110 protein-coding genes, 3 tRNA genes and 1 pseudogene (2 of these 114 cut by a window edge) are annotated in these 112693 nt (G+C 61.5%); 71 read left to right on the forward strand and 43 right to left on the reverse strand.

What is annotated here, in order from left to right; genetic code table 11:
• Positions 1 to 2534, forward strand: the 3' portion of a protein-coding gene (locus tag K3758_RS01110; protein WP_259946989.1) for a hypothetical protein. 19 nt of this gene lie to the left of the window's left edge; the window shows 2534 of its 2553 coding nt (coding positions 20-2553); its start codon lies beyond the left edge, outside the window; the stop codon is at positions 2532 to 2534.
• 78 nt (positions 2535 to 2612) lie between these two features.
• On the opposite strand, the gene K3758_RS01115 is transcribed toward K3758_RS01110, so the two are convergent.
• Positions 2613 to 3155 carry a hypothetical protein gene (locus K3758_RS01115; RefSeq protein ID WP_259946990.1) on the reverse strand — a complete coding sequence of 181 codons (543 nt, stop codon included), beginning with the start codon at positions 3153 to 3155 and terminating at the stop codon, positions 2613 to 2615.
• A 309-nt stretch (positions 3156 to 3464) separates the two neighbouring features.
• On the opposite strand from K3758_RS01115, the gene K3758_RS01120 reads away from it, so the two are divergent.
• Entirely contained in the window at positions 3465 to 4406 is a 942-nt protein-coding gene (locus K3758_RS01120) for a hypothetical protein (protein WP_259946991.1), read from the forward strand.
• A 625-nt stretch (positions 4407 to 5031) separates the two neighbouring features.
• On the opposite strand, the gene K3758_RS01125 is transcribed toward K3758_RS01120, so the two are convergent.
• Entirely contained in the window at positions 5032 to 5415 is a 384-nt protein-coding gene (locus tag K3758_RS01125) for a Rap1a/Tai family immunity protein (protein ID WP_259946992.1), read from the reverse strand.
• Positions 5416 to 5789: 374 nt separating this feature from the next.
• Here K3758_RS01125 and K3758_RS01135 point away from each other — a divergent pair, with 374 nt between their 5' ends.
• The 4 genes from K3758_RS01135 to K3758_RS01150 all read left to right on the forward strand — a co-directional run bounded on the left by K3758_RS01135 (position 5790) and on the right by K3758_RS01150 (position 7956).
• On the forward strand, positions 5790 to 6407 hold the full coding sequence (locus K3758_RS01135) for a hypothetical protein (protein ID WP_259946993.1): 618 nt from the start codon (positions 5790 to 5792) through the stop codon (positions 6405 to 6407).
• A gap of 55 nt (positions 6408 to 6462) precedes the next feature.
• Positions 6463 to 6870 carry a hypothetical protein gene (locus K3758_RS01140; RefSeq protein ID WP_259946994.1) on the forward strand — a complete coding sequence of 136 codons (408 nt, stop codon included), beginning with the start codon at positions 6463 to 6465 and terminating at the stop codon, positions 6868 to 6870.
• The gene (locus K3758_RS01145; protein ID WP_259946995.1) at positions 6867 to 7379 is read left to right on the forward strand and encodes a hypothetical protein; all 513 of its coding nucleotides are present in this window, start codon (positions 6867 to 6869) and stop codon (positions 7377 to 7379) included. Before K3758_RS01140 ends, K3758_RS01145 begins: the two co-directional genes overlap by 4 nt.
• A gap of 70 nt (positions 7380 to 7449) precedes the next feature.
• The gene (locus K3758_RS01150) at positions 7450 to 7956 is read left to right on the forward strand and encodes a hypothetical protein (RefSeq protein WP_259946996.1); all 507 of its coding nucleotides are present in this window, start codon (positions 7450 to 7452) and stop codon (positions 7954 to 7956) included.
• Between the two features lie 351 nt (positions 7957 to 8307).
• Here the strand turns inward: K3758_RS01150 and K3758_RS01155 are convergent, their stop codons facing one another.
• The gene (locus K3758_RS01155; RefSeq protein WP_259946997.1) at positions 8308 to 8460 is read right to left on the reverse strand and encodes a hypothetical protein; all 153 of its coding nucleotides are present in this window, start codon (positions 8458 to 8460) and stop codon (positions 8308 to 8310) included.
• Positions 8461 to 9071: 611 nt separating this feature from the next.
• Here K3758_RS01155 and K3758_RS01160 point away from each other — a divergent pair.
• The 5 genes and pseudogenes from K3758_RS01160 to K3758_RS01175 all read left to right on the forward strand — a co-directional run bounded on the left by K3758_RS01160 (position 9072) and on the right by K3758_RS01175 (position 11909).
• On the forward strand, positions 9072 to 9815 hold the full coding sequence (locus K3758_RS01160; protein ID WP_259946998.1) for a TIGR04255 family protein: 744 nt from the start codon (positions 9072 to 9074) through the stop codon (positions 9813 to 9815).
• Positions 9812 to 10369, forward strand: a complete 558-nt coding sequence (locus tag K3758_RS01165; protein WP_259946999.1) for a hypothetical protein — start codon at positions 9812 to 9814, stop codon at positions 10367 to 10369. The genes K3758_RS01160 and K3758_RS01165 overlap by 4 nt, the downstream gene beginning before the upstream one ends.
• Positions 10359 to 10847 carry a hypothetical protein gene (locus K3758_RS01170; protein WP_259947000.1) on the forward strand — a complete coding sequence of 163 codons (489 nt, stop codon included), beginning with the start codon at positions 10359 to 10361 and terminating at the stop codon, positions 10845 to 10847. Before K3758_RS01165 ends, K3758_RS01170 begins: the two co-directional genes overlap by 11 nt.
• Positions 10848 to 11060: 213 nt before the next feature.
• Positions 11061 to 11417: pseudogene (locus K3758_RS18360) on the forward strand (hypothetical protein); the annotation flags it as partial.
• 30 nt (positions 11418 to 11447) lie between these two features.
• Positions 11448 to 11909 (forward strand): hypothetical protein, encoded by a 462-nt coding sequence (locus K3758_RS01175; protein WP_259947001.1) that lies wholly within the window; start codon positions 11448 to 11450, stop codon positions 11907 to 11909.
• A gap of 258 nt (positions 11910 to 12167) precedes the next feature.
• On the opposite strand, the gene K3758_RS01180 is transcribed toward K3758_RS01175, so the two are convergent.
• A tRNA-Leu gene (locus K3758_RS01180) sits at positions 12168 to 12253 on the reverse strand.
• Positions 12254 to 12421: 168 nt separating this feature from the next.
• Here K3758_RS01180 and K3758_RS01185 point away from each other — a divergent pair.
• From K3758_RS01185 to K3758_RS01235, 11 genes are all read left to right on the forward strand, one after another.
• A complete protein-coding gene (locus tag K3758_RS01185; RefSeq protein WP_259947003.1) occupies positions 12422 to 13408 on the forward strand; it encodes a complex I NDUFA9 subunit family protein in 987 nt (328 codons plus the stop codon).
• Positions 13408 to 14214: an undecaprenyl-diphosphate phosphatase gene (locus tag K3758_RS01190; RefSeq protein ID WP_120349901.1), complete on the forward strand. Its 807-nt coding sequence runs from the start codon at positions 13408 to 13410 to the stop codon at positions 14212 to 14214. Before K3758_RS01185 ends, K3758_RS01190 begins: the two co-directional genes overlap by 1 nt.
• 159 nt (positions 14215 to 14373) lie before the next feature.
• Positions 14374 to 15807: an NAD(P)-dependent oxidoreductase gene (locus K3758_RS01195; RefSeq protein ID WP_120349902.1), complete on the forward strand. Its 1434-nt coding sequence runs from the start codon at positions 14374 to 14376 to the stop codon at positions 15805 to 15807.
• Position 15808: 1 nt separating this feature from the next.
• A complete protein-coding gene (locus K3758_RS01200) occupies positions 15809 to 16282 on the forward strand; it encodes a GFA family protein (RefSeq protein ID WP_259947005.1) in 474 nt (157 codons plus the stop codon).
• On the forward strand, positions 16279 to 16713 hold the full coding sequence (locus K3758_RS01205; protein WP_259947007.1) for a GFA family protein: 435 nt from the start codon (positions 16279 to 16281) through the stop codon (positions 16711 to 16713). Before K3758_RS01200 ends, K3758_RS01205 begins: the two co-directional genes overlap by 4 nt.
• Entirely contained in the window at positions 16710 to 21242 is a 4533-nt protein-coding gene (gene gltB / locus K3758_RS01210; protein ID WP_259947009.1) for a glutamate synthase large subunit, read from the forward strand. Before K3758_RS01205 ends, gltB begins: the two co-directional genes overlap by 4 nt.
• Positions 21243 to 21359: 117 nt before the next feature.
• Positions 21360 to 22064 (forward strand): SGNH/GDSL hydrolase family protein, encoded by a 705-nt coding sequence (locus K3758_RS01215; protein ID WP_259947010.1) that lies wholly within the window; start codon positions 21360 to 21362, stop codon positions 22062 to 22064.
• 7 nt (positions 22065 to 22071) lie between these two features.
• Positions 22072 to 22800, forward strand: coding sequence for a monofunctional biosynthetic peptidoglycan transglycosylase (gene mtgA / locus K3758_RS01220; RefSeq protein WP_132444040.1), 729 nt, complete (start codon positions 22072 to 22074; stop codon positions 22798 to 22800).
• Between the two features lie 58 nt (positions 22801 to 22858).
• Positions 22859 to 23527, forward strand: a complete 669-nt coding sequence (locus K3758_RS01225; protein ID WP_067624607.1) for a glutathione S-transferase family protein — start codon at positions 22859 to 22861, stop codon at positions 23525 to 23527.
• Positions 23527 to 24591, forward strand: coding sequence for a tRNA epoxyqueuosine(34) reductase QueG (queG, locus tag K3758_RS01230; RefSeq protein ID WP_259947013.1), 1065 nt, complete (start codon positions 23527 to 23529; stop codon positions 24589 to 24591). Before K3758_RS01225 ends, queG begins: the two co-directional genes overlap by 1 nt.
• A gap of 11 nt (positions 24592 to 24602) precedes the next feature.
• On the forward strand, positions 24603 to 26609 hold the full coding sequence (locus K3758_RS01235) for a hydantoinase/oxoprolinase family protein (RefSeq protein WP_259947015.1): 2007 nt from the start codon (positions 24603 to 24605) through the stop codon (positions 26607 to 26609).
• A 29-nt stretch (positions 26610 to 26638) separates the two neighbouring features.
• Here K3758_RS01235 and msrA read toward each other — a convergent pair whose 3' ends face one another.
• From msrA to ade, 6 genes are all read right to left on the reverse strand, one after another.
• Complete coding sequence (gene msrA, locus K3758_RS01240; RefSeq protein ID WP_067942613.1) at positions 26639 to 27148, reverse strand: peptide-methionine (S)-S-oxide reductase MsrA; 510 nt, start codon at positions 27146 to 27148, stop codon at positions 26639 to 26641.
• Positions 27145 to 27594 (reverse strand): peptide-methionine (R)-S-oxide reductase MsrB, encoded by a 450-nt coding sequence (gene msrB / locus K3758_RS01245; RefSeq protein ID WP_259947018.1) that lies wholly within the window; start codon positions 27592 to 27594, stop codon positions 27145 to 27147. The genes msrA and msrB overlap by 4 nt, the downstream gene beginning before the upstream one ends.
• A gap of 79 nt (positions 27595 to 27673) precedes the next feature.
• A complete protein-coding gene (locus K3758_RS01250) occupies positions 27674 to 28543 on the reverse strand; it encodes a DMT family transporter (protein ID WP_067942611.1) in 870 nt (289 codons plus the stop codon).
• Positions 28544 to 28897: 354 nt separating this feature from the next.
• Positions 28898 to 29185: an HU family DNA-binding protein gene (locus K3758_RS01255; RefSeq protein ID WP_007118569.1), complete on the reverse strand. Its 288-nt coding sequence runs from the start codon at positions 29183 to 29185 to the stop codon at positions 28898 to 28900.
• A 127-nt stretch (positions 29186 to 29312) separates the two neighbouring features.
• The gene (locus K3758_RS01260; protein WP_067624625.1) at positions 29313 to 30776 is read right to left on the reverse strand and encodes an AMP nucleosidase; all 1464 of its coding nucleotides are present in this window, start codon (positions 30774 to 30776) and stop codon (positions 29313 to 29315) included.
• Positions 30773 to 32575: an adenine deaminase gene (ade, locus tag K3758_RS01265; RefSeq protein WP_259947023.1), complete on the reverse strand. Its 1803-nt coding sequence runs from the start codon at positions 32573 to 32575 to the stop codon at positions 30773 to 30775. Before ade ends, K3758_RS01260 begins: the two co-directional genes overlap by 4 nt.
• Positions 32576 to 32698: 123 nt before the next feature.
• Between ade and K3758_RS01270 the strand changes: the two genes are divergently transcribed.
• Positions 32699 to 33943: a glycosyltransferase family 4 protein gene (locus tag K3758_RS01270; protein ID WP_259947025.1), complete on the forward strand. Its 1245-nt coding sequence runs from the start codon at positions 32699 to 32701 to the stop codon at positions 33941 to 33943.
• A gap of 6 nt (positions 33944 to 33949) precedes the next feature.
• On the opposite strand, the gene K3758_RS01275 is transcribed toward K3758_RS01270, so the two are convergent.
• Positions 33950 to 35068: a polysaccharide biosynthesis/export family protein gene (locus K3758_RS01275; RefSeq protein WP_259947027.1), complete on the reverse strand. Its 1119-nt coding sequence runs from the start codon at positions 35066 to 35068 to the stop codon at positions 33950 to 33952.
• 143 nt (positions 35069 to 35211) lie between these two features.
• Between K3758_RS01275 and K3758_RS01280 the strand changes: the two genes are divergently transcribed.
• From K3758_RS01280 to K3758_RS01310, 7 genes are all read left to right on the forward strand, one after another.
• Positions 35212 to 36105, forward strand: a complete 894-nt coding sequence (locus K3758_RS01280) for an NAD(P)-dependent oxidoreductase (RefSeq protein ID WP_259947029.1) — start codon at positions 35212 to 35214, stop codon at positions 36103 to 36105.
• 10 nt (positions 36106 to 36115) lie between these two features.
• A complete protein-coding gene (locus tag K3758_RS01285; protein WP_259947030.1) occupies positions 36116 to 36727 on the forward strand; it encodes a sugar transferase in 612 nt (203 codons plus the stop codon).
• Positions 36728 to 36970: 243 nt separating this feature from the next.
• Positions 36971 to 38854 carry a nucleoside-diphosphate sugar epimerase/dehydratase gene (locus K3758_RS01290; RefSeq protein WP_259947032.1) on the forward strand — a complete coding sequence of 628 codons (1884 nt, stop codon included), beginning with the start codon at positions 36971 to 36973 and terminating at the stop codon, positions 38852 to 38854.
• A gap of 153 nt (positions 38855 to 39007) precedes the next feature.
• On the forward strand, positions 39008 to 41176 hold the full coding sequence (locus tag K3758_RS01295) for a YjbH domain-containing protein (protein WP_259947034.1): 2169 nt from the start codon (positions 39008 to 39010) through the stop codon (positions 41174 to 41176).
• Positions 41173 to 41871, forward strand: a complete 699-nt coding sequence (locus K3758_RS01300; protein WP_259947036.1) for a YjbF family lipoprotein — start codon at positions 41173 to 41175, stop codon at positions 41869 to 41871. The genes K3758_RS01295 and K3758_RS01300 overlap by 4 nt, the downstream gene beginning before the upstream one ends.
• Positions 41872 to 41921: 50 nt before the next feature.
• Positions 41922 to 42776, forward strand: coding sequence for an SDR family oxidoreductase (locus K3758_RS01305; RefSeq protein ID WP_259949946.1), 855 nt, complete (start codon positions 41922 to 41924; stop codon positions 42774 to 42776).
• A 26-nt stretch (positions 42777 to 42802) separates the two neighbouring features.
• Positions 42803 to 43399 (forward strand): exopolysaccharide biosynthesis protein, encoded by a 597-nt coding sequence (locus tag K3758_RS01310; RefSeq protein WP_259947038.1) that lies wholly within the window; start codon positions 42803 to 42805, stop codon positions 43397 to 43399.
• Here K3758_RS01310 and dxs read toward each other — a convergent pair.
• The 5 genes from dxs to K3758_RS01335 all read right to left on the reverse strand — a co-directional run bounded on the left by dxs (position 43396) and on the right by K3758_RS01335 (position 47818).
• On the reverse strand, positions 43396 to 45324 hold the full coding sequence (gene dxs / locus K3758_RS01315) for a 1-deoxy-D-xylulose-5-phosphate synthase (RefSeq protein ID WP_259947040.1): 1929 nt from the start codon (positions 45322 to 45324) through the stop codon (positions 43396 to 43398). The two genes, K3758_RS01310 and dxs, sit on opposite strands and share 4 nt — an antisense overlap.
• A 41-nt stretch (positions 45325 to 45365) precedes the next feature.
• Positions 45366 to 46247 carry a polyprenyl synthetase family protein gene (locus tag K3758_RS01320; protein WP_259947042.1) on the reverse strand — a complete coding sequence of 294 codons (882 nt, stop codon included), beginning with the start codon at positions 46245 to 46247 and terminating at the stop codon, positions 45366 to 45368.
• Between the two features lie 8 nt (positions 46248 to 46255).
• On the reverse strand, positions 46256 to 46498 hold the full coding sequence (locus K3758_RS01325) for an exodeoxyribonuclease VII small subunit (protein ID WP_067264990.1): 243 nt from the start codon (positions 46496 to 46498) through the stop codon (positions 46256 to 46258).
• A gap of 109 nt (positions 46499 to 46607) precedes the next feature.
• On the reverse strand, positions 46608 to 47309 hold the full coding sequence (locus K3758_RS01330) for a response regulator (RefSeq protein WP_259947046.1): 702 nt from the start codon (positions 47307 to 47309) through the stop codon (positions 46608 to 46610).
• Positions 47306 to 47818: a MarR family winged helix-turn-helix transcriptional regulator gene (locus K3758_RS01335; RefSeq protein ID WP_067264985.1), complete on the reverse strand. Its 513-nt coding sequence runs from the start codon at positions 47816 to 47818 to the stop codon at positions 47306 to 47308. The genes K3758_RS01330 and K3758_RS01335 overlap by 4 nt, the downstream gene beginning before the upstream one ends.
• Before the next feature lie 172 nt (positions 47819 to 47990).
• Between K3758_RS01335 and K3758_RS01340 the strand changes: the two genes are divergently transcribed.
• Positions 47991 to 48860, forward strand: coding sequence for a branched-chain amino acid aminotransferase (locus K3758_RS01340; RefSeq protein WP_259947048.1), 870 nt, complete (start codon positions 47991 to 47993; stop codon positions 48858 to 48860).
• Here the strand turns inward: K3758_RS01340 and K3758_RS01345 are convergent.
• From K3758_RS01345 to K3758_RS01380, 8 genes are all read right to left on the reverse strand, one after another.
• Entirely contained in the window at positions 48857 to 49624 is a 768-nt protein-coding gene (locus tag K3758_RS01345) for a LamB/YcsF family protein (protein ID WP_259947049.1), read from the reverse strand. The genes K3758_RS01340 and K3758_RS01345 overlap by 4 nt on opposite strands.
• Positions 49621 to 50652 (reverse strand): biotin-dependent carboxyltransferase family protein, encoded by a 1032-nt coding sequence (locus K3758_RS01350; protein WP_259947051.1) that lies wholly within the window; start codon positions 50650 to 50652, stop codon positions 49621 to 49623. The genes K3758_RS01345 and K3758_RS01350 overlap by 4 nt, the downstream gene beginning before the upstream one ends.
• Positions 50649 to 51377, reverse strand: coding sequence for an allophanate hydrolase subunit 1 (locus K3758_RS01355; protein ID WP_259947053.1), 729 nt, complete (start codon positions 51375 to 51377; stop codon positions 50649 to 50651). The genes K3758_RS01350 and K3758_RS01355 overlap by 4 nt, the downstream gene beginning before the upstream one ends.
• Positions 51370 to 52305 carry a hypothetical protein gene (locus K3758_RS01360; protein WP_259947056.1) on the reverse strand — a complete coding sequence of 312 codons (936 nt, stop codon included), beginning with the start codon at positions 52303 to 52305 and terminating at the stop codon, positions 51370 to 51372. Before K3758_RS01360 ends, K3758_RS01355 begins: the two co-directional genes overlap by 8 nt.
• A gap of 6 nt (positions 52306 to 52311) precedes the next feature.
• A complete protein-coding gene (locus K3758_RS01365) occupies positions 52312 to 53628 on the reverse strand; it encodes a TRAP transporter large permease (RefSeq protein WP_067631300.1) in 1317 nt (438 codons plus the stop codon).
• 4 nt (positions 53629 to 53632) lie between these two features.
• Positions 53633 to 54157, reverse strand: a complete 525-nt coding sequence (locus K3758_RS01370) for a TRAP transporter small permease (protein ID WP_259947061.1) — start codon at positions 54155 to 54157, stop codon at positions 53633 to 53635.
• Between the two features lie 76 nt (positions 54158 to 54233).
• On the reverse strand, positions 54234 to 55223 hold the full coding sequence (locus K3758_RS01375) for a TRAP transporter substrate-binding protein (protein WP_259947063.1): 990 nt from the start codon (positions 55221 to 55223) through the stop codon (positions 54234 to 54236).
• Between the two features lie 38 nt (positions 55224 to 55261).
• Positions 55262 to 56503, reverse strand: a complete 1242-nt coding sequence (locus K3758_RS01380) for an FAD-binding oxidoreductase (RefSeq protein WP_259947065.1) — start codon at positions 56501 to 56503, stop codon at positions 55262 to 55264.
• 164 nt (positions 56504 to 56667) lie between these two features.
• On the opposite strand from K3758_RS01380, the gene K3758_RS01385 reads away from it, so the two are divergent.
• Positions 56668 to 57363: an aspartate/glutamate racemase family protein gene (locus K3758_RS01385; protein WP_259947066.1), complete on the forward strand. Its 696-nt coding sequence runs from the start codon at positions 56668 to 56670 to the stop codon at positions 57361 to 57363.
• Here the strand turns inward: K3758_RS01385 and K3758_RS01390 are convergent.
• A complete protein-coding gene (locus K3758_RS01390; protein WP_259947067.1) occupies positions 57360 to 58574 on the reverse strand; it encodes a winged helix-turn-helix domain-containing protein in 1215 nt (404 codons plus the stop codon). The two genes, K3758_RS01385 and K3758_RS01390, sit on opposite strands and share 4 nt — an antisense overlap.
• Positions 58571 to 59608, reverse strand: coding sequence for a LacI family DNA-binding transcriptional regulator (locus K3758_RS01395; protein WP_259947068.1), 1038 nt, complete (start codon positions 59606 to 59608; stop codon positions 58571 to 58573). Before K3758_RS01395 ends, K3758_RS01390 begins: the two co-directional genes overlap by 4 nt.
• Before the next feature lie 172 nt (positions 59609 to 59780).
• On the opposite strand from K3758_RS01395, the gene K3758_RS01400 reads away from it, so the two are divergent.
• Positions 59781 to 59857: transfer RNA gene (locus K3758_RS01400), tRNA-Arg, on the forward strand.
• Positions 59858 to 59967: 110 nt separating this feature from the next.
• A complete protein-coding gene (locus tag K3758_RS01405) occupies positions 59968 to 60240 on the forward strand; it encodes a hypothetical protein (RefSeq protein WP_259947069.1) in 273 nt (90 codons plus the stop codon).
• 46 nt (positions 60241 to 60286) lie between these two features.
• Here the strand turns inward: K3758_RS01405 and K3758_RS01410 are convergent, their stop codons facing one another.
• The 5 genes from K3758_RS01410 to queC form a co-directional block, all read right to left on the reverse strand.
• Entirely contained in the window at positions 60287 to 60952 is a 666-nt protein-coding gene (locus K3758_RS01410) for a L,D-transpeptidase (protein WP_259947070.1), read from the reverse strand.
• Between the two features lie 211 nt (positions 60953 to 61163).
• Complete coding sequence (gene queF, locus K3758_RS01415) at positions 61164 to 61628, reverse strand: preQ(1) synthase (protein WP_259947072.1); 465 nt, start codon at positions 61626 to 61628, stop codon at positions 61164 to 61166.
• A gap of 15 nt (positions 61629 to 61643) precedes the next feature.
• A complete protein-coding gene (gene queE / locus K3758_RS01420; RefSeq protein WP_259947074.1) occupies positions 61644 to 62351 on the reverse strand; it encodes a 7-carboxy-7-deazaguanine synthase QueE in 708 nt (235 codons plus the stop codon).
• Positions 62348 to 62701, reverse strand: coding sequence for a 6-carboxytetrahydropterin synthase QueD (gene queD / locus K3758_RS01425; RefSeq protein WP_259947075.1), 354 nt, complete (start codon positions 62699 to 62701; stop codon positions 62348 to 62350). Before queD ends, queE begins: the two co-directional genes overlap by 4 nt.
• Positions 62701 to 63402, reverse strand: coding sequence for a 7-cyano-7-deazaguanine synthase QueC (gene queC / locus K3758_RS01430; protein WP_259947078.1), 702 nt, complete (start codon positions 63400 to 63402; stop codon positions 62701 to 62703). The genes queD and queC overlap by 1 nt, the downstream gene beginning before the upstream one ends.
• 218 nt (positions 63403 to 63620) lie before the next feature.
• Between queC and K3758_RS01435 the strand changes: the two genes are divergently transcribed.
• Positions 63621 to 65018, forward strand: a complete 1398-nt coding sequence (locus K3758_RS01435; protein ID WP_259947079.1) for a sensor histidine kinase — start codon at positions 63621 to 63623, stop codon at positions 65016 to 65018.
• Between the two features lie 146 nt (positions 65019 to 65164).
• Positions 65165 to 65923 carry a glutaredoxin gene (locus K3758_RS01440; RefSeq protein ID WP_259947080.1) on the forward strand — a complete coding sequence of 253 codons (759 nt, stop codon included), beginning with the start codon at positions 65165 to 65167 and terminating at the stop codon, positions 65921 to 65923.
• 52 nt (positions 65924 to 65975) lie between these two features.
• On the opposite strand, the gene K3758_RS01445 is transcribed toward K3758_RS01440, so the two are convergent.
• From K3758_RS01445 to leuD, 5 genes are all read right to left on the reverse strand, one after another.
• Positions 65976 to 66052: transfer RNA gene (locus K3758_RS01445), tRNA-Pro, on the reverse strand.
• Between the two features lie 188 nt (positions 66053 to 66240).
• The gene (leuB, locus tag K3758_RS01450) at positions 66241 to 67347 is read right to left on the reverse strand and encodes a 3-isopropylmalate dehydrogenase (protein WP_259947081.1); all 1107 of its coding nucleotides are present in this window, start codon (positions 67345 to 67347) and stop codon (positions 66241 to 66243) included.
• Between the two features lie 70 nt (positions 67348 to 67417).
• Positions 67418 to 68524: an endonuclease/exonuclease/phosphatase family protein gene (locus K3758_RS01455; protein WP_311201526.1), complete on the reverse strand. Its 1107-nt coding sequence runs from the start codon at positions 68522 to 68524 to the stop codon at positions 67418 to 67420.
• The gene (locus tag K3758_RS01460; protein WP_259947082.1) at positions 68407 to 69237 is read right to left on the reverse strand and encodes a hypothetical protein; all 831 of its coding nucleotides are present in this window, start codon (positions 69235 to 69237) and stop codon (positions 68407 to 68409) included. Before K3758_RS01460 ends, K3758_RS01455 begins: the two co-directional genes overlap by 118 nt.
• Before the next feature lie 275 nt (positions 69238 to 69512).
• Complete coding sequence (leuD, locus tag K3758_RS01465) at positions 69513 to 70118, reverse strand: 3-isopropylmalate dehydratase small subunit (protein ID WP_120349936.1); 606 nt, start codon at positions 70116 to 70118, stop codon at positions 69513 to 69515.
• Positions 70119 to 70198: 80 nt separating this feature from the next.
• Here leuD and K3758_RS01470 point away from each other — a divergent pair, with 80 nt between their 5' ends.
• Positions 70199 to 70414 (forward strand): DUF2945 domain-containing protein, encoded by a 216-nt coding sequence (locus K3758_RS01470; protein ID WP_120349937.1) that lies wholly within the window; start codon positions 70199 to 70201, stop codon positions 70412 to 70414.
• Positions 70415 to 70452: 38 nt separating this feature from the next.
• On the opposite strand, the gene leuC is transcribed toward K3758_RS01470, so the two are convergent.
• Positions 70453 to 71859 carry a 3-isopropylmalate dehydratase large subunit gene (leuC, locus tag K3758_RS01475; protein ID WP_067940991.1) on the reverse strand — a complete coding sequence of 469 codons (1407 nt, stop codon included), beginning with the start codon at positions 71857 to 71859 and terminating at the stop codon, positions 70453 to 70455.
• Between the two features lie 278 nt (positions 71860 to 72137).
• On the opposite strand from leuC, the gene K3758_RS01480 reads away from it, so the two are divergent.
• The 3 genes from K3758_RS01480 (at position 72138) to rlmH (ending at position 74544) form a co-directional block, all read left to right on the forward strand.
• On the forward strand, positions 72138 to 73493 hold the full coding sequence (locus tag K3758_RS01480; RefSeq protein ID WP_259947090.1) for a mechanosensitive ion channel family protein: 1356 nt from the start codon (positions 72138 to 72140) through the stop codon (positions 73491 to 73493).
• Between the two features lie 185 nt (positions 73494 to 73678).
• A complete protein-coding gene (gene rsfS / locus K3758_RS01485) occupies positions 73679 to 74050 on the forward strand; it encodes a ribosome silencing factor (protein ID WP_067631153.1) in 372 nt (123 codons plus the stop codon).
• A 23-nt stretch (positions 74051 to 74073) separates the two neighbouring features.
• Positions 74074 to 74544 (forward strand): 23S rRNA (pseudouridine(1915)-N(3))-methyltransferase RlmH, encoded by a 471-nt coding sequence (gene rlmH, locus K3758_RS01490; RefSeq protein ID WP_259947093.1) that lies wholly within the window; start codon positions 74074 to 74076, stop codon positions 74542 to 74544.
• Between the two features lie 24 nt (positions 74545 to 74568).
• Here the strand turns inward: rlmH and K3758_RS01495 are convergent, their stop codons facing one another.
• On the reverse strand, positions 74569 to 74925 hold the full coding sequence (locus K3758_RS01495; protein ID WP_259947094.1) for a hypothetical protein: 357 nt from the start codon (positions 74923 to 74925) through the stop codon (positions 74569 to 74571).
• Positions 74926 to 75110: 185 nt separating this feature from the next.
• Here K3758_RS01495 and K3758_RS01500 point away from each other — a divergent pair, with 185 nt between their 5' ends.
• The 9 genes from K3758_RS01500 (at position 75111) to K3758_RS01540 (ending at position 82824) form a co-directional block, all read left to right on the forward strand.
• Positions 75111 to 76562, forward strand: coding sequence for an FAD-linked oxidase C-terminal domain-containing protein (locus K3758_RS01500; RefSeq protein ID WP_259947096.1), 1452 nt, complete (start codon positions 75111 to 75113; stop codon positions 76560 to 76562).
• Positions 76559 to 77674 (forward strand): FAD-binding protein, encoded by a 1116-nt coding sequence (locus tag K3758_RS01505; RefSeq protein ID WP_259947098.1) that lies wholly within the window; start codon positions 76559 to 76561, stop codon positions 77672 to 77674. Before K3758_RS01500 ends, K3758_RS01505 begins: the two co-directional genes overlap by 4 nt.
• Positions 77671 to 78042: a hypothetical protein gene (locus tag K3758_RS01510; protein ID WP_259947099.1), complete on the forward strand. Its 372-nt coding sequence runs from the start codon at positions 77671 to 77673 to the stop codon at positions 78040 to 78042. Before K3758_RS01505 ends, K3758_RS01510 begins: the two co-directional genes overlap by 4 nt.
• Before the next feature lie 10 nt (positions 78043 to 78052).
• Complete coding sequence (gene glcF / locus K3758_RS01515; protein ID WP_259947100.1) at positions 78053 to 79381, forward strand: glycolate oxidase subunit GlcF; 1329 nt, start codon at positions 78053 to 78055, stop codon at positions 79379 to 79381.
• Between the two features lie 49 nt (positions 79382 to 79430).
• Complete coding sequence (locus K3758_RS01520; RefSeq protein ID WP_409202612.1) at positions 79431 to 80261, forward strand: trypsin-like serine peptidase; 831 nt, start codon at positions 79431 to 79433, stop codon at positions 80259 to 80261.
• A gap of 149 nt (positions 80262 to 80410) precedes the next feature.
• Entirely contained in the window at positions 80411 to 80881 is a 471-nt protein-coding gene (locus K3758_RS01525) for an Hsp20 family protein (protein ID WP_067631156.1), read from the forward strand.
• Between the two features lie 247 nt (positions 80882 to 81128).
• A complete protein-coding gene (locus tag K3758_RS01530; protein ID WP_259947102.1) occupies positions 81129 to 81683 on the forward strand; it encodes a hypothetical protein in 555 nt (184 codons plus the stop codon).
• Positions 81684 to 81876: 193 nt separating this feature from the next.
• On the forward strand, positions 81877 to 82551 hold the full coding sequence (locus tag K3758_RS01535; protein WP_259947104.1) for a metal-binding protein ZinT: 675 nt from the start codon (positions 81877 to 81879) through the stop codon (positions 82549 to 82551).
• A gap of 15 nt (positions 82552 to 82566) precedes the next feature.
• Complete coding sequence (locus tag K3758_RS01540; RefSeq protein ID WP_259947106.1) at positions 82567 to 82824, forward strand: DUF6525 family protein; 258 nt, start codon at positions 82567 to 82569, stop codon at positions 82822 to 82824.
• 58 nt (positions 82825 to 82882) lie between these two features.
• Here the strand turns inward: K3758_RS01540 and K3758_RS01545 are convergent, their stop codons facing one another.
• Positions 82883 to 84358, reverse strand: coding sequence for an NAD-dependent succinate-semialdehyde dehydrogenase (locus K3758_RS01545; protein ID WP_259947108.1), 1476 nt, complete (start codon positions 84356 to 84358; stop codon positions 82883 to 82885).
• Positions 84359 to 84449: 91 nt separating this feature from the next.
• Between K3758_RS01545 and K3758_RS01550 the strand changes: the two genes are divergently transcribed.
• From K3758_RS01550 to K3758_RS01560, 3 genes are all read left to right on the forward strand, one after another.
• Complete coding sequence (locus tag K3758_RS01550; protein WP_259947110.1) at positions 84450 to 85238, forward strand: alpha/beta hydrolase; 789 nt, start codon at positions 84450 to 84452, stop codon at positions 85236 to 85238.
• A gap of 128 nt (positions 85239 to 85366) precedes the next feature.
• Positions 85367 to 85996: a DUF1523 family protein gene (locus tag K3758_RS01555; RefSeq protein WP_259947112.1), complete on the forward strand. Its 630-nt coding sequence runs from the start codon at positions 85367 to 85369 to the stop codon at positions 85994 to 85996.
• Positions 85997 to 86072: 76 nt separating this feature from the next.
• Entirely contained in the window at positions 86073 to 88583 is a 2511-nt protein-coding gene (locus K3758_RS01560; protein ID WP_259947114.1) for a cation:proton antiporter, read from the forward strand.
• A gap of 113 nt (positions 88584 to 88696) precedes the next feature.
• On the opposite strand, the gene K3758_RS01565 is transcribed toward K3758_RS01560, so the two are convergent.
• Both K3758_RS01565 and K3758_RS01570 read right to left on the reverse strand, forming a co-directional pair.
• Positions 88697 to 89209, reverse strand: coding sequence for a PepSY domain-containing protein (locus tag K3758_RS01565; protein WP_259947115.1), 513 nt, complete (start codon positions 89207 to 89209; stop codon positions 88697 to 88699).
• Positions 89210 to 89318: 109 nt separating this feature from the next.
• Entirely contained in the window at positions 89319 to 90896 is a 1578-nt protein-coding gene (locus K3758_RS01570) for a beta-1,6-N-acetylglucosaminyltransferase (protein WP_259947116.1), read from the reverse strand.
• Positions 90897 to 91065: 169 nt separating this feature from the next.
• On the opposite strand from K3758_RS01570, the gene K3758_RS01575 reads away from it, so the two are divergent.
• From K3758_RS01575 to K3758_RS01595, 5 genes are all read left to right on the forward strand, one after another.
• A complete protein-coding gene (locus K3758_RS01575) occupies positions 91066 to 91884 on the forward strand; it encodes a sulfotransferase family protein (protein ID WP_259947118.1) in 819 nt (272 codons plus the stop codon).
• A 47-nt stretch (positions 91885 to 91931) separates the two neighbouring features.
• The gene (gene smpB / locus K3758_RS01580; RefSeq protein ID WP_067266812.1) at positions 91932 to 92420 is read left to right on the forward strand and encodes an SsrA-binding protein SmpB; all 489 of its coding nucleotides are present in this window, start codon (positions 91932 to 91934) and stop codon (positions 92418 to 92420) included.
• A 260-nt stretch (positions 92421 to 92680) separates the two neighbouring features.
• Positions 92681 to 93535 (forward strand): 3-mercaptopyruvate sulfurtransferase, encoded by an 855-nt coding sequence (sseA, locus tag K3758_RS01585; RefSeq protein WP_259947119.1) that lies wholly within the window; start codon positions 92681 to 92683, stop codon positions 93533 to 93535.
• 33 nt (positions 93536 to 93568) lie between these two features.
• Positions 93569 to 94750: an amino acid aminotransferase gene (locus K3758_RS01590; RefSeq protein ID WP_259947122.1), complete on the forward strand. Its 1182-nt coding sequence runs from the start codon at positions 93569 to 93571 to the stop codon at positions 94748 to 94750.
• 200 nt (positions 94751 to 94950) lie between these two features.
• Positions 94951 to 96675 (forward strand): histidine kinase N-terminal 7TM domain-containing protein, encoded by a 1725-nt coding sequence (locus K3758_RS01595; protein ID WP_259947123.1) that lies wholly within the window; start codon positions 94951 to 94953, stop codon positions 96673 to 96675.
• Between the two features lie 59 nt (positions 96676 to 96734).
• On the opposite strand, the gene amt is transcribed toward K3758_RS01595, so the two are convergent.
• Positions 96735 to 98042, reverse strand: coding sequence for an ammonium transporter (amt, locus tag K3758_RS01600; RefSeq protein WP_259947125.1), 1308 nt, complete (start codon positions 98040 to 98042; stop codon positions 96735 to 96737).
• A 271-nt stretch (positions 98043 to 98313) separates the two neighbouring features.
• On the opposite strand from amt, the gene K3758_RS01605 reads away from it, so the two are divergent.
• The 8 genes from K3758_RS01605 to K3758_RS01640 all read left to right on the forward strand — a co-directional run bounded on the left by K3758_RS01605 (position 98314) and on the right by K3758_RS01640 (position 107435).
• Positions 98314 to 100569: a transglycosylase domain-containing protein gene (locus tag K3758_RS01605; RefSeq protein ID WP_259947127.1), complete on the forward strand. Its 2256-nt coding sequence runs from the start codon at positions 98314 to 98316 to the stop codon at positions 100567 to 100569.
• 115 nt (positions 100570 to 100684) lie between these two features.
• Entirely contained in the window at positions 100685 to 102421 is a 1737-nt protein-coding gene (locus K3758_RS01610; RefSeq protein WP_259947129.1) for a type I secretion system permease/ATPase, read from the forward strand.
• Complete coding sequence (locus K3758_RS01615) at positions 102418 to 103728, forward strand: HlyD family type I secretion periplasmic adaptor subunit (RefSeq protein ID WP_259947130.1); 1311 nt, start codon at positions 102418 to 102420, stop codon at positions 103726 to 103728. Before K3758_RS01610 ends, K3758_RS01615 begins: the two co-directional genes overlap by 4 nt.
• A gap of 91 nt (positions 103729 to 103819) precedes the next feature.
• Positions 103820 to 104278, forward strand: coding sequence for a RidA family protein (locus K3758_RS01620; protein ID WP_259947131.1), 459 nt, complete (start codon positions 103820 to 103822; stop codon positions 104276 to 104278).
• A complete protein-coding gene (locus tag K3758_RS01625) occupies positions 104275 to 105036 on the forward strand; it encodes a glycerophosphodiester phosphodiesterase family protein (protein WP_259947133.1) in 762 nt (253 codons plus the stop codon). Before K3758_RS01620 ends, K3758_RS01625 begins: the two co-directional genes overlap by 4 nt.
• Positions 105037 to 105084: 48 nt before the next feature.
• Entirely contained in the window at positions 105085 to 106272 is a 1188-nt protein-coding gene (locus K3758_RS01630) for a GNAT family N-acetyltransferase (protein ID WP_259947134.1), read from the forward strand.
• Complete coding sequence (locus tag K3758_RS01635) at positions 106269 to 106577, forward strand: 4a-hydroxytetrahydrobiopterin dehydratase (RefSeq protein ID WP_067628953.1); 309 nt, start codon at positions 106269 to 106271, stop codon at positions 106575 to 106577. The genes K3758_RS01630 and K3758_RS01635 overlap by 4 nt, the downstream gene beginning before the upstream one ends.
• A gap of 12 nt (positions 106578 to 106589) precedes the next feature.
• Entirely contained in the window at positions 106590 to 107435 is an 846-nt protein-coding gene (locus K3758_RS01640; RefSeq protein ID WP_132444086.1) for a mechanosensitive ion channel family protein, read from the forward strand.
• A gap of 76 nt (positions 107436 to 107511) precedes the next feature.
• On the opposite strand, the gene K3758_RS01645 is transcribed toward K3758_RS01640, so the two are convergent.
• On the reverse strand, positions 107512 to 108000 hold the full coding sequence (locus K3758_RS01645) for a peroxiredoxin (protein ID WP_067628957.1): 489 nt from the start codon (positions 107998 to 108000) through the stop codon (positions 107512 to 107514).
• An 88-nt stretch (positions 108001 to 108088) separates the two neighbouring features.
• Here K3758_RS01645 and K3758_RS01650 point away from each other — a divergent pair, with 88 nt between their 5' ends.
• From K3758_RS01650 to K3758_RS01675, 6 genes are all read left to right on the forward strand, one after another.
• Complete coding sequence (locus K3758_RS01650) at positions 108089 to 109294, forward strand: NAD(P)/FAD-dependent oxidoreductase (RefSeq protein ID WP_259947142.1); 1206 nt, start codon at positions 108089 to 108091, stop codon at positions 109292 to 109294.
• Entirely contained in the window at positions 109291 to 109848 is a 558-nt protein-coding gene (gene rsmD / locus K3758_RS01655; RefSeq protein WP_259947143.1) for a 16S rRNA (guanine(966)-N(2))-methyltransferase RsmD, read from the forward strand. The genes K3758_RS01650 and rsmD overlap by 4 nt, the downstream gene beginning before the upstream one ends.
• Before the next feature lie 130 nt (positions 109849 to 109978).
• Positions 109979 to 111241 (forward strand): imelysin family protein, encoded by a 1263-nt coding sequence (locus K3758_RS01660; protein ID WP_259947144.1) that lies wholly within the window; start codon positions 109979 to 109981, stop codon positions 111239 to 111241.
• Between the two features lie 61 nt (positions 111242 to 111302).
• Positions 111303 to 111551 carry a bacterioferritin-associated ferredoxin gene (locus tag K3758_RS01665; RefSeq protein WP_259947145.1) on the forward strand — a complete coding sequence of 83 codons (249 nt, stop codon included), beginning with the start codon at positions 111303 to 111305 and terminating at the stop codon, positions 111549 to 111551.
• Positions 111548 to 112033: a bacterioferritin gene (gene bfr, locus K3758_RS01670; protein ID WP_259947146.1), complete on the forward strand. Its 486-nt coding sequence runs from the start codon at positions 111548 to 111550 to the stop codon at positions 112031 to 112033. The genes K3758_RS01665 and bfr overlap by 4 nt, the downstream gene beginning before the upstream one ends.
• Before the next feature lie 52 nt (positions 112034 to 112085).
• Positions 112086 to 112693, forward strand: the start of a protein-coding gene (locus tag K3758_RS01675; protein ID WP_409202613.1) for a di-heme oxidoredictase family protein. It continues 934 nt past the right edge of the window; 608 of the gene's 1542 nt are visible here — the first part of the coding sequence; the start codon lies at positions 112086 to 112088; its stop codon lies beyond the right edge, outside the window.

A 112693-nucleotide genomic window follows, 5' to 3' on the forward strand; every position in this document is an offset into this window, starting at 1 on the left:
AAGGCCGCAAGGTCAAAGTAGACGATAGCTTTCTAAGCATGTCGCCGGAGCAGCAAGAGGCAACGATTGAAGAGATTGCGTCCAGCCTTGGCGTGAAGGGCGAACAGCATCCGATCATGTCTCAAGTGAACCGTGGTATCGCAGACGGCGTGGGCGGGCTAGTGGACCTGATCAACCCGTTTGATGGCGACGAATTTGGCTTTTCCACCGGGTCAGCCAAGGATGGCTTGCAGAACGCTATGCAGGCGGGTGGCGTTGAGGTGGCTCAAGGCGAAGCGGAAGGGTTTGCCGACAACTTCTGGCGGGGTGCCGGAGCGGGTGCAGCCGGGATGGTTCCTGCTGCCAAGGGTCTGCAACTGGCCCAACGCGCTCCCGGCATGGTCGGAGCCATTGCCCAACGGCTTGCACCTCAGGCAGCGACGACAAGCGGTGCAGCAACCGAAATGCTGGCCGCAGGCACGGGTCGAGGCTCTGGCGAGCTGCTTGAACAGGCGGGCGCGCCTGAATGGGCGCAGCAGACTGCGGAAATAGCCGCCCCTGCTGTTGCCTTGCCTGCACTTGGGGCCACCGCGCGTGGCGCTGGTCGTGTCGCTTCCGAAGCCCCCGGCGCAGCGCTCGCTCGTAGAACGGCTCAGGAGGTCAAGCGGGGCGTGTTGCCTATGACCCAGCAGGGAGCCGAGGAAGTGGCCGCAGAGCGCCTGAGAGGCCTTGTAGGGGGCGAAGAGCGCGCAGCAGAGCTAGGGCGCCGGATTGAGGCTGACAACGACCTAGGGCTTACGCCAGCGCAGCAGACGGGCGATCCTAACCTTCTGGGGCTTGAAGCGCAGGCGATGCGTGAGAACCCGCTTCTGCGCGAGGCCTTGGAAGCCAACAAAGCCGCGTCACGGCAAAGGGCGGCAACCGCTATCGATGCCACCACAGGAAATGTGCAGGACGCGACAGGCTACTTTGAGCGGAGGCTGGATGGGTTCCGGAAAAGCCTAAACGCGCAGGCCGTATGGGCAAAGGCGAAAGCTGGGGCGACTGAGGCGGGCACGAGGCCCAATGCCACTGAGACAGAAAACTCCGTGCAGGTAGCGGATGCTATTCAAGGGCAGCTTGATACCGCATTGAAGCGTGAGGGTGTTCTGTGGAGCGCTGTACCCAGAGGGGCGAAAGTTGGCACTGACAACGCGCGTTCTGCCGCTCAAAATGCAATCGACAACATTCCCTATGCACAGCGGGAGGATATCCCCAAAGCCGTCAGCGATATTCTGAGCGCCGATGTCTATGCCGAGGGGGCGACTGTCAACGACATGCACGGGGCCTATTCTAAGCTGCGTCAGGTGGCCCGTTCAGCAATGGCGGGGACCGATCAGAACAAGAACCGCGCGCGCATCGCCAATGAAGTTGCAGAGGCCATCTTGAAAGACCTAGGCGCAGTCGACGGGGCAAAGGATATTGGCCGCAAAATCAACGCGGCTCGCGCCTACAGCCGTGCTCTTCATGAAACCTTTGACCAAGGGACAGTCGGCAAGGTCTTGAACCGCACGATTGATGGCGACGGCACCATAGCACCTGAAACAGCTTTGGGGCGCACAGTGGGACGTGGCGGCGCTGTCGGGAAGGTCGCTGCAGAGGACTTGGAAAAGGCAGCCCCAAAAGGCGGTGCAGCTATCGGTGACTTCCTCAAGGGGCGGTTTGCGGCTACCATGCGAGACGCCAGCAGCACCTATACGCCGAAGCGGGCGCGTGAGTGGATGCGCAACAACAGCGAACTTATGGCGCGCTATCCCGAATTGCGGGGCGAGTTTGCGAAAGCTTTGCAGAGCAGCGATAGTGCATCTGCGTTTGCGGCGCGGGCCGAAGCCCGGATCAAGCTGGCTGACAAGAGCGCAGCGTCTCAATTTGCGGGGACTAAAGATGGCAAAGCGGTCCTATCAATCATCGGTGCGGACAACCCGGCGAAGCAGGCCCGAGCGGTCGTATCCACCGCCCGCAAAGACCCGACTGGGAAGGCTCTGGCAGGCGTTAAAGCTGCTTTTTCTGATCACCTGATTGCTGGTGCGACCTCGAAGGATGGTGTGTTGTCCGGCAAGGGCCTGCTGGCGCTGATGCAAGACAAGCAAATGCACTCTGCAATGGCACAGGTGTTCAATAGCGGAGAAGTCGCGCGCCTGCGTCGGATCGCCGTTCAGCTAGCCAAAGTAGACGCAAAGTCCGCACCAGACGTGGGCAATGTGATGGATAGTCCAGCAAACAAAATGGTCGAAATGGTCGTCAGGATTGCCGCAGCGCGGCATGGCGGGAGCATGGGCGGCGGGTCTATGGGGGGTAGCATCCAGACGGCCAATATCTTCACAGAGCGCGCCCGCAAGGCACTGCGCAACTTGACCAACGATAGGGCGAGGCAGCTACTGCTAGATGCGGTAGAAGACCCTGAATTGTTCAAGGAGCTTCTGCGGACGCCCGAAAACATTCGACTGTCAGGGTCGAAGAGAAGCAGGCTTGCACCCTATCTCATTGGTGCCGGGGTTGCGGTGAATCAAGATTGAGGCGAGGGCAGTTTGCCCCGTGGGCGCTTAGAGGAATATTGGGCCGGTTAAGAAACAAGCTCGCCCCCGTTGCTTATTTCAATCTGACCGTACTCGCAGGCTATATCCTGTCCCCACGACGGGGGCCTCATATGTTTCCAGAGGCGTAATGCAGACAATTCTAAATTTCTTATCCAAGTCCATCATTCGTTCGGTGTGCTGTTCTTTTCCCCCTTTGACGAAGCCCTCGTGAGAGAACAAATCTGAGAAGCTGCTCGTCTCATTTACTGTTGTCCCATCCCTCACGTTCGCCGCTATCCGAATGTCGGAAATTACGTCTTCACAAACCTGCTTCGCCTGATCTTCGGGAGTTAAGAGTTCGAACGTCAATATCCTTATTTCATTGGTGTCCCAGTCATAGACCGCAAACCCTTTTCCAAGAAGCGACCGGATATGCGAGGTCAGCTTGTATAGGCCAAAGTCCATCAGCGTAGCAGGGGTATTCATCAGGTAATTTGTGGTAGCGTCTGGTCCTGCATGGCCGGTCGAGGCTCCTGCCAGCAAAACGCCAGCGAAGATTTGGGGCTTCGCCCATCCTAGGATCGACCTTTCAGGCTTAATGGCGGCGCTGATTTTTGTCATGACGAACCTCGCTAACGCTAGTTTGTAGCGCCAGAGGACCAAACTTCATTTAGCCACACAAGCGAGAACATCGCTGATTCAGTCTGAATGCAGCGCTTTTCCACGGCTAGTGCAAAAAAATAGACCACAACTTAAGCGAGTAATAGCGCAGGTTTTTCCTCTTAATCAGGCGAATGTGGGTAGTGCTTTTCCTATGGAAGGGGTTGACTCATGCCCTCCAAAATCCGTCCCATGCTAGCATTCTAATGTAGTTGTGATTGTGAGCTGCTCGCAACCACCCTTTCTCTCCTGAATAAGGAAATCACCACTTTGGCTAAGCATATTAAGCGGTTAGCCGCGATTGGCGGCAAAGAGAAAATCACCTCCGGCCAAGATAGTCTTGATCTTGGGATCGAACGCGAACGCGATATCGAAGGTATCGGAATGGGTGTCCTGTCAGATGGCACCCCATATCTCAACCAGCGGGGGCTTGCCGCGCTGTGTGGTGTCCAGAATGCTCATATCGGGACGATAAGCAGTCAATGGGCTGATGAAGTTGAAAAGCCGAGGATAAGGTCGATCAAGCAGATCCTTAAGACCGCTGGCGCTACGGTAGAAAATGCCCACATCGAAGTGCCCCATAACGGGGTAGTGCACTATTGTTATCCTGCCGAAATCTGCCTCGCAGTGCTGGAATATTACGCCTTTGATGCTGGCGCTAATGTTCAGCCTGAAGCTCGCAAGAATTTCCGGGTTTTGGCCGGTTCAAAGTTACGAGAAATGATATACAGCCAAGTCGGGTATGATCCGACTGGTAGCATTGATGAACCACTCCGAAAATGGCACGAAAGAATTGAACTTAACCATCAAAGTGCTCCCTCTGGCTACTTCAGTATATTCAATGAGGCGCATACTGTTATCTATGAGCTTATCATGGCTGGCGCGCAAATTGGCGAAAAAATGGTTCCGGATATTTCTATTGGGCTGCATTGGGCAAAGCATTGGGACGCTCAGGACCTAGGGAGCCGGTTTGGGGACCGAGAAAAGTTTCCGCATCGCTACCCCAAGGATCACCCTCAAGCAAAATCCAACCCACAGATTGCGAACTGCTATCCTCTTGACGCACTGGGTGAGTACCGCCGCTGGTTACAGGACGAATATTTTAATGGCGGCAAGTTCGCCGGATACCTGCAAGGGAAGAGAGAAATTCCGCCCTCAGTCGCCCAGCTTGCTATCAACCGTCTCTCCCCGAAACTGCTAGAGAACGAATGATTGAAGGTGGGGGCAGTCAGCAATTGAGGTAGTGCGCCTTCCTATGAATGCTGCTCCGTCGACTTGAAAGTAACACATTTCCGGAAGCTGGTTAGGGAAACACCGGAGAAAAGTATCGCAACATTCGAGAAGCCCTGCTTCCAATAAACCGTTTAAACCCACTATACTTGGCGCTCAGGTCAAAGCAGCAATGCAGCGATGATGGCGCACTGTGCGGCTTATCCAGAATCGGCCAGTGTTGCGGCCATGTATGCATCGATTGACCTTTAACCGCGATCATCCTGCATAGTTGAGCAAGAGTAGGATAGACATCAAAGCGGCTACTCCGGCGCAATACAAACGTACGAATTTCATATCGTCCTCCCACAAAGATTTCATATCACCCTCCCACGAAGTAATTGGTATGTAGTCTGTATTTAGGCGACCACAAGCAACCCAAGGGCGAACCGACCGGTACTGCGCGCCTAACAGTGCAACGCTTTTCTGAAATTTGGTTACGGAAACACCGCAGAAAAGTATCGCAACATTGGAGAAATCCGGCTTCCAATGTAGTGTTACATTTCTCCGGTGTGGTCGTACTCAAACTCGGAAGTAACGGGGGGAGGCAACCAAGTGCCCTGTGCGCTTAGATTGGCGATACGGTTCCAAGCTCAACCGCAGGGAATGAAATCCTTAAAGCATCGCGGATTAGGCCACGCGCAGGGAGATGGCGCTCTTCGGGGTTTTCATCAAAATACTTCATAGCGATATCGATGATTTGGCCCCTTTCTACGGTCGCTGGCACGCATATTCCCAACAGATTATTGATCGCGTTGTCGAGTTCTTGTGCCGTGCCGTCGGCACCACTTGCCAACAGCATTTGGAACGCACCGAGCTTTAGACCTTCCCACGCCCCGATAATGTACCCGATGCAGTAGCCGGTTCGGACGTCTGCTTCGTTGAGATATTCACAAGCTGCTGCAATCTCGTTGCCTGTTGCCGTCTGTGCAGTCAGTGGCGTGCTGGCCAAACAAAGCGAGACTGCTAGGTGCTACATTTCGTTTCCTCAGAACTCTCGTTCAAGGCGATGCCTGACCCGTTCGCAACTTCGCCGGTCCGTAGAAACTGGATGCCTTGCCCTTCAAGAGCGGCCCTGATGGCCTCGGCGCTGGAATGCTGCAAGCCGCCCTTACCAGTTTCAAACCGACTGATGGTAGTAAACGAGACATTCGCCAAAGTTGCTAGTTCCCGGACGCCTATTCGTAGGGCTCCTCGGGCCATTCTGACCTGTTCTGGCGTCATTTGATTACTCCGTTATCATTTCTGCATACACAGTATTGACACAGGCGAAAGGTTCGCCCATATTGCATACAGGATATGTATTTATGCGAACGGAGTAAAGCTATGAACACCGCAGCCCGCTACAACCGCAAAGCCATTATGACCGCAGCTTGGGAAATCGTCCGCAAAGCCAACGTGGCCCTGTACGGGTTCCGGGTGATAATGCGCCGCGCACTGAAAGTCGCATGGTCCAATACGAAGCACGAACGGGCGATGGAGGCACGACAGGAAAAGCAGGCGCTGGCATCACCTGAAGTGATCCGCATCCAAAGCGAAATCGCCACCCTCGAAAGCAAGTCCCACTGGGAACAACCCGACTATGCCCGCATTGGCGTCCTTCGCGCCGCTTTGAGGGCAGCACAGGAGCACGACGCCGCAGCGCAAGACTATGCCGCCAAGCGAGACCTGATCGCCTCCGCCGGTGGCCGCTTCTGCGCTGTCACATTCACCAAGGCTGACGGCACAGAGCGCACCATGCAGGTCCAGCCCGCGACCTTGCAGCGCCATGTCAAAGGCGATGTTGCCACAGATGCCGGGAAACGGGCCGTACAGACGCGCAAGGCCCGCCACCCTCAACTGCTGCCGGTCTGGGATGCGAAGGCTCACGCGCCCCGCTCCGTGAATCTGGCGACCATCTCACGCATCGCGGTTGACGGGGTTGTCCACGAATACCGCGCCTGAACACGCAAGCTTGGTAGGGCTGGTGCCTCGTCAGTTGAAATCAAAGGAGACTACCATGAACGACCTTGAAACCATCCGCTTCCGGCTCAACTATTTCGCAGAGAGCGCAGGGGATGCCGCCCCCTCGACAATCCTCAGCGCAGACGGCGCACCAAGCCGCGAGATCATAGATTACTGCGACAAGCACAACTTGACGCTCGACTGGGCGCTCTTGGGGAATGGTCCAACCCATCGCAGGCCCAAAGCGCCCTTGCTGGCCGATGTCGAATTCGACGCCATCTTCCTGCATGGCCTGCTGCAAGGGCTGGACCTACTAATCAGTGAAGCAGAGAGCAAGTCATCCCCTGCATCTAACGCCGCTCATGCATTGGCACAGGAAGTGATCGTCAAGAGTGAGCGCTTGGCCGCTGACTTGTCCAGTCTGGTGGATACCACCCCTAACGCACGGAAGGCGAGCCAATGAACACGAACCTCGCAACCGCAATTTCCAGTGCATACGACCTCAGCAGCGTTCTCCGGGTCTGTGTCCGCTCCCTTGAAGGGGATGCTCCCGAGCAACCGGGAGACGGCGAGGCAACAGCGCACACGGTCAAGCTTGCAGGGAACATGGTGGGCGACCTGATTAGCACCCTTGAACTGGTTGAGCTTAGAGGGGAGCGCTCGGAACAGGATGCCAGCCAAAGAACAAATGCCGTGCAGCTGCTGGATAAATGGAAGGCTGCAAAACGCACCAGAGACGCGCTGATGCAGGCGCTACCCGCCGAACAGGCAGCTGAACCTGCGGAACTGTCAGAGCTTGATCAGAATATCGAATGGCTTGCTGAACGCATTGCCTGCTTTGAGCCGAAGTCAGACCCAGATGCCGCCGCCATGCTGGAATGGTGTGTCGAGGACTGCGCCGGTGAATTGCTGTGTGAGCAGTATCCCCGCGCTCAGAAGGCTGTGATCGAATACCTGCGGGCCAAGGCCTAACGAACCCGCCTGCGCCCTTCTGCCGGGGCGTGGGCAACGCGGTGGGGGCCGCATTGGAGACTGTCAGCAAATGAACTTCTACACCAACAACCGAAACTGGTCCGACAGGTTCTTGCCTGAGATTAAGCAACTCATCGGCGGTTATCTTTTGGAAACCGCTGCCGACCCATTCGACCACATTCAAGCCACCGACCTCATGATGCTGGATGCACGTGATATGCGGGTGGCTGCACGGGTAAGGCGTCCCGGCTATGCGCAGCGCTATCCCTACCAGTTCACTATACGCTCAGCGGTGGCATCTGGCGCGCAGACCGAGCTTTCCAAGATTGTGAACGGTAACGGTGATTGGATGTTCTACGGGCACTCTAACGCCGACCAGACGTGCTTAGAGGCATGGTGGTTAATCGACCTACGGGCCTTCCGTGCCGCGCTCATCCGCAACAGGGTGAACGCTCCGCAAATTGTAATGGGTGACCAGCGCAATGCAGATGGTACGCGGTTCAAGTGGTTTGACTTGCGTTCGTTCCCTGATGACCCGCCGCTGGTAGTGGCGTGCTCAAGGACGGGGCAAAATTGAGCCGTTTTGTCTCAACATTTCTGAGATTTAGTGGTTTCGAGTTAATATAGATTATAGCACCCCTCCCGATTTCTGGTAGAAGGCTAGCGAAAGCGGCCCGAACCGTACCCATAGAATGAAAGTACGTTAAAGTCGGATGTCTTCCAAAAATAACGAGGATGAAGTTAGCTTCATTCGCAAAGTTCGCCGCTGGCGGTGGTCATACTGGTTGGCTGTCGCGACCTTAGTCGTTCTCTGGTGCTATGCCGTCTATGAGGTGGTCGGCTATGTAGTGCGCAGCTAGCGCCGTCCCAAAGTGAGCTAGCTAAATTATTCGGTCAGCTTGCTTGCCATCGCATTGAAGCAGTCCACTTACTCTTCATGGCTGATGATGACGTGAAAACGAAGCGGCAGAAGCGTAGATGGACGCCCGAGCGCATTGCGTTTGCGGCGGCTGTTTGCATGCTCTGGTTGATCGCTTTCGCGGTGGCTTTCTACATCCATCCTAGCGATGCTGTCGGCCATCAGCGCTGATCGACCTGAGGGCGTTCCGCGCTGCACTCATCCGCAACCGGGTGAACTCTCCTCAGATTGTCATGGGCGACCAGCACAGCGCAGACGAGAAGCGGTTTAAGTGGTTTGACCTGCGGTCGTTTCCTAGTGATCCGCCATTGGTGGTAGCCGGTTCCACGCAAATGTAGAGCCTTTTAGCCGAGAACGGTAAGGATAGTTACATGATGCATCGCGCCTATCAGAGAGCGGCCGTCAAAGTATGTTTAGATTGACTTCAGCCCCCCCCCCCACCATCCAATCTCCTAGCGAATAGAATGGCGCATCGACCTAAGGACCCTTGCTGCGTACGTGTGTAGCCAGATAAGCTTGCTTTCGCTGGTATTTCATTTATGCCCCTGGGCCTTAACCACAAGTCACTTTAAAAACAGCTGGCCCTAATATCGCGCTCCTTGTTGCAGCCAACTTACCGCCATTGTTTCGCATGCGATCCAGCATATCTAATGAACTAAACTCGCAACTCGTTGAGTTCGAGTCGTTTTATCTTGTTGAATGAAGTTCCGCTTTTCGATTCAATGATTAGAGGTGATGTTCGGTTCGGTGATCCGAGCTTGAGGAGGATGCAAGTGCGGCGCTACAACAATGCCCCTATTTTAGAGGCAGTTCTTGAGTTTAGGTGGTCTTCAGCCAAAACGCTCGATGAGCTTAGGGAGGTTTTGGCAGGGGACGCCTTCAAAGAGTTCGACGAACCTAAGTCGCGTGAAGTGTTCAATGCATCAATGAACTTCGATGCGGGCGAGATGTCTCATGAACGGAAGCATATTGGCTTTGAAATTGCGCTGCGTGATGGATCACAGATACTTTTTCTTGAGCACCAAAAATTCGTTTACATTCAGCGCGCTCCCTATGATCGTTGGGAGTATTTTCTGGAGCGCGCCTTGTCGCTTCTTGAGCCTGCAGTTGAAGTCCTTAGTCTTAGCGAGTTCTCTCGTGTTGGGGTGAGATTTGTCAACCGGATTGATGTGCCCCTCGCAGGCACCAAAGGCATAGATACCGATGATTATATCACGATAAGTTTTGATGGCCCTCGCGAAGATGTTGGTGTGATCGAAGAGTTCCAGATGCGAGTAGTGAAGCCGACCAGCAAGAAGGGGGTTCACTATGCTCTTGTCGTAGCGACGACTGAGTCCCCTCTACCTGAACATGTGGGTATTCTGCTCGATATTGATGTGTTTACGAAACTTTCCCTCCCTGCTTCTGGGAGCAAGTTGCATTCGGCGTTGACTGAGATGCGGCAAGAAAAGAACGATATATTTGAGGAATGCTTGACCGATCAGGCGCGTAATTTATTTGGAGGTTTCGAAGAATGACCTGTGCTGTCACTTTTCATGGAGGCACGTCAATCGTCCCTTCTTATGATGGGGTCAATCGCTTCTTCGGTGGATTAACCCAAGTAGCCACCAATGTAGCAGGACTTAGCGCTGCTTCCCTTCGGAGCCCAACTGAGGAGCGTCTTCGGCAGATTCAAGGTAAAATTTCCGATATCTCGATGCATTTGCCACGGGGTTTTGCTGCGGGACTTAACCGCCAGTTCGCCAACCTGATGGACGAAGATGCATGGGAGGATGAAGACGAGCTGATAAGCCTTAAAGCGTTGAATGCTTTCTTGATTGTTTTGCTTTGCACAAGAACACGTCGGAGGCCGGGCATTGGAACTAACGGTGAAGGATCAATTACCGCTGCGTGGACCGTCGACCGCAATCGGTTGACCATCGAGTGTCTTTCGTCTGGACGCACATCGATTGTGCTTTCTCGGGAGGGAAGAAGCGGTGAAATTGAGCGGGCAGCTTTTGGCTCTGTTCGGCCGCATCGCATCCCATCTTTGCTTGCACCATTCGCACAAGAGGTTTGGTTTGACGGCTGAAAGTGAAGAGCTTCCGGAGCAGAGTCGAGTCGTAAGATATGTTCCTTACGGTAGAATGCGGCGAGATGAGGATGACAATTTTATAGGTCCTGCTCCATCGGCATTTGCATGTCGGCCAGCTGAAGAATACTTATCAGTAACTTGGTGCGAATACTTTGGCGGAGAGGCAGAGCAACAGCTTCGCTGCGCGATTGAGGCGCTTCGCAATAGTGAAATGGATGTGAAGCCCAAGGCGTGTTTCTGTGTGGCAAAAGTTGCTGAGATTTGCGCTGTGATTGCGGGCGCAGGTAAGGCCGCAAAAGCTGTCTACCACCCAACGGATGATAACCTCGCTCATGCTGGCCTTTATGGTGTGCAGGCCGAAGATGCTGAAATCATGGCCCTGCTGGCTGATGAGACTTGGGCCGAATTTTTGACCAAGGTCGACGCTGATTCGTTGCCACTGTCTGACTGTCCGATGTCTCAAGAAGTTAGCTAGGGTATTTGCCGGGAATCGTTCAAGGCTAGGCGCTGAGGAACTGCCCGACTGCACCGGATGCCGTGTGGGTCTGAATTCGTTTGCCCCTACCCGCCCCGTGCTGTGCATGGCTCGCAACGATGATTCTCGCTGGGATCATCCAAAAGGATGCGGCTAAGAAAAACCGCCGACCGTCCCCCACATGGCCCCACCAAACATAAAAGGTTAATGATTATGACCATAGTTGCTGCTTCAATTGAGGCTAAGAGAATATTACTCGTAGCCGATTGTCGTGTCACATTTGCAGATGGTACTCGGCACGACGCTTTGCAAAAAGTCTATCCGCTTGGACCTAACGCTATTGTAGCATTCGCGGGGAGCGTACAGTTGGCGTCCTCAGCGCTTCGCGAAATGGCTACATCCAAAGCTAGAACGAGAAAAATTAAGCTTGACGTCATAACTCGACGGCTCCTTCGCATTACAGAGAGGAAGGCTCAACACCTGTGGGAGGCAGGAAGGCAGGGAGCTGACTGTTCATATATCATTGCGGGCTACGTAGGAGCTGCGCCCTATTTGGCGACCGTGGGCGTTAGTGGAGGGAGTGCTCCGCGTGTGCAGATAATGCGTAAAGCTGGGGCTTATAGTGTGATTGGTTCCGGTGAGGCCGAGCGTGATTCATGCCGTCACACGATTGCCAGAGCCGGGCTAGAAAAGTTCACTGACGAACAGGCGGCCTGGGCTTTTAGTGGGTTCATTGATGCAGGGCTTTCGCTACTAAGTGCGCCCCAGAGGTTTGATGAAGGCATTGGAGACTTAAAGCTTCACTTTTTTGTCGATGAAACGGGATGGCAGTTTGTTCCACAGCATACTGAAATGTTCCGTGGGCGAATTGCTGATCGAAATCAGCCACTGGGCTACGCACCTGTTAATTCAGTGTCATGGAATAAAATCACCAGGCGCTTCCTACTTCGCGACTATCAAAGCGGATCACGCTATCCGCTAGCAAGCATCCTCAGTTTTCAGCCCTATGACCTTCGTGGAACCGTAAATACTGAATTTGATCCATATAGCCTGAGAGCCTAGTAGCTGAGCGGCTAAAAGCGGTTAGAGCGCTCTATTTCAAAGTACTAGGATGCTATCAAGTGGCAGGGAGCAGAGGCGGTAAGCACGAAGCGCGTGCCAGTTGCTCACGAACTAAATCTTCTAAAGCGACAGATTAGGTCGTTTCAGGAGGGAGAAAGATGTTCTTCTCAAAGGAAACTCTGAGGTGGATAGAGAGGGGGATAGAAAATGCATTGCATTTAATTCTTCAAACAAGTTCAATAACTTGCTGCGGAATATTGGTGCCCAGGAGAGGACTCGAACCTCCACACCGTTGCCAGTACTAGCACCTGAAGCTAGCGCGTCTACCATTCCGCCACCTGGGCACGTATCGTGTGGGGTGCTCTAAGGCTCAGCCGGGTGACTGTCAATCGCAAATTGAGCGAAATCTAGAAAATCCTGCGCGAGGATCGCTACAACCGGGGGTTTGGCCTTGTGACAGCGGCGGCGCACGGGTACATCCTGTCAGAGAATTTATCTACAGGAGCGGCAGAATGTCTAAGCTGGTCACGATTTATGGCGGTTCGGGGTTTGTCGGACGCTATATCGCGTATCGCATGGCCAGAGCTGGTTGGCGGGTGCGGGTGGCGGTGCGCCACCCCAACGAAGCGCTCTTTGTGCGGACCTATGGTGTGGTTGGCCAAGTCGAACCTGTTTTGTGCAACATTCGCAACGATGGCTCCGTGCGCGACGCCCTGCGTGGGGCGGACGCGGTCGTGAACTGCGTCGGCATTCTGGTCGAAACCGGCAAGAACAGCTTTGACGCGGTGCAGTCCGAAGGGGCGGAGCGTATCGCCCATATGGCCGCAACCGAAGGAGTTGCGCGTTTCGTGCATGTCTCTGCCATCGGCGCGGATATGGAGGCCGAGAGCGACTATGCCCGCACCAAGGGCGAGGGCGAAGCTGCCATTCTCAAGCATATGCCTGAGGCCGTGATTCTGCGCCCCTCGATCATGTTTGGCCCCGAGGATGAGTTCTTTAACCGCTTTGCGGGCATGACCCGCACCGGCCCGATCCTACCGGTCGCCGGTGCCTCTACCCGGTTCCAGCCGGTCTTTGTCGATGACGTTGCCAAAGCGGCCGAAAAGGCTCTGGAGGGGCAGGCCCCCGCGGGTGTCTATGAGCTTGGTGGCCCTGATGTGGATACTTTCCGCGGCCTGATGCAGCGTATGCTTGAGGTGATTCACCGTCGGCGTTTGGTGCTCAACATGCCGTGGTTCTTAGCCAAGATCGTCGCCTTTGGGTTCGACATGGTGCAGGCCGCAACCTTTGGTCTTTTCACCAACAAGGTGCTGACCCGCGATCAGGTCAAAAACCTACGCAATGACAACGTTGTGGCAGAAGGGGCGCGCGGCTTTACCGAGCTTGGCATCACCCCCACCGCGATGGACGCGGTGCTGCCCGACTATCTCTGGCGGTTCCGACCCTCGGGGCAGTATGACGCCATCAAAGCATCGGCACGTAACCTGCGGCAGGGATAATGGAACAGTCGACCACTCTGATCGCCGCCTTTCTGGGTTTGCTGGAGGGGCTGACAGAGTTCATCCCCGTATCTTCGACTGGGCATCTTCTGTTGGCCGGTCACTTCTTGGGCTTTGAAAGCGCCGGACGGACCTTTGAGGTCGTGATCCAATTGGGCGCGGTGCTCGCGATCCTGACGGTTTATTCCGCACGGCTTTGGGCGGTATTCTCGGCCGCGCCGCATGATCCGCAGGCGCGGCGGTTCATCTGGTCGGTGCTTTTGGCCTTTCTGCCTGCGGTGTTCATCGGCGTTTTGGCCCATGACTTCATCAAGACGGTCCTATTCGAGACACCTCTGCTGATCGCCATCATGTTGGTGCTGGGCGGGGTGGTGCTGTTGATCGTGGATCGCATCGCACCTGCGCCGACCTATTCCGACGCGACCAAATTTCCGCTTTCCATGGCGTTCAAGATCGGCGTGATCCAGTGTCTTGCCATGGTGCCGGGCACCTCGCGGTCGGGGGCGACGATCGTTGGCGCCCTGTTGCTTGGGGCCAGCAAACGTGCCGCGGCGGAATTCTCGTTCTTTTTGTCGATGCCGACGATGGCGGGCGCCTTTGCCTATGACATCTACAAGAACCGCGACGTGCTGGATGCCTCTGCCATGGGCGAGATCGCCGTGGGCTTTGTCATGGCCTTTATCTCTGCCGTCTTCGTGGTGCGTTGGGTGCTCGATTACATCAGCCGCTATGGCTACGCGCTTTTTGGGTGGTGGCGAATCCTTGTGGGTGGTGTCGTGATCATCGCGCTTTGGGCGGGGTTTTGATAGTTAGGTCCGCATCGGACCTTAAGTGACGCATAAAAATGACCTCCGGGCGTTCCATTTGCCCGGAAAGAGGTAAATAGGTCAGCACTGCTGTCTTTTATTTACTTGGGCGCTCTCGTATACGAGCCTTCTGACGGAATTTGTCGAAGGAACGGGTATATGGCGAAGCAGGTCATGCTGAAATTTACAGACGTTGCGCGGGATATGCCCGAAAAACGCCCGCCCGATTTGCGCCGGACGGATTTCGACGAGATTTATGCCGAATATGCGGATGCAAAAGCGGCTGAACAGTCCAGCCGGTGCAGCCAATGCGGCGTGCCCTACTGCCAGACCCATTGCCCTTTGCACAACAACATCCCCGACTGGCTGCGCCTGACCGCCGAAGGGCGTCTGCAAGAGGCCTATGAGATCAGTCAGGCGACCAATACCTTCCCCGAGATCTGTGGCCGCATCTGCCCGCAGGACCGCCTGTGCGAAGGCAACTGCGTGATCGAGCAGTCGGGCCATGGCACCGTCACCATCGGCTCGATCGAGAAATACATCACCGACACCGCATGGGAGCAGGGCTGGGTCAAACCCGCCGCCCCGCGCGAAGAGCGCGCTGAAAGCGTTGGCATCATCGGTGCCGGCCCCGGCGGTCTGGCAGCGGCGGACATGCTGCGCCGCGCGGGCGTGCAGGTCACCATCTATGACCGCTACGACCGTGCGGGCGGCCTGCTGACCTATGGCATCCCCGGCTTCAAGCTTGAGAAAGACGTGGTCGAGCGCCGCAATGCGCAGCTTGCCGAAGGTGGCGTGACCTTTGAATTGAACTGCGATGTGGGCGTCGACCTTAGCTTTGGCGCGATCCGGGGCAAACATGACGCGGTGATCATTGCCACCGGCGTTTACAAAACGCGCGAGATCGAAGCCCCCGGCGTGGGTGGTTTCGGCGTGGAGCGGGCGATCGACTTCCTCACCGCCTCCAACCGCAAAAGCTTTGGCGACTCGGTCGATGAATTCGAAAGCGGTCGCCTGAACGCCGCGGGCAAGAAAGTCGTCGTGATCGGCGGTGGCGACACCGCGATGGACTGCGTGCGCACCTCGATCCGCCAAGGCGCGGAGAGCGTCAAATGCCTCTACCGTCGGGACCGGGCCAATATGCCGGGCAGCCAGCGTGAAGTGCAAAACGCCGAGGAAGAAGGCGTGATCTTTGAATGGCTCAGCGCGCCTAAAGGCTTTGTCGGTGACCCGGTGACCGGGGTCATGGTGCAAAAGATGCGCCTCGGCGCGCCGGATGTCACTGGCCGTCAGGCCCCTGAGGTGATCGAAGGCGCGGACTACGTCGAAGACGCCGACCTCGTCATTATGGCGCTTGGGTTCGAGCCAGAAGACCTGCCGACCCTTTGGAATGAACCGGAGTTGCCGGTGAACCGCTGGGGCACGATCAAAGCCGATTACGTCACCGGGGCAACGGCGCTTGATGGCGTCTATGCCGTGGGCGACATCGTGCGCGGGGCGAGCCTTGTGGTCTGGGCGATCAAGGATGGCCGCGACTGCGCGCAGGCGATCCTTGATGATTTCAACGGGGCGCAGCGCATCGCTGCGGAATGAGATGAGTGCTGGTGCAGCCATCAAAGCGGACAACGCCATGGGGGGTGAAGCTCACCACGGCCACTGTCTGTGCGGCGCGGTCACGGTGGATGTGACCGGGCCGTTGGCTGCGATTTCGGCCTGTCATTGTGACCTCTGCACCCGGTGGAGCGGCTCTGTCCAAATGGGGATCGAAGTGCCCCGCGCGCGGGTTTCCTATGACGGTCCGATCCGGACCTATGCCTCATCCTCCTTTGCTGAGCGGGCGTGGTGCGAGACCTGCGGCACGGCGGTTTGGTTTGCCGATACCGAAGGCGAGAATGCGGGTCTGCTGGAGCTGGCTCCGGGGCTCTTCGATGGCTTCGGCGGCGCAAAGCTGGCGCGCGTGGTCTATGCCGACCGCGCCCCAAGCAACTTTGCCTTGGCCGGGGAACTGGAGCGCGTGAGCAAAGCCGACTACGAGGCCCGCACCCAGCATGTGGAGGACGAGCGATGAGCCTTTTGAATGGTCATTGCCTCTGCGGGGCGGTCACGGTCAGCTTTGAACCGTTGAAAGACGGGCTTGGCGCGTGCCACTGCGAGATGTGCCGCCGTTGGACCGGCAGTGCGTTTCTTGAGATTGACGCGAAACCGGGCAGCCTGACCTATGACGGCCCGGTGAAATCCTATGCCTCTTCGGACTGGGCTGAGCGGGCATGGTGCGACAGTTGCGGCAGCACGCTTTGGTATCACCTCACGCTGCCGGGGCATGACTATTACTCACTCTCTGCCGGATTGGTGGAGAATGCGGGCGGCCTGCCGCTCAAGACCGAGATTTACATAGATGTGAAGCCCGACGGCTATGCCTTTGCCGGGGACCACGAGATCAAAACCAAGGCCGAAGTCGAAGCAGGATTTGCGGCGTTTGTGGAAGGAACCAAGCCATGACCAAATATGATGACGCCTGGGTGGCCCGCGAAGAAGCCAAACGCGCGATGATGGCCGATAAGGGCATGTATAGTTTCGAGGAAGAGCATTCTTCCTGCGGCGTGGGCCTTGTGGTCAACATCAACGGCGAGAAGACCCGTGAGGTCGTGCTCAACGGGATCAACGCGCTTAAAGCCATCTGGCACCGCGGCGCGGTTGACGCAGATGGGATGACCGGCGATGGCGCGGGCATCCACGTGCAGATCCCTGTGCCCTTCTTCTATGAGCAGGTCCGCCGCACCGGCCACACCCCGCGCGAGAACGAGTTGATCGCCGTGGGCCAAGTCTTCCTGCCGCGCACCAATTTCGCCGCGCAAGAAACCTGCCGGACCATCGTGGAGACCGAAGTGCTCCGCATGGGCTATTACATCTACGGCTGGCGGCATGTGCCGGTGGACATCTCCGTGTTGGGCGAAAAGGCCAACGCGACCCGGCCCGAGATTGAGCAGATCCTCATTTCCAACGCCAAAGGTGTCGACGAAGAGACCTTTGAGCGTGAGCTTTATGTCATCCGCCGACGCATCGAAAAAGCCGCCATCGCCGCGCAGGTGCCGCAGATGTACATCGCCTCGATGTCCTGCCGCAGCATCATCTACAAGGGCATGATGCTGGCCGAACAGGTGGCCGAATTCTATCCCGATCTGAAAGATGACAAGTTCATCAGCGCCTTCGCGATCTATCACCAGCGCTACTCCACCAACACTTTCCCGCAGTGGTGGCTGGCGCAGCCCTTCCGCATGTTGGCCCACAACGGTGAGATCAACACCCTCAAGGGCAACATGAACTGGATGAAGAGCCACGAGATTCGCATGGCCTCTGCCACCTTTGGTGACATGGCCGAGGACATCAAACCGATCGTGGCCTCGGGGTCCAGCGACTCTGCCGCACTGGATTCCGTGTTCGAGGTGCTGGTCCGCGCGGGCCGCTCCGCGCCGATGGCCAAGACGATGCTGGTGCCAGAATCGTGGTCGAAACAGGCGGTGGAACTGCCCCAAGCATGGCGCGACATGTATTCCTACTGCAACTCCGTGATGGAGCCGTGGGACGGCCCCGCCGCATTGGCGATGACCGATGGCCGCTGGGTTTGCGCCGGGCTTGACCGGAACGGCCTGCGCCCGATGCGCTATGTGGAAACCTCCGACGGCATGTTGATCGCCGGGTCCGAAGCCGGGATGGTGCCGCTGGACGAGGCGCGGGTCGTGCGCAAAGGCGCGCTTGGCCCCGGGCAGATCATCGCGGTCGATATGGAAGAGGGCAAACTCTTCAACGATACCGAGATCAAAAACAAGCTCGCGTCGAACCAGCCCTTCGGCGAATGGGTCGGCAAGATCACCGAGATGGATGATGTCCTCGGTCGCGTCACCGAAAAGCCGCTGTTTGACGGGGCCGAACTGCGCCGCCGTCAGGTGGCTGCGGGCTATACCATCGAAGAGCTGGAACAGATCCTCGCGCCCATGGCCGAGGACGGGAAAGAGACGCTGGCCTCGATGGGCGATGACACGCCCTCGGCGGTCCTGAGCGGCCAGTACCGCCCGCTGAGCCATTTCTTCCGCCAGAACTTTAGCCAGGTCACCAACCCGCCGATTGATAGCTTGCGCGAATTCCGGGTGATGAGCCTCAAGACGCGCTTCGGCAACCTCAAGAACGTGCTCGACGAAGACAGCTCCCAGACCGAGATCCTTGTGCTCGACAGCCCCTTTGTCGGCAATGCGCAGTTCGAAGAACTGATGGCGCAGTTCAAGGTGCATACCGTCTCCATCGACTGCACCTTTGAGGCGGGCAACGGCAATCTCAGCGCCGGGCTGGCGCGGATTCGGGCCGAGGCGGAAGACGCCGTGCGCTCTGGCGCGGGCCATCTGGTGCTGACCGATCAGCACAGCGGGGCCGACCGGGTCGCGATGCCGATGATCCTTGCGACCAGCGCGGTGCACAGTCACCTCGTGCGCAAGGGTCTGCGGACCTTTACCTCGCTCAACGTGCGCTCGGCGGAATGTGTCGATCCGCATTACTTTGCGGTGCTGGTCGGCTGCGGCGCGACCGTGGTGAACGCCTATCTGGCCGAAGATTCCTTGGCCGACCGGATCGAGCGCGGGCTCTTGGACATGACCCTGACGCAGGCGGTGCAGAAATACCGTGAGGCGATTGACCAAGGTTTGCTCAAGATCATGGCGAAGATGGGGATTTCCGTGATCTCGTCTTATCGCGGCGGCCTGAACTTCGAGGCCGTGGGCCTTTCGCGCGCCATGTGCGCCGAGTATTTCCCCGGCATGACCAGCCGCATCTCCGGCATCGGTGTCGTCGGCATTCAGCGCAAGGCCGAAGAGGTTCACGCCAAAGGCTGGCAGGGCGACGGGGTCGTGATGCCGATTGGCGGTTTCTACAAGCAGCGCAAGACCGGCGAAAAACACGCTTGGGAGGCGAGTAGCATGCATATGCTGCAGATGGCCTGCAACAAGGCGTCTTATCAGATGTGGCAGCAGTATTCGAAAAAGATGCAGAGCAACCCGCCGATCCATCTGCGTGACCTGCTCGACATCAAGCCCAAGGGCACGCCGGTGCCATTGGAGGAGGTGGAGAGCATCACCTCGATCCGCAAGCGTTTCGTGACGCCGGGCATGTCGCTGGGGGCGCTTTCCCCAGAGGCGCATAAGACGCTGAACGTGGCGATGAACCGCATCGGGGCGAAGTCTGACAGCGGCGAGGGCGGCGAAGATCCGGCGCATTTCGTGCCAGAAAGCAACGGCGACAACCCGTCGGCCAAGATCAAACAGGTCGCCTCGGGCCGCTTTGGCGTGACGGCGGAGTATCTGAACCAGTGCGAAGAGTTGGAGATCAAGGTCGCACAGGGTGCCAAGCCCGGTGAGGGTGGGCAGCTTCCCGGTATGAAGGTCACCGATCTGATCGCGCGGCTGCGGCATTCGACCAAGGGCGTGACGCTGATCTCGCCCCCGCCGCACCACGACATCTACTCGATCGAAGACCTTGCGCAGCTGATCTATGACCTCAAGCAGATCAACCCGCGCTGCAAGGTGACGGTCAAGCTGGTGGCGTCGAGCGGTGTCGGCACGATTGCCGCCGGGGTGGCCAAGGCCAAGGCCGATATCATCCTGATTTCGGGCCACAACGGCGGCACCGGGGCATCGCCTGCGACCTCAATCAAATATGCGGGTCTGCCGTGGGAGATGGGCCTGACCGAGGCGCATCAGGTCCTGTCGATGAACAACCTGCGCGACCGGGTGACATTGCGCACCGATGGTGGCCTGCGCACCGGACGCGACATCGTTATGGCGGCGATGATGGGGGCCGAGGAATATGGCATCGGCACCGCCGCGCTGATCGCCATGGGCTGCATCATGGTCCGCCAGTGCCAGTCGAATACTTGCCCCGTGGGTGTTTGCACACAGGACGAAGCTCTGCGTGGCAAGTTCACCGGCAATGCGGACAAAGTGGTGAACCTCATCACCTTCTACGCCACCGAAGTGCGCGAGATTCTGGCCGGCATCGGGGCACGCAGCCTTGATGAAGTGATCGGGCGCGCGGACCTGTTGACGCAGGTCAGCCGAGGTTCGGCGCATTTGGATGATCTGGACCTCAACCCGCTGTTGATCACCGTCGATGGCGCACATGAGAACGTCTATGACCGCGACAAACCGCGTCAGGTGGTGCTTGATACGCTTGATGCGCAGATCGTCCGGGATGCCGCGCGTTTCCTTGAGGATGGTGAGAAGATGCAGCTGTCCTACGCCGTGCAGAACACGCACCGGACGGTCGGCACGCGGGTTTCGAGCCATATCGTGAAGCGCTTCGGTATGCGCAATTCCCTGCAGCCGGACCACCTGACGGTGAAGCTAACCGGCTCTGCGGGCCAATCACTGGGTGCCTTCGCAGCACCGGGGCTGAAGCTCGAAGTCTCGGGCGATGCCAACGACTATGTCGGCAAGGGTCTGTCGGGCGGTACGATTGTGGTGCGGCCTTCGATGGCGAGCCCAGTGGTGGCGTCGGAGAATACGATCATCGGCAACACGGTGCTTTATGGTGCGACGGCGGGCTATCTATTTGCCGCGGGCCGGGCGGGCGAGCGTTTTGCGGTGCGCAACTCGGGCGCGCATGTGGTGATTGAAGGCTGCGGCAGCAACGGTTGTGAATATATGACCGGCGGTGTGGCGGTGATCCTTGGTGAGATCGGGGCAAACTTCGCCGCCGGGATGACCGGGGGGATGGCCTATCTCTATGACCCTGAAGGGCTGGCGCCGAAGCTGATGAACGCCGAGACGATCGTGACCTGCCCGGTCAGCGTCGAGCATTGGTTGGACCAGTTGCACGGGCTGCTGGAGCGTCATGTCGCCGAGACCAACAGCCGCAAGGCCGCCGATATTCTTCAGCATTGGGAGACTGAGAAGCACAACTTCCTGCAGGTCTGCCCGAAGGAAATGCTGGTGCATCTGCCCGCGCCGCTGTCGGTGGAAGAGACGGCAGTTCCAGCGGAGTAACCTTTGCCCCGCGCGGCTCCGGTCGCGCGGGCGGGCCATCGTCTTCGGCTTGTTTCCAGGCAAGGGTGGTTTTGAAAAACCTCTGCGCTACCTCTGCCTCTCCACAGGAGGCGGATCATGCGAAAAATTCTAGCGGTATTGCTGATAGTCACAGGCCTCAGCGCCTGCACCGACACCGCACCGCGTGGCGGGGGCGATATCCTCGTGCTGGGCGATTCCATCATGGCGTGGAATGGAGGCCGCTCGATCCCCGATGTCATTGCCAACCAAACGCGCCGCAGCGTTACCAGCCGTGCCGTGCCCGGCGCGCAGTTCGACAATGGCTCGACCATCGCCTCTGCCGTTGGCTTTGACATCCAGCAGCAGTTCCCCGGCGGGCGCTGGAACTGGGTGGTGGTGAATGGCGGTGCCAACGATCTGAGCGCCGATTGCGGCTGCGGGGCCTGCGGGGCCTCGGTGAATGCGCTGATCGCACCGGACGGTCAAAGCGGCAGCATCCCCGCCTTCTTGCAACGCCTCCGTGCCCAGACCGGGGCGCAGGTCATGTGGATGGGCTATTACGCAGGCTCCGGCTCAGGGTCCTTTGCCGGATGCCGCGATGATCTGGTCGAAATCGAATCCCGCATCGCCACTTTCGCCGCAGGCCGCCCGGGGATCCATTTCGTTGATTCCGAAGACGTGATCGACCGGGGGGACCGCGGTCTTTTCGCCGGAGACAACGTGCATCCCTCCGCCCGTGGCTCTGCCCGGATCGGTGCCTACCTCGCCCAAGAAATCACAGCGCGCGAGAACCGTTCACAAAAACCCGCAGACGGCCTATAGCTGATCCATGGCGACACGGAAAAAGACCGCCCCCAAGGGCAAGAAATCGAGCAAGGCAAGCCCCCCGTTGAAGAAACGCGCGGGCCGCTGGGTGGTGCGCGCCTTGGCGCTGGCCTTTGTCTTGGCTGTGCTGCTGGTGCTGCTGTTCCGCTTCGTCAACCCGCCCACCGGGGTCTACATGCTTTCGGAATCGCGCCGTCTGGGTGGGGTGCAGCGCGACTGGGTGCCGCTTGAGCAGATCGCCCCCGTGATGGCCCGCGCGGCCGTGGCAGCAGAGGATGCGAATTTCTGCAATCACTGGGGCTTTGACATGCAGGCGATCCGCACCGCGATTGAAAATGGCTCTGCCCGCGGGGCGTCCACGATCAGCCAGCAGACGGTCAAGAACGTCTATCTTTGGCATGGCCGCTCGTGGCTGCGCAAAGCACTTGAGGCCGGGATGACTCCACTGGTCGAAACCCTATGGCCCAAGCGCCGGATCATTGAGGTCTATTTGAATGTGGCCGAGTTTGACGAAGGCGTCTTTGGCGTCGGCGCAGCAGCTCCGCATTACTTTGGCGTCGCGGCGGCGGACCTCAGCCCGACGCAGGCCGCCCGGCTTGCCGCGATCCTGCCCGACCCGAAAGAGCGTTCCGCCTCCCGGCCCGGTGACTTTACCCGCAAGCGTACGGCCCAGATCATGGACGGGGCGGCGACCATCCGCGCGGACGGTCGTGCCGCTTGTTTCGAGAGTTGAAAATCCTCCCGCCAGCAGGCATGGAAGAGTGCAATCCCTTTAACCACACGGACTTTATATGACGGCTCGCTTGTTTCACGTTCCCTTGTCCCCCTTCTGTCGCAAGGTGCGGCTTAGCCTTGGGGAGAAGAAGATCGAGGTGGAACTGGTCGAGGAACGCTATTGGGAGCAAGACCCCGATTTCCTGCGCCGCAATCCGGCGGGCAAGGTGCCTGTGCTGCGGCTTGACGGGATCATGATGGCGGAAAGCGCCGCGATCTGTGAGTATATCGAAGAGACCCGCCCAGAGGCGTCATTGCTGCCCAGCGACCCGGTGCAGCGCTTGGAAGTGCGCCGTCTGGTCAGCTGGTTCGACGACAAATTCCACGACGAGGTGACCTCGAAACTGCTGTACGAGCGGGTCAACAAGAAGGTCACCAAACAGGGCTACCCGGACAGCAAGAACGTGAAGGCCGGGGCCAAGGCGATCAAATATCACCTCGACTATATGGCTTGGCTGCTGGATCACCGCCGCTGGCTGGCGGGTGACGTGATGACGCTGGCCGATTTCGCCGCCGCCGCGCATCTGTCGTCGCTCGACTATATCTCGGACGTGGATTGGAACCGCTCTGACGTGGTTAAGGACTGGTACGCCAAAATCAAATCGCGTCCCGCCTTTCGGTCGATCCTCGCCGACCAGTTGCCGGGCTTCCCGCCGCCGGTGCATTACAACAACCTCGACTTCTGATGCCCGCCGCCCCCCGCGCCGACCCCGGGCCGGAGGCTCTCAAGGCGCGGGTGGTGGCTCGGGCGCTTGAGGAAGGCTTTGTCGCCTGCCGTATTTGCCGCCCCGAAGACGTGCCCGAAATGCCCGAACGGCTCGCCCGCTTTGTCGAGGCGGGGTTTCACGGGCAGATGGGCTGGATGGAAGAGCGGATGCATTGGCGCGGCAATCCCGCAGCACTCTGGCCCGAGGCGCGGTCGGTCATCATGCTGGCCGAAAGCTACACCCCCGACCATGACCCCCGCGCGGTGTTGGAGCATCCCGACAAGGGGGCGATCTCGGTCTATGCGCAGGGGCGTGACTACCACGATATCGTCAAGAAACGGCTGAAGCGGCTGGCGCGTTGGCTGATGGAGGAAGCCCGCGCGGCTGACCCTGAGGTGAAGGTTTTCGTCGATACCGCCCCGGTGCCGGAAAAGGCGCTGGCGCAGGCGGCGGGGCTCGGCTGGCAGGGCAAACATACCAATCTTCTCAGCCGAAAATTCGGCAATTGGGCCTTTTTAGGCTCTGTTTTTACCACGCTTGATCTCGCCCCCGATGCGCGGGAGGTCGACCACTGCGGGTCATGCCGCGCCTGCCTAGAGGCCTGTCCGACAGATGCCTTCCCCGCGCCCTATCAACTCGACGCGCGGCGCTGCATTTCCTATCTGACGATCGAACACAAAGGGCCTGTCGATCTGGACCTACGCGAGAAGATGGGCAACCGGATCTATGGCTGCGACGATTGCCTTGCGGCTTGCCCGTGGAACAAATTCGCCGTGGCGGCCAGTGATATGCGCTATCACGGCCCCGCTGTGCAGCCGGCGGATTTGGCAGAGTTGGCGGCGCTGGATGATACCGCGTTCCGCGCGCGCTATTCCGGCTCTCCGATCAAACGGATCGGGCGGGATCGCTTTGTGCGTAACGTGCTCTATGCCATCGGCAATTCCGGGCTGGCGCGGCTGCGCCCGGCGGCGCAATCTCTGACCGAAGATGCTGACCCCACCGTGGCCGATGCCGCGCGTTGGGCGGCAGAGCGTTTGGCATAGGAGGCACGCCCATGGCGGTGTTATTGGGGGTGGACACGGGCGGCACCTATACCGACGCGGTGCTGATCCGCAATGAGACAGAGGTGATCGCTTCGGCCAAAGCGCTGACGACCCGCGCCGATCTGGCTGTTGGCGTGGGCAATGCGGTCAGCGCGGTGCTGGCGCAGTCCGGCGTGGCGGCGGATCAGATCGCTATGGCTTCGCTCTCCACCACGCTGGCGACCAACGCGCTGGTCGAAGGGCAGGGCGGCCGCGTGGCGCTGATCTATGTCGGATTCCGCGCTCCTGATCTTGAGGCGCATGGGCTGTCAGAGGCGCTGCGGGGTGACCCTTGCCTGCTGCTGACTGGTGGGCACGACCATGCGGGGGCCGAGGTTGCGCCGCTGGACGAGACAGCCCTAATCGCCTTTTTAGAGACGCATAGGGTCGATGTAAGCGGCTTTGCCGTGGCCAGCCAATTCGCCACGCGCAATCCGGCCCATGAGCAGAGGGTCGCGGAACTGGTGGCAGAGGTCACAGGGCGTCCGGTGTCGGCGTCTCACAGTCTTTCAGCCAAGCTGAACGGGCCGAAGCGGGCGCTGACGGCTTTGCTGAACGCGCGGCTGATTGGCATGATCGATCGGCTGATTGGCCGGGCCGAGGATCAGTTGCGCAGCTTGGGCATCAACGCCCCGATGATGGTGGTGCGCGGCGATGGTGCCTTGATGTCGAGTGCGCAGGCCCGCGAGCGCCCGATCGAGACGATCCTTAGCGGCCCCGCCGCGTCGCTCGTGGGCGCGCGCTGGTTGACCGGGGCAGAGACGGCGCTGGTGTCGGATATCGGCGGGACGACGACCGATGTAGCGCTGTTGCGCGACGGTCGCCCGGCGATTGATCCGGCGGGTGCGCAGGTTGGCCCCTATCGAACCATGGTCGAGGCGGTGGCGATGCGGACCCATGGCTTGGGTGGTGACAGCGAAGTGCATTTCACGTCCCAAGGTCTGACCGCGGGCGTGACACTTGGGCCGAAGCGGCTGCTGCCGGTCTCTCTCCTTGCGGTGGAGGCGGGCGAGGTGGTGCATAGAGCCTTGGACGCCCAACTGCGGCGGAGCGTGGTGGGGGAGCATGATGGCCGCTTTCTGCGGGCCGTGCCCGGTCAGGCGGTCGAAGGTCTGGCCCCGCGCGACTTGGTACTGCTAGAGCGGATCGGCACCGATGTCTGGCCCTTGGGCGACGTGCTTCGGAACCGGGTCGAACAGGGCGCTTTGGCCCGGCTGGTGGCGCGGGGGCTGGTGCAGGTGGCGGGGGTTACGCCCAGCGATGCGAGCCATGTGGCCGGGCATCTTTCGGCATGGGACAGCGCGGCTGCTCACAAGGCATTGGCGTTGTTCGGACGCAAGCGCGGCGGCTCGGGGCTGCGGTTCTGCCCCGAGCCTGAGAGCCTTGCCAAAATCATCATCGACCAGCTGACCGATCAGACCGCCTTGGCCCTGTTAGAGACTGCTTTTGCCGAAGAATCCCCCGCCTTTGACCTGCCGCCCGAGATCTTGGCACGGCATGTTTTGATGCAGCGTGGCCTATCGGGGCATCGCGGCGTGCTGCGGATTGACGCGGGTCTGAACTTGCCTGTCGTGGGCTTGGGCGCTTCGGCGGCGACCTATTACCCGGCGGTAGGAGAGAGGCTGGGGAGCGAGATGATCCTGCCTGACCACGCCCATGTCGCCAATGCCATCGGTGCGGTGGTGGGGCGGGTGATCATGCGTGAAAGCGGCACCGTCACCGTCCCGCACGAAGGGGTATTTCGCGTTCATCTGGCCAATGGTCCACAGGATTTCCCGAATGCCGAACGCGCTCTGGCCGAAGCAGAGACTGTTTTGACCGAAACCGCCCGCGGGCGGGCCCAGTCAGCCGGGGCCGCACAGATCGAGTGCCACGTGACGCGCGATATTCGTATGGCGGAGATTGAGGGGCGGGAGGTTTTTGTTGAGGCCGCGCTTACTGTCGAAGCCTCGGGGCGACCGCGCGTGGCGGCGGGCTAGCCCCCGGCGCGGTGCCGGGGGTAGCATTGTTACTCAGCCGCTGCGCGTTTGGGCAGCACCCAATCGGCGCGCGGGAAATGGCAGGTGTAGCCATTGGGCAGCCGTTCCAGATAGTCTTGATGCTCTGGCTCTGCTTCCCAGAAATCGCCAACGGGTTCGATCTCGGTCACGACTTTGCCCGGCCACAGGCCAGAGGCTTCGACATCGGCGATGGTATCTTCGGCGACCGCTTTTTGTTCATCGTCGACATAGTAGATCGCGGAACGGTAGCTCATCCCGCGGTCGTTGCCCTGACGGTTCATCGTGGTGGGGTCGTGGATCTGAAAGAAGAACTCCAGCAACTCGCGGTAGGAGGTCTTCTCGGGGTCGAAGTTGATCTCGATCCCTTCGGCATGGGTGCCGTGGTTGCGGTAGGTCGCATTGGGCACGTCGCCGCCGGTATAGCCGACGCGGGTCGAGACCACACCGGGGCGGCGGCGGATCAGATCTTGCATCCCCCAGAAACAGCCACCGGCCAATACTGCGCGTTCGGTTGTCATGTCACATTCTCCACTTGGTTGAGATACTCGCCATAGCCTTCGGCTTCCATGTCGTCACGGTGGACGAAGCGCAAAGAGGCGGAGTTGATGCAATAACGCAGCCCGCCGCGATCCGGTGGGCCATCGGGAAAGACGTGGCCAAGGTGGCTGTCGCCGTGTTTGCTGCGCACCTCGGTGCGGATCATGCCGAGCGAGGCGTCTTCCAACTCTTCGACATAGGCAGGCACAATCGGTTTGGTAAAGCTCGGCCAGCCACAGCCGCTTTCGTATTTGTCACCGCTGGCGAACAAAGGCTCGCCCGAGACGATGTCGACGTAGATGCCCGGCTCTTTGTTGTTCAGGTATTTACCGGTGCCGGGGCGTTCGGTGCCGCTGCGTTGGGTGACATGGAATTCTTCGGGGCTCAGCGCATCAATCGCGGCGTTGGTTTTCTCGTATTGGGGCATGGCGTCCTCCATTCATGGGCTTGGCCTATTAGATGGGGTGTGGCGGTGAAATTCAAAGGGTTTGCGGCTCACACTGGCGTTACGCTTTGCGTTGCCGCGAGATCTGCACGGCAAGGATACCGCCTGCGATGATGGCAACGCCAAGGATGTCGCGCGGTCCCAGCGTTTCGCCCAGCAGCAGGGCCGCGATGGCCACGCCGAAGAACGGGTTGAGGAAGTGGAAGGTCGCCGCCCGCGTGGCGCCGATGCGGTTCACGAGCCAGAACCAGACCACGGTGGCGGCAAGGCCGGGGACAAGGCAGGTATAGGCGAAGGCGAGCGTCAGGCGCAGGCTGGGGTCGATGCGGGGTGTCTCAAACAGCAGGGTGGCGATGGAGAGGGCCACGCAGCCGACAAGCATTTGCAGGCCGACGACCATGAGGAAGTTGCCACCCGATGTCGCGCCGCGCACAAGCAGGGTGGCCGCGGTGAGGGCCACCACGCCGATGGCGCAGAGGATGAGGCCATAGAGGTCGACTTGGCCGCCGAGGCGCGCGCCCATGATGATGGCGACGCCAATGACACCGGCAAACAGTCCCGCGATGCCCAAAGGGCGCAGCTTTTCGCCCAAAAACGCCCATGCGGCGAAGCCCACGAGAAGCGGCATGGTGGAGGCGATGATTGCGGCGAGGGAAGCTTCGATCGTTTGCATGGCGATGAAGTTCAGGCCGAGGTAGACCGCGTTTTGCAGCACGCCGAAGATGATCGTCGCCCGCCATTGCGCGGGGGTGAGCCGCCAGCTTTGCCCCAAGGCCAGCGCGATGCCGACGCCGATCAGGCCGGAAATCAGGTAGCGCAGAGAGAGGGCCAGCAGGGGCGAGGCATCCATCACGATGATACGGGCAGAGGTGAAGGCCGAGGACCACATCACGGCAAAGGCCAGTCCCATGAGAATTGCGCGGATGTCCATGAAATGCCCCCTGTGCTGAACTTGCTAAGCAATGGCGGGTTTGAAGGGGGAGGGCAAGGTGCGGAAACGGGGGAGTTCGCCAGCCCGCCCGGAATCAAGCCGCAGGCGCCGGGCCATCGCCTGCCCGCCCGCCACGCCAGAGGCGTGCCGTGGAAGTTTGGGCGCACCGCTGGTGCGACCGGGTAGGCGATTTGGTGAGGCTGGACGCGACATTGAGAGCGCACATCACGGCTGAGCCATAAAGTGGCAACGTCAGAAGGTTGGATCGCCGACCCGCGGGCAGGCGATGGCCCTCGTGGCCAACAAAAAAGGGCCGCCCGAGGGCGACCCTTTCGCAAACATTCAGCCCAGGGCTTACTCGTTCACGCTGTCCTTCAGCGCCTTCGCGATGGTCATTTTAACCACTTTGTCGGCGTCTTTCTTGAACTGCTCGCCAGTGGCGGGGTTACGGACCATCCGCTCGGGGCGCTCACGGCAATAGATTTTGCCAACGCCCGGCAGGGTCACGGCACCGCCGGCGGACACTTCACGGGTGATCAGGTTGCAAACGGCGTCGAGCGCTGCGCCTGCGGATTTCTTGTCGGTGTCCATCTCTTCTGCCAGAGCAGCAACGAGCTGGGTCTTGGTCATCGGTTTTGCCATTTTATTCTCCTTAGACTGCCCGCTTTTTAGGGCCTCATGGCCGGAATGTAACGGTATGTTGTGGGATAACACAACGAATTGTGGCGCTCTAAACGTGAAAACATGCGATTTTCCGCTGTTTTAACCCCTATAGGAACGCCGTTTCGTCGAAGGATCGAAGTTTCCGGCTGTGGATCCGCTCCAACGGCATGCGGCGCAGCAGCTCCATGGCGCGAATACCGATCATCAGATGGCGCGCGACTTGGGTCTTGTAGAAGTCCGAGGCCATGCCGGGCAGTTTCAATTCACCATGCAGCGGTTTGTCCGACACACACAGCAGCGTGCCATAGGGCACCCGGAAGCGATAGCCGTTGGCCGCGATGGTGGCACTTTCCATATCCAGCGCCACGGCACGGGACTGGCTCAGCCGCTGCACCGGGCCGGACTGGTCGCGCAATTCCCAGTTGCGGTTGTCGATGGTGGCGACGGTGCCGGTGCGCATGATGCGCTTGAGCTCATAGCCCTCCAACTGCGTGACCTGCGCCACCGACTGCTCCAACGCGATCTGGATCTCGGCCAGCGCCGGGATTGGCACCCAGACCGGCAGGTCGTCGTCCAGAACGTGATCCTCGCGCAGATAGCCATGCGCCAGCACGAAGTCGCCCAAAGCCTGCGTATTGCGCAGCCCGGCACAGTGGCCGACCATCAGCCAAGCATGGGGGCGCAGCACGGCGATGTGATCCGTCGCCGTTTTGGCGTTGGAGGGCCCGACGCCGATATTGACCAGTGTGATGCCCGAACCGTCGGCGCGTTTCAGGTGATAGGTCGGCATCTGCGGGGTCTTCAGCGTCTCTGCCAAAGGCGCATCGGGATCGGTGATCTCGGCATTGCCGGTCGAGACGAAGGCGGTATAGCCGCTTTCCGGGTCGCGCAGCATCTCGCGGGCGTATTGCTCGAACTCCGTCACATAGAACTGGTAGTTGGTGAACAGCACATGGGTCTGGAAATGCTCGGGGTCCGTGGCGGTGTAATGCGCCAGCCGGGCGAGGGAGTAATCGACCCGCTGCGCGGTAAAGGGCGCGAGCGGGCGCACGTCGTCCTCGGGCACATAGGTGCCGTTGACGATATCGTCATTGGTGGTCGACAGGTCCGGCACGTCAAAGACATCGCGCAGGGTGAAATCGGCAGCCCCTTCTTGCGGCACGTTCAGCGCATTATCGCCGGACATGGCAAAATGCACCGGGATCGGCGTTGTCGAGGGGCCGACGATCACCGGCTGATCGTGGTTTTCGATCAACAGGCCGATTTGCTGGATCAGGTAGTTCCGAAACAGATCAGGCCGGGTGATCGTCGCGGCGAAGGTGCCGGGCGACGACACATGTCCGAAAGACAGCCGCGTATCGACGTGGGCGTAAGACGAGGTGCGAAACCGCAGTTCGGGATAAAAGGCACGCACGCGGGCATCGGGGGCCGAGGTCTCCATCGCCTTGGCAAAGGCATCATGCAGGAAGGTCGTGGCCTGCTGATAAAGTTCGGTCAGGCGGTCGACAGCAGCTGTCGCATCGCGGAAGCTTTCCGGGTTCGGGGTGTCCGGGGTTAGGATCGTTGTCATGTTTGCGGCTCTAACAATGGGATGATTTCAAATTTCTGCACATCGACCAGCCCAAGGTCGGAGATCCGCAACTCAGGGATCACCACAAGGGCCAAAAGCGAATGCTGCATATAGGCGTTGTTCAGCTTGCAGCCACAGTCGATCATCGCCTGCACAAGGGCTTCGGCATCGGCGGCGACCTCTGCGGCGGGGCGGTCTGACATCAGCCCGGCGATGGGCAGGGCGACAAGCGCCAGTTCCTCGCCCTCACGGAAGATCGTGATGCCCCCGCCGACTTCGCGCAGCCGGTTGGCGGCCAGCGCCATCTGCTCGGCATCGGTGCCCACGACGATCATGTGGTGGCTGTCATGCGCCACGGTCGAGGCCATGGCCATGCGCCCCTCATAGCCGAATCCCGAGACGAAAGCGTTGGTCACCCTCCCGGTGGCGCGGTGGCGTTCGACCAGTGCGATCTGGCAAACCTCGCCAGTGCCCTGCACGCGGCCTTCGGTGACAGGTAGTTCAAACTTCAGCGCGCGTGTGGGCGCTTGGTTTTCGACCACGCCGATGACATTGGCGGTGACGGCGTTCGCGCCTTCGGGTGCGGCGATGTCGAAGTCATCGGCGCTCAAGTCTCGGGCCATGTTTACGGTCTGACGAGCAGTGTTAGGCCAGTCGAAATGCGGGCAATCGACAAGGCACTTGCCATCTTCCGCCACCACGTCGCCGCGTGCGATCACCGTCTCTACCGGGAAGCTCGCAAGGTCCGATGTCAGGATCACATCAGCTCGGCGGCCCGGCGTCAGTGAGCCGATCTCCCGCTCCAACCCGAAATGCGTCGCGGTGTTGATCGTCGCCATTTGCAAGGCAATTAACGGATCGCAGCCGCAGTCGATGGCATGACGCACCACCCGGTTCATATGCCCTTCGTTGGTGATGGTGCCCGAGTGGCTGTCATCGGTGCACAGGATCATGTTGCGCGGATCGAGCCCCTTTTCGGTGATCGCGGTGATCTGTGTCTTCACGTCATACCACGCCGAGCCGAGCCGGATCATCGAGCGCATGCCCTGCCGCATCCGCGCCACGGCGTCGGCTTCGCAGGTGCCCTCGTGGTCATCTGCAGGGCCGCCCGCCACATAGGCGGCAAAGGCGGGCCCAAGGTCGGGGGAAGCGTAATGCCCGCCCACGGTCTTGCCCGCCCGTTGGGTCGCCGCGATCTCGGCCAGCATCTGCGGGTCGGCGTTGCTGACGCCCGGAAAGTTCATCATCTCGCCCAAGCCAATAATGCCGGGCCATGCCATTGCCTCGGCCACATCCTCGGCGCTGATCTCGAAACCCGTCGTTTCCAGCCCGGGGGCCGAAGGCGCGCAGGAGGGCATTTGCGTGAAGATGTTAATCGGCTGCATCAGCGCTTCGTCATGCATCATGCGCACGCCGTTCAGCCCCAGCACATTGGCGATCTCATGCGGGTCGGTGAAGGCCGATGTCGTGCCATGTGGGATCACGGCGCGGGCGAACTCCGCCGGGGTGAGCATGGTCGATTCAATATGCATATGCCCGTCGCAAAGACCGGGGACCATATAGCGGCCATTGGCCTCGATAATGTGGGTATCATCGCCGCCGCAGTGGCTGGCATCCGGCCCGACAAAGGCGATGCGCCCGGCGGCGATGGCGATGTCGTGATCGGGCAGGCATTCGCGGGTGTGCACATTCACCCAGATGCCGCCGGTGATGATCGTATCGGCCGCGCGCCGCCCGGCGGCGACCTCGACCAATTGTGCGGCCACATCGGGCCAAGTGGGGAACGTTTTATCTGTCATGTCCAAAGGTGCCATAGGGCCGGGGGAGGTTCAAGCGGGCCCGCGATATGAAAGGGCGCGGGATGTTGCCAGAACGCGCCGCTTGCGGCTAACTGGGGCTCAAGGCATTTACGGAACCATCTGATGAATTTTCTCTTTGTGCACCAGAACATGCCCGGCCAATACCGGGAGTTGGTGCAATGGCTGGCGCAGGCGGGCGGGCATCGGATTTATTTTCTGACCCAGCGTCAGAACGCCCCAAAACTGCCCGGCGTCGAAACCCGGGTCTACCGCCCCCATCATCGGCCCGACGACAAAGCCTATGGCCTCTCGCGCGTTTGGGAAGAAGCGTCGGGCAATGGTTTCGGGGCCGTCAACGCGGCCCGGCAGATCGAAACGCAAGAGGGCTTTCGCCCCGACATCATCATCGGCCACGTCGGTTGGGGGGAGTTGAGCTTTTTCAAAGAGCTTTGGCCCGATGTGCCGATCATCGGTTATTTCGAGTATTACTATAACATGACCGGCGGGATGGTCGGCTTTGATCCAGCCGAGAAAATCTCGGCCCATGCGCCCTATCTTAACCATGCGCGCAATATCGTGCCGCTGGCCAATATCGAAACCGTCGATCTGGGCCACTGTCCGACCCATTGGCAACGCGACCGTTTCCCCGAAAGCTTTCACCGCAAGCTTTATGTCTGCCACGATGGCATCCGCACCGATCAGCTATTGCCCGACCCGGATGTTAGCCTGCGGTTGGGGCGTATGGCCGAGCCCGTGACGCGCAAGGATGAGATCATCACCTATGTCGCGCGCAATCTGGAAAAGACGCGGGGCTTTCACACGATGATGCGCGCTCTGCCGCGTATCTTGGCCGAGCGGCCCGCTGCGCGGGTGGTGATCGTCGGCGGCAATGAGGTGTCCTACGGCAAGCAAAGCGACCATCCCGGCGGGTTGCGCGGAGAGATGGCGGCAGAACTGCAGGGCAAGATCGATTGGGAGCGGGTGCATTTCGTCGGCAAAGTGCCATACCCCGATTTCAAGAAGCTTGTGCAGATCAGCCGCTGTCACATCTATCTGACGATGCCCTTTGTGCTGTCTTGGTCTCTGCTCGAAGCCATGTCGATGCAAGCGACGATCGTGGCCTCGGATGTGGCCCCGGTGCGCGAGGCGGTGAGCCATGGCAAGACCGGGCTGCTGGTGGATTTCTTTGACCCCGATGCGCTGGCGGCGCAGGTCGTGGAGGTGCTTGCCAATCCGCAGGATCACGCCCATCTCGGCCCGGCGGCGCGGGCGCATGTGGTTGAGCATTACGATTTCCTTACCCGCTGCCTGCCCGAACAGCTCGCGCGGATCAACGCATTGGTGCTCGACAGTAAACGGATCAGCTAGCCGGGATCAGTTGCCAAGGTTTCCAGCGGTGTTCACCAGCCCAAAGACCGATCCGACGAGGCCCAGAATGGTGCGCGTGTCCGACAGTGGGCTTTCGGTCGCAAGCACCAGATCGCCGGATTGAATGTGGAAATTCCGCGCCGAGAACAGCCCGTCAGATGTGGTCAAATCCAGTGTGAACACCACCCGCGTGCGACGCGGGCCGCGCACCCCGGCGCTGACCGCGCTGGCGGGGTATTCGCGCAGGATCAAAATGCCCTCGGGGTCGGCGCGGGATTCGTTTACCCCACCGATGATCGCCAGCGCATCCAGAGCAGAGACCTCATCGCGGTTAAAGGGAAACTGTGCTTCCCTTCCGGCGGCACCCAGCGACAGGAAGTAACGGCGGTCATCCTCGATGATCAGTTTGTCGCCCCCGATCAGCCGGGTATCAAGGCTGGGGTTTTCGTAAAGCCGGTCGATCGACGTGGTATAGATGTTTGGGCCGCGCAGCAGTTTGACCTGCGGGTTTTCGATGCCGCTTTGCACCCCGCCACCAGCCGAGATCGCCGCCAGCACGGTAAAGTTATTGTCGGGCATCAGGATGTTGCCGGGGCTGCTCACGCCGCTCACCAGATCGACGGAGTTGCTGCGCCCTTCGGTCATGGCCAATTGCACCTGTGCCGAGGGCACGATCGTCTCAAGCCGACGCTGAAGCAATTGCCGCGCTGAATCCGGGGTCCGGCCCGAGACCTGAACCTTGCCGATATAGGGCATGAAGATCGTCCCGCTTTCCGAAACGCGAATGCCGGACAGGGTGGCAACCTGTTGGCTTGGTGAAGTCAGCAGCGAGTTGTCGCTGCTGTCCCAAACCAGAATGTCCAGCCGATCACCGGGGCGGATGACTTGGGCGTTCGACCCTCGGCTGGCACCGATCCAGCCATGGCGTCTTTCGCCGGTGCGGGGCCACTGAGCAACACTGGGCAGGAAGGCACGGGTGACGGGATAAACGGCGATATCGGCATCCGGCGCGGCCGCTTCCTCGGTGACTTCTTTTTGGATGGCTGCACCACGTGGAAGGTTGCTGCATGCCGCCAGCGAGAAGGTCATCAGGGCCAAGAGGAACAGTTTGCTCAGGTGCTTCATGAGATGCGCAGTCGCTTTCTGGTGTTTCACCGGTAAACCGGGGTACTTGTGCCTGTATGCAGTGTTAATTGGCGGCTTGCAAAGGATGTTGTAAACCCGGCCCCCATCCGAAATTCTAGTCCCTCAGGATAGAGGCTGAACCTATGGCGTCAATGACTACAAAAGACAGCGCGGTTTCAAGCGGCCCGGCGGATTTTGACGGGGTTCTCTTGCTGGGCGCGACGGGGCGTTTGGGCAGCATGCTGCGCCGTCATTGGCCTGAACCGCAAGCTCTGCGCAGCCAGTCGCGGCAGCCACGACCCGGATTTTACAATTTCGATCTGCCAGCGGCGGGAGAGGGGCCAAGCAATGCGGCGATTTCCGCCGCGCGTGGCGCGCGGGCGGTGATCGCTTTGGCCGGGGTGACCCCGGCCCGGGCGGGGGCCTGCGGCGCAGCGCTGGAGGATAACGTCACCCTCGCCCTCGCCGCGCTGAAGCTGGCAGAGGCGGCGGCGGTCCCTCGGTTTTTTGTCGCCTCTTCGGCAGCGGTCTATGGCGCGCAAGACGGTCCCCTGCGAGAGGATGTGCCCTGCGCTCCGCTTTCGGAGTACGGCAGGCAGAAGCTGGCGATGGAGCAGGCGGTGCGAGAAGCGCAAGGCAAGACTGCCGTCACCGCGCTGCGGATCGGCAATGTGGTCGGCGCGGATGCGATCCTTGGCGGCTGGCAACCGGCAATGCAGATTGATCGCTTCCCCGATGGCGCCACGCCTAGCCGCAGCTATATCGGGCCGGTGACCTTGGCGCGGGTGCTCTGCGCGCTCTGCCATGCGGACGACCTGCCGCCTGTTTTGAATATCGCGGCCCCCGGCGCGGTGCAAATGGGGGCGCTGCTCGATGCGGCGGGGCTGGCGTGGCAGCCCAAACCGGCCCCGGCCACCGCCATTCCTGAGGTGCGGCTGGATACGAATGCGCTTGAATGCCACGTCGATTTCACGCCAGAAACTCAAACGCCCGCCGGTATGGTACGTGAATGGCAGCAGGATATGAACAAACGATGAAGACCCTTCAATGACGTGGCGCAAGCGCATCTTCGATCTGTTCTTCGCCAGCCTGCTTGTCATCATCTTGGGGCCGATCCTGCTGGGGTTGCTGGTCTGGCTGCTGCTGAAAGAGGGGCGGCCGCTTTTTCATGTGGCCGAGCGGATGAAAGCGCCTGATCAAAGTTTCAACCTTTGGAAACTGCGTACGATGACCGTGGCAGAGAAGGATCAGGGCGTATCGGGCGGGAACAAAGCCGCGCGGATCACCCCCACTGGCGCATGGCTCAGGGCGCGGCGCTTGGATGAGTTTCCCCAGCTTTGGAATATCCTGCGCGGCGATCTAAGCTTTGTCGGCCCGCGTCCGCCGCTGCGCGAATATGTGGAGCGTTTTCCCAAGGTCTATGCCGAGGTTCTGAAATCCCGGCCCGGCGTGACCGGGTTGGCCACGATCCGGTTTCACAAACATGAAGAGCGGCTGCTGTCGCGCTGCGAGACCCCGGAAGAGACCGACCGTGTCTATTGTCGTATCTGCGTTCCGCGCAAAGCCCAACTAGATCTGATTTATCAGCGCCATCAAAGCACATGTTACGACTTTGATTTGGTGTTTCAAACTATCAGCAACCTTTTTAGACGCAGATGAAGGTGGCGGTGGCCCGCAGCGTGACCGGGGGCAAATTAGTTAAGAATTGGTGTTTTTTACAAAATCATGGCATTGTCTGCTGAAAATTTAAGCGAATCCGGGTTCGATTGGTGACACCTTGAGCGCTATTTACTGTTTTTACGCTTGTTGGTGCTCAGAAAGAGCTCCATGGACGGAAGAGAGCTACTAATACGTATCGGGCGCATCGCGGTCGCTAATATACACGTAGACAGGAGACGGCGCATGCTGAGCATCATCAAGTCGCTGACCAAACGGCAAAAGCGCGTGATCATGCTGGCGCTCGACTCCCTTTTGATCGTTGTTTCCACAATTGCCGCCTTGGCTGTGCGCGGGCTGCCTGAGCACCTTCTCGAAACACTCGCTAACTATGCCCCGGTTTTACCCCTTACTCTGATTGTCGGTGTGCTCGTATCGATCCGCTTAGGGGTCTGTAGCACACAGCTGAACGCCTATGAGACCGCAGCGGTCGGTAGCACCGCAATTTTAGGGACCACCCTTGCGGGCGTATCCTTGCTAGGTGCGTCCCTTCTGGGGCTGGATTTCCCGCTGGGCGTGCATGTCATGTTCGGAGCGATCTTTTTCTCTTTGGTGGTGCTGTCGCGGGTAATCTTGTTGCATATCGTGCTGCAAATCTACCGAACCGGCGACGCGCGCTGCCGTGTCCTGATCTATGGCGCGGGCACCACGGGGACACAGCTGGTCTCGGCGCTGCGCGGCCATGAAACGATTGAGCCTATCGCCTTTGTCGATGACAACATTGCGCTGCAAGGGCTCAACGTCTCAAAACTGCCGGTCTATTCCTCGCGCGGCATCGCTGAACTTGTCGTCGAAAAGCAGATTGACCGCGTGTTGCTGGCCGTGCCTTCGCTCAGCACCCCCAAGCAGGCGCAGATCGCCCGACGGTTGGAGAAGCTGGGTCTGGAGGTGCAGACCCTTCCGTCCTTCGCGCAGCTGATCGGCGAAGAGGCTTTGGTCGACAAGCTTTCCCCCGTTTCTCCGCGTCGATTCCTGAACCGCGATGAAATCACCCCTTTGATCAACGAAGGCGGAGAGAGCTATGCCGGAAAGGTGGTTTTCGTCTCTGGTGCGGGCGGCTCCATCGGGTCGGAGCTTTGCCGTCAGGTTCTGCTTTGTCGGCCCACCAAACTGGTGCTTTTCGAACTGAGCGAACTGGCCCTCTACAACGCCGACATGGAGATCCGGCAGTTGGCCGAGGGCAGCGACATCGAAATCATCTCGGTCTTGGGTACGGTCACGGATACCCGGCAGCTGCGCAAAGTACTGTCGCAGCACGGGGTCAATGTGATCCTTCATGCCGCCGCCTATAAACATGTCCCGCTGGTCGAGGCGAACCCGCTTTCGGGGCTGGTGAACAATGTTCTGGGCACACAGGCGTTGGCCGAGCAGGCCGCCCGCGCGGGCGTGGAGCGTTTCATTCTGGTATCGACCGACAAGGCCGTGCGCCCGACCAATATCATGGGCGGGTCCAAGCGGCTTGCCGAACTCGTCATTCAGGATATGGCGCGCAAATATGGCGGCGAGGGCGGTGTCATCTATTCCATGGTCCGCTTTGGCAATGTGTTGGGGTCGTCCGGGTCTGTCGTGCCGCTGTTTCAAGAGCAGGTTAGCCGCGGTGGCCCGTTGACGGTGACGGATCGGGGTGTGGCGCGCTACTTTATGACGGTGGAAGAGGCCGTGCGTCTGGTCTTGCAGGCCGGATCGTTGGCCCAAGGGGGCGAGGTTTTTGTTCTGGACATGGGCAAGCCCGTGCCCATCTTGAAACTTGCGCGGCAAGTGATTGAAACGGCCGGATACACCGTTCGAGACGAAGACAACCCCGATGGCGATATCGAGATCGAGATCACCGGCTTGCGCCCCGGCGAGAAGATGACAGAGGAGCTGACGCTGAGCGGTTTGCTTATCAACACGGCGCATCCCAAGATCTATTCCGCGCGGGAAAACGGATTGAACGAACTGGAAATCGCCTCGGTCCTGCGGGACTTGCGCGAAGCACTTGTCGCCAATGACGAAGATCTGGCCCGTCAGGTTGTCTACCGCTGGGTCGAAGGCTTCGCCCCGTCCGAGGCACTGAGAAAATCCTCCTGACCGGACCGTTACATGTCGCGATATTGCCGCGGTCGCGGCGCGCGGCAAAACGGTGGCGGGACAGAGATTGATTTGCAGGGGCTGTCCGTGCCAAATCTAGCCAACAATATCGCAGGTAAGGGGCGCTTTGTGGATCAGCGGACGAAAACAGGAATGCGTAGGCTGAACCGTGGGCCGCTGGTGTCGATGCTCTTGGCGGGGGTGGCGCTGCCCGGTGTTGCGCTGGCTGATCCGACCTACGACACCTTTGAAACCCCCGAGCGTCCTTCGCTCAACTTTTACGGCTCTCCGGGTCTGGTCGATATGCCAACCGCTCATGCGCTGCCGGATGGGCAGCTTGCCATCGGGGTCTCAAACTTTGCAGGTATGACGCGCACTACCTTGACCTTTCAGGCCACACCGCGCCTGTCGGCCAGCTTTCGCTACGTTGGAATTCGGGATTGGACCGATGTCGTTCCCGGCAATTTCGATACCTATCGCGACCGAAGCTTTGACCTGCGCTATATGCTGAAAAAGGAAGACGCTTTCTGGCCTGCGATCACCGTAGGTTTGCAGGATTTCGCAGGCACTGGGATCTACGCGGGCGAATATGTCGTCGCGACCAAGACTTTCGACAACACGCTGCTGCCCGGGCGCGTCAAGGTGACCGGTGGTCTGGGCTGGGGGCGTCTGGGCAGCTACGGCAGCATCGGTGCGCCATTTGGTGGCAACCGCGGCTCTTTTGTCGGGGGCAGCACGGGGGGCAAACCTTCGTTTGATCAATGGTTTCGCGGGTCGGCTGCGCCCTTCGCCGGGGTAGAGTGGGCGGTGAATGACCGTTGGACCCTCAAGGCGGAATACAGTTCCGACGCCTATGAGACCGAAGACGGCTTGCGCGAGATCTTTACCCGTAAATCGCAGTTCAACTTCGGCACCGAATACCAATATTCCGACGGGCTGCGGTTGGGGGCCTATTATCTCTATGGGTCCGAGATCGGGGTGAACCTGCAATACCAGTTGAACCCCCGCAAGCCGCTGACGCCGGTCAAGATTACCCCGGTCGCGCCGCTCAAGGTGCGCCCCAGCCGCGCCACCTCTCCGGCGGCTTGGGATACGCAATGGGCCGCCAGCACCAACCAGCAGCGCAACCTGCGTGATCAGGTGAAAGAGGTGCTGGATGCCAGCGGTCTTTCCCTCGTGGCGCTGACGCTTGATTCCGCGAAGGCCGAGTTGCGGTTGCGCAATGACCGGTATCAGGCCCCGGCGGTTGCTGTGGGGCGTGGTGCGCGCGCACTGGCTTGGGTGCTGCCCGCCTCGGTTGAGACCTTCCGCATCGTCTTGGTCGAAGAGGGTTTGGCGCAATCCGCCGTGACCCTGCGCCGCTCTGACCTTGAGGCTTTGGAGTTTGACCCGCAGGCCGCCGACGCGCTGCTGGCGGTGGCGGGCATCGGTGAGGCCACTCCCCGGCTGCCCGGCGCGATGGAAAATGACGACCTCTACCCGGATTTCGCCTGGTCCATCGGCCCCTATCTGTCACCCAGCTATTTCGACCCGGAAGAGCCGGTCCGACTGGATGGCGGCGTGGAGGTCACGGCCAGCTATCGCCCCGCGCCGGGCTGGACCGTCGCAGGCGGTCTGAAGCACCGTCTTTTTGGCTCAGTGGGCGATAAGACGACGCCGAGCAATTCAAGGCTTCCGACCGTCCGCACCGAGGGGCCGCGCTATGCCCGCGAAGGCGAGACGATCATCGACAATGCCTATGTGAGCAAGCAATGGAAGCCCGGCAATGACCTCTATGCGCGGGTCACAGCAGGCTATCTTGAGCGGATGTTCGGGGGCGTCTCCGCCGAATTGCTGTGGAAACCCGTGAACAGCAATCTCGCTCTTGGGGTCGAGGCGAATTACGTGAAGCAGCGCGATTATGACGGTGCTCTGGGCTTTCTCGATTACAGCGTGGCGACGGGCCATGTCTCGGCCTATTACGCCTTTGGCGGCGGCTATCATGGCCAATTGGACGTGGGCCGCTATCTGGCCGGTGATGTCGGTGCGACCGTGACCCTGACGCGCGAATTTACCAACGGCTGGAAGGTCGGCGGCTTTTTCACCATCACGGATGTCTCGGCCGAAGAGTTTGGCGAGGGGTCTTTTGACAAGGGCATCAACCTGACGATCCCCATCGGTTGGTTCTTGGGCGAGCCGGACAAACGCAGCCTGTCTACCACGATCCGACCGATCCAGCGGGATGGCGGGGCGCGGCTTCAGGTGCCGGGCCGGCTTTATGAACAGGTGCGCAGTGGCCATCGCAATTCACTGGAAGATCAATGGTCGAGGGTCTGGGAATGAAGCATTTTGCAACCGGTCTTTTGTTGATCGCCAGCCTTACCTTGAGCGCCTGTGCGGGCGGAGGGCGCGAAGAGGAACGCAGCCCGCTGCTCAGCGCGGGCAGCACGTTGTTTAGCATTCTCAAAGACCGCACCGGGCCCGAAGCGCCAGCCAAGGGGCGGGTGACAGTGACCCGCACGCTGCTGGATCAGACGCCCGGCGCGGTCATGCAGGTGGTGCCGGAAAACACCGGGCTGCAGGACTTTCTGAAACGTGTCGCTCGGCGGTCTGATGGCACGCCGGGGATGGTTGAGGTCTGGCAATCCACGGATCAGGCTCAGATCGTCCTGCGCGAAGGCGTGCTGGTTGGCACCAAGGGGCTTGGTGGCGATATGCGCTCGGCCCAAGCGCAAACGGTGATTGCGGCGCTGGACGGGCAGGGCGGCGGCGGCGAAAGGCTGATCACGCTGGCGCGGCTGGATGGCACGGCACAGACGGTGCCCTTTGCCTGCGATGTAACCCATCTGGGGCCGGAAACGATCCAGATCGTGGACCGTCGCCTGTCCGTGCGTCATTTCCGTGAAGATTGCGTTTATGGCGCAACGACCTTCAGCAATGACTATTGGGCCGAGGTCGGTACCGGCAAACTCCGCCGTTCGCGGCAATGGGCCGGGCCGCAATTCGGCTATATGGCGATTGACCTTCTGAAAGATTAAATCCCCGCTTGGCGCTTGTGATCGCAGCCCGCGCGGGCCACTTTAGCGAGATGGATAAAACGCTTCTTTCCCTTGGGCATGGCTATAGCGCGCGCGCATTGGCCGCCCGGTTGCTCCCGCAGGGCTGGCGGATCATCGGTACCACGCGCAGCCCCGAAAAGCTTAAAGAGATTGCCGCGACGGGGGTGGAGCCGATGCTCTGGCCCGGCGACGATCTGAGCGCGCTTTTGCAAGAGGTGCCGAACCTGCTGGTTTCTGCCGGGCCGGGGCCGGAGGGCGATCCGGTCCTGCTGGAGTTGCAGGATCAGATCACCGCCGCCGCCCCGCAACTGCGGTGGGTGGGCTATCTGTCGACTACGGGCGTCTACGGCGACCACGGCGGCGATTGGGTGGATGAAACCACGCCGCTTGCCCCCTCTACCCGACGCGGCGCGGCGCGGGTGCAGGCCGAGGCGGCATGGGGCGCGATCCCCGACCTGCCGCTGCATATCTTTCGGCTGGCGGGCATCTACGGCCCCGGACGCGGGCCATTTGCCAAGGTGCGCATGGGCACGGCGCGGCGCATCATCAAGCAGGGCCAAGTCTTTTCGCGGATCCATGTGGAGGATATCGCCCAAGCGCTGGAATTGTCGTTGGCAAAACCGCAACCGGGGGCGATCTACAACCTGTGCGACGACGACCCCGCTCCGCCCCAAGATGTGATCGGCCATGCCGCCGCGCTTTTGGGCCTGCCCTTACCCCCGGCGGTGAACTTCGACGAGGCCGAGATGACCCCCATGGCCCGCAGCTTTTATGCGGAGAGCAAGAAGGTCCGGAACGATCACGCCAAGGCGGCGTTGGGCTGGCAACCGATCTACCCTGATTATCGCTCGGGTTTGGCCGCGCTGCTGGGGGCGGATGACTGAACCCGTGGCACCGCCCGAGGCACCGAATGCGTCAAGACGAACACACGTTGGCCTATCTGCTCGACAGTATGGAGCGCGCGGCAGAGAAGGAGACGGTGTCGATCAACGATGTGCTGCATGAGATCGGCGACCGTTCCATCACACCGCTGATCCTGATTGTCGCCTTGCTGCTGGTCTCGCCCCTGTCGGGAATCCCCGGCGTCTCGACACTTGCGGCGGTGACGATCATCCTTTTGGCGGTGCAAGCCGTTACCGGGCGGCGCAGGCTTTGGATGCCGCAGTTTCTGTTGCGGCGCGAAGTGGCGGGCCATCGGTTAAGCGGCTGCGTGCGCTTTTTGCGCCGTCCCTGCGCCTTTGTCGACGGGCGCTGCAAGCCGCGTCTTCAGTTCCTCACCACCGGCCCGATGCGGTTCATCACGCTTGTCGTGGTCACGATCATCCCGCTCGGCTGGCCCTTTATGGAGGTCTTGCCGATGATGTCGTCGCTCGGCGCTGGCACCGTGGCGTTGCTGGTTTTCGGCCTTTTCACTCGCGACGGGCTGTTCGTGCTTTTGGGCTATCTCTGCGTGGCGATCACGCTGACCGCGGGCGCCCTGCTGGTGCTGACCGCCGCCAGCAGCTAGGCGCGCTGCGCGTCCAGATCGCCGATACCGAGCACCTCAAGCACTTTGGCGATGATCTGTTCCGCGTTCATCCCGGCCACCGCATACATATCCGCCGGGCTGGCCTGATCGATGAAAGTATCGGGCAGCACCATAGAACGGAATTTTAGCCCCTTATCAAAGACAGCCTCATCCGCCAGCAGTTGCGCCACATGGCTGCCAAAGCCGCCCACGGCACCCTCTTCGATGGTGATGAGCGCTTCGTGCTCTGCTGCCAGTTTCAGGATCATGTCGCGGTCCAGCGGCTTGGCAAAACGCGCATCGGCGATGGTGGGGGTGATGCCCTTGGCCGCAAGCTGCTCTGCGGCTTTCTCGACTTCTTCGAGCCGCGTGCCAAAGGACAAGAGCGCAACCTTGCTGCCCTCCCGGATCATCCGGCCCTTGCCGATTTCCAGTGGCGTGCCGCGCTCTGGCATCTCAACGCCCCGACCTTCGCCACGCGGATAGCGGAAGGCGATAGGCCCATCGTTATGTGCAGCGGCGGTGGCGACCATATGGCGCAACTCGGCCTCATCGGCGGCGGCCATCACCACGAAACCCGGCAGATTGGCAAGGAAAGCCACATCAAATGCGCCTGCGTGGGTTGGCCCGTCAGCGCCGACCAATCCGGCGCGGTCGATGGCGAAGCGCACGGGCAGACGCTGGATCGCGACGTCATGCACGACCTGATCGTAGCCGCGCTGCAAGAATGTCGAATACATGGCGCAGAAGGGTTTCATCCCCGCCGCCGCAAGTCCCGCGCAGAAGGTCACGCCATGTTGCTCGGCAATGCCCACGTCGAAGCAGCGGCTGGGGTAGCGTTCGGCGAAAAGATCAAGGCCGGTGCCGTCGGGCATGGCGGCTGTCACGGCGCAGATCTTGTCGTCCTCGGCGGCCTCAGTCAGCAGGCTGTCGGCAAAAACGCGGGTGTAGCTGGGTGCGTTGGAGGGGGCCTTCTTTTGCTCGCCCGTCACCACGTTGAACTTGGCCGTGGCATGGCCCCGGTCGCGCGCGGCTTCGGCAGGGCCATAGCCCTTGCCCTTTTGCGTCTGGATGTGGATCAGGATCGGCCCCGTCGCGCGTTGATGAACGGTGCGCAGCACGGGCAGCAACTGGTCCATGTCGTGCCCGTTGATCGGGCCAAGGTAGGAAAAGCCGAGGTTCTCGAACAGGGTGCCGCCGACCGCCATGCCCTTGAGCATATCCTTGGCGCGTTTCGCGCCTTCGCGGAACGGTTCGGGCAACAGGCTCACCGCGCCTTTGGCGGCGGCTTTGAAGTCCTGAAACGGCGCTTCGGCGTAGAGACGGCTGAGGTAGCTCGACATCGCGCCGACGGGCGGGGCGATGGACATCTCGTTGTCGTTGAGGATGACGATCAACCGTTTTTTCAGGTCGCCCGCGTTGTTGAGCGCCTCATAGGCCATGCCCGCGCTCATCGCGCCGTCGCCGATCACGGCAATCGCGTCGCCCAGTCCTTCGGGGATCACGCCACCCAGATCGCGGCCCACGGCAAAGCCGAGCGCGGCCGAGATCGAGGTCGAGCTATGCGCCGCGCCGAAAGGGTCATAGGGGGATTCGCTGCGTTTCGTGAAGCCCGACAGCCCGTCCTTCATCCGCAGGCTGCGAATACGGTCGCGGCGTTCGGTGAGGATTTTGTGGGGGTAGCACTGGTGGCTGACGTCCCAGATGATCTTGTCGCGCGGTGTGTCAAAGACCGCGTGCAACGCGACGGTCAGCTCCACCACGCCAAGGCCCGCGCCGAGATGCCCGCCGGTTTCCGACACGGCCGAGATCGTCTCGGCCCGCAACTCGCGCGCGACTTGGGTCAGTTCGGCATCGGACAGGCGTTTCAGGTCCGCAGGGCGGGTGACCTGATCAAGCAGGGGGGTGGCGGGTTTGTCACTCATCGGGGCCTCTCTGGTGCCGCATTGGCGCATGTGCCGCCCGGCTAGCTGTCGCGGGCAATAACGAAGGCGGCAGCGGCTCGCAAGCTCTGCGCCTCTGGTCCATATTGAGATAGGGCGTCACAGGCCATGTCCACCAATTCGGCGGCGCGGCTCTTGGCCCCGGCCAGCCCGAGGTGAGACACAAACGTGGCTTTGCCCGCTGCGTCGTCCTTGCCGACGGCCTTTCCGACCGTTTCAGCATCGCCTTCGACATCAAGGATGTCATCAGCGATTTGAAAGGCAAGGCCGAGGTGTTTGGCATAAGCGCCAAGGGCGGTGGCATCGGCATCCGCCATCCGTGGCCCGGCCATGGCAGACCATTCGATCAATGCGCCGGTCTTACCGGCCTGAAGCGCCGTGATCTCGGCCAGCGAGAGCGGCGCGGAGGCGGTTTCGGCGGCGATGTCCAGCGCTTGGCCGCCGACCATGCCGCCCACACCTGCCGCTTGGGCAAGGCTGGTCATCAGGGTCAGACGTGCCTCCGCCGGGCAGGGTGCTTGCCCGAGCAGTTCAAAGGCCAGCGTTTGCAGCGCGTCACCCGCCAGAACGGCGGTGGCCTCATCCCATTTGCGGTGCACCGTGGGCTGGCCCCGGCGCAGATCGTCGTCATCCATGCAGGGCAGGTCGTCATGCACCAGCGAATAGGCGTGCAGCGCCTCGATGGCCGCCGCCGCAGGGGCGGCCATGCCGGGGGCGATGCCGTGCAGCCGGGCGGATTCGATCACCAGAAAGCCGCGCAGCCCCTTGCCGCCGCCGCAGGCATAGCGCATCGCCTCGGCCACGGGGCCGTCGTGCGCTTCGAGCGCTGTGTCGATCTGCGCTTGCGCCAGATCGCGGGCATGGGCGAGCGCCTCTGCCAAGGGACGGGGGGTGGTCTCTTGCATGTGGGCGGTCAAAGCCCTTCGACGGGTTTCAGCCCATTCGGGTTGCCGTCGCCATCGAGCGTGATCGCGGCGACCTTCTCTTCAGCTTCTTTCAGCTTGGTCTCGCAGCGCGCCTTAAGCTTGGCCCCGCGTTCGTAAAGCGCGATGCTTTCGTCCAATGCGACATTGCCGTTTTCAAGCTGGCCCAAGACTTTCTCAAGCTCGGCCATGGCGGTCTCAAAGTTCATCTCTTCTACGGGTGTGTCGGACATTGCGCGCCTCGTTTTCGGAATTTCGCGCGACAATAGAACTTCGCGCCGCGCATTGCCAGCGGGCTTGCGCGATGAATTTTACCGGCCCGTTTCGGCAGGCGGGGCGGGGTCAGTCCGGGGCCAGCATATAGCCCGCGCCGCGCACGGTTTGCAGGTATTGCGGCTGTTTCGGATCGCTCTCGATCTTGCGGCGCAGGCGGGTGATTTGAACATCGACCGCGCGTTCCTGCGCTTGGCCCCTGTCGCGGCCCAATTCCTCGACCAATTTGGCACGGCTGAGCGCGACACCGGGCTGGGCGGCGAAGATCTTCATCAGCTGCACCTCGGTCGCGGTGAGGCGCACCAGATCGTCGCCCTGCCACATCTCGCCCCGCTCCATGTCATAGCGGATCACGCCGAGCGACAGCACTTTCGGCGCGGTGTCGGCGGCGGAGGTGTCGGGCATCCGCCGCAGGATGGCATTAATGCGCAGCAGCAGTTCTTTTGGCTCAAAGGGTTTGGGCAGATAGTCATCCGCCCCGGCCTCAAGCCCTTCGATGCGGTTATCGGTCTCGCCCTTGGCGGTCAGCAGCAGGATCGGCGTTTGCAGGGTTTCGCGCAACGATCGGGTTAGCGCCATGCCATCTTCGCCGGGCATCATCACGTCGAGCACGATCAGGTCAAACTCAAGCCCCGCCAAGACCCGCCGCGCATGGGCGGCGCCGCGTGCGGTGCTGACCAGAAAGCCGTGCCGCATCAGGAATTTTTTCAACAGGCTGCGGATGCGCTCATCGTCGTCGACAACCAGCAGGTGCGCGTAAAGCTCGTTCATGGGGCGCTTTCGCGCAGCCGGTCAAAGCTCTGGCGCATTTCGGGGTCCATCATGGCCTCCAATACCGTTCTAAAACCGGCCACGGCTTCGGGCCCGGCGGTGCGGAAGGCCAGCCGCATGCGCGCACGCTGCGCATCGGAAAGCTCCTGTTCCAGCTTGCGACCCTCGTCGGTCAGAAACAGATGCCGCTCGCGCTTGTCATTGCGGCCAACCTTGCTTTGCACCAGACCATCGGCGATCAGCGTGCGCAAGACACGGTTGAGCGATTGTTTCGTGACCCCAAGGATGTTGAGCAGGTTGTTCACGGTCGTGCCCGGCGCGCGGTTGATAAAGTGGATGGCGCGGTGATGCGCGCGGCCATAGGCCATATCGGCCAGAATCCGGTCGGGATCGGCAGTGAAACCGCGATAGGCAAAGAACATCGCCTCGATCCCCTGCCGCAGTTGTTCGTCGGTCAAAAACAGCAGGCTGTCGCCGCTGCTAGGGGCCATCATGCGCCCGTCAGCCATAGTATGTCTCAATCTCTCTCGGGCCTGTTGGGGATCAGTTTACGTCAGCGTTATTGACATTCCAATAGTGAAAGGCTATCGAATCCCGTGTTTTGCGCAATTAAATGTCTGCATCTGCCGATTTTTGCGCAATTTTTGAAAAGATAGCGGGTCATTTTGGGAGGTAAATACCATGGCAGGCGGATATGACGATCGAGACGGGCACATCTGGATAGATGGCAAAATGGTGGATTGGCGCGATGCCAATGTCCATATCCTGACTCATGCGATGCACTATGCGTCTTCGGTGTTCGAGGGCGAGCGCGCCTATAACGGCAAGATCTTCAAAAGCCGTGAGCATTCTGAGCGTCTGAAGCGGTCGGCTGAAATGATCGACTTTGAAATCCCCTACACCATTGACGAGATCGAAGCCGCCAAGGCCGAAGTGCTGGCCGCCTCTGGCCTGCAAGACGCCTATGTGCGCGCAGTTGCCTGGCGCGGTGTGGGCGAAGACATGGGTGTCGCCTCGGCCCGCAACCCGGTCCGCATGGCCATCGCGGCTTGGGAATGGGGGGCCTATTACGGTGACGCCAAGATGAAGGGCGCCAAGCTCGACATCTCCAAATGGAAGCGCCCCTCGCCCGAGACGATCCCGAGCCATGCCAAAGCGGCGGGTCTCTATATGATCTGCACCATGTCCAAACATGCGGCTGAGGCAAAGGGCTGTTCGGACGCGATGATGTATGACTACCGCGGCTATGTGGCCGAGGCGACGGGCGCGAATATCTTCTTCGTCAAGGATGGCGAAGTGCACACGCCGACGCCTGATTGCTTCCTCAATGGCATCACCCGCCAGACGGTCATTGGCATGTTGAAAGACAAAGGCATCACGGTCCACGAGCGCCACATCATGCCCGAGGAACTTGACGGCTTCGAGCAGTGCTGGCTGACCGGCACCGCCGCCGAAGTGACCCCGGTGGGGCAGATCGGCGGCTGGAAATTTGAGGTCGGCGCGCTGACCCGTGAGATTGCCTTGGACTATGAAAAGCTGGTGCGCAGCTAAACGCTGCCGCCGAATTTTGCCAAAGTTACCCCGCCGTCCTGCAAACCCTTGCGGACGGCGGTTGCGATTTGAACGGCCTCTGCGGTGTCGCCATGCAGGCAGATCGTGTCGATCCGCGTGGGGATATGTTTGCCGCTCTCGGTGATGATTGCGCCCGCTTTGACCATGTCGACCATCCGCGCCGCGGCGGTGTCGGCGTCATGGATCACAGCACCCGGCTTGCTGCGATCGACCAGCGTCGCGTCGTCGTTATAGGCGCGGTCGGCAAAGATTTCTCCTGCCCATTTGCAGCCCAGTGATTTCACCGCCTGTTCCTGCGCCGTGGCGGCCAGCACCATAACGATAAGGTCGGGCGCCACGCTTAGCGCCGCCTCATAAAGATCGCGGGCCAGTTCCTCATCCTCAGACGCCATATTCGCCAGCGCGCCGTGCAGCTTCAGGTGCCGCACCTCCGCGCCGACGCTGCGGGCCATGCCGACACTTGCCGCGACCTGATAGCGGATCTGGTTTTGCAGCGTGCCGCGCGGCACCGCCATGCGGTTGCGCCCGAAGCCCGCGAGATCCATGAAACCCGGATGCGCCCCGATGCCGACGCCGTTTTCATGCGCCATCCGCATGGTTGCCGCCATCACATCCGCATCCCCGGCATGGCCGCCGCAGGCGATATTGGCCGAGGTCACGATGCGCAAAAGCGCCGCGTCGTCGCCCATCGTCCATGGGCCAAAGCTTTCGCCCATGTCGGCGTTCAGATCGACGGATGTCATGGCGTGTCCTTTTCGAATGGATCGGCGGTGGCCGAAACCACGCCAGAGATCAGTTGATAGCCCACCAAATCACGGATGCGCGCGGGATCGCGCAACAGGGGCTGGCGGTGTTTGGGCAGGGCGGCGAGGTCGGCGCGGTGGCGTGTCTCGGCGGCCAGCGCTTCGTCGAGGTCAATGAACTCGAACCGCAGCGCAGCGCCGGGCTGCGCCTGCGCCACGATGGGCAGGTCACAGGGGATCACCGTGCCGATGCGGGGGTAGCCGCCGGTGGTCTGGCATTCGCACATCAGCACGAAGGGCGCTCCGTCGCCGGTGATCTGGATGTCGCCGGGGGTGATGACTTCGGACACGATGGTCAACTGCCCGCCGGTGGCGAAACCTTCGCCGTCATGATCCATCCGTGCGCCCATGCGGTTGGCGCGCGGATCACGGCGAAAGGTGGTTTCGGTGAACCGCTGGCGGGTTGCCTCGTCGAAGGCATCGGTCTGCATGGAGGCGACGATGCGCACCCGCTCGGCCCCGAACCGGCTGTCGCGCGGGAGAGTGAGGTTCGTCTCGCCGCCCTTATCGGCCCCCAGTGGCAGGGTCTCACCACTTTGCAGCAGCGCGCCAATCCCAGCGGCCAGATGGCTGGCACGCGCATTCATCACTGGTGCTACGTCAAACCCGCCGCCGACATGGAGGTAGCCATAGGCCCCGTCCCGCGCGCCGCCGATGGTCAGCTTCGCCCCGGCGGGTAGGAGGTGGCTGGCGTTCCACGCGACCGGCTCGCCGTCGATGCTCACCTGCATCTGCGCCCCGGTCAGGGCGATGCGGGTGTCCTGATCGACCTCGAAACTGCCGCCGCTGCCCGCCATCTCAAGCGCGGCGCTGTTCGGATCTTGCCCCAGCAGGGCCGCCCCTTCGTGCAGGGCGGTCGGGTCCGCAGCGCCGCCATGGGTCAGGCCCAAGGCGCGGTAGCCGGGACGGCCAAGGTCTTGGATGGTCATGGCCGGACCGGCTTGATGGATGGTCAGCGTGCCGCTCATGTCAGCGCCTCCCGCTCGGCACCGCCGGTGGGATCATCGGCGATACGGTCAAACTCTTGCCGGGTGATGGATGGAAATATCAGCTCATCGCCCGGCGACAGGGGGAAGGGCATGTCGCTGCCGGGGCGGAAGGTGCGAAAGGCGGTCTGGCCGATGTGCCGCCAGCCGGTGGGGGAGGCATTGGTGAAGATGATCAACTGCCGGATCGCCACGACCAGCGCGCCCGGGGGCACGGATTTTGTCAGCCCCTGCTGGCGCGGGATGTCCCAATGCGATGGCAGTTCGCCCATATAGGGCTGGCCGGGGGCAAAGCCGATGGTCAGCACTCGCACGCGGGACTGTGACAGCTCGGCTATGGCCGCGTCGGGGTCAAGGCCCGCGGCCTCGGAGGCCTCCTCCAACTGCGGGGCGAGGTCGGTGCCATAGACGGTCGGCACATGCCACAGGCTGCGCCCGGCGGGCAGGGCTTCGGCGAACCAATCGCGTGTTTGCAGCAGATCGCGCAGCCGGTCGGTCATGGTGGCGATGGCGTCTTGGGAGACTTCGAATTGCACGAAAGTCGACACGAGCGAGGTGCTGGTCTCGCGCACCTCGGGCCAGCCCTGTTCCTCGACCGCCGCGCGAAATGCCAGCGCGGCGCGGTTGGCCGGTTCGGACATCTTTTCGGCAAAGGTGATCAACAGGCCAGAGAGACCGACGCTGCGGATGCGGGGCCAGTCAGTCATTGAAGAGCATCCTTTCGTAAAGGCGCGGCAGCAGCACCGGGGTCAGATACATCGGCAGTTGCCAGCAGCCGATAAAGATCATCAAGGGCGCCAGAACCTCGGGCGGGAGTGCGACGAGGAACAGCGCGATATTGCGGTTGCCCGCGCCGATCGCCAGCGGGCCGGCCACGGCATGCAGGGGGCCACGGCGCGTCAGAAGCAATGTGCCCGCCTGCAACAGATAGCTTAGGGCGAAGGCCAGCACCGTCCAGCCCGCCACCGCCCAAGGATCGCTGCGCAGCGCGGGGTTGAGTGCCGCCATAAGCCCGACGACGATGACCGAGAAGGCCAGCACTGACGCGCCGTCGAGCGCTTCGATCTGACGCGCTGAGGGGCGCGGCAGGAAGACATGGCGCAGGGCAAAGCCCAAGCCCGTCGCCCCAAGGATCACCGCCAACAGACGCAGCGCGGCTTGGGCCACGTCCGAGGCTGGTCCGAGTTGCGGCAGGGCCGCCAGCACCGGCAGAACGGTCAGCGGAAAGGCGGCGGTGCCCAGCACCATCAGCTGCATCATCCGCCCCGCATCGAGCCGCATCAACAGGGCGAGGTTCACGCTGCCCGTGAGCGCCGGGGCGGCGGCGGCAAGCGTCACCGCCAGTGCCGCAGGGGTCTGCCCCAGCCCGGCCAGCACGAAGCCCCCCAGCAGCAGCAGGGGCAGCAGCGTCTGCAAGACCAGCACCGAGGCCAGCCCCCAGATGAGATCCCGTACAGCCCCAAGTGCCGCGCGATGCCCGATCCTGAGTGCGGTGATCGTCAGCAGCGCAGCCACCATCTGCGGCAGCCAGTCGGCCAGCGCCGCCGCAAGGCTGGGCAGAGCCAACCCTGCCAGCAGTCCGACGATCAGGCAGGCCCGCGCATGGCGCGAGGCCAGTCTGAGGATATGCAGCATGTTGGATCACCCGCTGGCCGGGCCGCTGCGCAGGTTTTCAGGCAACCATGTGGCCACTTCGGGGAACCAGATCAGCACGAAAACCATGAAAACCATGATCGCAAACATCGGCAGCGCGGCCTTGGTGATATAGCCCATCTCGTGATTGGTCATGCCTTGCAGCACGAAGAGGTTGAAGCCAATCGGCGGGGTGATCTGCGCCATCTCAACCACGACCACGACGAAGATGCCGAACCAGATCAGGTCTATGCCCGCACCGCGCACCATCGGCTCGACCACGGCCATGGTCAGCACGACCGAGGAGATGCCATCGAGGAACATGCCCAGCACGATGTAGAAGACCAGAAGCGCCATCAGCAGCTCGAAGCGGGACAGTTCCATCGCCGCGATCCCGTCGGCCAAGGCGCGGGGCAGGCCGGTAAACCCCATCGACAGTTTCAGGAACGCCGCCCCCGCAAGGATCAGCGCGATCATGGCGGAGGTGCGCATCGCGCCCATCAGGCTCTCGCGGAAGCTGTGCCAGTTCAGCGAGCCTTGGAACAGCGCCAGCGTCAGGGAGCCGATGACGCCGATAGCGGCAGCCTCGGTCGCGGTGGCAAAGCCGAGGTACATGGAGCCAATCACGACCGAGATCAGCGCAAAGACCGGCAGCAGGAAACGCGAGTTGCGCAGCTTGTCGGCAAAGCTCATGTCGGTCTCGACATCGGGGTTCCAGTCTTTCGACAGCTTGCTGGTGATCGCGACATAGCCCATGAACATCAGCGCCAGCAGCAGGCCGGGCATGACGCCGGCAAAGAAGAGCTTGGTGATGCTTTCGTTCACCGTCACCCCGTAGACAATCAGCGCCAGCGAAGGCGGGATCATCAGGCCCAGTGTCGCGGCGCCCGCCAATGTGCCGATGATCATCTTCTCAGGATAGTTGCGCGCCCGCAGTTCGGGGATCGACATTTTGCCCACGGTCGTCAGCGTCGCAGCGGAGGAGCCGGAGACGGCGGCGAAGACCGTGCAGCCGACGATATTGGTATGCACCAGCCCGCCCGGCAGTTTCGCGAGCCAAGGCGACAGCCCGCGAAACATGTCTTGTGACAATCGTGTGCGGTAAAGGATTTCGCCCATCCAGACGAAAAGCGGCAGGGCCGTCAGCGTCCAGCTAGAAGAGCTGGCCCAGATGGTGGTGATCATCGCGTCGCCGACGGGGCGGGTGGTGAAAAGCTCCATCCCGACCCAGGCCACGCCCATCAGGGCGAGCCCGACCCAGACACCGGTGCCGAGGAGGAAGAACAGGACGATCAGGAACAGGGCAATGGCGTAAATCTCGGTCATGGCGTCATTCCCCGAAGCTTTGATCGACTAGGTCACGGGTGACGCGGTGGTCGCCCTTGAAGATGAGATGCAAAAGGTTGTCCGTCAGCGCGATGGCGAGGATGCCGCCGCCGATGATCATGACAGATTGCGGTATCCACAGCGCGGTGGCATCTTGGTCTTGGCTGACCTCGTTGAACTTCCACGACCAGTAGACGAACCAATAGGCGTAATAGGTGAAGTACCACGCGACCGCCGCCGCCACGGCGAAGCACCAGATATCAAGCAGCCGCTTCCCGCCCGTGCTCAGCGCATTGAGCAGGATCGACACGCGAATATGCGAGCCGCGGTTCAGCGCATTTGCAAAGGCGAGGAAACTTGCCCCGGCCATGGCATAGCCCGCATAGCTGGCCGCGCCCGGAAAGACATTGCCGGTCCAACGGGCGACCATCTGGGCCACGATCAAGGTGAGGATGGCCACCAGACAGAGCGCCGCCAGCGCCCCCGCCCCGATGTAAAGCCCGTCCAATAGTCTGCGCAGCGCCTTCATCTGGCTCTCCCTCAGTCAAGTCATGCCCCGGCATGAGAACGGCGGCCCGAATAACGGGCCGCCGCAGGTTTCGTGATTATTGCATCGCCTTGTAGTCGTCGACGATCGCCTGACCGTCTTCGCCCGCGGCTTCGAGCCATTCTTGCGTCATGGTCTCACCCACTTCACGCAGGCCGGACATCAGCTCTTCGCTGGCAGGCTCCACGTTCATGCCGCCTTCGCGCAGCCCGTCATAGGTGAACTGGGTGTAGTCCTTGGAGGCTTGCAGGCCACGTTCTTCGGCCTCGGTGGCGCAGGTGGTGATCGCCTCTTTGTTAGCGTCCGTGACTTCGGCCCAGACATCGGCGTTCACCATCACGTAGTTGCGCGGCAGCCAAGCGTCGACCTCGTAGAAATGCGTCAGGCTTTCCCAGACCTTCTGGTCATAGCCAGTGGCCCCCGAAGAGATCATCGATTCCGCCACGCCCGTGGCGAAGGCTTGGCTGACTTCGGCGGCCTCGATGGTGACGGGCGACATGCCGGTCAGCTCGGCCAAACGCGCGGTGGTGTTGTTGTAGGAGCGGAACTTCACGCCCTTCATGTCCTCGACCGAGCCGACTTCTTTCTTGAAATAGAGCCCTTGGGGTGGCCATGGCACGTTATAAAGCAGGACGAGGTTCTGCTCTTCCAGCACGGCTTCGACTTTGGGCTTGGCGGCTTCCCAGAGCTGCGCGCTCGCCTCGAAAGAAGGCGCGAGGAAGGGGATGGAGTCAAAGCCGAAGACCGCGTTCTCGTTCTGGTGGCCAGAGAGCAGACGCTCCCCGATCTGAACCTGACCGGTCTGGATCGCGCGTTTGATGTCGGCCCCAGCGAAAAGCGCGCCGCCCGGATGTACGGTGATTTCGATCTCGCCGCCGGTGGCTTCGGTCACGCATTCGGCGAATTGCACGCCGTTCTCGGAATGGAAGTTCGAGGCCGAATAGGCCATAGGCATATCCCATTTCTCGGCCGCGAAGGCGGGCATGGCGGTGCCCAGTGTCAGGGCGGTCATCGCCGCGCCGGCCATCAGTCTTGCTGTCAGTGTCATTTGGTTTCTCCCTTGTTTATTTGCGTGCGCGCTTGGCGTTATCTGTCAAAGCGCTGGAGGTTATACGGGGTTAGATCCGTGTTTGGCGGCTGCCCCGTGATCAATCCGGCGATCAGTCGGCCCGTTTTCGGCCCGCCCGTCAACCCGATGTGGTGATGCCCGAAGGCGGTATAGACCCGGCTCGTCCCGATCTGCCCGATCAGGGGCAGCGAGTCGCTGGGGGCGGGTCGGTGCCCCAGCCATTCGATCTCTTCCTCGGCGGTGAGGTTGGGAAAGGCGGCCTTGGCCTGACGGCGCAGCAGCGCCAGTGGCGCTTTGGATGCGCCCGCCTTCAGCCCGCCGAATTCGACGATCCCGGCGCAGCGCAGCCCCTCGGCCATCGGCGTGGCCACGAATTTGCCCGCTGCCATCATGGTGGGGCGCGACGGGCCGCCCTCAGCATCCTTGAAGACGATGTGGTAGCCGCGTTCGGACTCCAGCGGCACATTGATCCCAAGCTTGCGCATCAGCGGTTTCGACCAGACGCCGGTGGCCAGCAGCACGTCGTCGCAGGGCAGCGGGCCTTGGTCGGTTAGGACCGAAGTGACCTCTTCATCAAGGATCGTGATGTCCTCAACCTCGGCCCGTTTAATAGTGCCGCCCATCCCCTCAAACGCCTTGGCCAGCGCCCGGACATAGCCGCCGGGGTCGGCGATGAAACCGTGGTCGGCCAACCGGGCGACGCAGGTGATTTGCGGGCCATAGGCCGGGTCGAATTCCTGAACCGCGCCGCCTTCGATGATCTCTGGCACGAAGCCCGCATCGCGGCGCAACGCCCATGTGTAGGCTTCGGCCTCAAACGCCGCGCGGCTGGTATAGGCAAAGCAATAGTCGCTGTCGTGGACCCAATCGGCCAGCCCCAGATCGGCACAGAGTGCCTTGTGTTGCGCCACGCTGTCACCGACGATGGGCGCCAACCCGGCAGAGATGCGGCGGGTGTCGGCATCATTGGCGTGGGCCATGTAGCGGCGCAGCCACGGCAGCAGGCGGGGCAGATAAGGCCAGCGCAGGAACAGCGGGAACTCGGGGTCGCGCAGCATGCCGGGCGATTTCCGCATCAGGCCCGGCCCGGTCACCGGCGCAACGCCCGCCGCCGCCAGCACGCCACCATTGCCATGCGAGGTGCCGCGCCCCGGCTCAGACCGGTCCAGCAGCGTCACCTCCGCTCCGGCGCGGCGCAGCCAGATTGCGGCAGAGACGCCCACAATCCCGGCGCCGATAACGACGACATGCTGGCTCATGGGTGGCGGCTTTCGATTTCGCGTTGGGTCATGGCTGGGTTCCTTTGGGGCATCTTTTACTCAAAAAATCACCACGTCAACAAAATGCTGATAAAATGTCATCGTTCGAGTTTCACTTGTCTCGCGCTGCCCGCAAAGGCACCCTGCGCCCAAACGGAGGGCATATGGCAAACGAGACAGGCGCGCGGCTGGGGATACTGATGCTCGACACGCGGTTCCCCCGCATTCTGGGCGATGTCGGCAATGCGGGGAGTTGGCCCTTTCCGGTGCGCTATGCCGTTGTGCCGGGGGCCACGCCCGAAGCCATCGTTTGCGATGAATTCGAACCCTTTGTGCAGGCATTCATCGCGGTGGGGCGGGGCTTGGTCGCCGAAGGCTGCACCGGCATCGCCACCACCTGCGGGTTCTTGGCCCTGATCCGGCCCCGTCTGGCCGAGGCGTTGGGCGTGCCTGTTGCTGCCTCGGCGTTGGAGCAGGCCGGGCAGATCGCGGCTTGCCTGCCGCCCGGGCGCAGGGTGGGGATTTTAACGATCTCGGCCAGCACCCTTTCGCCCGCCCATCTGCGCGCGGCGGGCGTGCCCGAAGGCAGTCCGGTGATGGGGTTGGAAGGCAGCAGTTTCGCCCGGACGATCCTTGGCAATTTGCCCGACCTCGACGTGCCGCAGGCGCGGACCGAGATGGTGCAGGCGGCACAGCGCTTGGTGGGGGCCAACTCGGATGTCGGGGCGATCCTGTTGGAATGCACCAATATGGTGCCATATGCCCCCGACATCGCGGCGGCGACCGGGCGGCCCGTGCATTCTATCCACAGTTATCTCAACTGGTTTCACGCAGGGTTGCTGCCGCCCCGTTTCGCCTAAAGCGGCGCGCGCAGCCAGCCGTCGACAAAGCGAACTTTGCTCACCCCGGCGAGGGGCAGGAGCCGGTGCACTTCCGCCTCAAACGCCACCTGCCGCCCCTTGCCCCAGCGGATGCCACGCTCGGGCCACAGCGCAGTGATGCGCAGCTCATCCACATCGCGATGCGCTTTCATATCAACGCGGCCCACCAGCCTGTCGCCCTGTAGCAGCGGAAAGACATAGTAGCCGTATCTACGCTGCGCCTCGGGCACGAAGACCTCGATCCGGTAGTCAAACCCGAAAAGCCGTTCCGCGCGTTTGCGGTCGCGCAGGGCCGGGTCGAAGGGGCTGAGCACGCGCAGACGTTTGGGCGGGTCGCGGGTGAGGGCGGGGTCTTCGGCCCAACCGGGGCGGACAAAGGCAGGGCGGAGGCTGCCATCGGCGGCCTTGATATCGATCTCCTCCAACCGCCCGGCGGCCTGTTCGGCCGCGCACCATCCGCGCGCCTCGGCGGGGGAGATATGGGCCCAAAAGGCGGCCAATTCCCCCGCCGTGGCAAAGCCCAAACGCGCCAGCGCCTGATCGCAGCACCAGTCGATCGTCTGCCCCGTGCCGGGAGCATTGGCCGGATCGTGCAGCACGGCGGGCACCACCCGTTCGGTCAGATCATAGCGTTTGCGAAACCCCTCGCGCCCGGTCACCGCCAGCGCGCCGCTGCGCCACAGATACTCCAGCGCGGTTTTCGACGGATGCCACTGCCACCAGCCTCCGCTGCTGCGCGGCTCGTCCCGGCCCACATCTGATGAGGTGACGCTGCCCTCCGCGCGGACCTGCGCCAGCACGCTTTGCATCTGCGCTTCGAAATCATGGCGCTGCCAGTCCTTCCAACGGCCCAGCAGCTTTGCCGCATCGCGGGTGCGGCGCAGGTGCCACTGGGGGTAGAATTCCATTGGGATGACGGCGGCGTCATGGGTCCAATGCTCAAACAGGGCGCGGTCTTTTTCATAGAGCCGTTTCAGGGCAGCGGGGCGATACCGAGGACGCCGTGCAAAGAGGATCAGATCATGCGCCCGCGCCACGGTATTGATGCTGTCGAGCTGCACAAACCCCAAGTCATGGATCAGCTTGAGCAGTGCCGCGCCATTGGCCGGGCCCTGCGGCGGGTCGGACAGCAAGTGACGCGCCAAAAACAACCGCCGCGCGGCGGCACTGGCGAGCCTTGGGCGGCTCACCCCTGACGGCGGCGGCGCAGGGTATCTCCCAGCGACAGTGTTGGCGTCAGGGTGATCTGGGTCTGCATCTCCGGGTCCGGCTCAGGCTGGGTCTGGTTGAGGATGATCCGCGCCGCGGCCTGACCGATCTCGTTCCGGCAAGCGTCCATCGTCGCCAATTGACGCGGCAGACCTTGCAGCAGTTCGACGTTGTTGAACCCGGCAAGGCCGATCTGGCCGGGAATGTTGATGCCTTGGTCGATCAGATGCAGTAGCCCGCCCGCGCCGATCATGTCATTGGAATAATAGAGGAAATCAAGGTCGGGCGAGCGTTCCAGCATCTCTTGCGTCATCTCGCGCCCTTTGGCCAGCGCGGAGCCGCCGGAGTAAAAGGCGCGGTCTTCGATCTCTACCCCTGCCTTGGCGAGCCCCTCGGTGAAACCTTCGAACCGTTTGCGGGCGCGGTGATCCAGCGGCATTTTCGTGCCCATGAAACCGATCCGCTCATAGCCTTCGCGCAGGATCGCCTGCGCCATCTCGCGCCCCGCGCGGCGGTGCGAAATACCCACCATCGCGTCGACGGGTTTGCCGTCGGTGTCCATAATCTCGACCACGGGAATGCCGGCGTTGCGCAGCATGGCGCGGGTGGCGTCGGAATGTTCCAGCCCCGCGATGATCACCCCCGAGGGCCGCCACGAGAGCATCTCATAGAGCACCCGCTCTTCCTTTTCGGGGAGGTAATCCGTCACCCCCACGACCGGCTGCAGCGGCGTGTCTTCAAGCACCTGATTGATGCCGTTCAGGACTTCGGGAAACACCATATTGCCCAGGGACGGGATCACCACCGCCACAAGGTTCACGCGCTGGCTGGCCAGCGATCCGGCGATCTGGTTGGGCACATAGCCAAGCGCCTTGGCGGCGGCGAGAACGCGGTTACGGGTGGCTTCCGACACGTCGCCCCGCTTGCGCAGGACACGGCTGACCGTCATCTCGGAAACGCCGCAAGCATCGGATACATCACGCAGGGTCAACGGGCGTTTGGGGGGGGTGCTCAATTTGGTTTTCCTGTTTGCCTCACCCATAGGTAGCGCGAAGCGGGACGCGCGATCAAGCACTGCCGCAGTCAGGCCGTGCAGTCAGGTCGTGCAGTCGGGCCGGGACACCGCACCAATCGGTTGCCATTCTGCCGATGACATCGCCCCGTGCTTGCGCTAAACCGCCCCTGTCGGCCCCGTGGCTCAACTGGATAGAGCAGCCCCCTCCTAAGGGGCAGGTTGCAGGTTCGAATCCTGCCGGGGTCGCCATGCGTCTTGCGCGACTGCCAACTTCTGCCCCATTCACCCCCTTGTTGCTTGAAATCCCCATCCGGTCTGTCAGATTGCGCGGGATATAATCAGGAATGGCAGAGGCTTTGATGAAAACAGGAACTTTTGTGATCGGGGCGGCCTTGCTGGCTGTTGCCGGATGTACGGTGCCCGCGACCGCGCCAGATGGCGGGTCGACACGGGTGGGCAATCTGCCAGAGTCGGTGGTGCGCCTTGCCGCGCCGAACCAAGACCTGTCGACGGCGCATCTGCTGCCCGAGGATGGCTGCTATTGGTATCAGCACAGCGGTCCGGTTGAGACGACAATGGTGCCGCTGCGGGCGGTGGGCGGCAATCCGATCTGCACCAAACGCCAAGCCTAATGAGAACGGGGGCCGCTTGTTGGCGGTCCCCCTCCCGCGTCGCGGCTTAGCTGCGCGCGACGACGCTTTCTTCTGCTGAATAGAGATAGGCCGTCGAGCCGGTTCGCACATTCGGGTAGAGTTGGTTAATATGCGCCATGATCATCCGCACACAGCCAGAGCTGGCCCGGCCACCAATGCTGCGCGGCTCGGGAGTGCCGTGGATGCGCAGATAGGTATCGCGGTTGCCTTCGAACAGATAAAGCGCCCGCGACCCGAGGGGGTTCTCAGGGCCGGGGGGCACGCCGTCTTCGAGACCCGCGTAAAGCTCGGGATCGCGCTTGATCATGTTCTGGGTGGGCGTCCAGTGCGGCCATTCGGCTTTGCGTTTGATTGTGTAGGTGCCGGGCTCATAAAGATTGCCGCGCGCAATCGCCACGCCGTAGCGCATCGCGGTGCCGCCTTCTTCGATATGGTAGACATAGCGCGCAACGGCATCGACGTGAACGTCACCGACGCGCAAATTGTCGTTCGCCACAACCCGCTGCGGCAGGAAACGCGGGTGGACGCCCCAAGGGTTGCTGGTCGCCGGGTCAAACCCCGCCGGGGTGATCCGCGCGTCCCAAGCGGCTTTCTCCGCTTCACTGGGGCGGGTGCGTGCCATCAAAGGCGTGGCAATCGCGCCAGAAAAAAGCGCTGTGGTGGTCTGAATAAAATGACGTCTTGTCAGCATGTGGTCGCTCCGTGGTTGACCTCTCTGCGCAGGGCAGGGTCGTATGCGTGTATGAAAGACTAACGGCCTTCCCCCGCCGGAGGTTCAAGGAAGAAGGCCGTTGCTAAAGAGAATGTGATCTAAAACACACGGTTTTCACGAAAACAGGGGCGCGCAGGGGGCTGCGCGCCCCGAAGGCACTGGGGGTGAGGGTGGGGTTGGCGGTGCTCGCTCAGCCACGGCCCCGGTAGGGCGGCACGCCCTGATCGGGGATCCAGACGCCTTCGGGCAGGGGGCCGGTCTGCCAGAACACATCAATCGGGATGCCACCGCGCGGATACCAATAACCACCAATCCGAAGCCATTGTGGATCAAGGAAATCGGCCAAACGACGTGCGATTGAGATCGTACAGTCCTCATGAAACGCGCCGTGGTTGCGGAACGATGTCAGGAACAGTTTGAGCGATTTCGATTCCACCAGCCACGGGCCGGGCACATAGTCGATCACCAGATGGGCAAAGTCCGGCTGGCCAGTCATCGGACAGAGCGAGGTGAACTCGGGCGCGGTGAAGCGCACGTTATAGGCCACATCGGCCTGCGGGTTCGGCACCCGCTCCAACTCGGCCTCGTCGGGGCTGGCGGGAATGCGGGTCTCACCACCGAGTTGTTTGAGATTGCTGTAGATGTCTTCGGACATAGGTGTCTCCATCGGTCAGACGCCGCGCTTGTTGCCCCAGATCAGGACGTGAAGCTGCGGCAGGATACGGGGGGCGAACCAGTGATCGGTCATGGCAAGGTCGGTCAGCCAACCCAGACGGTCGGCCAGCGCCTGCGGGTCAACCGGCGTGGCGGGGTCGACCTCGGGATTGCCGGGCTGGAGGTAGAGCGGGATATCGGGGTGATGCGCATGCACTTCGCGGGCCCAGTGGTAGTCGATCTCATCGAAGATCACGATCTTCATCACCTGTTGGCGCGCCTGAGCGCCGAAGGCCCGGCAGGCATCGAAGGCATCCCAATCGACAGTCTCACCGCTTGAGGGCGGTTTGGGAGAGAGCACCAGCGTATCAAGATCGGCAAACCATGGTCGCGCGATGGAGCCTTGGGTCTCGCAGGCGAAACGGTAGCCCGCGGCCTGCCCCATCTGGATCAGCGGGCCGAAATCCTGAATTGCCGGGTTGCCACCGGAAAGGGAGACGGTCAGCGGTTGATCCTTGGAGAGTTTGCAGATCTGGCGCCAGATATCCTCGGTCGACATGGGGGCCCAGCTATGGCGGTATTGGCTGTCGACGGCGTGCAGGCTGTCGCACCAGCTACACCGATAGTCACAGCCGCCCGCGCGAACGAATACCGTCGGTTCCCCGATCAGCGCGCCTTCGCCCTGAATGGTGGGGCCGAAAATCTCGGCTATGCGCAGGCTCATGGCCGGTATTCCGCCCATGTCTTGGGGGTCTCGCTGACCAGCACCGCGCAGGTTTCGGGCCAACGCGCGGCGCACCAATCGTGGAAATGCTTTGCCATATTCTCGGCCGTGGAGAGGCCGTCCATCACATCGTTCAGATGCCGGTGGTCAAAGTGATCGTCGATATAGGACTTCAGCGGCTTCAGGTCGTGATAATCGCGCACGAAACCGTCGGCATTGAGCGTCTCGGCGGCCAGTTCGACCACGACGATATAGTTGTGCCCATGCAGCCGCGCGCATTGGTGGTCGTCGGGCAGGTGGGTCAACTGGTGGCTGGCGGAGAAGTGGAATTCTTTGCGAATACGGAACATCAGCCTTCCCCTCGTGCGGCGAGTGCCGTGGTCCAATAGTCCGGGTCGGCATAGACCGTCGGGTCGGTGACATCGGCCAAATGAAAGGCTTCGCGCCGCTCGACACAGGTGCCGCAGCGCCCGCAATGGACCGCGCCGCCTTTGTAGCAAGACCACGTCTCGGCGAAAGGCGTGGCATGGCGCGCGCCTTGGCGGACGATCTCGGCCTTGCTTTGCTCGACGAAGGGCGTGTGCAGGCGCACATCGGCATAGCCGTCGAGTGCGGCCTGCTGCATTGCGTCGAAGGCGCGGGTGAAGCCGGGGCGGCAGTCAGGATAAATGAAGTGGTCGCCACCATGCACGGCGGTCGCCACGGCCTCATCGCCTTGCGCTGCCGCGATGCCAAAGCCGATCGACAGCATGATCGCATTGCGGTTCGGCACGACGGTGATCTTCATCGTGTCTTCGGCGTAATGCCCATCGGGCACGTCGATATCGTCGGTCAGGGCGGAGCCTGACAGCGCAGCACCGATGCCGCGCATGTCGATCAGGTGGAACGGCACGCCAAGCCGTTTGGCGGCGGCTTCGGCGAAGTCGACCTCCTTGCGGTGGCGCTGACCATAGTCGAAAGAGACAAGCCGGGTGAGGTGATGTTCAGCGGCGGTGATATGCGCAAGCGACACGGAATCGAGTCCGCCTGAGCAGATGACAAGTGTTTTCATTCTGGGGCCCTTGTTTTGATGTCCGGGTAGGCTGCGACCGGATGGCGGGGCTTATTTCAGAATCTTCAGGGATTGCAAGCCTTCCGGGCAGCGGCGCGGGGTCGCAGGCATGGGAGCCGGGAGGGCCCTGTCAGAGCCCGTTAAAATAAGGGATTTGGCCTTAACGATTAAACCTAAGTTAACTTTAGCCAGGTCCGAATCCGCGCTAAGGTGAGGATATGTTGAAAAGCAGCCAAAGCGTCACGCTTGACGCCAGCCATTATGAATTGATCGAGGCGATGACCGACGAAGTGGTCATCCTTGACGCCACCGGCGAGATTGTCGCGGTAAATATGGCGTGGAAGCTCTTTTGCGAAGAGAACGGCGGGGACGCCGGGTCGCATTATGTCGGGGCCAATTACTTTGACATCTGCAAAGCGGCGGTGATGGATTCCGTGGTGCAGGCGGAAACCGTTTTGGACGGGCTGCGACAGGCATTGAGAACCGGTGCCTCATTCGAGGGGGAATACCCCTGTGATGGGCCGGGCGTGCGGCGCTGGTTTCAGCTGAACGCCAACCGCATGACAATCCAAGGCGCGCCCTGCCTGCTGTTGCAGCACCGCAATGTCACCACGCGCCGCATGGCCCATGACGATATCGAGCGTGCCCATGTGCAGGCGGAAACCTTTGCCGCCCTCGTGGCCACTACGGGCGAAGCGATCCTGACCTATGATATGGATGGCCGTATCATCAGTTGGAACCCCGCCGCCGAGCGGCTTTATGGCTATACCGAAGAGGAGGCATTGGGCCGGTCGGTCGAACTTTTGTATCCGCCGGATTGGCCGACACGGGTGCTTGAATATCGCGATCAGATTATGGCGGGTAAGCTGCGCCAGTTCGATGCGGTGCGGGTCGCCAAGGACGGCACCGAGCGGCATGTCACAATCGCCTGCACGCCCATTCGGACGCTGTCGGGGGATATCGTCTCGATCTCGAATATCCACCACGATGTGACCGCGACGCGCAAAGCCGAAGAGGTGCGCGATCTCGTCTCGCGTGAGGTCATCCACCGCGCCAAGAACATGCTGTCTTTGGTGACGGCGATGCAGCGACAGACGGCGAGTTCGGCCGCCTCGCTGGCGGAGTTCAACAAATCCTTCGGGGACCGTATTCAGGCGCTGGCCCGTTCAACCGATTTGCTGGTCGATGGTGGATGGTCCTCTGTGGACCTTGCACAACTGGTCCGGGCGCAATTGGACCCCTTCTTGCATTTGCAAGGCAAGGGGGTGGATGTGGCAGGCCCCACCGTCGCATTGGGGCCGCAGGCTTTGCAATTGATCGGCATGGCGCTGCATGAACTGGCGACGAATTCCACCAAATACGGTGTGATGAGCGGCGGGCGCGGCGATATCCGGTGCCATTGGTCGCACACCGAAAAGGGCGGTCTCCGTTTCCAGTGGGTCGAGACCGGCATCACATTTGATTCTTCCGCCAAAAAAGCGTCTGGCTTTGGCAGCAAGGTGCTTTCCGTATTGGCCCCCGCCATGGTCAATGGCTCGGCGGATACGGTGACCAGTGAAGACGCGCTGACTTGGACCTTGACGATCCCCGCCGCGCATCTTGGCAAGGTGGCCTGAAGCTCACGCGACTTTGCGCCTCGGGGGATGGATGCCCGCAAGGACCGTTCCCGGTGGCGCTAAATGGCGCTTTTGCGGAACTCTCCTGCGCTGGAAACTTGTTCCTTCCCCAGACACGTCGTTTGGAGAAGCAATAGGAGGCTAGGATGGCCGAAGGACAGGAAAAGACCGCAAAGCTTTACCGCATGGTGATGGAGCAGCACCTCTGTCCCTTTGGGTTGAAGTCTAAAGACCTGCTGGAACGGCGGGGCTATCACGTCGAAGATCACCACCTGACGACGCGCGAAGAGACCGACGCCTTCATGGCAAAAGAGGGTGTGGAAACCACGCCGCAGACCTTCATCGACGGTGAGCGGATAGGCGGCTACGACGATCTGCGTGTGCATTTCGGTCTGGACAAGCCCAAAGAAGAGCAGTCGGACACCAGCTATCAGCCCGTCATCGCCATTTTCGGCGTGGCCTTCCTGATGGCATTGGGCCTTTCTTGGTACGCCTTTGGCAGCATCTTCACCCTGCGGGCATTTGAATGGTTCATCTCGATCTCGATGTGTTTCCTCGCCGTACAGAAGTTGCAGGACATCGAGAGCTTTTCGACGATGTTTTTGAACTACGACCTGCTGGCGCAGCGTTGGGTGCCCTATGGCAAGGTCTACCCATTTGGCGAGGCGCTGGCTGGTATCCTGATGACAGCCGGTGCGCTGACATGGCTGTCGGCCCCCGTCGCGATTGTCATCGGCGCGATCGGCGCGGTGTCGGTGATCAAGGCGGTCTATGTCGACAAGCGCGAGCTGAAATGCGCCTGTGTGGGCGGCTCAAGCAATGTGCCGCTCGGGTTCGTCTCGCTCACCGAAAACGTCATGATGCTGGGCATGGGGATTTGGATGTTGATCAAGGTCTACGGCTAAGCGGATCGGGGCGCGCCGAGGTTTGGGCGTAGGCAGGTATCTGGGGATTATCTGGTCGGGCTGAGAGGATTCGAACCTCCGACCCCCTGCTCCCGAAGCAGGTGCGCTACCAGGCTGCGCTACAGCCCGACCGATGTGCAGCGCATAGCGCAGCGTGGCGTAATTGGCAATTGGTCAGTTGTAGGGATTTTGCGGTGCGGATGGGGATATCGGGCGCAGTTGGGGGCGCTGCCCCCGCAGCCTTTGGCTGCTCCCCCGCGGGTATTTAAGAAAGGATGAAGGGGGAAGGGGCGGGGCGTGAACCCCGCCGCGTTTCTTTAGAGGCTCGCGTCGAGCGCTTTGAGGATCGCGTCGCCCATTTCCTCGGTCGTGATGGGGGTGCCGCCTTCGGGGCCCATCAGATCGGGGGTGCGGGCACCATCGGCTAGTGCCTGTTCGACGGCTTTTTCCAAACGGGCCGCTTCTTCGCCTTGATCGAAGGAGTAGCGCAGCGCCATGGCGAAGCTGAGGATACAGGCGATCGGGTTGGCTTTGCCTTGGCCTGCAATGTCGGGCGCGGAGCCGTGGACGGGCTCGTAGAGGGCTTTGGGACGGCCTTCGGCATTGGGCGCGCCGAGGCTGGCGGAGGGCAGCATGCCGAGGCTGCCCGTGAGCATGGCGGCGCAGTCGCTGAGGATGTCGCCGAAAAGGTTATCGGTGACGATGACGTCGAATTGTTTGGGGGCTCGGACCAGTTGCATGGCGCCGTTGTCGGCGTACATATGGCTGAGTTCGACATCGGGGTATTCGGCATCGCGGACCCGTTGGGTGACTTCGCGCCACAGGATGCCGCTTTCCATGACATTGGCTTTTTCCATGGAGCAGACTTTGTTGCCCCGGCGGCGGGCGAGTTCAAAGGCGGAGCGGGCGACGCGCTCAATCTCGCTTTCGGTGTAGCGCTGCGTGTTGATGCCGACGCGTTCGTTGCCTTCCTCGAAGATGCCGCGCGGTTCGCCGAAGTAGACGCCGGAGGTCAGTTCGCGCACGATCATGATGTCGAGGCCCGCGACGATGTCTTTCTTGAGCGAGGAGAAATCGGCCAGCGCGTCAAAGCATTGTGCCGGGCGCAGGTTGGAGAAGAGGTCCATTTCCTTGCGCAGGCGCAAAAGGCCGCGTTCGGGTTTCACGGAGAAGTCGAGGTCATCGTATTTCGGGCCGCCCACCGCGCCTAAGAGCACCGCGTCGACTTCGAGAGCGCGGGCCATCGTGTCGTCGTGCAGCGGCGTGCCGTGTTTGTCATAGGCGGCACCGCCGACCAGATCATGCTCTACGTCGAAGGCCAGATCGCGCTTTTCGCCGAACCAATCGATGATGCGCGTGACCTGCGCCATAACCTCGGGGCCGATGCCGTCGCCGGGGAGGATGAGCAAGGATGGGTTGGCCATGGGAAACTCCTGAAAATACGGTTAGAGATTGGGTAGCCTGCGGGTTCCGGAGGGTCAAGATAGCGGCGCGTCAGCGGGTGAGGTCGACCCAGATCAGTGCATGGCGGCTGGCGTCTTTTCCCTCGGGCCAAATGAGGCCAGCGTCGAGCACCTGCCAGTCGCGGGAGGGCAGGATGTAGTCGACGCGCATCGGGCCGGTTTGCAACCAGTTGACTGTGGGTTGGTCGGGCAGCGGGTCTTGCAAGGTGGGGTGGGACAGCAGGGCGGTAATGGCGTCGCTGCGTCCGTCGCCGCGTTTGGGGTCTAGGTTGGCATCGCCCAGTAGGATGAAGGGATGTGTAGGCGGGGTGCCGATGTTTCCGGCAAGGTGGTGAGACCAGAAGGCTGTTTCATCGTGGTTGCGCCGGCCGTTGCGGTCTTCGGGGCCGTCGAAAACGGGCGGGGTGGCGTGGTAGGTCAGCAGGGTGACTGGGCCGTCGGGCAGCTGGACGGGCAGGGACCAGTGGCTGTTGGACGACAGGCGTTGCGTGGCATGGGCTTCGGCTCCGCCGAAGGGGGTGCCGTCGATCATCGGGTAGAGCGTGCCGGGGAGGTCGCGCCAGAGGAGGGTGCTGAAGTCCTGAAGGTCTTCTGTCTGGAGGGGATGGCGTGAGAGGATCGCCATGGCGCCTTGTCCGAAGAAACGGCCGTAGCCCTGGGCGTCGCGGGGGCTACCGCGTTTGCCGTCTGCGTCGAGGTCCGCGCCGCTTTGACGGCCTGCATTGGGGGGCGCGGCGAAACGGTGGGGGTAGGGCGCGCCTGCGGCGGTGAGGGCGTCGGCAAGAGCGTTGAGGGCGCTGCGTTCGAGATCGTAGTCGATGCCTTGGAGGGCGATGATATCGGGATTGGCGGCGGCGATGGTTTGCACCACCGAAGCGATGCTTGGGTCATCGCCGCGCAGGATGTCGCGCAGCAGAATGCCCGGCCCTTTGCGTGACAATTCGGTGTTGAAGGTGGCGATGCGCAGCGGTTCGGCCTGTGCGAAACCAGTCAGCAGGAAAAACGCCAGCAGCAGGCGGATCAGGCGGCCTGCATATGCGCTTCGGCGTAGGCGCGGCGGCGTTTGTCGTGGATCATCTCGGCCACGCGCCCCATGGCGATGCCCCGCATGATCATACTGGCCGGAAGGAATGCCCATGCGCTTATTGTCCAGATCATGGTTTGCGGATTGCTCAGTGAGATCGGATCTAGCAGATCGGCGGTGGCTTTGACCACTGCGGGGATGATGAAGGGCAACAAGAACCCAAGCGCGATGTTGATCCGTGCATCGCGTTGCAGACGGTAAAGCACGTCGCCTCCGGCGGTTGGGTCAAAGAGCGGCAGATTCACCCAGACGTTAAAGGCGCCTTGGCGGGCGGGCCAGCCCATGACCCGCACCAGCACCACGAATGTCGCCAATGCGATGAGCGAAACGAGGTAGGCCAGCCCCGCTGCCGTGCGGATCAGATTGACCGCCTCATAGGGGGCATCGGCGGGCATCATCAGCACGACCAGCCGCACCGGGGAATAGGGGAAATCAAGCGCGTTGCCCAAGATCACGCCGAGCGAGGTCAGTGCGCCTGTCAGCAGGGTGGGGGCCGCTTGGCCCCGTGCGATCAGCGACAGAACGACGATGGTGAACAGCAGGCTGATGAACCGCAGCCGATTGAAGGGCGGCGCATCGCGAAATTCGACGATGCTCGGTTGGCGCGAGTTGTATTCCATGAAGGTCAGGATCGACGCGATACAGGCAAGGAGCACGGTGATCTGGCTCGATTCCGCATCGGCACCCGGCAAAAGGAGCGCGGGTGTGGCTATCAATAGCGCCACCAATAGGCCACGCGTCGCCGCGCCTGTCATTCGTCCGATCACTGCTCTGCCCTTCCAAACTGGCCAGACGCGATACATTGCCGCGTGCTTGTTCCAACTTGATGGCCCCGGTTGCTGGGGCTCGCCTCATTATTGTCCAATTTTTGCCTTCTTTCCGCGCGCGCCTCAAGGCTCCGCGTGGAGAAGAGCAGGGTTCTGGGGTATTTTGAGGGAAAGGGTGGTGCGTTCTTGCATCAATTCCGTGGCAGGTTGATGGCAGGCCGCAACATCTTGTGGGCGCTGGATTTACGCCCACAAGTTGAGTTTAGAAATAGCCCTTAGACCCAAGGACGGCTCTGGTTGAGCGAATCCTCATAGGTGTCGATCGCCGTGCCCTTTTCAAGCGTCAGGCCAATGTCGTCCAGACCGTTGAGCAGGCAATGCTTTTTGAAAGCGTCCACTTCGAAGGGGAATTTCTCACCGTCGGAGGTTGTGACGGTTTGACCTTCGAGGTCGATGGTCATCCGCGCGTTTGAGCCTTTTTCGGCGTCCTTCATCAGCACATCGACCTGCTCTTGCGGCAAGACGATGGGCAGGATGCCGTTCTTGAAGCAGTTGTTGTGAAAGATGTCCGCAAAGCTGGGCGCGATGACGCAGCGGATGCCGAAATCCTTGATCGCCCAAGGCGCGTGTTCGCGCGAAGAGCCGCAGCCAAAGTTGTCGCCCGCGACGAGGATCTGCGCGTCGCGGTATTGCGGTTGGTTCAGCACGAAATCGGGGATTTCGTTGCCTTCGCGGTCATAGCGCATTTCGTCGAACAGGTTCACGCCAAGGCCGGAGCGTTTGATCGTTTTGAGAAAGACCTTGGGGATGATCATGTCGGTGTCGATGTTCACCAGCGGCATAGGAGCCGCGGTGCCGGTGATTTCTGTAAACTTTTCCATCGGGTTATCCTTCGGAGATTGCGGGAACCGCGCTGCTGAGCGGCGCGTTCTAAGCAAATGGGGTATTAGGAGGGCATGGCATGTCGTACCAAACCGGCACGAAAGTGGAATGGGACTGGGGCAATGGCACCGGGACCGGCAAGATCGTCAAGAAATACACGCAAAAGATCACGTTGAAGCTGCAGGGCAGCGAGGTGACCCGCAAAGCGAGTGATGACGAACCGGCCTATAAGATCGAGCAGGACGACGGCAGCGAAGTGCTGAAGTCTGGCAGCGAGTTGCGCAAGGCCAACTGAGCCCCGCGCAACGCGCCCGGTATCCACGCCCCGGTCGGTCACGCCAATTCGCGCACGTCGGTCAGGTGACCAGTGAGAGCAGCCGCCGCGGCCATGCCGGGCGACACGAGATGCGTGCGCCCTTTATAACCCTGACGCCCCTCAAAGTTCCGGTTCGATGTGGCCGCGCAGCGTTCGCCGGGGGCGAGCTGGTCTGGGTTCATCGCCAGACACATCGAACAGCCCGCAAGACGCCATTCGAAACCGGCCTCGCGGAAGATATCCGCCAGACCTTCTTCTTCGGCCTGCGCACGCACGAGGCCCGAGCCGGGTACGACCATGGCCCGCAAACCGTCTTTGATCTTCTTGCCTTTCAGCACGGCGGCAGCGGCGCGCAGGTCTTCGATGCGGCCATTGGTGCAGGAGCCGATGAAGACGGTGTCGATCTGGATATCGGTCAGCTTCTGGCCCGGTGTCAGGTCCATATACTCCAGCGCGCGTTTCACCGCGTCGACCTTGCCGCCTTTAAAATCCTCGGGCGCAGGAACGACCGAAGTGATCGGCAGCACGTCCTCGGGCGAGGTGCCCCACGTGACGACCGGCGCGATGTCTTCGCCTTTCAGCGTCACGACCTTGTCCCAATGGGCGTCTTCGTCAGAGAAGAGCGTTTTCCACCAGTCCATCGCCGCTTCCCATTGTGCGCCTTTCGGGGCGTGGGGGCGGCCTTTGCAATACTCAAAGGTCTTTTCGTCCGGCGCGATCAGCCCCGCGCGCGCGCCGCCCTCGATCGCCATGTTGCAGACGGTCATGCGGCCTTCCATCGACAGGTCGCGGATCGCTTCGCCGCAATATTCGATGACATAGCCGGTGCCGCCCGCGGTGCCGGTGGCGCCGATGACGGAAAGGGTGATGTCCTTGGCCGTGACGCCGGGGCGCAGCTTGCCGGTGATCTCGACCTTCATGTTCTTGCCTTTGCGCTGGATCAACGTCTGGGTTGCAAGAACGTGTTCAACCTCGGAGGTGCCGATGCCATGCGCCAGCGCGCCAAAAGCGCCGTGGGTCGCGGTGTGGCTGTCGCCGCAGACGACGGTCATGCCGGGCAGGGTCCAGCCCTGCTCGGGGCCGACGATATGCACGATGCCTTGGCGCACATCCGAGACGGGGTAATAATGCACGCCGAACTCGCGCGCGTTTTTGTCGAGCGCGGAAACCTGAATGCGGCTGTCCTCGGTCATCGCCTCGGGGTCTTCGCGGCCTTCGGTGGTTGGCACGTTGTGATCCGGCACGGCGATGGTTTTGTCCGGCGCGCGCACGGTACGCCCTGACATGCGCAGCCCTTCAAAGGCCTGCGGGCTGGTCACTTCGTGGACGAGGTGACGGTCGATATAAAGCAAGCAAGTGCCGTCATCGGCTTCGTGGACGACATGTGCGTCCCAGATTTTATCGTAAAGCGTCTTGGGGGACATGATGGTCCTCTCCCGTGGTTTGGAATGGCTATGGGTGTGGCTGAGAGGGCTGGCTTATAGTCGGGCCAGAACGCTATGCGTCGCGCCGAAAAAGCGTTCGCGCAGACGCGCACGGTCGCAAAGATCAAACACCAGTATCATGGGGCCTTGGATATAGACCCTGAGCGAGTCTCGCAAGGTGGCATCGTGGGGCGGTGTGCGGGGCCGGTCGCGCGGCGGTTCTTGCTCTGACGAAGAGCCTGTGCAACCGTGATCTTCCTGAGTTGCAAAGGCCGTACATGATCCCTGAGTCCCACCCTTTCTCGAACTTCCTTCTATCGCTTCAGGCTTTGTTCGATGGGGTGCTCGGCTTTGGTGAGAGCGTCCTAAGCCCCGGTTGGCGGCAGAACCAGATTTTGATCTTGCTGGCCTTAGTTGCGCTGGCGTGGATCCTGCATCGGGTCACCGGCGTGATGCTGCAAAACTGGGTCCGCTCGCGCGAAGGGTGGTCCAAGTGGCAGTTGCGGGTGGTGGTGCAGGTCAAGCGGCGGCTGGGGCTGATGTGGTTCGCGCTGCTGGCGGTGCTTTTGTATCAGGTGATGCAGAACGTCACTTGGCCATCGCGGTCTTATCTTATCGGCTTGGCGGCGACTTTGGCGGCGATCTATGTCGGCATCGCCTTTGCCGCGCGTCTGGTGCGCAACCGCCCGCTGCGGCGCATGGTGACATGGGGGCTGTGGATCTATGCCACGCTCTACATGCTGAATGTCGCCGATGATGTGGCGGTGTTTCTGGATGACGTGGCGCTGACAATTGGGGAGTTCCGGCTGTCGGTATTGACCGTCCTGACGGCTTTGGTGGTGGTCGGCGCGTTGCTGACCATAGCACGGCTGGCCAGCACGACAACCGCCGCGACGATCCGCAAAAACGAAGACATCAGCCCGTCGATGCAGGTGCTGGCGGTGAAGGGCGTGCAGATCCTGCTTTATGGTTTGGCGTTCTTTATCGGCGTGCGGGCCGTGGGGATTGATCTGACGGGGCTGGCGGTGCTCTCGGGTGCGATTGGTGTGGGCCTTGGTTTTGGTCTGCAAAAGGTCGTGTCGAACCTCGTCTCGGGCGTGATCATTCTGCTCGATAAGTCGATCAAACCGGGCGACGTGATCAGTCTGGGCGAGACCTTTGGCTGGATCCAAACGCTCGGCGCGCGCTATGCCTCTGTGGTCACGCGGGACGGCAAAGAATACCTGATCCCGAACGAAGACCTGATCACTGGCCAAGTGGTGAACTGGTCGCATTCCAATGACTTTGTGCGCCTCGATATCTATTTTGGCACGGCCTATTCGGATGATCCGCATGTGGTGCGCAAGCTGGCGGTCGATGCGGCCAAGGGGGTCGACCGGGTGCTGAGCTACAAGGCGCCCGTCTGTCATATCGTCGGCTTTGGCGATTCGTCGGTGGACTATATCCTGCGCTTCTGGATCAAGGATCCGACCGGCGGGCTGACCAACATTCGCGGCAATGTCTATCTGGCGCTTTGGGATGCGTTCAAGGAAAACGACATCTCGATCCCCTTCCCGCAGCGCGAGGTGAAAGTCATCGAAGACAGTCAATTGGCGCTCTCAAGGGTGGCGGCGGCAGAGAATTTGTCTGACTAGGCGGGGATTTGCGCCCCGGTTCACGCGGAGCGCATAGGGTCCATTGAAAAATCTGGCCTATATCGCTAAATTAGGGGGGGCTCGGCACCGGGGCAAGCGTTCAGCATTGGCGGTGCATTACGAAGGAGGACAATGTCCTGTCTCTTAACGTTGACGCAGCGCAGGCTGCTGACCATGGGGCCGCAATGACTGCCGCCTCGCAAATCGCAACCAGCGACGACCTGCTGGCGCTTATCCTTTCCTCGCTGAATGACGACAAGGCCGAAGACATCGTGCAGATCGATCTGCGCGGCAAAACGGCCATCGGCGACTATATGGTGATCTGCTCGGGCCGCTCCACGCGGCAGGTCTCGGCGATCTCGGAAAAGCTGGCGCAGGCCGTCAAAGACGCCACCGGACGTACGTCCAAGATGGAAGGCCGCGAAACCGGCGACTGGGTCTTGATCGACACCGGCGACGTTGTTGTGCATGTCTTCCGTCCCGAAGTGCGTGAGTTCTACCAGCTCGAAAAGATGTGGCTGGGCGGCGAAGACGCGGCTGCGGTCATGCCGCACTGATCCTGCTTTTGCGGGACTAAGCCATGCGGGTACATATCTGCGCCATGGGCCGGCTTCGCGCCGGTCCCGAAAAATCACTTGTCGATGATTATCTCACCCGGTTCGACCGGACCGGGCGCGGTCTGGGCCTTGGTCCTGCGCGTGTGGTCGAGATGGAAGATAAGAAAAACGGCGGCATGGCTGCCGAGGCCGTTCTGCTGCGGCGCGCCATCCCCCAAGGGGCGGCGATCTGCGTGTTGGATGAGCGCGGTAAGGTCGAAACCTCCCCCGCTTTCGCCGAACGTCTTGGCACATGGCGTGATGCCGGGCGGGGCGATCTGGCCTTTGTCATCGGCGGGGCGGATGGCATTGATCCCAGTCTCCGCGCCGAGGCGGATCACGCGCTGTCTTTTGGCAAGATGGTCTGGCCGCATATGCTGGTGCGGGTCATGCTGGCCGAACAGCTTTACCGCGCCGCCGCGATCCTATCGGGCGGGCCTTATCACCGGGTCTGAGGCTTAGGGGGCAGGACAGCGGGATCAGGGTAGCGGGATCGTCACCAATTCCGGCGACCAGCCACTCACACTGTCGCGCGCCTGAATGCTGACTTCAGTCATCCCATCCGGGATGCGCACGCCCGACAGCGAGCGGGTGAAGGGCTGTTCTTTGGTATGCGGATGCGCCAGATTGCGCGTGCCCAGAGGCTCCCCCTCGGGGTCCAGAATGCGCCAAGCATCGGCATAGTGATCCCAACCGCTGTCGTTGTGGCGGATGGTAACGTCAAATCTCCACAGATCCCCCTGACGATCGACCGTGACATTCAAAATGTCGGGCGGATCGGCCAAGGCCGGCATGGCAAATGCCAATAGGGAGAGAATGAGGCTGCGTTTGAACATGTGGCACCAATAAAACAACAAACTGAATATAGCGCATTTCGGAGGGGTTCCAAGGTAAGCACAGCGCGGCGCCGCGCAATTCACCGTGAGGCTGCAAATTAGTGGTGCAATTGCACCAAGCGCGCGGCAGTCTGGTCAAACCGGCGGCATAGTCTTTATGCTGCGGGTCAAGAGGAGGGACCGCGATGCAGATGCCAACACCGGATGCCGGGATCATTGCGCGCAAGGCGCGAGTCGTGGCGCGGCTGCGTGCGGCGCTGCCCCGCAATGCCGTCATCGACGACGAGCATGAGACCCGCGCCTATGAATGCGACGCGCTCACGGCCTATAAATGCCCCCCTTTGGCCGTGACCCTTCCGGCCAGCACCCAAGAAGTCTCCGCCGTGCTGCGGATATGTCATGAGGAAGGCGTGCCTGTCGTGCCGCGCGGGTCGGGCACGTCGCTTGCTGGTGGGGCTTTGCCGACCGCCGATAGTGTGGTGCTGGGCGTGGCGCGGATGGCCGAGGTGCTTGAGGTCGACTATGACAACCGCCTGATGCGGGTGCAAACCGGGCGTACCAACCTCAGCGTGACCGGCGCAGTAGAAGAGGATGGGTTTTTCTATGCGCCTGATCCGTCCAGCCAGCTGGCCTGCGCCATCGCGGGCAATATCGCGATGAACTCGGGCGGGGCGCATTGCCTGAAATATGGGGTCACCACGAACAACCTGCTGGGCGTCACGATGGTGATGATGGATGGCGAAGTGGTAGAGATCGGCGGCGGCTATATGGATGCAGGCGGGCTGGACCTTCTGGGGCTGGTCTGTGGCTCCGAAGGTCAGCTGGGCGTGGTGACAGAGGCGACGCTGCGGATTCTGCCCAAGCCCGAAGGCGCGCGGCCCGTGCTGATGGGCTTTGACGACAACGCCGTGGCGGGAGCCTGTGTCAGCGACATCATCAAGGCCGGGGTGCTGCCGGTGGCGATCGAATTCATGGACCGCCCCTGTATCGAGGCGACGGAGGCTTTCGCCCATGCAGGCTACCCGATGTGCGAGGCGCTGCTGATCGTCGAGGTCGAAGGCTCCGACGCCGAGATCGACCACCAGCTTGCCCTGATCACCGAGATCGCCCGCCGCCACAACCCGGTGGAACTGCGCGAAAGCACCAGCGCCGAAGAAAGCGCGGCGATCTGGCTGGGCCGCAAATCGGCCTTCGGTGCGATGGGGCAGATCAACGACTACATGTGTCTGGATGGCACGATCCCGGTGAACGAACTGCCGATGGTGCTGCGGCGCATTGGCGAGATGTCGGACAGCTATGGCCTTAAAGTCGGCAATGTCTTTCACGCAGGCGACGGCAATATGCACCCGCTGATCCTTTTTGATGCCAACAAACCCGGCGATCTGGAAAAGTGCGAAGCCTTCGGCGCGGATATCCTGCGGCTTTGTGTCGAGGCGGGCGGCTGTCTGACCGGGGAGCATGGCGTGGGCATCGAAAAGCGCGATCTGATGCATGTGCAATATGCCCCGGCAGATCTTGAGGCGCAGTTGGCGGTGAAAGACGTGTTTGATCCGGCGTGGCTGTTGAACCCGGCCAAGGTCTTTCCTTTGGATGTCACGGAAGGGCGGCGCGGCAGCGGCGCATCGGTGGCCGCGTGACGGTAACGACTGAAGCAGAAGTGGTCGAGGCGATCCGAGCCGCGCAGGCGCCCTTGTCCCTGCGGGGCGGCAATACACGCGGCATGGCCGGGCCGGGATCGGACCTGTCGCTTGCCGGATTGCGGGGCATCAGCCTCTATGAGCCGGGCGCGCTGACGCTGGTGGCACAGGCGGGCACGCCGGTCTCCGAGATTGAGACGACATTGGCCGCCGAAGGGCAGCGGCTGGCCTTTGAGCCGATGGACCACCGCGCGCTTATGGGCCGCAGCGGCACGCCGACCATCGGCGGGGTTTTTGCGGCGAACGTTAGCGGCCCGCGGCGGCTTGCCATCGGGGCGGCGCGGGACTTTCTTTTGGGCGTGCGCTTTGTCGATGGGCAGGGGAACGTTATCAAAAACGGAGGCCGGGTGATGAAGAACGTCACCGGCTATGATCTGGTCAAGCTGATGGCCGGGTCGCGTGGGACATTGGGCGCGCTGACCGAGGTGTCGCTAAAGGTGCTACCCATCCCGGAAACCAGCGCAACGCTCGTGCTTTCGGGGCTGGACGACGCCGCTGCCATCGCCGCCATGGCGCTGGCCATGCGCAGCCCCTTTGAGGTTACCGGCGCGGCACATGATCCGGCGCAGGGGCTGTCATTTCTGCGGTTGGAGGGGTTTGAGACCTCGGTCTCCTACCGGACGGGGCGGCTGAAGGATTTGCTGGCCGCAACGGGGGCCGAGCTTGAGGTGCTGGGCGCAGAGCCCTCCGCGACCCTCTGGCGCGAGTTGCGCGATGTTGCGGCCTTTCATGGGGCGGCGGGGGATGTCTGGCGGGTGCACTGCCGCCCGACCGAGGCCCCCGCGCTGGCGGCAAAGGCCGGGGCCGAGGCGCATCTTTATGACTGGGCCGGGGGGCTGATCTGGCTGCGCATGGCGCCCGGCACCGACCTGCGCGCGCGGTTGGGGCGGTATGACGGTCACGCGACCCTATTGCGGGCTGAAAGCGCGGCGCAGACGCTGCCCCGGCAGGAACCCGAAGCGCCGGGCGTGGCGCGGTTGACGGCGGGGCTGAGGGCCAAGTTCGACCCGCGCGGCATCTTCAACGCCGAAGCCTTGGCGCTGACCCCATGACATTGGTGCTGGTCTTTCTCATCGTTTTTCTGATCGGCCCGTTTCTGTTCAAGGCGCTGATCGCCGTGCCGCCTTCCCTGCGGGCCGTCCGCACCTTGGGGGCGATGGTCTTGGCCGCCTTTTTATTCGCCACCGGCCTGCGCTATGGACTGCTGCGCTATTGGAGCGACAGCCCGTGGTTGCTGGGGGTCATCGCCCTCACCCTCTGGGCCGCTTGGATCGGGGTGATCGCGCTGGTGGTCCAAGCGCTGCGCCGCGCCGATCCGCGCCCCGCCATGCGCCGGTGGAGCGGGGTTTTGGGGGCCATAGGCACAACGGTGCCGTGGTTCGGCCTTGTCCTCGCCAATCTGATGCGCAGCACATCGTAACGGAGCATCTATGCAAACCACCTTTACCCCCGAGCAACTGCAGGATCCTGACACGCAGCGCAGCAACGACATTCTGCGCGCCTGTGTGCACTGCGGTTTCTGCACGGCGACCTGCCCGACCTATCAGGTCTTGGGCGATGAGTTGGACAGCCCGCGCGGGCGTATTTACCTGATCAAGGACATGCTTGAGAATGACCGTGATCCTGACCCAAAGACGGTCCAGCACATCGACCGCTGCCTGTCCTGCCTTGCCTGTATGACGACCTGCCCCTCGGGCGTGCATTACATGCATCTGGTCGATCACGCCCGCAGCTATATCGAGGAACGGTATAAACGGCCCCTAGGCGAACGCGCGCTGCGCTGGATGCTGGCGCGGATCCTCCCCTATCCGACACGCTTTCGACTGGCGCTATTGGGGGCCAAGATCGGGCGGCCCTTCGCGCGGCTGATGCCGGACGCCCGGCTGCGCGCCATGCTTAAGATGGCGCCAAAAACGATCCCTCCGGTCAGCCGCAATGACGATCCGCAAAGCTTCCCGGCTCAGGGCAAACCGCTGCGGCGGGTGGCCCTGATGACCGGCTGCGCGCAGAAGGCGCTGAACACCGATATTAATGACGCCACGATCCGGTTGCTGACCCGCGCGGGTTGCGAGGTGGTGGTGGCCGAAGACGCGGGCTGTTGCGGCGCTTTGACGCATCACATGGGTAAGACCGATGAAAGCCACGCCCATGCCGCGCGCAATATCCGGGCATGGCGGGCCGAGATGGATGGCGGTGGGCTGGATGCCATCGTGATCAACACCTCGGGCTGCGGCACCACGGTCAAGGACTACGGCCATATGTTCCGCAATGACCCGCTGGCAGAGGATGCCGCGCGGGTTTCGGCCTTGGCAAAGGATGTAACGGAGCTGCTCGCGGAGTTGGACCTGCCCTTTGTCGAACCGGCTGAGCAGGGCATGGTCGTCGCCTATCACGCGGCCTGCTCGCTGCAACATGGGCAACAGATCAAGGCCACGCCGAAGACGCTGCTAAAACAGGCGGGATTTACGGTGGTAGAACCGGCGGACAGTCACCTCTGCTGCGGCTCGGCGGGCACCTATAACCTGATGCAGCCCGAGATTTCGGCAAAGCTGAAAAAGCGCAAGATCAAAACGCTAGAGGCGAAATCCCCAGACGTCATCGCGGCGGGCAACATCGGCTGCATGATGCAGATCGGATCGGGCACCGGGGTACCTGTGGTGCATAGCGTCGAACTGCTGGATTGGGCCTGCGGCGGGCCGAAACCACCCGCGCTCAGCCGTGATCCCGATGCGCCCGCGCAGGTGCCGCGTTTGCGTTAAGCCTGCGCCGTATTTTCGCCGCAACTCCCCTATATCCGCCAAAGTGGACATGGTTTTGAGGTGCATTTTGCGACAATTGTTGGCGGCTATTCTCGGCGTATTTACCTTCGCCACGGCGGCGCTGGCCCAAGACAGTGCGCTCAGGGCGCTCGACAACGGTGTGGACGCCGCCGCTTGGGAGGCCGTGGGTCGGCTCGACATCGGCGGCACCGGGTTTTGCACCGGCACCCTGATCGCTCCGCGTCTGGTGCTGACCGCCGCGCATTGCCTGTTTGATCGCGCAACCAAGGCCCGGATCGACCATGGTGAGGTGCAATTCCTTGCCGGTTGGCGCAATGGCCGGGCCGGGGCTTACCGCGATATCCGGCGCGCCGTGGTGCATCCCGACTACGTCTATGACGGCGAGGTCTCCTCGGGCCGGGTGCGCAACGATCTGGCGCTCTTGGAACTCTCCCGCCCCATCCGCAACACGACGATCCGCCCCTTTGGCACCGCCGCGCGTCCCCGTCCCGGCGACAGCGTGGGCGTGGTCAGCTATGCCCGCGACCGGGCCGAGGCGCCGTCCTTGCAAGAGGTCTGCAAGGTGCTGGCCCAGCAGGAGGGGGTACTGGTGACCTCCTGCGCGGTCGATTTCGGCTCCAGCGGCGCGCCGATCTTTAGCATCGTCGCAGGTGAGGCGCATATCGTCTCAGTCGTTTCGGCCAAGGCCGAGGTCGAGGGCACGCAGGTATCCCTTGGCACCGCTCTGGGCGCACCCTTGGCGTTGCTGCAAGCGGAACTGGTGGCGGGCAAGGGTGTGTTTCTCGATTCCAACCCCGCAGGCAAACGCATCCGGGTCGGAGAAGAGCGCGGCACCGGGGCGAAATTCATCCGTCCGTAAATCTGTGGCCCAAGACTTGAAAGCGCGCAGAACCCATCCCACATGAGCTTTGCCGAGGTGCCTCAATAGGGCTTCGGCGCTTGAAAAACCGGGTCTGTCCAATGGTGGAAGGCCCGATATGTCAATCGCTCACTGATGAGGATGAACACATGCGTAGTTTTGATTTCGCACCCCTTTACCGCTCCAGCGTTGGTTTTGACCAGATCGCCAATATGATGGACCGGGTTCTGACAAATGATGGGGCCACCCCCAGCTATCCCCCCTACAACATCGAAAAGCTCGACAACGATGCCTACCGCATCTCGATCGCCGTGGCTGGTTTCTCCGACAGCGACCTGAGCGTCGAAGTCCGTGAGAAGGCGCTGATCGTTTCGGCTCGCAAGGCTGATGAGGATGAGGCCAAGTCCTACCTGCACCGTGGCATCGCCACCCGCGCCTTTGAACGCCGCTTCCATTTGGCGGACCATGTTCAGGTGATCGGCGCGGCCCATGCCAATGGCATGTTGCATATCGAGCTTGAGCGTCAGGTGCCTGAGGCCCTGAAACCACGCCAGATCGCTATCTCTTCCGAGGTGAAGTCGATCGACAAAGACGTGGTTGACGCCAAATCCGTGAACTAAGCACGGTTCCATGCCGAGCTTTATGAAGGCCCGCTATCCAGCGGGCCTTTTTTTGTTGGCGGTGGCGCTTGAGGGGGCCCCTTCGTGGGAGAATATCTGCCGAAGGTGGGGCGCGAAAACGGCGGCTTTCTGCTGCGCAGCAGGGCGGGGGAAACCATGCGAAAGCTGTCGGGTTGAGTGGGGGACCGGGCAGGCGTGCTCGGGCAACAGCGTGCAGAGTACCGCACGCGCAATGAAAGGAAGAACCATGACTAACTATGCAAATTCCCTACGCAAGCTGACCCTGACCACGGCTGTCACGGCGCTTTTGGCCGCCCCGATTGCTGCACAGGCTCAGACCGCCGATGTCGGCGTTGGCGCTGATGTGAATGCCGAAGCAAACGCCGGTGTAGGCGCCGATATGGCCGACACTGCGACCGGTGCTGATGTCGCGGCGGGCGCCGATAGCGCCATCTCGGCCGACACCGATCTGAACGTCGAAGACCGGGTCGCTGAGACCATGCCGAGCGAGAGCGACACGGATGTCGATATCGCGCTGGATGGCAGCACCGTGGCCGTCGCGTCGGACGACACTGTCATTGGCACGATTTCCAATGCGGAACCACAGGCCGATGGCTCTGTGCGCTATTCCATCGATCTGGCCAATGATTTCGCCGCCGATAGCGACCGCGCAGTCGTGCAGATCGACCAAGATGTCGACGCCGAAGGCCAGTTGCTCATTGGCATGACAGGCGAAGAATTCGCCGCAGCCCTGTCCCAGCAAGTGAATGCGGGCAGCGCGGCGCAGACCCGGACCAACTAAGACGGGTCACTCCCAGGGCGTTTCTCTCCCCCGCCCGGAAGCCGGCAGCACGAAAGTGCTGTCGGCCTTTTTGCGTTCGGGGGTCGGGGGTCGGGGGTTTGACGGCTTGCAAATGTCTTGGGCGGAGGGTACTGCGCAATAGTTATGATATAACATATCGAATCACAATCTACGTTACATCACGGAGAACGACATGCCCCAAACATCCGCATCCCCGCTTTTCTTTCTGACACTCAGCGCGGGCATTGCCCTCTCGGCCCCCGCCTTCGCCGATACGAAAGAGGCGTCGCATGACCACGATCATTCCCATGCGCATGACCACGCCCACGGCCAAGACGACATCTACAAAGGCTATTTCGATGACGCACAGATCAAGGACCGGCCCCTGTCGAATTGGGCGGGTGAATGGCAATCGGTCTACCCGCTCTTGCAGCAGGGCGCGCTGGACGAGGTGATGCAGTACAAGGCCGAAGACAGCGACAAAACAGCGGCGGAGTACAAAGCCTATTACGATGTCGGCTATGCCACGGATGTGGACCGCATCACCATCGAGGGCAACGCCGTGACCTTCTTTCGGGACGGTGATCCGGTGCAGGGGCGCTATGCCAGTGATGGCTACGAAGTGCTGACCTACGAAAAGGGCAACCGCGGCGTGCGCTATGTCTTTGCCAAAGAGGATGGCGATGCCGAAGCGCCGGGCTTTATCCAGTTCAGCGACCACATCATCGCACCGCAAAAGGCCGATCACTACCACCTCTATTGGGGTGACGATCGCGCCGAAGTGCTGAAGGAACTGACAAATTGGCCGACCTATTTCCCCGCCGAGCTGAGCGCGTCTGAGATCGCGGCGGATATGCAAGCGCATTAAGGGCGGCCATCCAGCATGTCTGGCAAAAAGCGAAACCTGCGAAGCGGGCTGAAACAGCGGCGGCGTCAGGGGGATCCGATGGCGGCCTATGACCAGTTGCCGCCCCCGCTTAGGGCATGGCTGGCGCAGGCGGCACTGCCGTGGTCGCCGCAGTCGGCCCATCGGCTGTGGTGTCGGGCCTTGCAGCGGTGCGAAGGCGATGCGGTGGGGGCCGCCCTCCACCTAAGCCGCGCAGAGCACCGGATGCTGGCGCAGGACCGGTTGCAGAACTGAGCAATAATAAACGGGGCGCGCCCTAGGCACGCCCCGTTCTATCAATCGTCTCAGGTGCTTAGACCGACAGGCAGACGTATTTCATCTCAAGATAGTCTTCGATCCCGTGGTGCGATCCTTCGCGCCCGAGGCCGGATTGCTTGACGCCGCCAAAGGGCGCAAGCTCAGTCGAGATGATGCCGGTGTTGACGCCGACGATGCCATATTCCAGCGCCTCGGCCACTTTGTAGACGCGGCTGAGGTCCTTGGCGTAGAAATAGGAGGCAAGGCCAAAGATCGTGTCGTTGGCCATGGCGATCACGTCATCCACATCCTCGAACTTGAAGAGCGGCGCGAGGGGGCCGAAGGTCTCTTCCTTGGCGACCTTCATGTCCTGCGTCACGCCGGTCACGATGGTGGGTCCGAAGAAGTTGCCGCCCATGTCGTCCTTGGCGTTGCCCAGAATGATTTCCGCGCCGTTGTCGACCGCATCCTTGATGTGCTCTTGCACCTTATCCGACGCCTCGGGGTTGATGAGCGGGCCCAGATCGGTGCCTTCTTCGAGGCCGTCGCCGACCTTCATCTGGCTCACGCGGTCCTTCAGCTTGGCCGCGAAGGCGTCATAGACGCCCGCCTGCACATAGAGCCGGTTCGCGCAGACGCAGGTCTGGCCGTTGTTGCGGAACTTGCACATGATCGCGCCTTCGACGGCGGCATCAAGATCGGCGTCGTCAAAGACGATGAAAGGCGCGTTGCCGCCCAGCTCCATGGAGCATTTCATCACCTGATCGGCAGCCTGCTTCAGCAGGATGCGCCCAACTTCGGTGGAGCCGGTGAAGGTCAGCTTGCGCACGGCGGGGTTCTCGCAGAATTCCTTGCCCACAGCCGACGACGAGGAGGACGGCACTACGTTGAACACGCCCGCCGGGATGCCCGCGCGTTCGGCCAGCACGCCCATGACGATGGCGGAGAGTGGTGTCTCCGCCGCAGGGCGCGCCACGAAGGAACAGCCCGCCGCCAGCGCCGGAGCCGCCTTACGGGTGATCATCGCATTGGGGAAGTTCCACGGCGTGATCGAAGCGGCAACGCCGATGGGCTGCTTCATCACCATGATGCGCTTGTCGCGCTGGTGGCCGGGGATCATCTCGCCGTAGACGCGCTTGGCTTCTTCGCCGAAGAACTCGATGAAGGACGCGCCATAGGCGATCTCGCCCTTGGCTTCGGCCAGCGGTTTGCCCTGTTCGGCGGTGAGGATGGTGCCCAGATCGTCTTGGTTCTCCATCATCAGGTCGAACCATTTGCGCATCACCGCCGCGCGTTCCTTACCGGTCCAGCTGGCCCAGTCCTTCTGGGCCTTTTCGGCTTGGGCAATAGCACCCGCGACCTGTGCGCGGCTCAGATCGGCGACCTGTGCAATGACATCGCCCCGCGCGGGATTGGTCACGTCAAAGGTGCCGTCTTCACCGTCGACCCATTGGCCACCGATATAGGCGCGGGTTTCAAGCAGGCTGGGGTCTTTCAGCAGTGATTTCAGATCCGTCTTAGCATCAGTCATGTCATCTCTCCGCTATTCTCTATAGCCTCCAAAGCAACAACGAGTATGATTGTCCAGTTCAGTTTGATCAAATCCGGGGTGGGAGACCCAAATGATGCTAGATGACGCCTATGCAAATGCTGCCTATATCGACGGGGCCGACGGCTTTCCGCCCCGCTGGGAAAAGGAGGCGGAGGCATTCCGCGCATCATTGGGGGCGCGGGCGCAGTTGAATGTGCGCTACGGCCCCTCGGACCGTCAGAAGTTCGATTTCTTCCAGCCCGAGGGCGTCTCGCGCGGCACGGTGGTTTTCGTGCATGGCGGCTATTGGAAGGCCTTCGACAAGAGCTATTGGTCGCATCTGACCGCCGGTCCACTGGCGCGGGGCTATGCCGTGGCGATGCCGTCTTATGACCTTTGCCCTGATGTGCGTATCTCTGAGATCTCCACGCAGATCGCCGCCGCGCTGACCGAAGTGGCGAACCGCACGCAGGGCACAATCGTGCTGTCGGGCCATTCGGCGGGCGGTCATCTGGTGGCCCGGATGACCGACCCCCTGCTGCTCGGGGCCGAGGTGCGCGACCGGATCACGCGGATCGTGCCAATCTCGCCCGTGGCTGACCTTGCGCCGCTGCTTCAGACCCAGATGAACGACACCCTGCGGCTGGACGAGGCCGAGGCCGAGGCCGAAAGCCCGATGAACATGACCCCGCCGCACGGCGTTGATGTCACCGTCTGGGTGGGCGCTCAGGAGCGGCCCGCCTTCCTTGAACAGGCCGAGAATTTCGCCCGCAGTTGGGGTGCGAAACAGGTCGTGGCCGAGGGCAAGCACCATTTCGACGTGATCGACCCGCTGGCCGAGCCGGACAGCGACCTGACCAAAGCGCTATTGGGTAGCTAAGCCCCACATTTTACGGCAGATGCCCTGCGTTAATGCACGTAAGGCATTTGCCGCAGTGCCGCAGAAACACTATGTCAGAGGGGCAAAGGCCCCTGTTCGGCCACGCGATGCAATTGAAAGGGCCGAAGATGAGAATCGTTAAATGGGTGTTTTGGGTGACTGTCTGGGCGCTGGTGGCGGCGTTCTTCCATTATACCCTGCCGCAGACCGATATCGTCCGTGTCACAGACACCTATGAAAAGCGGATCGACTTTGGCAACAGTTCGATCTTCTGGGCCGGCTCTTCGACTGATAGTGCCGGGCAGGCGGTCAACCGCGATGTCTTTTTCATCCAGACCCGCCGCGCCAAAGGCGATGTCATGGTTTACCGCAACGAAGACACCGGCTGGGGCTGGCCGCCCTATTTCAAATTCGACACTGCCAACCTTCAGGCCGAGGCGGCGGATGCCCGCAGCACCACCGGCGCGCCGCAGTATTATGCGCTGAAACATTACGGTTGGCGCAGTGAGCTTTTGTCGATCTACCCCAATGCCATCTCGCTCCGCGCGGTCGAGGGGCCGGAGGCGAGCAAGGGTATCCCCTTTGTGACCATCATCGTGCTGACCCTCGTAGCGGCCCTGTTCTATGCCATCTGGGTGCGGTGGCGGCGGTTCCGCCGCGCGCGGTTGGACCCAAGGATTGAGGCGATCGAGGATGACTTCGCCGCGCGCCGAGGGCGCTTTGCCCGCTGGCGTGCCGAACGCCGCGCGCGGAAGTAACCTCACCAAGAACTGTAAACGCTGAGCGGGGCAGGTAGCGCCCCGCATTCAGCTGAATTCTGGTATTCCATCCTATATGGACATCATCCTCGTCACCACAATCATTGCGTCGCTCTTTGTCGTTATCGGCTTGGCCGAACCCTTTGCCGCGCGGTTGCAACTGCCGTTCAGCGTGATCCTTGCGGTCGTGGGGATCCTCATCGGGGCGTCGGCGATCTTTTTTCTGCGCACCGATCTGACGGATGCGCTGAATCCAATGGCGGCGGCCATTCTGGGGCTGCCGATCCGGTCTAACGTCTTCCTCTATGTCTTCCTGCCGACGCTTTTGTTTCAGGCGACGCTGGGGATGAACCTGCGGCGCATGGTGGATGACTGGGTGCCCATTCTCGTGCTGGCTGTGGTGGCCGTGGTGGTGGCGACCGTTAGCATTGGCTACGCGCTGTTTTGGGTCAGTGCCATTCCGCTGGCGGCCTGTCTGCTGATCGGGGCAATCGTTTCGACCACGGACCCCTCGGCGGTGGTCTCGATCTTTCGCTCGATCTCGGCCCCGCGGCGGCTGGCGCGGATCATTGAGGGTGAAAGCCTGCTGAACGACGCCGCCGCCATCGCGCTTTTCGGTCTGTTCATGGGCTATGTCATGCTGGGCATTCCTGACCCGGAGCTGGGCAGCGCACTTGCGCAATTTCCGATGTTGATCGCGGGCGGGGCGCTGGTGGGCTGGCTGGGCGCACGGATCGCAGTTTGGGTCATGGCGCTGTTCGCGCGGCATGAACTGGCGCAGCAATCGATCTCGGTCGCGCTGCCCTATCTGGCCTATATCGTGGCCGAACAAAGCGTCGGCGCCTCGGGAGTAATCGCCGTGGTGGCCGCGGGGCTGACGCTGAACCTCACGGCACCGGGGCGGTTGCCACCGCAGGCGCTGATCAACCTGCGCGAACTTTGGGACGTTCTGGCCCATTGGGCCGGAGCGCTCATCTTTATCCTTGCAGCACTGCTGATCCCCCGGCTGTTAGAGGAAGTCCGGCTGGAGGATTTCGTTCTCATTGCCGTGGTCGTCGTGGCCGCCATTTTCGCCCGCGCGGTGATCCTTTTCGGGCTGCTGCCCCTGCTGACCGCGGCCAAGCTTTCGCCCTCGGTCGAGCGGCCCTACCGGGTGGCGATCCTTTGGGGGGGCTTGCGCGGGGCGGTCACTCTGGCGCTGGCGCTGGCGGTGACGGAAAGCGTGCGGGTGCCGGATGATATCCAGCGGATCGTGGGTATCTTGGCCACCGGCTTCACGCTTTTCACCCTGCTGGCCCAGGGTACGACGCTGCGTTGGATCATCGGACGGTTGGGGCTCGATCAACTCTCGCCCATCGATCACGCGCTGTCGCGTCAGGTCATCGCCGTGGCCCTGCAGACCGTGCGCGAAGACGTGGCACAAACGACCGAGAATTACGATCTGAACCGCGACATCGTGCGCTCCGAGGCGAAACGGTTTGGCGAACGGCTTGAGACAGCGGTCAAGACCGCGGAGGAAGCGACCGATATCCTCGACCGGGATCGCATCGCGCTTGGCCTCATCGCGCTGGCAGGGCACGAGCGCGACACGATCCTCGCGCGGGTGCGGGAGCGGACGATCTCGGCCCGGATGGCGGATCTGGTGCTCTCGGATGCGGACCGGCTGATCGAAGGGGCGCGGACCCAAGGCCGCAGCGGGTACCAGCGCGCGGCGCGGCGCAGCGTGGCCTATGGGCGCACCTTTCGCGCGGCGGCGGTGCTGCACGGGCGTTACGGCGTTTCGGGGCCCTTGGCGCGGATGACGGCGGACCGCTTTGAAATGCTGCTGTCGCAGCGGCTGATCCTGCGCGATCTGGGCACCTTTATCGATGGGCGTATTCGCCGGATTCACGGGCGGCGGGTGGCCGAATTGCTGCACGATCTGCTGGCGCGCCGCATCGAAGGGATCGAAACCGCGTTAGAGGGGCTGCGGCTGCAGTATCCGGGCTATGCCGAGGAACTTGAGCGGCGTTTCATCCGCCGCACGGCGCTGCGGCTGGAAGAACGCGAATACACGTTGATGCGCGAAGACGGGCTGTTCGGGGCTGAGGTCTATACCGCGCTGATGCAGGAATTGGCCACGCGGCGCACGGCGGCAGAGGGGCGTCCGGGCCTTGACCTTGCCGTGCGGCGCGGCGCTTTTATCGAACAGTTTCCGCTGTTTACGGATCTGGGTGAGGGCGCGCTTAAACGGCTCAGTCGGGTGCTCAAAACCCGCTATGTGGATATCGGCGATGTGGTTTTGCACAAGGAAAGCCCTGCACGCAGCGTGTTTTTCATCGCCTCGGGCGCGGTCGAGTTGGAAAGCGCAGGTCAGACTTGGCGATTGGGTCGGGGGGAGATGTTCGGCCAGATGGCGATCCTGACGAACCGTGTGCGCCGGGTGGACGTTCGCGCCATCGCACCGACCACGCTTTTGGTGTTGGACGAAGACCGTTTTCGCCGCCTGCTGGAGCGGAGTGCGGCGCTGCGCGACGCGGTGCGGGCCAGCGCAGAAAAGCGCGGCATCGATCCGGTGGATTTGATTTCGGGGGGCGGGGCTGGATAGGCTGCTTGGCAATCGCGGACGGGGTGTTTGGGGCCGGTGTTGCGCAGCGGTATTTGAAAAAGGATGAAGATAGGGGGGGCGGCCGGTAGGGGCGGCCGCACCTTGGGGTGAGGTTAGTCGTCTTGGGTGATTTCGCCGGTGGAGGCATCAATCAGCACCTCGCGTTCGCCTGTCGCGTCGGTCAGTTCGACCTCATAGACCATGCGGTCGTCTTCATCGTCGAGCGAGAGTTCTTCGATCCTTGTGCCGTCTTGGCCTTCGAGTTCGGCCAGCGCTTTCATCAGCACATCGCGGGAGGTGCCAGCGGTGCGCAGTTCATCTTCTTGGAAGAGGCCGCTGAGGAAGCTGGTGAGTTGTTCTTCGGATTGCGAGATCACCTCGCCGGTGGCGGCGTTGACGGTGACTTCGTAGACAGCCTCGCCGCGGACGAGGTCAATTTCATAAACCAGCGCGTCGCCTTCGATTTCGATCTCGGCTTCCAGCACGCCGCCGTCGATGCTGCTTTGTGCGGCTTTGATGGCTTGGGACATGCTGACGCGCTCGGCCTCTGGGGCGATCTCTTGGGCGAAGAGCGCAGTGGGGGCGATCAGGAGAGATGCGGCAAGGGCGGTGAACTTATGTGGCATAGGAAACCTCATGAAATGTGTTGCGGTTTGCCGGCCCCCTATTGGGCGACGGCGTTCTCGGTTCAACGCTTGGCAAAGCGGGGTGTTCCATGGGGCAGGGAGGCCCGCGTTAATCCGCGAAGAGGTTGTCGCTCTGGGCGATTGCGCGGGCCTTGTCCTCGCTCACGTTGAGAAAGCGCGCGAGGGCAGACGTGTTCGTTTCGGTGTCGGCGTATTCAGAGAGGCGCGTATAATTTTCAAACTGTGCGTCACGGATCTGGTCGACCTCATGCAGCATGTTCCCCCGGATTGTAGGCAGCAGGCGCGAGAGGTTTTCCTGCGAGGTCTGTTCCCCGGTCAGGCCGATGCGCAGGGCGTGGCCGGTGAGATAGGCATCTGTCAGCTTGCATTCGACTTCGAGCATGCGCACCTGTGCGCGATCTGAGGCGAAATCGCGCAGCAGGTCGAGGTTGGACGTATCAATGCAGACGATCAGCCGCCTGCTGTCGTAGTAGTCATAGAGCATCCGCATCAAGGCGCGCCGGTGGCGGGTGCGTTTTTCCAGCGTGGTTTGAATGCCGCCGAGATCGGGTAGGGGGGTGTCTTCTTCGTTGAAGAGGAAGTCCACCGCCGGGAGGCCGGTTTCCTGACGTATCCGACCGACGAGCCGTTTGGCGACATGCCATTTCTTGGCGAGGATAATCAGCAGTTCGCGTTCGCGGCCAAGGCTGGCTTCGGTCTCCCAAAAGCGGGGGGCGAAGCGGCGGCCGATGCGGCCCCTTGCGGTGAGGAAGTCGAATAGGTTGCGGCCTTCGTCGCTGATCTGAAATTGCACCCCTTGGGCGGCATAGAGCAGGCCGAGGCGGCGTTTGAGGTCCAGCGCTTCGGGACTGATTTTGCGCGCGAAGAGGTGGTTTTGACCGAGCAGCAGATCGTAGTGATCGTTGTAGAATGTGACCGGCATGCCGTAGTCGGAGAACAGCAGGAAGGTCAGGCTGCGGTTGGAGATTTCGGCCTCGGGGACGAGGTGGCGCACGAGGGTTTGAAAGAAGGTCTCATCCGGGATCCATGTGCTACGGAAAAAGCGCATCACGTCGCGTCGGCGATGGGTGAATGCCATCAGCGCCTCGATGGTGCGGCGGCGCAGGCACCACCATTGGCTGCCGATTTGCACCTGAAGGTCGGCGGGGATTTTGCGGGTGAGGCCAAGGCGTTTCTGAACCTCGAACATCGCGTAGAACCGCTTGCGCTGTGTGCGTTCGTTGAACCAGTGGCGATAGATCAGCCGCTCTTCTTTCCAGCCGGTCTTGATCCAATCGCTGTCGAAATAATCCACGCTTTCGATGAAGTCGGTGTCATTCTCATCAAGAAACTGATGCGCGTATTCTGCCGATTTGATCGCCATGCAATCGCCGGACATCAGGTAGAAATGCGTGGCGCGGGGGAAGCTTTGCAGCGCGGCGGTGAGCGTATCCAGCGTGGCCTGCACCAAAGACCATTCACCCCAGCCGCAGCGGGTGCGTTTGCGCGGGAAGGTGACGCTGGGGTTGTCGCCAAGGGCGGCGGTGATCTGGGCGTAATCCTCGGCACTGGCGGAAGCGTCAAAGTGGATCGCCATATAGTCGCCCACGGCGGTCAGCCGCTCGGCCTGCCGGATAACGGCCTCCGGATCCTTGTGGCACAGCAGGATATAGGCAATTTTCGCCATGCAGGATACCGAATGTCCTTGTCGCGGCCCGCTTGCATCGGCCTTTTGTCGTGGATCACTTACCTAGTTAATCGTGAAGACCGATTGAATAAACAGCATTTCTTTGCTTTTTTGCGCGAAGGCCAGATTGTTGCTTAAAACAGTCAGCGCCAGCAGGAGGCGAGTGAGCATGGGTTTTCCCGGAACATGGATGACGGAGAGCGAGAGCATGGTGTACCGGGTGGTGCCCAAATGCGCCTGTTCGACCATCGGGCAGATCATGTTTTATTCCGATCATGGCGAATTCTTTGACGGAGACATCCATGATGCCAAGGCAGGCATCCACAAATGGGCCTTGGATGCATCGCAGGGGCCGATCACCGATAATGTAACAGCGCGCAAGTCCTATGCCTTTACCTGCGTGCGCAACCCATACACGCGGATCCTGTCGTCCTTCTTTGACAAGATTTGCGGCATCCAGCGCAATGGACGACGGTATCGCGGCAATCTGGTGCCGCTGCTGGTGCAGAAATACGGGATCGACGTGGGGGGCGATGACGGCAAGCAGGAATTCGATCAGATCGCCAGCTTCCGGCGCTTCTTGTTGTTTGCGCGCGATACCATCCGTTGGCGGCGGCCGATGGACCCAGACATTCACTGGTCTGCGGTGTCGGGTCATGTCAGCACCTTCATCATCAATGGCGGCACCTACGACAATATCTTTTGGACCGAGCAGTTTAACGGCGGCATGCAAAAGGTGCTCGATGCCGTGGACACGCCGCATAAGGTTGATCTGGCGGCGATCCCGCGTTTCAACGAAAGCGAGGGCCACGGGCCCAAGCGGGCGCATCCGGTTGAGGATTACTTTGACGATCTGTCGATGCATCTGATGCGCGAGATCTACAAACGCGACTTTGATCTGTTCAAATATGACTTCGACAATCCGGGGAACAAGCTGCCTGTGGGTGAGATCGATCTTGATGAGGTGCACGCCAAACTGGGTGACTGAGCGGCAGCATCTTGCACCGGGGCGGGTCGCGCTCTACATGCTTTGGCATGTCACAGGTCAAATCCAGCTCCAAATCCGATCCGAACTACAAGGTGATCGCCGAAAACCGCCGCGCGCGGTTTGATTATGCTATCGAAGAAGACATCGAATGCGGCATCATCCTTGAAGGGTCCGAGGTCAAATCTCTGCGCGAAGGCGGGGCGAATATCGCCGAGAGTTACGCCGCCGTGGAGGATGGCGAGCTGTGGTTGGTGAATTCCTATGTGGCGCCCTACAAGCAGGCCAAGACCTTCCAGCATGAGGAACGCCGCCGCCGTAAGCTGCTGGTCAGCCGCAAGCAATTGGCGGACCTGTGGAACGCGACGCAGCGCAAGGGCATGACGCTGGTGCCGCTGGTGATGTATTTCAACCATCGCGGCATGGCCAAGATCAAGATCGGTGTGGCCAAGGGTAAGAAACTGCATGACAAGCGCGAGACGGCGGCGAAACGTGATTGGTCGCGGCAGAAGCAGCGGTTGTTGAAGGATCACGGCTGATACGCACGGCAGGCCCGGAATCAAGCCGCAGGCGCCGGGCCATCGCCTGCCCGTACCGGCGGGCTGGCGATTTGGTGAGGCGGGCGCCTCCTTGACGGCACACATCAAAGCTGAACCATAAAGTGGTGCCAACAGCCCGTAGCATCGCCACCCCACGGGCAGGCGATGGCCCTCCTTACACCTCTCACCGCCCCCTTCCACTTGCCAGCATCCCCTACCGGTTATAGTCAAGGGCAACGCCCGCGACGAAGGAGGCCCCGATGGCCGACGATCCCAAGACATTGGTTTCAACCGACTGGTTGGCTCAGCACCTGAAAGACCCGGACCTGCGCATCCTTGATGCCTCGTGGTATCTGCCCGACGTCGGACGCGATCCGAAGGCCGAGTATGACGCCGCCCACATCCCCGGCGCGCGCTTTTTCGACATTGACGATATCTCGGACGCGCGGTCGGACCTGCCGCATATGGCGCCGCCGATCGAAAAATTCATGTCGCGCCTGCGCGCGATGGGCGTGGGTGATGGGCATCAGGTGGTGGTCTATGACGGCGCCGGGCTGATGTCAGCGGCGCGTGTCTGGTGGCTGTTCCGCCTGATGGGGCAGGAGAATGTCGCCGTGCTCGATGGTGGTTTGCCCAAATGGCAGGCCGAGGGGCGCGAGACCGAAGATATGCCGCCCGTGCCGCGCGACCGCCACATGACCGTGCGCTTTCAGAACCAGATGGTGCGCGATGTGACCCAAGTGGCCCATGCCTCCAAGCTCGGCGATCCGCAGATCGTGGACGCCCGCGCCGCCGCCCGCTTCCGCGGCGATGCGCCAGAGCCACGCGAAGGGCTGCGCGCGGGCCATATCCCCGGCGCACGCAATGTGCCCTTTACCGAGCTGCTGAACGACGACAAGACGATGAAAACCCCCGAACAAACCCGCGCCATTTTCGAGGCGGCGGGCGTGGACCTTGCCAAACCCGTCATCACCTCTTGCGGGTCGGGCATCACCGCCGCCGTGCTGGCGCTGGCGTTGGAGCGGGTGGGCCACCGCAAATGGTCGCTCTACGATGGCTCTTGGGCGGAGTGGGGCATGTTCCCCACCGTGCCCGTCGCCACCGGCGCGGCTTAACCCTTTTTAGTTAGCTTCCAACCGGAGAACCCCATGTTCGAGACGCTCAAGGCGCAACCCGCTGACAAGATCCTCGCCCTTGTACAGGCCTACCGCGAAGACCCGCGTGACACGAAGATCGACCTCGGCGTCGGCGTTTACAAAGACGCCAGCGGCAACACCCCGGTGATGCGCGCCGTCAAAGCCGCCGAGCAGCGCATCTGGGAAAACCAAGACACCAAGGTCTACACCGGTTTGGCTGGTGATCCGGCCTATACCAACGCGATGGCCGCGCTTGTGCTGGGCGATGCCGTGCCGCGCGGTGCGATTGCCGCCGCCGCCACCCCCGGCGGGACCGGCGCGGTGCGTCAGGCGTTTGAACTGGTGCGCATGGCCAACCCCGAAGCGCGCGTTTTCGTCTCTGACCCGACATGGCCGAACCACCTGTCGATCCTGTCCTATCTGGGCATGGAAGTGGTCAACTACCGCTATTTCGACAGCGCGACCGGCGGCGTGAACTTCGACGGGATGATCGAAGACCTCAAGACCGCCAAAAAGGGCGATGTGGTGCTGCTCCACGGCTGCTGCCACAACCCAACCGGCGCGAACCTGAACAGCGCCGAATGGGACGCGGTGATCGAAGTGCTGCAAAGCACCGGTGCCGTGCCGATGATCGACATCGCCTATCAGGGCTTTGGCGACGGGCTGGAAGCCGATGCCGCCGCGACCCGCAAAGTGGCGTCTTCGGTGCCCGAATGCCTGATCGCGGCAAGCTGCTCCAAGAATTTCGGCATCTACCGTGAACGGACCGGCATCCTGATGGTGGTGGCCTCCGAGGCGGCCCAAGGGCTGAACCAAGCCACCTTGGCCTTTCTCAACCGTCAGAACTACAGCTTCCCGCCCGACCACGGCGCGCGGATCGTTTCGACAATCCTGACCGATGACGCACTCAAGGCCGACTGGCAGGCCGAGTTGGAAGAGGTGCGCAACGCCATGCTTGCCCTGCGTGAGCAGCTCGCCGGTGAATTGCAGCGCCTGTCCGGGTCGGACCGCTTTGGGTTCCTCGCTCAGCACCGGGGCATGTTCTCGCGCCTTGGCACCACCCCGGACAAGGTCGAAGCGCTGCGCGAAAAGCATGGCATCTACATGGTTGGTGACAGCCGTATGAACATCGCAGGGTTGAACCAAAACAGCGTGCCAATTCTGGCCCGCGCGATCATCGACGTAGGCATCTAACGCTATTTCGGGCCGCGCCTGCCGCGGCCCGAACACCCTGCCGACCCAAGCGTTGATAACATAACTGGGCGCTATGCCCCCGTAATGTCTACATTAAAACAGAACTTGGTCGGATTGCCCGGATTGAGTACCTTGAGCGAAAACTTAAGGTCAGGCAAATTTTAGAATCAATTTTTCAATGCATTCGGTTGGATGTTGGCATGCCAGCCGTACAGCTCGTGATTGTGACGGCATCGGTTGTCACCGTCTTGGGCTATTGGGTGCGTGGCCACAGCAGTCTGCCCGGCAAACATTGGTTCTTGCTGGCGATCTTGGCCATGGACATGTGGCTTCTTTCAGTCGGGGTCGAGCTTTCGGCCACCACGGCGGCCTGTGCCTTTGGGGTTAGTCGTTGGGCATGGATCGGCTTTGTGCTGCTGCCGACCTTCTGGGCCTTTTTCCTTTACGAATATGCGCTCGGGGCCAAGGTGCCGCGGTATCTGGTGCCGCTCTGCGCCGGGGTTGCGCCTGCGCTGATCACCCTCGCGGCGGTGACAAGCGGCTGGCATGAGAAATTCTACGGGCCGGAAACCAAGTGGCTTTTGAGCGAAGAGGGGGCCTATGTCCAATCTGACCATGGCCCGCTCTTTTTCATCGCGATTGCCTATCTTTACATGGTCATCGTGGCTGCGGCGGTGGTGGCGGGCCGTGCCGTACGGACGGCCAACCCCGCGGTACGCAGCTTTTTCCTAAAGCTCTTCGCCGCGACGCTGATCCCCATGGTGGCCAATCTGGGCTATATTCTGGGCGGGATCACGCTGTTTCACACCGATCCGACGCCCTTTTCCTTTGCGCTTTCGCTGACGCTGGTGGTTTGGCTGGTGGCTGACAACCGCTGGATCGATGTCAACGCGATCGCGCGGGAGCTGTTGTTCTACAACAGCACTGACCCGGTTTTCGTGGTCGACCCATCAGGGGTTGCGATTGAGACGAACCCGGCTGCGGCCGATCTGTTGCACTGCGGCGCAGAGCCCGAAGCACCGCTGAGCGAGTTCGGAGAGCTGGGGCCGGTCATTCGCCATCTCGCGGCCCACGGTAGCCTGCCGGACGTGACCGATATCCAGTTGGGCCACCGCCATTTCGCCGTGCGCGCCCATGCCATTTCCTTGGGTGTCGGGCAAAAGCAGGTTGGTTGGGCGGTGGCGCTCTTGGATGTGACCGTGCAAAAGATCGCGGCGCAAAAAGCGATCGTCGCCGAGCAGATGCAGACGCAGTTCCTTGCCACGGTGAGCCATGAGTTGCGGACCCCGCTGACGGTGATCAACGGCGCGCTAGGTCTGTTGTCAACGGGCGGCGCAAAGCTGAGCGATGCGCAAAAGGCCCGTTTGCTTGGAAAGGCCACAGACAGTTCCGAGACGCTGACGACGCTGGTTAACGATTTGATCGACACGCAAAGTTTGAGCAGCGCGGCGTTCAGCATTGACCTTCAATCTGTGGCACTTGGCCCGCTGGTGCAGGGCGCTGTGGCGCGCGCGGAAAGCCTGCAACCCGACAAGGATATCCGTTTCACCTGCGCGTTGTCTGATGCCCCCCTGACCGTGCAGGCGGATGCAGAGCGGTTGGGTCAGGTCTTTGGCAATGTGCTCTCGAACGCGGTGAAGTTCTCTTTGCCCGGCGGACTGGTGGAAGTCAGTCTTGCGCAAGCCGAAGGCATGGCGTTGGTGCAGGTAAGCGACAGCGGCTGCGGCATTCCTCCGGGGGCGGAGGAGCAGGTCTTTGCCCCTTTCTCGCAGCTTGACGGCTCCGACACGAAAACTGCTTATGGCAGCGGTCTGGGGATGCATATCACGCGGCAAATTCTGGACCGGCACGGCGGCAGCATCCGCTATGTCAGCGCGCCGGGTTTCGGCACGACCTTTACGATTTCTTTACCCTTGGTGGCCTAACGTAAACCGCCCGGCCATTGCTGGCCGGGCGGTCAATTGCTTGGCGATGTGGCTAGGGCTTAGCCCTTGGCGAATTCAGGATAGGCTTCCATCCCCAGTTCGGACATGTCCAGACCGGTGATCTCGGCTTCTTCGCTGACGCGGATGCCACCGGCAGCTTTCAGGATCAGCCAGACAACGAAGCTGACGACGAAGACGAAGAGGCCAACCGCAGCAAAGCCGATGATCTGTGTGACGAAGGATGTGCCTTCGGTATAGACCGGCACAACCAGCGTGCCCCAGAAGCCAGCGATCAGGTGAACCGGGATCGCGCCGACCACGTCATCGATCTTGAACTTGTCGAGCAGGGGCACGGTGAAGACCACGATGACACCACCCACGGCACCGATCCAAAGCGCGCCGAACAATGTCGGGTCAAGCGGCCCGGCAGTGATCGAGACGAGGCCCGCCAGCGCGCCGTTCAGCACCATAGTCAGGTCGACCTTTTTGTACATCACCTGTGTCAGGATCAGCGCAGCAACAGCACCGGCGGCAGCGGCCATATTGGTGTTGGCAAAGATCTGCGCCACGGCGTCGACATCTTCGATGGTGCCCATGGCAAGCTGCGACGCACCGTTAAAGCCGAACCAGCCCATCCACAGGATGAACGTGCCCAAAGTGGCGAGCGCAAGGTTGGAACCCGGCATTGGCACAACGCGGCCATCCTTGCCGTATTTGCCCAAACGTGGCCCCAGTACGATGGCACCAGCGAGGGCGGCAAAGCCACCAGCGGCGTGCACAAGGGTCGACCCGGCAAAGTCGCTAAAGCCCATGGCGGAAAGGAAACCGCCGCCCCACTGCCAAGATGCTTCGATCGGGTAGATGAAGCCGGTTAGCACGACCACGAAGATCAGGAAGGGCCAGAGTTTGATCCGCTCGGCCAGCGCGCCGGACACGATGGAGGCGGTGGTGGCGCAGAACATCAACTGAAAGAAGAAGTCGGAAGCGTTGGAATAGCCGCCTGCGTCAATCTCGGTCTTGATGTCTTTAGTGGCGAAGGTGCCAAAGATGCCTTCGACGATCCAATTGCCGTCACCGGGGTACATGATGTTGTAGCCCACCAGCCAATACATGACCGCCGCAATGGCAAAGAGGCCCATGTTCTTGGTCAACTGCGTTGTGACGTTCTTGGAGCGGACAAGTCCGGCTTCCAGCATGGCGAAACCCGCCGCCATCCAAAAGACGAGGAAACCGCCGATCAGGAAAAGCAGGGTGTTGAAGATGAAGGTCGTATCCGCCAGCGTCGCGTATTCCGCGTCCTGTGCCAGCGCCAGCCCGGGCAGGGCGATGACCGCCGCTGCGAGGGGAAGTATTAAGGTGGGTTTCATATGGTCGTTTCCTGTCTGCGGGTCCGAATGCGTGCTTACCGAAGCGGGCGGCTGCCCGTGCAGCATGAGAAAACCGGATATCGGGCGCTCTTGGACAGGTTTGCTTGCCATATTTGCGCCATTGCTTGGCAGTGCTGCCTAAAAAGCGGGCGCTGGCTGGAATCTGCCTATAAATTAATCAGACATTTGACGCCGATTGGACCTTGCAGCGCTAAACAAACCGCTGCAGTCAGGCTAAAGTGGCGAAAAATAGGGCCGAGCAGGCGATTTTATGACTGACAAGAACAAGCGCAAACGCCCTCTGGTCGCCGACAGGCGGTATCCGGGCAAGGCCAAACCCAAGCCTAAGACCTCTGCGCGGGCCAAACTGGCCACGCGCAAGGCCGCACCGGCCCGCCGCAAGGCGGCGCGCACCAAACGCCCCCGGCGCGGGGGAATCATTGGCTTCTTTGCGGGCTTGGCCCGTTGGATTTGGCGTTTGATCTGGACGATCACGTGGCGCGTGAGCCTTGTGGCCTTCCTCGTTCTCGCCTTGGCTGTCGGCTATATCTATACCACCATTCCGCCGCTCGAAGCGCTGTTAGATGGCCGCGCGCGCGGCTCTGTCACCATGCTCGACCGGGAGGGAGAGGTCTTTGCCTGGCGCGGCGACCAGTTTGGCGGCGTGGTCTCGGCAGACTCGGTGTCCAAACATCTGCGAAACGCGGTCATCGCCACCGAAGACAAGCGATTCTACAACCATCTCGGCGTCAGCCCGCGGGGCATCGCCTCGGCGGTGCGGATCAACTTGAGCGAGGGGCGTGGCCCGCTTTCAGGCCATGGCGGGTCGACCATCACCCAGCAGACGGCCAAACTGCTTTGTCTGGGCGAGCCCTATGACCCCAGCAGCGGCATGACGGAAAAGGAATATGAGGCGGAATGCCGTCGTTCTTCCTTGGGCCGCAAAGCCAAAGAAGCGCTTTTTGCCGTCGCGATGGAGCTGAAATACACCAAGAGCGATATCCTTTCGATCTATCTGAACCGTGCCTACATGGGCGGCGGTGCCTTTGGCGCAGAGGCCGCGGCGCAGCGATTCTTCGGCAAGCCCGCCGCGGCGCTTTCGCCGTCTGAGGGCGCGATGCTGGCCGGTCTTTTGACCGCGCCCACAACCCTATCGCCCACCAACAATCTGGATCGCTCGCAAAGCCGTGCCGCCACGGTGATCCGCCTGATGGAAGACCAAGGCTATCTGACCGCAGCCGAGGCCGATGAGGCCATCGCCAACCCCGCGCAACTGTCCGAGGCGGCAGAAGCCGAGGCTGGCGGCTATTTCGCCGATTGGGTCATGTCCTCGGGGCCGGAGTTCTTTACCCGCAACACCACCGAAGATGTCATCATCAAGACCACCCTCGATCAGCGCATTCAGCGCGCGGCAGAGGAGGGGCTGAAATGGGTCTTTGAAAACAAGGTGCGCGACACCTCCAAAGCGCAGGCGGCCATCGTGGTGATGTCTTCTGATGGGGCGGTGCGGGCGCTGGTCGGCGGGCGCAAGACCAAGGTCGCGGGCGCCTTCAACCGTGCCACGCAGGCGATGCGCCAGACCGGTTCGGCGTTCAAACCCTTCATCTATGCCGCGGCGCTTGATCTGGGCTATTCGCCCGAAGACATCATCGTGGACGAACCCTACTGTCTTAATATCCCCGGTTCGGGTGAATGGTGCCCCAAGAACTACACCAAGAACTTCAAAGGCCCGGTCTCCCTGACAGACGCGCTGAAAGACTCGTTGAATATCCCGGCGGTCAAAGTTTCGGAAAGCGTAGGCCGCGAGACGGTGAGTGCGGTCGCCACGCAGTTCGGCATCAAAAGCGATCTGGCCGCAGGCCCGGCGCTGGCACTTGGCGCATCGGAAAGCACCCTGCTTGAAATGACGGGCGCCTACGCGGGCATCCTGAACGGCGGCTCTTCGGTGACCCCCTACGGGCTGGTCGATCTGCGCCTCTTGGGCGAAACGGAGCCGCTGATGGGCACCGGCGGCGGTATCAACGAACGGGTCATCCAAGAAGATGCCGCGCGCCAGTTGGTCTATATGATGGAGAAGGTGATTTCGGAGGGGACCGGCCAGCGCGCCCAGTTTGGCGACCGTCAGCTGGCGGGCAAGACCGGCACGACCTCGGCCAACAAAGACGCTTGGTTCGTCGGCTTTTCGGCGGATTATGTGGCCGGGGTCTGGATGGGCTATGATGACAACACGCCGCTCACCGGGGTCACAGGCGGTGGCCTGCCTGCAGAGATTTGGCGCGAAACCATGAGCCGTGTGCATGACGGGCTGCCCCTCAAGGAGTTGCCGATGCAGGCGCCCGCCCCGCCCAGCAACCTGAGCGAAGCGCAGCCCGAACCGCAACCACAGCCGCAGCAACCGCAGGGCGGAGGCAATCAGGGGGGTGGCGGCGCGGACAATGTGATCGACCGCGTTCTGCGTGACATCTTTGGCGGCGGCAGCAGCGGCAGTGGCGCCAGCGCACCTGCACCCAGTTTCCTCGACCGCTAAGGCGGTCGGGGCGCCGGCCCGAGAAAAAAATGGCACTAGGTTATCAAAATCATTATCAATTCCCCGTAAGCGGGAAGCGCGCCGGGTTTTGTGTGGGCAGCTTCGAAAGGGATTGATGCAAAGCGATGTGGTGAACAGGGGGCTGTCTGAACTGCGTCGCGTGCGCGGGCGCAGCCGTGGGCTTTATTGGGCTGTGGCCTTGTTCAGCCTATTCGCCAATATGCTCATGCTTACCGGTCCGCTGTATATGTTGCAGGTCTATGACCGGGTGCTCGGCTCCGGCTCCGAAGAGACGCTGATCGCCCTCTCGGTTCTTGTGGTCTTTCTCTATGCGGTGATGGGGCTCTTGGATTACACGCGCGGCCGGATCATGGCGCGGGTGGGCGCGCGGTTTCAATCCGATCTCGACCGGCGGGTGTTCGACGCGGTGGTGCGCAAATCCGCCGTGGCCCCGGATGTGAAGACCAACGCGGGTCTTGCCGATCTTGAAGCCGTGCAACGGCTGATTACATCGCCGGTTCTGATGGCCGGCTTCGATGCCCCTTGGACGCCGATCTTTTTCGCGGCGATCTTTCTGTTCCACCCGATGCTGGGGTGGCTGGCGGTGAGCGGCGCGGCGGTGCTGGTGGTGATCACCATTGCCAACCAGTTGCTGTCGCGCGAAAGCCAAGCGCGTGCAAACCTCTCGGGGCAGGCGGCAAATGCAATGTCGGACCAGATCAGGGTCGAGGCTGAGATGGTGCAGGCGATGGGGATGCGTGACGCGGCATTCTCGCGCTGGCAACAGGCCCGGGGTCAGGCGTTGGAACAGCAGGTCAAATCGACCGACGTGGGCGGCACGTTCACCGCGATGACCAAGACGCTGCGGTTGTTTCTGCAGTCCGCCATGCTTGGGCTCGGCGCATGGTTGGTCTTGAAAAACCAGATGACGCCGGGCGCGATGATCGCAGGCTCGATCCTGCTGGGCCGGGCGCTGGCGCCGGTCGAACTGGCATTGAACCAATGGCCGGTGGTGCAGCGGGGGCGGTCCGGTTGGGCCAATCTGGCGCAGCTTCTCGGCGCCGTGAGCGAAGAACCCCCGCGCACCGCGCTGCCGCAGCCCAAAGCGCGGCTGGTCGCCAAGGCGCTGACCGTGGTGGCACCGGGCGAGAAACAGGCGGCGCTTAAGTCGATCAATTTTACCGTCGAGCCGGGGCAGGCGGTGGGGGTGATCGGCCCGTCGGGGGCGGGGAAGTCGACACTGGCACGCACGCTCACCGGGGTCTGGCCGCCTGCGGGCGGGTCGATCCGGCTGGATGGGGCCGCGCTTGAGCATTACGGGAGCGAAACCTTGGGGCGGCATATCGGATACCTGCCGCAGCGCGTCCAATTGTTCGATGGCACCATCGCCGAGAATATCGCCCGGCTGTCCCCCGACCCCGACGATGCCAAAGTGATCAAGGCCGCCAAATTGGCGGCGGCGCATGAGATGATCCTCGAATTCCCCCAAGGCTATGACACGCCCATTCGCGCGGGGCAGGTGCGGCTTTCGGGGGGGCAGATGCAGCGCATCGGATTGGCGCGGGCGCTGTATGATGACCCGGTGATTGTGGTCCTGGATGAGCCGAATTCGAACCTCGACAATACCGGTTCCCAGGCGCTGAACCACGCAATCCGGCAGATGAAGGCCAGCGGGCGGTCGGTGCTGATCATGGCGCATCGTCCTGCGGCCATTCAGGAATGTGACACGCTGCTGGTGCTCGATAACGGCATCCGCAAAGCCTTTGGTCCCAAGGATGAGGTGCTTGCCGGAATGGTGCAAAATCACCGCGAGATTCAGCAAGCCCCCCCGCGGTCGGGGGGCGTGGTATGAGCAATCACAACGACAAACGCTGGTCGGCAACCCGGCCCCTGATCCTTGGGTTCTTCGGGCTGATCTTGCTGTTCGGCGGTTTTGGGACTTGGGCCGTGACCAGCCAAATCGCCGGGGCGGTGGTGGCTTCGGGCCGGATCGAAGTCGACCGCAACCGGCAGATCGTCCAGCATGAAACCGGTGGTGTGGTGGCCGAAATCCTTGTGGATGAGGGCGACAGTGTCGCCGCCGGGGACGCTTTGCTGCGACTGGATGCAGAGCAGCTGACCTCGCAATTGGCCATCGTCGAGGGCCAGCTTTATGAGCTTATGGCCCGCCGCAGCCGTCTGGAAGCGCAGCGCGATGAGGTGGAGGCGGTCACCTTTGACGAAGAGTTGCGAACCGCCGCCTCCGAAAATCCCGATGTGCAGGAACTGGTAGACGGCCAGCGCAACCTGTTTGACGCGCGCCGCGTCAGCGTGGCCCAAGAGCTTGAGCAATTGGGCAAACGCCGGGCGCAGATCAACGCGCAAATCCGCGGGGTCGATGCGCAAGAGGCCGCGCTTTCGCGCCAGCTGGAGTTGATCGAGGAGGAGTTGGGCAATCAGCAGTCACTGCTGGACCGTGGCCTCACGCAGGCCTCTGCCGTGCTGACCCTGATGCGCGAACAGGCCCGCCTGCGTGGCCAGATCGGAGAGTTGTCGGCACAAAAGGCGCAATCCCAAGAGCGGGTGACAGAGATTGACATCGAGCGGCTCAAGCTGCGCTCCGCCGGGCGGGAGGAGGCGATCACCCAGTTGCGCGACCTGCGCTACCGCGAGTTGGAGATGGCCGAACAGCGCCGCGCGCTCAGGGCCGAGATTGACCGGCTTGATATTCGCGCGCCGGTCTCGGGGGTGATCTATGGGATGCAGATCCAAACCCCGCGATCGGTCGTGCGCGCGGCGGAGCCTTTGATGTACCTCGTCCCGCAAGATCGTCCGCTGATCATCGCCGCGCGGGTCCAGACCATCCACATCGATCAGGTCGCCGTGGGCCAAGAGGTCAATCTGCGTCTTTCGTCATTGAACCAGCGCACCACGCCGGAACTGGTGGGGAAGGTCTTGCAGGTCTCTGCCGATTCCATTGACGACGACACGACCGGGCAAACCTATTACCGGGCCGAGATCGCGCTTAACCCCGGCGAGATCGACAAGCTGGAAGAGGGCACGATCCTGCTGCCCGGCATGCCGGTTGAGGCGTTTATCCGCACCGGCGAACGCTCTCCCATGGCCTATCTTCTGAAACCGATGGCCGACTATTTTGCGCGCGCTTTCCGCGAAAGTTGACGCGCCGCGCCGGGCGGGCGGCAAAGGGGCTTTTCCTCGGGGCGGAGGGCGGTTAGCGTCCGCTTGAACCCGCAATCAAAGGAAGCCCGTCATGTCCCTGACCGCCCGTCTCGCCGATCTCGGCATCACCCTGCCCGACGCGCCCGCACCGGCCGCGAACTATGTGCCCTTCGTGGTCACCGGCAATACCGTCTATGTGTCGGGCCAAATCTCTAACGGGCCGGATGGGTTGATCACCGGGCGTTTGGGCGACGGTATGGATGTCGACGCCGGGGCCGCCGCCGCGCGCAGCTGTGCGCTGAGCCTTTTGGCGCAGGTCCGCGCTGCTTGCGGAGGCGATCTGGACCGTCTCAAACGGGTTGTGAAACTGACGGGCTTCGTGAACTCCACCGCCGATTTCCCCGACCAGCCCAAGGTCATCAACGGGGCCTCTGACTTCATGGTCGAGGCTTTGGGCGAGGCGGGCCATCACGCCCGCTCGGCGGTCTCTGCCGCATCGCTGCCACTGGGTGTCGCCGTCGAAATCGAAGGCATTTTCGAGATCGAATGACCCTTCCCGCCGCCTTTCTGGACATTCCGCTGGCGCATCGCGCGCTGCATGACCTCTCTGCCGGGCGGCCCGAGAACAGCCGCGCCGCCGTGCGGGCGGCTGTCGATGCGGGTGTCGGGATCGAGATTGATCTGCAACTCAGCGCCGATAACAAGGCGATGGTGTTCCATGACTATGCCTTGGAACGGCTGACACCAGAGCGCGGCGCGGTCCGGCTGCGTGAGGCAAGCGCCCTTGCGGCCATCCCGCTAAAGGGGGGCGACGAGGGGATTCCAACGCTTGAGGAAATCCTCGACCTCATCGCCGGGCGCGTGCCGCTTTTGGTGGAGTTCAAGGATCAAGACGGCGCCATGGGGCCGGACGTGGGCCCGCTTGAGACCGCCGCCGCCGAACTGCTTGGCCGCTACCGGGGCGATTTGGCGGTCATGTCGTTCAATCCGCATTCGGTCCGCGCACTTGCCCGTCTTTTACCCGACGTGCCGCGCGGGCTGACCACCAGCGCCTACCGCCCCGATGAATGGCCGCTGCCCGCAGCCACCTGCGATCGGCTGCGCGGCATACCCGATTATGCCGACACCGGCTCTTGTTTCATCAGCCATGAGGCCGATGACCTGAACCGCCCGCGTGTGGCTGAGCTAAAGGCCGACGGGGCGGCGGTGCTCTGTTGGACGATCCGCAGCCAAGCTGAGGAAGACATCGCGCGTCAGGTGGCGCAGAACGTGACCTTTGAAGGGTATCTGCCGCGCCCGCGCTCTTGATCTGCGAGGCCGAGGCCACACATAGGACGCAAGGCAGGCAAGGCTCAGATGAACGCGCAGGAAATCGAGATTACCGTGGTGCCAGAACTGGCACAGATCGGCCAAAAGGACTGGGACGCCTGCGCCTGTCCCGAGGCCGCGGGCGGGGGCCGTCCGCGCGACCCGTTCACAACCTATCGTTTCCTGTCGGCGCTAGAGCAGAGCGGATCGGTCGGCCCCGGCACAGGCTGGCAGCCGCAGTATCTGGTGGCGCGGATTACAGGCCAAGTGATCGCCGTGGCGCCGATGTATGCCAAATCGCACAGCCAAGGCGAATATATCTTCGACCACAACTGGGCCCATGCCTATGAGCGCGCGGGCGGGCGGTATTACCCCAAACTGCAGATCGCCGTGCCCCACACCCCCGCCACCGGGCGGCGCTTTTTGGTGCGGCCCGAGTTTGAAGAGGCGGGCACCGCCGCGCTGGTTCAAGGCGCGGTACAGCTGACCGATAATAACGCGCTGTCGTCGCTCCATGTGACCTTTTGCACCGAGCAGGAGGTCGCCCGGGCCGAAGCACTGGGCCTGATGAGCCGCAAAAGTCAGCAGTTTCACTGGCACAACCGCGACTATGCGGATTTCGACGGTTTCCTCGCCAGCCTGTCTTCGCGCAAGCGCAAGAACATCCGCAAAGAACGCGCACAGGCGCAGGATTTTGGCGGCACGATCCACACCTTCACCGGCGACCAGATCGCGCCCGAGCATTGGGATGCCTTTTGGCAGTTCTACCAAGACACCGGCGCGCGGAAATGGGGTTCGCCCTACCTCACGCGGGAATTCTTTGACCACGCGCAAGAAAGCCTGCGCGACGATATCGCGCTGGTGCTGGCCGAACGTGACGGGCGTTGGGTTGCCGGGGCGCTGAACTTCATCGGGGCAGAAACGCTCTTTGGCCGCTACTGGGGCTGTACCGAACATCATCCCTTTTTGCATTTCGAACTGTGCTATTATCGCGCCATGGATTTCGCCATTGCCCATGGGCTTTCCCGTGTCGAAGCGGGCGCGCAGGGCGAACACAAGCTCGCGCGGGGCTATCTGCCGTCCCCCACATGGTCGCTGCATTGGATGCGGGATCCGGGCTTTGCCTCTGCCGTGGGGGAGTATCTGCAGGCCGAACGCGACGCCGTGGACGAAGAGATCAGCGTGCTGACCGATTACGGCCCCTTCAAAAAAGCGACGATCGAGGAACAAGAATGACCGAGAGATTAAGCATCGAAACCCGCAAGACGCTGCTGCAACCGCTGTTCAATACCGGCTGGGAAATGGTCGAAAGCCGGGATGCGATCCACAAGACGTTCAAGTTCAAGGATTTCGCCGACGCCTTTGGCTGGATGACAAGGGTGGCTATTTGGGCGGAAAAGTGGAATCACCATCCCGAATGGAGCAATGTTTACAACCGCGTGGAGGTGACGTTGATCACCCATGACGTGGATGGGCTAAGCTCGCTCGACGCGAAATTGGCGCGCAAGATGGATGGTCTCTTTGGGGCCGGGAAAGACTGACGGAGAGACCGGATGCAAGATTTGTTTGAAACGGAACTGTGGCAGGGCAAGACGATTGCCGATCTGCTGACACTGGAGTTCCTTGCCAGCGCGGCAGGGTCGGTGATCGGCGCGATTGTGATCCTGTTGCTGGGGTGGGTCATCTCAAGTTGGCTGCAACACCGTGTCGAAAACCTTGGCAAGCGGAACAAGCACCTCGACGAGATGCTGTTCGAATTTCTGGCTTCCATCGTGCGCTATGTGGTGCTGGGCTTTACCGTTTTGTTCGTGCTCAACACTTTCGGGGTCAAGACGACCTCGGTCGTGGCAGTCATCGGTGCGGCGGGTCTGGCGATTGGTCTGGCCCTGCAGGGCACCCTGTCGAACGTGGCCGCCGGGGTCATGCTTATCCTCTTTCGTCCGATCAAGATCGGCGATTTCGTGGTGATCGCGGGCGAGATGGGCACGGTCAAACAGATCAACCTGAACTATACGGTGCTGGCCGACCTCAGCAATGTGCAGGTCATCGTGCCGAACTCTGAAGTTTGGGGCAATGTCATCACCAACTATTCCGTCAACCCGACCCGCCGCGCGGAATGGACCTTTGGCGTGGGCTATGGCGCGAACCTCAAGACCGCCGAAGAGATCATTCGCAGCACGATCATGGCGGATGAACGCGCCCATGCCGATCCTGAGCCCTTCATTCAGGTGAACAATCTCAACGACAGTTCGGTCGATTTCCTTGTGCGGGTCTGGTGCAGCGCGGGGGATTATTTTGCCTTCAAGGCCGATATGACCCGCAAGGTCAAAGAGGCGTTGGATGAAGGCGGGGTGGATATTCCGTTCCCCACACGCACCATCGTGCAGGCTGCGGAATAGGCTTTCGCGTCTGCGGCCCTTCGCGGGGCACCCCTATCAGTAAAACGCCCGGCCAATCTGGCCGGGCGTTCGTGTTTTACATATTGTCCAGCAGTGCTTCGCCGCCGGAAATCTCGCAGGTGCCGGGGCTTTCCTCGGGCTGCCACAGTGTTACCTTGCCGTCTTCGACGAGCATCGCATAGCGTTTGGACCGGCCGACCAGCCCGGCACCTTCGGCGTCGAACTCCATGCCGATGGCGCGGGTAAATTCGCTGCTGGCGTCGGCCAGCATGGTGATCCCGGCCTCACTCGCGCCGGTCGCTTCGCCCCAAGCTTTCATCACGAACGGGTCGTTGCAGGAGACGCAGATCACCTCATCCACGCCTTTGGCGTCGAACTGATCTTTGGTGCGCACGAAGCTCGGCACATGGGCAGAGTGGCAGGTGGGCGTGAACGCACCCGGCACGGCAAAGATCACCACTTTGCGGCCCTTGAGCTTGTCAGCCATCTGCACCGGCTCGGGCCCATCCGCGCCCATCTGAACCAGTTTCGCGTCCGGCAGCGTCGAACCTTGAGAAATCGTCATGGGATAGCCTCTCCTGTCATTGCGGTTGTCTTGGGGCCAGATATAGGCTTTGACCGCGACTGAGACCAGATCAATCGGGGGGTGGCAGATGCAGCATGTTGTGGTGATCGGAGCCGGGCAGGCGGGGGCCTCTTGCGTGGCCAAACTGCGCAATGGCGGGTTTGAGGGCAAGATCATCCTGATCGGGGCCGAGCCTTGCCCGCCCTACCAACGCCCGCCTCTGTCTAAAGGGTATCTGCTTGGCGATATGACACTGGAGCGGCTGTTTCTACGGCCCGAGGCTTTCTATGCCGACCAAGGGATCACGCTGAAAACCGATTGCCGCGTGACCGCGATTGACCCCGAGGCGCGTGTTCTGAGCACGACCGAGGGCGAGGTCGCCTATGACGAACTGGTGCTCGCGACCGGCTCCCTCCCGCGTCGGCTACCGGCGGCGATTGGCGGGGATCTGGAGGGCGTCTTTACCGTGCGCGATCTGGCTGATGTGGATGCCATGGCGCCGCGTTTTGTGAAGGGCGCGAAGGTTCTGATCGTCGGTGGTGGTTACATCGGGCTGGAAGCCGCGGCGGTCGCGGCCAAGCTGGGGCTTGAGGTCACGCTGGTGGAAATGGCCGACCGCATTCTGCAGCGCGTCGCAGCGCCCGAGACCAGTGATTATTTCCGCGCCCTGCATGAAGGCCACGGCGTGACCCTGCGCGAAGGCGTGGGGCTGGAGCGGCTGTTGGGCGAAGGCCACGTTACCGGCGCACGGCTAAGCGATGGGACAGAGATTGCCGCCGATTTCGTCATCACCGGCGTGGGCATCGAGCCCGACATCGCGCTGGCCAAGGCAGCAGCGATCGAGATCGACAACGGCATCAAGGTCGACGCGCAGGGCCGCACAACTGTGCCGGGCGTCTGGGCGGCGGGGGATTGCACCTCTTTCCCCTATCGCGGCGGGCGTATCCGGTTGGAAAGCGTGCCCAATGCCATCGATCAGGCCGAGGTGGTCGCTGAAAATATCCTCGGCGGGGGCAAGGAATACATCGCCAAGCCGTGGTTCTGGTCGGACCAATATGACGTGAAACTGCAAATCGCCGGGCTGAACGCAGGCTATGACCGCGTGGTCAGCCGCCTTGGCGAAGGCAGCGCGTCGTTCTGGTACTACCTTGGCGAAACATTGCTGGCCGTCGATGCCGCGAACGATCCGCGCGGCTATATGGTGGGCAAACGGCTGATCGAAGCGGGAAAATCGCCAGACCCGGCACGGGTCGCGGACCCTCAGACGGACCTAAAGGCATTGCTGAAACCATGAGGATCATCGCCGGGAAATACCGTGGCCGACCGCTTGCCGCGCTTGGCAAGGGCGACGCCGAGGCGCATCTGCGACCGACCTCCGACCGGGTGCGCGAGAGCCTTTTTTCGATGTTGACCCATCACGATGTGATCGAGGGCGCGCGGGTGTTGGACCTGTTCGCAGGCACCGGCGCGCTTGGGTTCGAGGCCCTGTCGCGCGGTGCTGTGTCTGTCTGCTTCGTTGAGAATGGCCGGACAGGCCAGCAGTTGATCGGGGAGAACATGCGCAAACTAGAGGCTGAGGCGGAAACGCGGCTGCTGCGCAATGACGCGACGCGGCTGGGGTCCTGCGCGCAGGACCCTTTCGATCTGGCCTTCCTTGACCCGCCCTACGGCAAATCCATGGGGCAAAAGGCGCTTGTTGCGGCTGCCGAAGGCGGCTGGCTTGCACCCGGCGCGATGATCGTTTGGGAGGAAAGCGCGCCCATGCATGCACCCGAGGGATTCGCGCGTATCGACAAGCGCAAATACGGCGATACCCATGTGACGCTGCTGCAAAGGGCTGTAAGCTAACGGCTTTTTGCCGAGCGCTATCCCTTCTCAGGTTGATCCTTGTCTTTTCCGACAGAATAAGTCACCTATTGCCCGAAGGCCCGGCGCGCCCTGCGTCGGGACCAAGGTGATTTTCAAGGAAGGACATTCGATGCGCCTCAAAGCGACCACGGCCATTGCGCTGATCACATGCGCCGCCGCTCCGGCATTTGCACAAGACAAGGCCGAGGTGCTTGGCACCTATGCCGACATCGCGCAGGCGGGCTACGAAGACAGCCTGACCACCGCGCAAACGCTGCAAGCCGCCGTCGAGACGCTGATCGCCACCCCCTCGGCCGAAGCGCTTCAGGCTGCGAAAACCGCATGGCTGGCCGCCCGCGTGCCCTACCAGCAGACCGAGGTCTTCCGCTTTGGCAACGCCATCGTCGATGACTGGGAAGGCAAGGTAAACGCTTGGCCGCTGGACGAAGGTCTGATCGACTATGTCGATGCCTCCTATGGCGGTGAGACGGATGAGAACCAACTGGCGGTTCTGAACGTCATCGCCAACCCGACCTTCACGCTGGGCGGGGAAGAGGTGGACGCCACCGAGATCACGCCTGCGCTCCTCGAAGGGCAGTTGCATGAGGCGGGCGCGGTCGAAGCCAATGTCGCCACCGGCTACCACGCCATCGAATTCCTGCTCTGGGGCCAAGACCTGAACGGGACTGAGCATGGCGCGGGCAACCGTCCTTGGACCGACTACGCAACCGGCGAAGACTGCACCGGCGACAACTGCGACCGCCGTGGGCAATACCTGAAAGCCGCGACCGATTTGCTGGTCAGCGATCTGGAATGGATGGCCGGTCAATGGGCCGATGGCGGTGAGGCACGCGCCGCCGTGCTGGCAGACGAAGACGCCGGGATCGACGCGATCCTGACCGGCATGGGCTCGCTCTCCTACGGTGAGCAGGCGGGTGAGCGGATGAAGCTGGGCGTCATGCTCAACGACCCCGAAGAAGAGCACGACTGCTTCTCTGACAACACCCACAACAGCCACTACTACGACGGTTTGGGCGTGCGGAACGTGTATCTGGGCGAATACCTGCGCGTCGATGGCCGCGTGGTTTCCGGCGCATCGCTGTCTGACCTCGTGGCCAGCGCCGATGCCACCGTCGACGAAGACCTGCGCGCCAAACTGAACGCCTCCATGGTGGAACTGGGCCAGATCAAAACCGCCGCCGAAGCGGGTTTCAGCTATGACATGATGCTTGAGCGCGGCAATGCCGAAGGCGAGGCGCTGATCATGGGCGCGGTCGACGCGCTGGTAAACCAGACCCGCGCCATCGAGCGTGCCGTGACGGTTCTGGGCGGTGACGAAATCGCCTTTGAAGGCTCCGATAGCCTCGACGCGCCGGAGGCGGTCTTCCAGTAATCCTACCCCTTCCTCTGGGCCGCTGCGGCGGCCCGGGGCCAGCCAAGGAATACGCAACACCATGATTGTTTGTCACTGTCAGAACATCACCGATCGCGACATCAACAATGCCATCGACTGGATGCGCGCCTCTGATGCGCGCACGGTCATTACTGCGGGCAAAATCTACCGTGCCTTGGGCAAAGCAGCCGATTGTGGCGGTTGCATGCCTCTGTTCTTGTCTACCATGCGCGGAAATGGCAACTTTTCCGTGCCTGTGCTGACAACCACTCTACGTCAGGCAAAACCAAACAAGGAGACAGGTTCATGAAGGGCGACGACAAGGTCATCGAATATCTCAACGCGGCATTGCGCAGCGAATTGACAGCCGTGAGCCAGTACTGGCTGCATTACCGGCTGCAAGAAGACTGGGGCTATGGTCGGCTTGCCGATAAATCGCGCGAGGAAAGCATCGAAGAGATGAACCACGCCGATAAGCTGATCGAGCGGATCATCTTCCTTGAAGGGCACCCCAACCTGCAAAAGCTGGACGCGCTGCGCATCGGTGAAACGGTGAAGGAATGTCTTGAGTCCGATCTGGCTGCTGAACATGAGGCCCGCACCCTGTACATTGAGGCGCGCAATCACTGCGATCAGGTGGGCGATTACGTCTCAAAGAACCTGTTCGAAGAATTGATCGCCGATGAGGAAGGGCATATCGACTTTCTCGAAACCCAATTGGCGCTGCAGGCGGAACTGGGCGCGGCGGTCTATGGCCAGCTTCAGGCCAAGCCGACAGACGACAGCAAGTAACTTCGAATGGCAGGCCCGGCTCTGGGCCTGCCGCTTATCCAAGGCATTCCCCATGCGATTCCTCATTCCGATGCTCACGGTGGCCGCCGCGAGCATGGCCGCCGCCGCCCCGCAAGCTTTGGAGGAACCGCATCTTAAGGTGATCCCCCGCACCGCGGAAGAGACCGCCCGGATCGCCAAGGTCACCGCCCCCGCGACCGAATTCGACAGACCCGAACCCTTTGAGACGAACCCGGCAGGCGCCGCCACGGTCAGCCCGCGCGGCAATGCCGATGCGTTTTCGCTGCCCTCCGGTAACATTCCTTTCGAGCGTGAGTTGGACTTTAAGGTCGGCAATGGGCTGTTCAAAAAACTCTGGGTCTCTTCGCCCTCGTCGACGCTGGCCTCTGACGGGCTGGGGCCGCTCTTCAACGCGCGTTCCTGCCAGCGCTGCCACCTGAAAGACGGGCGCGGCCATCCGCCCGAGGGGCCTCAGGATGACGCGGTGTCGATGTTCCTGCGCATCTCGGTCCCCACGCCCCCCGAAGAGGCGATGAGCGAGATCGAGGCCTTCCTGCTCTCGGTCGGCGACAAGACCCCGCGCACGCGGCCCGATCCTGTCTATGGTGGGCAATTGCAGGATTTCGGGGTGGCGGGCCATCCAGCGGAATACCGTCTCGG

The sequence above is a fragment of the Sulfitobacter sp. W002 genome, from assembly GCF_025142135.1.
Classification (GTDB): domain Bacteria; phylum Pseudomonadota; class Alphaproteobacteria; order Rhodobacterales; family Rhodobacteraceae; genus Sulfitobacter; species Sulfitobacter profundi.

Excerpts from the sequence above, each read along its gene's own strand:
- K3758_RS01455 (WP_311201526.1), bottom strand. The coding sequence starts at position 68,524 with ATGGGCATTCCTTCCGGCCAGTATGATCATGCGGGGCATCGCCATGGG.
- K3758_RS01555 (WP_259947112.1), top strand. The coding sequence starts at position 85,367 with ATGAGAATCGTTAAATGGGTGTTTTGGGTGACTGTCTGGGCGCTGGTG.
- K3758_RS01375 (WP_259947063.1), bottom strand. The coding sequence starts at position 55,223 with ATGACACTGACAGCAAGACTGATGGCCGGCGCGGCGATGACCGCCCTG.
- sseA (WP_259947119.1), top strand. The coding sequence starts at position 92,681 with ATGGCCGACGATCCCAAGACATTGGTTTCAACCGACTGGTTGGCTCAG.
- K3758_RS01540 (WP_259947106.1), top strand. The coding sequence starts at position 82,567 with ATGTCTGGCAAAAAGCGAAACCTGCGAAGCGGGCTGAAACAGCGGCGG.
- K3758_RS01205 (WP_259947007.1), top strand. The coding sequence starts at position 16,279 with ATGAGCCTTTTGAATGGTCATTGCCTCTGCGGGGCGGTCACGGTCAGC.
- K3758_RS01365 (WP_067631300.1), bottom strand. The coding sequence starts at position 53,628 with ATGACCGAGATTTACGCCATTGCCCTGTTCCTGATCGTCCTGTTCTTC.
- K3758_RS01610 (WP_259947129.1), top strand. The coding sequence starts at position 100,685 with ATGCAAAGCGATGTGGTGAACAGGGGGCTGTCTGAACTGCGTCGCGTG.
- K3758_RS01155 (WP_259946997.1), bottom strand. The coding sequence starts at position 8,460 with ATGGCCGACAGCATCGCTAGGATGGATGTAGAAAGCCACCGCGAAAGC.
- K3758_RS01410 (WP_259947070.1), bottom strand. The coding sequence starts at position 60,952 with ATGCTGACAAGACGTCATTTTATTCAGACCACCACAGCGCTTTTTTCT.
- K3758_RS01565 (WP_259947115.1), bottom strand. The coding sequence starts at position 89,209 with ATGCCACATAAGTTCACCGCCCTTGCCGCATCTCTCCTGATCGCCCCC.
- K3758_RS01635 (WP_067628953.1), top strand. The coding sequence starts at position 106,269 with ATGACCGAGAGATTAAGCATCGAAACCCGCAAGACGCTGCTGCAACCG.
- K3758_RS01665 (WP_259947145.1), top strand. The coding sequence starts at position 111,303 with ATGATTGTTTGTCACTGTCAGAACATCACCGATCGCGACATCAACAAT.
- glcF (WP_259947100.1), top strand. The coding sequence starts at position 78,053 with ATGCAAACCACCTTTACCCCCGAGCAACTGCAGGATCCTGACACGCAG.
- leuB (WP_259947081.1), bottom strand. The coding sequence starts at position 67,347 with ATGGCCAACCCATCCTTGCTCATCCTCCCCGGCGACGGCATCGGCCCC.
- K3758_RS01285 (WP_259947030.1), top strand. The coding sequence starts at position 36,116 with ATGACGTGGCGCAAGCGCATCTTCGATCTGTTCTTCGCCAGCCTGCTT.
- K3758_RS01560 (WP_259947114.1), top strand. The coding sequence starts at position 86,073 with ATGGACATCATCCTCGTCACCACAATCATTGCGTCGCTCTTTGTCGTT.
- K3758_RS01190 (WP_120349901.1), top strand. The coding sequence starts at position 13,408 with ATGGAACAGTCGACCACTCTGATCGCCGCCTTTCTGGGTTTGCTGGAG.
- msrB (WP_259947018.1), bottom strand. The coding sequence starts at position 27,594 with ATGCCCCAATACGAGAAAACCAACGCCGCGATTGATGCGCTGAGCCCC.
- K3758_RS01595 (WP_259947123.1), top strand. The coding sequence starts at position 94,951 with ATGCCAGCCGTACAGCTCGTGATTGTGACGGCATCGGTTGTCACCGTC.
- K3758_RS01145 (WP_259946995.1), top strand. The coding sequence starts at position 6,867 with ATGAACACGAACCTCGCAACCGCAATTTCCAGTGCATACGACCTCAGC.
- bfr (WP_259947146.1), top strand. The coding sequence starts at position 111,548 with ATGAAGGGCGACGACAAGGTCATCGAATATCTCAACGCGGCATTGCGC.
- rlmH (WP_259947093.1), top strand. The coding sequence starts at position 74,074 with ATGCGGGTACATATCTGCGCCATGGGCCGGCTTCGCGCCGGTCCCGAA.
- queE (WP_259947074.1), bottom strand. The coding sequence starts at position 62,351 with ATGAGCCTGCGCATAGCCGAGATTTTCGGCCCCACCATTCAGGGCGAA.
- K3758_RS01330 (WP_259947046.1), bottom strand. The coding sequence starts at position 47,309 with ATGAACGAGCTTTACGCGCACCTGCTGGTTGTCGACGACGATGAGCGC.
- K3758_RS01260 (WP_067624625.1), bottom strand. The coding sequence starts at position 30,776 with ATGACAACGATCCTAACCCCGGACACCCCGAACCCGGAAAGCTTCCGC.
- K3758_RS01165 (WP_259946999.1), top strand. The coding sequence starts at position 9,812 with ATGACCTGTGCTGTCACTTTTCATGGAGGCACGTCAATCGTCCCTTCT.
- K3758_RS01185 (WP_259947003.1), top strand. The coding sequence starts at position 12,422 with ATGTCTAAGCTGGTCACGATTTATGGCGGTTCGGGGTTTGTCGGACGC.
- K3758_RS01405 (WP_259947069.1), top strand. The coding sequence starts at position 59,968 with ATGAAAACAGGAACTTTTGTGATCGGGGCGGCCTTGCTGGCTGTTGCC.
- queC (WP_259947078.1), bottom strand. The coding sequence starts at position 63,402 with ATGAAAACACTTGTCATCTGCTCAGGCGGACTCGATTCCGTGTCGCTT.
- K3758_RS01320 (WP_259947042.1), bottom strand. The coding sequence starts at position 46,247 with ATGCAAGAGACCACCCCCCGTCCCTTGGCAGAGGCGCTCGCCCATGCC.
- rsmD (WP_259947143.1), top strand. The coding sequence starts at position 109,291 with ATGAGGATCATCGCCGGGAAATACCGTGGCCGACCGCTTGCCGCGCTT.
- K3758_RS01385 (WP_259947066.1), top strand. The coding sequence starts at position 56,668 with ATGGCAAACGAGACAGGCGCGCGGCTGGGGATACTGATGCTCGACACG.
- K3758_RS01115 (WP_259946990.1), bottom strand. The coding sequence starts at position 3,155 with ATGACAAAAATCAGCGCCGCCATTAAGCCTGAAAGGTCGATCCTAGGA.
- K3758_RS01440 (WP_259947080.1), top strand. The coding sequence starts at position 65,165 with ATGGCCGAAGGACAGGAAAAGACCGCAAAGCTTTACCGCATGGTGATG.
- K3758_RS01370 (WP_259947061.1), bottom strand. The coding sequence starts at position 54,157 with ATGAAGGCGCTGCGCAGACTATTGGACGGGCTTTACATCGGGGCGGGG.
- K3758_RS01545 (WP_259947108.1), bottom strand. The coding sequence starts at position 84,358 with ATGACTGATGCTAAGACGGATCTGAAATCACTGCTGAAAGACCCCAGC.
- K3758_RS01660 (WP_259947144.1), top strand. The coding sequence starts at position 109,979 with ATGCGCCTCAAAGCGACCACGGCCATTGCGCTGATCACATGCGCCGCC.
- K3758_RS01495 (WP_259947094.1), bottom strand. The coding sequence starts at position 74,925 with ATGTTCAAACGCAGCCTCATTCTCTCCCTATTGGCATTTGCCATGCCG.
- K3758_RS01575 (WP_259947118.1), top strand. The coding sequence starts at position 91,066 with ATGGGTTTTCCCGGAACATGGATGACGGAGAGCGAGAGCATGGTGTAC.
- K3758_RS01345 (WP_259947049.1), bottom strand. The coding sequence starts at position 49,624 with ATGACATCCGTCGATCTGAACGCCGACATGGGCGAAAGCTTTGGCCCA.
- K3758_RS01225 (WP_067624607.1), top strand. The coding sequence starts at position 22,859 with ATGACGGCTCGCTTGTTTCACGTTCCCTTGTCCCCCTTCTGTCGCAAG.
- K3758_RS01325 (WP_067264990.1), bottom strand. The coding sequence starts at position 46,498 with ATGTCCGACACACCCGTAGAAGAGATGAACTTTGAGACCGCCATGGCC.
- K3758_RS01270 (WP_259947025.1), top strand. The coding sequence starts at position 32,699 with ATGAATTTTCTCTTTGTGCACCAGAACATGCCCGGCCAATACCGGGAG.
- rsfS (WP_067631153.1), top strand. The coding sequence starts at position 73,679 with ATGACTGCCGCCTCGCAAATCGCAACCAGCGACGACCTGCTGGCGCTT.
- K3758_RS01360 (WP_259947056.1), bottom strand. The coding sequence starts at position 52,305 with ATGCTGCATATCCTCAGACTGGCCTCGCGCCATGCGCGGGCCTGCCTG.
- queF (WP_259947072.1), bottom strand. The coding sequence starts at position 61,628 with ATGTCCGAAGACATCTACAGCAATCTCAAACAACTCGGTGGTGAGACC.
- K3758_RS01140 (WP_259946994.1), top strand. The coding sequence starts at position 6,463 with ATGAACGACCTTGAAACCATCCGCTTCCGGCTCAACTATTTCGCAGAG.
- K3758_RS01250 (WP_067942611.1), bottom strand. The coding sequence starts at position 28,543 with ATGGACATCCGCGCAATTCTCATGGGACTGGCCTTTGCCGTGATGTGG.
- K3758_RS01650 (WP_259947142.1), top strand. The coding sequence starts at position 108,089 with ATGCAGCATGTTGTGGTGATCGGAGCCGGGCAGGCGGGGGCCTCTTGC.
- K3758_RS01435 (WP_259947079.1), top strand. The coding sequence starts at position 63,621 with ATGTTGAAAAGCAGCCAAAGCGTCACGCTTGACGCCAGCCATTATGAA.
- K3758_RS01150 (WP_259946996.1), top strand. The coding sequence starts at position 7,450 with ATGAACTTCTACACCAACAACCGAAACTGGTCCGACAGGTTCTTGCCT.
- K3758_RS01310 (WP_259947038.1), top strand. The coding sequence starts at position 42,803 with ATGCGTCAAGACGAACACACGTTGGCCTATCTGCTCGACAGTATGGAG.
- K3758_RS01195 (WP_120349902.1), top strand. The coding sequence starts at position 14,374 with ATGGCGAAGCAGGTCATGCTGAAATTTACAGACGTTGCGCGGGATATG.
- K3758_RS01590 (WP_259947122.1), top strand. The coding sequence starts at position 93,569 with ATGTTCGAGACGCTCAAGGCGCAACCCGCTGACAAGATCCTCGCCCTT.
- K3758_RS01305 (WP_259949946.1), top strand. The coding sequence starts at position 41,922 with ATGGATAAAACGCTTCTTTCCCTTGGGCATGGCTATAGCGCGCGCGCA.
- K3758_RS01605 (WP_259947127.1), top strand. The coding sequence starts at position 98,314 with ATGACTGACAAGAACAAGCGCAAACGCCCTCTGGTCGCCGACAGGCGG.
- K3758_RS01500 (WP_259947096.1), top strand. The coding sequence starts at position 75,111 with ATGCAGATGCCAACACCGGATGCCGGGATCATTGCGCGCAAGGCGCGA.
- K3758_RS01640 (WP_132444086.1), top strand. The coding sequence starts at position 106,590 with ATGCAAGATTTGTTTGAAACGGAACTGTGGCAGGGCAAGACGATTGCC.
- K3758_RS01215 (WP_259947010.1), top strand. The coding sequence starts at position 21,360 with ATGCGAAAAATTCTAGCGGTATTGCTGATAGTCACAGGCCTCAGCGCC.
- K3758_RS01355 (WP_259947053.1), bottom strand. The coding sequence starts at position 51,377 with ATGACTGACTGGCCCCGCATCCGCAGCGTCGGTCTCTCTGGCCTGTTG.
- K3758_RS01530 (WP_259947102.1), top strand. The coding sequence starts at position 81,129 with ATGACTAACTATGCAAATTCCCTACGCAAGCTGACCCTGACCACGGCT.
- queG (WP_259947013.1), top strand. The coding sequence starts at position 23,527 with ATGCCCGCCGCCCCCCGCGCCGACCCCGGGCCGGAGGCTCTCAAGGCG.
- K3758_RS01280 (WP_259947029.1), top strand. The coding sequence starts at position 35,212 with ATGGCGTCAATGACTACAAAAGACAGCGCGGTTTCAAGCGGCCCGGCG.
- K3758_RS01615 (WP_259947130.1), top strand. The coding sequence starts at position 102,418 with ATGAGCAATCACAACGACAAACGCTGGTCGGCAACCCGGCCCCTGATC.
- leuC (WP_067940991.1), bottom strand. The coding sequence starts at position 71,859 with ATGTCCCCCAAGACGCTTTACGATAAAATCTGGGACGCACATGTCGTC.
- gltB (WP_259947009.1), top strand. The coding sequence starts at position 16,710 with ATGACCAAATATGATGACGCCTGGGTGGCCCGCGAAGAAGCCAAACGC.
- K3758_RS01135 (WP_259946993.1), top strand. The coding sequence starts at position 5,790 with ATGAACACCGCAGCCCGCTACAACCGCAAAGCCATTATGACCGCAGCT.
- K3758_RS01235 (WP_259947015.1), top strand. The coding sequence starts at position 24,603 with ATGGCGGTGTTATTGGGGGTGGACACGGGCGGCACCTATACCGACGCG.
- K3758_RS01275 (WP_259947027.1), bottom strand. The coding sequence starts at position 35,068 with ATGAAGCACCTGAGCAAACTGTTCCTCTTGGCCCTGATGACCTTCTCG.
- K3758_RS01255 (WP_007118569.1), bottom strand. The coding sequence starts at position 29,185 with ATGGCAAAACCGATGACCAAGACCCAGCTCGTTGCTGCTCTGGCAGAA.
- K3758_RS01620 (WP_259947131.1), top strand. The coding sequence starts at position 103,820 with ATGTCCCTGACCGCCCGTCTCGCCGATCTCGGCATCACCCTGCCCGAC.
- K3758_RS01200 (WP_259947005.1), top strand. The coding sequence starts at position 15,809 with ATGAGTGCTGGTGCAGCCATCAAAGCGGACAACGCCATGGGGGGTGAA.
- K3758_RS01335 (WP_067264985.1), bottom strand. The coding sequence starts at position 47,818 with ATGGCTGACGGGCGCATGATGGCCCCTAGCAGCGGCGACAGCCTGCTG.
- K3758_RS01175 (WP_259947001.1), top strand. The coding sequence starts at position 11,448 with ATGCGTAAAGCTGGGGCTTATAGTGTGATTGGTTCCGGTGAGGCCGAG.
- K3758_RS01550 (WP_259947110.1), top strand. The coding sequence starts at position 84,450 with ATGATGCTAGATGACGCCTATGCAAATGCTGCCTATATCGACGGGGCC.
- K3758_RS01520 (WP_409202612.1), top strand. The coding sequence starts at position 79,431 with ATGGTTTTGAGGTGCATTTTGCGACAATTGTTGGCGGCTATTCTCGGC.
- K3758_RS01525 (WP_067631156.1), top strand. The coding sequence starts at position 80,411 with ATGCGTAGTTTTGATTTCGCACCCCTTTACCGCTCCAGCGTTGGTTTT.
- ade (WP_259947023.1), bottom strand. The coding sequence starts at position 32,575 with ATGACAGATAAAACGTTCCCCACTTGGCCCGATGTGGCCGCACAATTG.
- K3758_RS01300 (WP_259947036.1), top strand. The coding sequence starts at position 41,173 with ATGAAGCATTTTGCAACCGGTCTTTTGTTGATCGCCAGCCTTACCTTG.
- K3758_RS01380 (WP_259947065.1), bottom strand. The coding sequence starts at position 56,503 with ATGAGCCAGCATGTCGTCGTTATCGGCGCCGGGATTGTGGGCGTCTCT.
- K3758_RS01630 (WP_259947134.1), top strand. The coding sequence starts at position 105,085 with ATGAACGCGCAGGAAATCGAGATTACCGTGGTGCCAGAACTGGCACAG.
- K3758_RS01340 (WP_259947048.1), top strand. The coding sequence starts at position 47,991 with ATGGCAGGCGGATATGACGATCGAGACGGGCACATCTGGATAGATGGC.
- mtgA (WP_132444040.1), top strand. The coding sequence starts at position 22,072 with ATGGCGACACGGAAAAAGACCGCCCCCAAGGGCAAGAAATCGAGCAAG.
- K3758_RS01625 (WP_259947133.1), top strand. The coding sequence starts at position 104,275 with ATGACCCTTCCCGCCGCCTTTCTGGACATTCCGCTGGCGCATCGCGCG.
- K3758_RS01535 (WP_259947104.1), top strand. The coding sequence starts at position 81,877 with ATGCCCCAAACATCCGCATCCCCGCTTTTCTTTCTGACACTCAGCGCG.
- smpB (WP_067266812.1), top strand. The coding sequence starts at position 91,932 with ATGTCACAGGTCAAATCCAGCTCCAAATCCGATCCGAACTACAAGGTG.
- msrA (WP_067942613.1), bottom strand. The coding sequence starts at position 27,148 with ATGACAACCGAACGCGCAGTATTGGCCGGTGGCTGTTTCTGGGGGATG.
- K3758_RS01510 (WP_259947099.1), top strand. The coding sequence starts at position 77,671 with ATGACATTGGTGCTGGTCTTTCTCATCGTTTTTCTGATCGGCCCGTTT.
- K3758_RS01480 (WP_259947090.1), top strand. The coding sequence starts at position 72,138 with ATGATCCCTGAGTCCCACCCTTTCTCGAACTTCCTTCTATCGCTTCAG.
- K3758_RS01295 (WP_259947034.1), top strand. The coding sequence starts at position 39,008 with ATGCGTAGGCTGAACCGTGGGCCGCTGGTGTCGATGCTCTTGGCGGGG.
- queD (WP_259947075.1), bottom strand. The coding sequence starts at position 62,701 with ATGTTCCGTATTCGCAAAGAATTCCACTTCTCCGCCAGCCACCAGTTG.
- leuD (WP_120349936.1), bottom strand. The coding sequence starts at position 70,118 with ATGGAAAAGTTTACAGAAATCACCGGCACCGCGGCTCCTATGCCGCTG.
- K3758_RS01470 (WP_120349937.1), top strand. The coding sequence starts at position 70,199 with ATGTCGTACCAAACCGGCACGAAAGTGGAATGGGACTGGGGCAATGGC.
- amt (WP_259947125.1), bottom strand. The coding sequence starts at position 98,042 with ATGAAACCCACCTTAATACTTCCCCTCGCAGCGGCGGTCATCGCCCTG.
- K3758_RS01570 (WP_259947116.1), bottom strand. The coding sequence starts at position 90,896 with ATGGCGAAAATTGCCTATATCCTGCTGTGCCACAAGGATCCGGAGGCC.
- K3758_RS01645 (WP_067628957.1), bottom strand. The coding sequence starts at position 108,000 with ATGACGATTTCTCAAGGTTCGACGCTGCCGGACGCGAAACTGGTTCAG.
- K3758_RS01290 (WP_259947032.1), top strand. The coding sequence starts at position 36,971 with ATGCTGAGCATCATCAAGTCGCTGACCAAACGGCAAAAGCGCGTGATC.
- K3758_RS01350 (WP_259947051.1), bottom strand. The coding sequence starts at position 50,652 with ATGAGCGGCACGCTGACCATCCATCAAGCCGGTCCGGCCATGACCATC.
- dxs (WP_259947040.1), bottom strand. The coding sequence starts at position 45,324 with ATGAGTGACAAACCCGCCACCCCCCTGCTTGATCAGGTCACCCGCCCT.